Source organism: Glycomyces sp. NPDC050141 (assembly GCF_055586545.1).
Genome location: NZ_JBVJHZ010000019.1, coordinates 1 through 96,555 on the forward strand (window position 1 = coordinate 1; position 96,555 = coordinate 96,555).

The window sequence follows — 96,555 nt, forward strand, 5'->3', positions numbered from 1 at the left end:
GCGCTTTTCCGATCTAACGAGAAAGCAAAGACGGCCATCAACATCACCCGAATGATCACTGACGGGGGGGGGTTGGGCAAGGGTTTTTCCGGTTGGTGGTTACCCGGAGTTGCTCGGGGGGGGGGTCCCCCCCCCCGGCCCCGGTTACTGGCGCGCACCCTCCAACACCCTTTGGAGGGTGCGCGCCAGTAACGCCCCTTGAACTCCGGGATTTCATCCCTGTCTGTACCGGTTCGGGCGGGTAACCGGGCCGGTAACCGCCAGTAACCGCCAGTAACCGCAGGGTAGGCCCCACCCGGCGACTGCTCGATGTTCTTACCCGTTAGGAAGCACACGCGCCGCGAGGCGGCGAACGTCGGCAGCGTCGATCAGGCGTCGCAGCTCTGTGCAGCTATCACTCCGGGCCGGTGTGGCCCCCTGCAGGCCACGGACCCGGCCAGCCTCTCCCAGGGCGGTGCGGGCGAGCAGCGAGGCCACCTCGGGCCGCTGGCGGCCCCACCCGGGCTCCGCACCGTAACCGATGGAGCCGCACCGGTCAGAACGACGTAAGACCAAGAAGCCGCAGTACGACTCCCGCCTTTTTTGGCCGGCCATTGGAGACATGACTATGTCGTCGGGTTCAGGGTGCGCGCCAGAATCGGGGCACACGCTGCAAGAACGCCCGGCCTGGCGCACGGAGGAAAGCATGGGGCTGAGCATGGGGCGCAGCATGCCTCCAACAGTGCGGGGCCAACAGCATGGGGCAAATTCATGCGGGTTGCAGCCTGGATGCCGGGTTTCAAGAACCATCGCAGGAGCGGTCGCTTGCCCCGCCTCGCGGCTGATGCGGTCCTTGCGGTGCGAGGCTGGACCTACTAGCGCCCCCGGGGGAGATATATTGTCGGGTTGTCATCAGCCCGGTTACCGGGTCGAGCGACCTGCGGATACGCCGATCCTTCCCGGGTGCGGGGGTCAGGCCCTGTCGGGGGCTCGATCCGTAGGGACGCATCCGTGGGGATGCATCCGTAGGACGCCCTCGAACACGATCACGGGATCGCGGCCCGATCCGAGCGGCACCCGACCCCACGGTGGCCGCCGGGCCGGTGCCCGGCCCGGCGCCCGTACTCCGCACCCCAGCCGATGATCGAAAACGAGCCGCGTCCTGCCGCCCGTCCGGGCCGCTGGCGGCCGAAAGCACCGCGACCGCGACCTGGCTGCGGGCTGGCGCATGATCCGGCCGCAGCGGGCGCCTCAAGCCTGACGGAAGTGAGCTTTCCGAACCCGAGCCCGCGACCTCCGGAATCAGCGGCGCCCGCGGCGACAGACCCCAGCGGCTTCGGGGAGGAATATATTGTCGGACTTCGACATCGGGACTTGCTGACGAGCTATCCAGCGGCTTCGACCGGTAACCGCCCGATCGGATACGCGGGCCCCTCGTGCCAGACGCTGTGGACGCCCCAGCGTGCCGCACCCCATATGCCGGACCCTTTGCCACAGGCTGGCGGCACGACCCGGACGCCACCGTCACCAGCGCGCAGCGGTGGCCTGAGCGACACCGCGAGGCACCACTCAACCGAGCGACAGCAACCGTTCCAATCCCGGCCCCACACCCACCCCACCGCCTGGGCACGACACCGAACCCGGGGGTGAAAGACGAAGAGCGAGAATGGAAACGGAACTGCGGACCGGGCCCGGTCCACTACAGCGCTGCAGCGGCCTCGCCACCGGTACCTTGGTATTTTTCGCCCTCGGGGATATGTATATATGTCGGGCTGACCAGTGACCGCGCACGCCGCCGTTGACCTGCAAGAACGTTGGGTGACCGGGGTCGGTGACCGGCTGGGGCAGTTCGCGGTCCTGCCTGTGGGTCGACCTTCAGGGGTCGACCTCCGGGTCCCAATCCCACACGATCGGCCGGTTGGCGATCTCCTCGGCTACCGCAGGGAGCTCGCCGAGGTTGACCGGCCGAGCACGTGCCAGCGCGGATCATCGAGGAGGTCGGGGAAGGTCTCGGGCCGGGTGAAGGTCCGTTCGGCTTCGGTCGCGGCGCTGGCGGCGACGGTGAGCTTGCTGAGGCGGGTGTTGCGCAGGTGGCTCTCGTCCCAGATCTCGGTGGCCAGCGGCAGGAAGTTGACCAGGCGGCCAGGGGTGGGGACCTCGATGAGCAGCACGGCCTTCTCGTAGTGGTGATACTCAACGTGGGATTTGTAGCTCTTCACCTTGTCGGCGAGGCGCTGCAGGGTCTCGGTGCCCCGGTCGTGCTCGAACCAGAAATGGAGGCGGCGTCCGTCGTTCCAGGTGAGGGTGACGTTCGCGTCGGAGCGCATCCCGCTGTAGGCGCTGTAGGGCTCGAATACCCAGTCGACTTCGACGTCGCCTCGGGCGCGGGCGGCTCTCATGAGGCGGCAGTAGAACGCGTTGATGCCCTCGGTATGGGGCCGGTGGGCCGAAAGAAACTGCTGCTGGGCCTTGAAGGCGGCGTTGGTTTTGGTCGGGGGCTTCTCGTCGGTGCGCATCGCGTGGAGGTACTGGCCACGCCAGTCCAGGACGTACCGGTAGGCGCGGCTGGTGGGGTTGCGCCACCGCGCGAGGATGCCCATCTCGTACAAGGTGAGCAGGCGCGCTGCCGCCGCATGGGCGGAGGGGAAGAACAGCGCCTCCAGCATTCCGGCGGTCATGATCTTGTGCCGCGACAGCGTGTCGATGATCGCGAAGTCGCGCTCCATCAACCGGCTGGCGATCTCGTCGAAGTCACAGGTGTTCGCCCCCGGAACACGCCGACTCACACCCGCACCTCCTCACCGGCCGATCAACGCGCCCGCCAGCACGACTGCCCGCGCTCGGGCAGTGGCCGCGCCGGAACCACAGCTCATTATCGGCGGATCGAGCGGGCCGAAGGTGCCGAATCGGAACGCCAGCGCCCTTGCGGCGCCTGCCGACAGCTACTTGAACAGACCGGCGACCACACCGACTGCCGAGACGACAAGGGCGCAGGTCGCGATCTGCTGGGGTGCTCCGGTGAACCAGCCGCGCAAGGCGGTCCCGAGGGTGTCCAGCCGTGTCAGGGATCGGAATCGCAGCCATTTGTGGAACCGGACCTTCTTGCATCCGCCGAGGAGACCGGAGGAGTTGTTCCGGCAGTAGCCCTCGCCGCGGTTCTTCGCCCCGCACGACAGCGGTGCTGCCAGCAGCAGCCACAGGAAGCAGAGCGCGAACGCGCCTGAGACCGCGATCGGCCCGACGTCCCGCGCGAACAGCAGCACGACCGCCCCGGCCAGCAGCAAGTAACCCCAGTAGCGGTAGAGGGGTGATTTCTTCTTCGCCATGGCAACGGAAAGTAACCGAGGGTGCGACTCTGGTAAAGCCGAGTGTCGGCTTTCAGACATCGGCGGAATCCGAAGCGGTGTCGGCAGAATATTCCCGCCTAGCATCCGCCAACGTTCGCGCCGGGCTAACGGGACCAGAGGCATCGTTCAATGCTTCAGGCCGAATTGCCCGCATTGCCTGGCGCGCAAGGTCTTCAAGGCATGGACAGGTCGCGAGAGCGCTGGATACGGCGCAAAGCCACACGCCCGCGATCCGGAGTGTCCTTGCGACATCCTTGAGGGAATCGATACCGGTCAGCTCTTGGAGCAGCTTCTCGGTCATTCCTCGGACCAGCTCGGCGGTATCCGCGCCGCACAGCCCCTCGACTTGGTCGAGGAGAGGTCCAGGGTCCAGGCGAGCGGCTTGGTCGAGGATACGGGCGGCCTCGGCGAGATCCCGGCAGTCCTTGAGACCGCGCAGTCTTCGGGTGTTCCTTCGGCCGAGTTTCCCGCGAAGCATGCGTTCGGTTTCGTGCTGCCATCGCGGGTCGGTGTAGCGTTCGCGGTCGGGCTCCGTGGCGTCTGGAAGGGGTGCAGCCGAGGCGCTGCCCTCTGCCTGGTACGAGAGAACACCGTGGTCATCGCATGGGTAGTACCGGCGACGACGGCAAGGGCTACCGTCCTTCTTCGTGGGGGTACCGCATTCAGGGGCAGGCATGGACTTGAATGTCCCACAGTCTCGGCGATTGGCGGCGCTACTGTCGGTGATCGGACATCAGGATGTCCCGCAAGAACCACCGCTGAGTTCCGCAGTCTGATGCCGGTGGCTCACATTCGGTACACTTGCGGTCACAATTCCCCCGGCACTTGCAGGTGATGCCCCCGTGCGCTCCTCCCGCGACCCCCGCTCCGACGTCATCCGGTACTGGCGCGATGTGGAGATCTTCGAACCCCAGCGCATCCCCAAACCGAGCCCCAGACAGTACGTCTACGACGTGGTCGAAGGGAAACCGCTGCCCTGGGAGGGCGACGAGCCCCTGGGCCGGCGCCGACTCAGACGGGGCGAGCAGTGGCGGTACACGGTCTACTGCGGGGTCTTCTCACTCGACGCCACCTTCGAGGTACTCAAACGCTACTGCGGCGAGGACGACGACGCCTACGATGCGCGGGCGCGGGGTGAGGCCGCGCTCGCGGGGTTTGAACTGGACGCGAACGGCCGCCTGCTCGCCGGTTCCGCCGTGCTCTCCTCGAGTGCATGGGGGCTCGGCAGGGTGCACTTGCTGAAGGGCATCCGGCCCGGGTGGAGCGACGGCTTCGCCGCCGCGCAGACCGCGTTCACCGCCATGTTCGACCTCATCTTCGAACGGCGCAGGCTCCGCGACCAGCTCTCCCGCCAGTTGCTCGGGCGCCTCTCCGAACTGCTGCTCGGCATCGACGGTACCGAGGTCGTCAGCGCGATCAAAGACCGACTCGCCGAACTGCTCCCGCTGCGTGACTCGCAGGACGAGGCCGAACCCTCAGCGAAGACGTCGCCCTTCGACCACGACCTGCTCGACGAGGTCCGGGCCCTGCTGCTCGACCTCACCGGTACCGCCGGGGTGCTTCCGCAGCATGAGCCGCCCATTCGCATCGGGTGTCGTGTCGTCAAGAGCCGCGACGACGAGAGCGAGCCCACGGCGCGGGCTGACTTCCTCAACAGTTTCATCGCCGAGGACCTCACCGAGATCGGCCGACACGTCCGCGCGGGCCGCCTGGACGGCGCGCTCGATTCCTACCTGCGCGAAGCAACCGGCTCGGACCGCATCGACGTGCAACGAGAACACGGCGACGTGTTCGAAGCGACCCGGCCTTCGCGGATCCCGCTCGGGCGCTGGCCCTCCCCACCCCGGTACTCGCTCGCTCTCGGCCAGCAGCTCGCGGTCAACAACGCTGTCAACAATGCTTCTGCGAGAGGCGAGATCATCGGTGTCAACGGGCCGCCCGGCACCGGCAAGACCACACTGCTGCGCGACATGTTCGCGGCCCTGGTCACCGAACGCGCCCGCAAGCTCGCCGCACTCACCCAACCAGGGGACGGCTTCGTCGCCGAACTCGGGTTCAACAATGGCGACCGCCGCTTCCGCGTCCCGCAACTGCGGCCCGACCTGTGCGGCTACGAGATCACCGTGGCCTCCTCGAACAACGGCGCGGTCCAGAACGTCACCACCGAGACTCCCCATCGCAACGAGATCGACGAGCGCTGGCGCGGCGAGATCGACTACTTCACCGACATCGGCGGGACCGTCCTCAACGCCACCCGCCTGGGCAAGAGCGAAGACGAGTGGGAGCCGGCCTGGTCGCTCATGGCCGCCGTCCTCGGCAACAGCGAGAACCGCCGCCTGTTCTCCACTGCGTTCTGGTTCGGGCTCAAGGAGTCCCGAGACCGGGACGAGGCCCGACCGGGCATGCTCGAACACCTCAAGACCTGCCTGCCCGAACGTTCGTGGGCCGAGGCGCGGGCCCGGTTCAAGACCGCCGAAGCGAAGGTGATCGTGATGGCGGACGATCGCGAACGCTGCTTCCAGCGGCTGAACGATCTGCAGTGGAAGTACATGCTCGAGGTCGACTCCCTCCAGACCGCCGCGCTGATCGCGCAGCAGCACCTCGAGAGGGCCGAGAAGGAGACGGCCTCGGTCAGGGACGGGCTCGCGGCGGCCGAACGCGAATACGAGCGGGCGCGTCGGACCCGCGACGACTGGGACGCCCAGCGCCCGGGACTCTTCCGGGCCCTGCTGCGTGGCGGCGGGGAATTCCGCGAGTGGCGACGGCGCGCCAGGACCTACGCCGTCGCTACGAACGACGCTTGGGACCTGCGCCACGACATCGAAGGTGAACTGCGGGCGGCCGAAGACTCGGCGCTGAACCAGCAGGCCGTGCTCGACACCATCGAGGCAGAGCTGCCGAAGGCGCAAGCAGCGCTCGAACGCCATGAGGCCGTCATCGAACGGGACCGACAACGATTCGGCCCGGCCTATCCGAAGAACCCCAATGAAGACCGCCGCGACCGGGAGCTGACCGCGCCGTGGTGCGATGAGGAGTTCAATACCGCCCGATCCGAACTGTTCCTCGAAGCGCTGCGCATGCACCGGGCGTTCATCGAGCACAACCGCGACCGGTTCCGGCGGGGCCTGGGCGTCGCGGTCGACGTGGTCAACCGCTCCGTCCCCGCCGACCTCGCCCACGAGACCCGCCTTGCGGCCTGGCAACTGCTGTTCATGGCCGTCCCGGTCGTGTCCACGACATTCGCCTCGGTCGCACGCCAGTTCACGGGACTCGCCGAAGGCGACCTGGGTTGGCTGTTCATCGACGAAGCCGGGCAGGCCACCCCGCAAGCGGCAGTCGGCGCGATCTGGCGCTCCAAGCACGTCATGGCCGTAGGAGACCCGCTCCAGCTCGAACCCGTGCTCTCCCTGCCGCATACGATCCAGCAGTCGCTACGGGAGCACTACGGGCTCAGCGAGTACTGGGTGCCCGGCTGGACCTCGGTGCAGGGGCTCGCCGACGCCCACACGACCTTCGGCACCACCCTGCCGAGTCTCGACGGCGAACCCCTGTGGGTCGGCTCGCCACTGACCGTGCACCGCCGCTGCGACGACCCGATGTTCTCCATCTCCAACCAGATCGCATACGGCGGCTTGATGATCAACGACACGCCCGATCGCGGTGAGCTGCTGCTGCCGCGCACCGGGACACCGGTCACGAAGAGCATGTGGCTCCAGCGGCCCCCGGGCGGCAACCAGGGCCACTGGATCTCGTCCGAAGGCGAACGGCTCGACAGACTCCTGACCCACCTGCGCGACGGCGGCTTCGACATGGGCGAGGTCATGGTCGTCACCCCGTTCGTCGAAGTCGCGAACGAGCTGCGTTCCCGCAAGCGCCGCTTCGGCATCCGCGACGCCGGCACCGTCCACACTGCCCAAGGCAAGCAGGCCGACATCGTCATCCTCGTCCTCGGCGGCGACCCCGCGAAGCCCCGGGCCGGCAGCTTCGCCGCCGAGAAGCCCAACTTCGTCAACGTGGCAGTCAGCCGTGCCAAGCGCCGCCTGTTCGTCATCGGCGACCACGAGACCTGGTCGAAGCTCCCGAACTTCGCCGAACTCGCCGCAGCCCTCGGAGACCCGAAATGATCGACGAGACCGGCAAGGTGATTTTGGGGGTCCTTCCCCTGCTCATATGCCTCGTGGTCGCAGTGGGAACGCCCCTGCTGATCGTCCTGCTCACCCGGTCGAGCGGCCGCAAACGCGATGAGCGGTTGGCCGCCCAATGGGAACAGGCTCTGGGAGATGCCGCCCGCGGACGCGGCCACCTCGCGTTCGTGCGCTGGGTGTACCAGCGGGCCCGGTCTGGTTCCGGCGCGAAGGCATTCATTGTCTGGCACGGCGTCTCTTGGGATCAGGACACCTGGTTCGATGGGCGACCGCGTATTCCTCAGGGAATTTGGGTCCTCGTACGGGGGTCCATCGGTTGGGGCGCACACAATCGCAACCCTAAGCGGCTCTGGGTCGATTTCGACGGGGTACTCGCCGAGCTCCCCGCGAGCGCGCCCGCCGCCTGCCAGCGACACCGCAAACGCATGGCGAAGCGCGCTCAGCGCGCGAAGACCCGCTCGTAGAGACGGTCCTCGACCTCGAACAGCTCGCGTTCGATCGCCTCCGCCAGGGACGCGTCGTCGGTGCGGACGCCGAGCTCGATGTTCCCGTACTCGGCGCTCCACGACAGGTTCGCGCTGGTGACGAGCACGAACCGGTGGTCGACGATGACGAACTTGGCGTGGTTGCGGACCTTCGACCCGTCGAATGCCTTGGTGCGCAGCACGATCCCTGGGTGGAGGTGCGCGGCGACCTGCTCGGCGGTCGGGGTGCCACGCCCGGCGGCGGCCGCTTCCGCGTCGATGTACACGCGCAGACCGATCTCGGGCCTGCGGGAGGCTTCGGCGAGGGCCGTCCACAGCCCGGAGGACCGTTGGAAGTTGAAGGTGGAGCAGGTGATCGACTGCCGGGCGCCCGCCACGTGATGGAGGATCGAGGTCGTGAGCGGCCCTGACTGAGCGAGCGGGCCGGGCATCGTCCACACCGCCTCCACCCGCCCGGTCTGCGCGCGGGCGGCGGCGAGCGCGTCCAGCAGCGGCACCAGCCGGTCGATCCCGACCAGTTCCGCGAGCGTACCGACGACGATGCGCCGCTGCGGGGCGAGGACCCGCAGTGCCACACGCAGCGGTTGGCCGTCGGCGATCCGGTCGGCGATGTCCTTCGCCTCGCTGCCGGTGAGCGTCCTCCCCAGCTCGGCGGCGGCGTCCCGGTCCTCACTGGAAGAACGCAAGGTCCTGGTGCTTCCCGGGTAGCCGGATGAGGAACCGCCGGTCGAGGAACCGGTTGGCCCGCTCGCAGGAGGTCTCGGAGGCCATGACGCAGCAGTGACACGCGGCCCCGTGGAGGAAGTCCTCTGGCTTCTTCGGTGTGCGGGAAGCGCACAGCGGGTCGGACGAGCAGCGCTCGGCGCGGTAGAGGCCGCCTTCGATGAGCCCCCGCAGGCGGGCCGGTTCGCTGAGCTGCACCAAGCCGCCGAGGGTCCCGTCCGAGTCCGATGCGGTGGTGAGGATGACCATCCCGGCCGCCGCGGGCCGTCCTTCGGACTCCTGCCAGGCGTACAGCCGCTCGCTAAGGCTCGCCGCCGAATACCCGCAGCTGAGTGCGCATTCGCGGATGAGGATGTGCGCGAACGTGTGCAGCAGCCAGTAGCGGGGCGGCTTCATCCGCGTGCTGGCCTTCACCCGTTTCGCGGTCTCCGAGGACCGGTTGGCGAAGTTCCTGTCGTGGGCTTCGACATGGGCCGCCCATAGCGCGCTGTCCTCGACAAGCGCCTCCCACGCCGCGATTCGATCCTCGTCGAACTGGAGGAAGATCCCCTCCCCGCGGTCCTCAGTCGCAACCGTCCATTCAGGACGGTTGTCGCGGGTGAGCGGCACGAGCCGCCGCGGCAGGTCGCCCGCCCGGTCCATGTCGTCGATCCGGGTGAACCCGAGCAGTGCGTTGACTTTCCGCAGGCTCTCCACGGCCAGAACCCGGCTGATGCTCCCGCCCCGCCACGCGGTGTCCCAGTCCTGCTCGGTGAGCACGAGACCGCTGGCGTCATCGCTGTGCTGGGCGCCGAGCGGCAGCTGCCGCTTGAGGTAATGCCATTCGGGGACGAGCAGGTCAACCGGGTCCCATTCGGCGATCTGCTTGTCCTGCGTCTCCTGGGAGGCTTCGGGAGACAAGGCCTCCTCGACTGCGGCGAGCAGCGTCGCGTCGTCGATATCGTCCACATCGACGGCGTTCTTGAGCACCATGCGGATCAGCTTGGCGTTGCCGCGCACCTCGGCGAGATCCTCGCCTTGGGCGTGCCACAGCCGCACTGCCAGGTTGTCCGCCTGGTCGGCCTCGGACTGGGGCATGACGATGACCGACTGCGTCGCCCCGAACCACAGGTTCGATGCGCCGATGAGCATCAGCTTGGGCGGATTGCCACAGCCGCCGCGCTCGAACGTGCCCAGGTGCGGGTGCCGCCCTCGGCATTGCGGCAGCTTCTCCGCGCCGCGTTCGCCCTGGGCCTCGTTCATCGGTCGCTTCTTGCCGCACTGTGTGCAAGCGATCGTGGCCGACGCGCCCTTACCTGAGGTGCGGTCGGTCATCCGCAGCTGCGGGTGCGGGGCTCCCGAAGGGCAGGCCGCGCCTCCGTGCACCCACCAGTCGTAAGGGAACTCGTCGAGGTGCCCGTCCGGGCACGCGAGCAGGTAGCGGGCCGGAACTGCCGTCTCAGCGCTCGCCTTGCTCCGGGGCCGGTCGGCGCGCCCGTAGCACTTCTCGTGCGAGAACCGGGCCTGATCGGGCCGGTACTTCTTCGTATTCGCATACGAGAACTGGCTGATCAGCCCCAGGTTGTCGCAGCCGTTGCAGCGCAGCCACTGCGGGAACACCCGCGCGGGCACACCGAGGTCCTTGCCTTCCTCGGACCCGGTGAACGCCACTGCCTGCCACGGGAACGGCCGCAGCTCGATGTTCCGGGAGCGCAGAAGTTTCGCGACCGCCCGGCGCAGTTGCGGCGCTTCGATGACAGGGATGCCCTCGCGACGCCTCCAGATCCGGTCCCAGTCGTCCAGGCCTGAGGGCATGACGGTGAACTGCGGCAGGTCCATGACCGACCCCGGCCCGTACGTGTACAGCAGCGAGGAGGGCCGCCCCGAGCCGACCTTCGCATAGTTCTGGTTCCGACCCTTCCGGCCGGCCTCACGCTCGGTCTCGGCGTCCCCGAGCGGGTCCAGCACCCGATCAGCCGGTACCGCCGCGAACCTCGGCTCCACATCGGTCATGACGAGGCTCCTTTCGCGGGCCGCTGCGCCTCCCAGGCCGGTTCGTCACCGGTCCGGTCGAACAGGTTCTCCTTGATCGGGCTGACCAGCAGGTTGATCTCGGGCTGGACCTCACGCATGGAGTTCGGCACCTTGAACGGCGCGATGTCCTTGCGCCCGGCCATCGACCGCGCGTGCTCGGGGCTGATCATCAGCGAACCGAACCGGGACTCGTCCGTGTACCGGTCGTACACCAGGGTCTTGCGCTGGTCGTCGATCCGCTGGTTGCGGTTGAGCCACTGACCGAGCCGGTTGTGCAGGCGGGTCCGTGCCCGGTCGGCGGTGACGTCGTCGCTCGCCCGGGCCACCCGCTCGCACAGCACGTCGATGAGACGCCGCACGAACGCCTCCTCGTCCTTGACACGCCGGGCCGCCTGCTCCTGGGAGAGCCCGTCAACGCGGTCGGCCTGCAGCACACGCGAAGCGCTCACCAGGACCCCGTCGAGGCCCCGGTCGAGCGAGGTCTGCGAGAACGGCGTCACCGACAGCGCCTCCACCTGCTTGTAGAACGTCTCGTGGTAGTGCCGGAACGTCTCGAAATGCGCCAAGTCGCGCGGCCGCGCCCAGTTCCCCAGCGCCACAACGAAACCCGGACGGTTCGCATCGCGGCCGACACGCGAGGACGCCTGGATGTACTCGGCGGTGTTCTTCGGCTGACCGACTACGAGCATGAGCCCGAGCCGGGTCACGTCCACGCCGACCTGCAGCATCGAGGTCGCAAGCACCGCGTCCAAAGGCAGCCGCTCGCGCCGCTCGGGGCTCCCGCCCGCTTCGGCGAGCGCCCGCTTCGCGGCGGTCGAGTCGAAGCCCGGATCGAACGGCACCCCCATCTGGCCCAGCGACGCCCCGATGTCGGCACTGGAGATGCGGGAAGTCAGCTCGGCGGTGCCCAGGTGCCCGTACTCGGTTCCCGTGCGCCGAGGCAGTTTCGACCACGAGCGGCCCTGCCGCAGGAACCGCTGGATGTCGTCCCCGAGGAACCGGGTCATGCCGGCCAGTTCCCTAGTGGCGCTGAAATAGCCGACGAGCGTCATGTACGGGTCGGCTTCGTTCGCCTTCCCGGTGTTGATGAGCAGCTGCCCGGCGGCCATGAGCACCTCGGCCACCCGGACCTCGGCGCTGGTGAGCCGTACCCCGGTACTCGCGACCCCGATGTAGCGGCGGCCCGGGTACTCCTCGGAGACGGGCAGCTCCTCGGAGAAGTACGTGTCCCCGGCGTCGATCACCTGGGGCGGGAAGATCATCGTGTCCCGCCCGTACAGCGCTTTCACCTGGTCGTGCGCGTTGCGGGCGGTCGCGGTGGAGGCCACCAGCATCGGCCGCACCGGCTGCCCTTCGGCGGTGGTCCACGCGGCGGCGGTGTCCACAGCGGTCTCGAAGAGCCCCACGGTGGTGCCGAGCGAACCGGTGATCAAGTGGAGCTCGTCCTGGATGATCAGGTCCGGCGGGCGCAGCCGCCGGGCCGGGCGCACCCGGGCGGCCGGATGCTTTCCTTTCCGCGGGTGCTGCCCGCCGTCGACGATGTCGCACTTGGCGTAGTCGGGGTGCACGTACCCGTGCCGGTCGCAGACCTTCGACACGTACCCGAACAGGGACGCGGCCTCCCCTTCGCGGGCGAGCCGCGCGAACTTGTCGACCGTGGCGATCACGAACGCGGGCGCGAGCCGATAGATCTCCTCGTCCACAGTGAGCACCGGCAGTCCCTCGCCGGAGTCGCCGCCTTCGGAGAACGGGCACTCGGCGAACTGGTCGCCGCAGTAGACCCGCACCCGCCGCTCGATCGCGTCCGGCTTGATGTCGCCGACCTTGATCTTCTCGCCACACCATGGGCACCGCTGGATCTGGAGCACCGTCAACCGGTGCGCGGCACCAGAGTTGTTGACGGCCTTGCTGATCTCGTCGTTCGCTTCGTCGAACCGCTTGGGGCTCACACTGGTGCCGACCCACAGGCCGATCCTGAACGGCGTCTCGCCCCAGGTGCCGGTGTCATTGATACGCACGGTCTCGGCCGCGCACATGAGCGCAGTGGCGCGCTGGAACTGCTGGGAGGTCAACAGCCGCAAGGTGTACCGCATGATGACCGCGACGCCGTTGTTCCCGTCGAGCGGCCCGGACTCCGATTCGACGACGCCTTGGAGCCTGCGGATCGCGAACGTGAACGCCGCCAGACCGAGATAGGCCTCGGTCTTGCCGCCGCCGGTGGGGAAGAACAGGAGTTGCGCGCGGGCCAGGTTCCCCGACCGGTACTTCCAGGTCGGGTCGGTCATCATGCGGATCTGCGTGAGGATGAACGCGAGCTGGAAGGTGCGCCAGTGGTGCGGGTGCTTCCCCGCGAGCACCCGGTCGCGCGCCTCGTCCATCGTCACGGACGGCTCGGCGGCGCGGATCTCGGCGACCTGCGTCTGGACGCGCTGGGCGGCCATGACCTCGTTCATGAAACGGAAGCAGCGCTGCGCGTCGGCATCGGCGAGCAGGAAGTCGAGGCCGTCGGCGAGCCGGTCGTAGACCAGGCGGGCGTCCTCAACGGCGTTGAGCGCTTCCTCGCTGAGGTGGCCCATCCGCTCCGCTTGCTCCTTGCGCCCCTTCAACCAGGAGTCGTACCCGGCGACGATCGGGCGCAGGCCCGCATCCAGGTTGGCTTCAGGCTTGGCCAGCTCGGTCATGTCGAGCAGGACGCCCTTGACCTCCTGCGCGGCGGTCTGCGGGGTCTCGCTGACCGGCAGCCAGGTCGTCCACACGCGCTTGGCGCGGCGAGCCTCGGGCCGGTCCTCGGGGGCCTTGTCCCACTCGGTCTCCCAGTCGACCGAGCAGGTGCGGCCCTGTGCGAATTCGAGCCGGTTACGGTACTGGAGGTCGAGGCGGCGGACCTCCTCGTCGGTGTCGGACTGCCAGTCGGTGTCGGCGACGAGGTCGCGGACCGGCAGAAACACCGACTCGCCGTCTGCGGAGACTTCGAGTCTGGTCTGGTACATCCAGGCGTTGACGGGGATCTGGCGCGGCGTCTCCCGGTCGTTGCACAAGGCGATCTCGATGACGGCGCGGCCGCGAGCCGCATCGTCTCCGCGGTCGATGTGCAGGACGGTGGTGTCACGGAGTTGGACTTCCCTGGTCTCGCCGGGAGCGAGGTCGGCGAGGCGGATCTCCTTGGGGATGCTGAAGTCCTCGCGCTTGTAGCGGCGGCCGGACTTCGGCTTCGCGCCTTCCTCTTCTTCCTCGCCCTTGTGGACGTTGTACACGCCCCAGGACGCAGTGACCTCGAAGCGCTCCAAGTCGATCGGCACCTGGAACCGCAGCCCCATCGAGGCGGGGATCATCAGGCCGCGCTGCTGCGGGATGTCATCGACAGAGTCTTCATCGGACTCGGCGGACGAGTCGTCGACGCTGGAGAGCGGCACTCCGCGGCTGATCTCCTCATCGGCGGAGACGGCGATGTCGAAGGCGGGCTCGTCGCTGTCGGCCTCGGTCAAGGGCGCCTTGCCGGTTTCGATCTTCGCCGGGGCGATCCGGCCGACGAGGTAGGCGGAGTCAGGAGTGCCGTCGAGGACTTCCTCCGGACCTCCTGCCGGGCCGAGGATCTCGCGCTCGAAGACATCGGTCAGGTTCTCGCGGGCGGTCCAGGAGGTGCCGTCAGGGGAGCGTTTGATCTTGTAGGTCGCACGGCCGTCCCCGGACGGGTCGACCTCGACGCGTTCGACATCGCTCACTCGTCATCCTCCTCGGCCTCGACCTCAGGGGCTTCGCCCTGTTCGGCGGCCCTACGGTGATTCTCCTTGAGGAGTCTGTCAAAAACCTCGACCCTGGCCTCGCGCGAGAGTGTGAAGCGGGTCATGCGCCGATACTCGTGGAAGCCGTGGCCGGGATCGATGTCCCAGCCGTAGGCGGCGAGGACGGCCCGGTCGAGCTCGACATGGATTTCACGGAGGCGGGCCACCTGTCGGTCTGCGGCGTCGCTTACGGCGGGGTCGTTGAACAAGTTGTAGAGCTTGGTGAGACCGAGATCCCGGTCCAACATGATCGCGCGACGCTCGATGTCGAGGGTTCGCCCGATCTCGTCGAGGGAGTCGATGCCAAGCGGACGCGGGAAGGTCAGGAAGACATCCGACGGGGTGTAGCGGACATCGGTGCGCATCGAGGAGGCGTACTTGACCGCCCAGAGCTGGTGCAAGCTTGATGAGAGAACAGCCTGATCGGCATAGGAGTTGGTGGCGTATACCACGACTTGTTCGCTCATGACCTGAGCGCTAGGTACTCGAAGAGGCATCACGGTCTTGCTGACGCGAGCGAGCGCTAGTACCTCGTCGAGATTCGCGATCGCTTTTCGCAGACCCGGTCGAATCCCGTCATATTTCCACCACTGTTCGCGCACACGTTTCTCGCCAACGTGTTCTCGTTGCGGCTTCACGAATTCTCTTACATGGTTGAACGGAAGCTCGAAGCGTTTAGATTCTTCCTCGCTGCGGTTGTTGAAGTCAATTACGCATCGTGGTGCCGAACTATCGGGATTTTGATTTAGGTCTTCACCATTGAGATATGAAGAGAGCACTTCCTGGTTCTTCGGGTCGACTTCGATCCATGCGGCAGCTACCTCGGGCCGAATCACAAATCCGATCCCGCGAACGATGCAGCCCTGGAAGGCCCTGTTGGCGTTCTCCCGCAGTCGTGCGGGCGGGCGCTCTGGTCCCCGCGCCGGGTCCAACATGGTGATGATCCAGTCGGCTTCCTCGCCGTCCGCGATCCGCTTCACCTCACCCGAGACCGGGCCGAAGGAGCCCCAGACGGCCGCGAATTCCAGGTTCGCGGTCTTGACCGGCCAGGCCCTGCTTTGAATCGAGCGTGTGATGGTGAAACCATCCGAATCCAGCCGGTCAAGACCGACTTCACGGGTGTCGCCTTGGGCGATGGTGTTGGTGGCGATCAGGCCGAAGTTCCCGTTCGCGGTCATGAGTTCTTTGGCGCGCAAGAAGAAGTATGCGACCAGGTCGGCGCTACCCTTCTGGCCGCTGGCGAGCTGGCTCACGAACCAGTCACGGACATCGGTGCCCATGGCGCCGGTGATCTTCTGGCCGCCCACGAACGGCGGGTTGCCGATGATCGCGTCGAAGCCCTTGTGGTCGACGATCACGTCTGGCGCGGCGAGCGTCCAGTGGAGCGGTTTCCAGCGCTTGTAGTCGGTCTCTACAGTCGGGGTGAGTCCGGCTTCGAGGATGCCGTCGAGCATCGTGCGGTCAGGTTCACCTTTTTGCGGGTAGGCCAGGCCGACCGCGATGCGGAGGTCTTCGTATGCCTCCTTGAGCTTCTTGCCGGGCTTTCCGCCGAATCGCAGCCCGGCCGCGATCACGCCGTCAGCGATGTCCGAAAGCTTCGCAGTCAACTCCCGCTGCCGCGTGACCTGCCGCCGCTTCGCGGCGACCGAGCGTTGCGGGTCGGTGTTGTCGACTTCGCTGGCGAGGCCTCGGCGCAGTTCCGTGACCTTGTTCAGGGTCTCCTTGACGTCCACCCGGTCCACGATCTTGTGTGGGCTCTCGGTCGCGATGTCGAAGAGCGTGGCTGGCGCAGCGGTCTCGGGTTCGAGGCTCATCGTCTCGATCTGCTTCGGGTCGACGATTCCGAGCAGCGAGTTGCCGCAGAAGATCTTGTCGTCCACGAACGAGAACGGCAGGTCCGCGTCCAATGAGACCAGCCACAGAGAAAGCTTGCACATCTCCACGGCCAGCTCGTTGATGTCGGCCCCGTACAGGCACCGGGAGACGACCTTCCGGATCGCCCGGGTCTCCAGTTCGTGGCCGGTCCCGTAGGCGATCCCCTCGGCCTGCCAGGCCTCCACCAGTCTGGCTGCCAGGTATCGGGCCGCTGCGACGAGGAATGCTCCTGAGCCGCAGGCGATGTCGGCAATTTTCAGGTTCAGGATCTCATCGGGGTGAAGCAGCACCCACTGTGTACGGTCATCGGTCTGGTGCGGTCCCGGCTTGTACACCAGGGGTTCCAGTGCATGCGTGACGACCTCTTCGGCGAGGTCTTTCGGCGTGTAGTGCGCGCCCGCGTTCGCACGGGACGGGGTCTCGACGACCATGACGCCGCCGGGCATGACGGCCAGCGGCCAGCCGCGCAGATCGCGGCGGATGATGCCGATGAAGGGCCGCAGCCGTTCCTGGAGCTCCGGGTCCATCGTGACGGCGCGGATCGCAGTCTCGACGTCTTCGACCTCCGCCTTGAGCGCCTTCGCCAGCGCGTTCGCGGCGGGCGGCTCAGCAGCTTTCTGGTGGTCCTTGGCCCACTTGATGATCGCGGTGGCAAGCTTCGTTTCCCCCGCGTGCTTCGCCGCGAGTCCTTCGAGGATGCTCAGCGGGATCTCGGGTTCGGCCCCGGCCTTGCCGATGAGGCCGACCGTGACCTCTTCGACGTCGGCGGCGGAGTAGCCGAGGAGGCCTTCGTAGATGTAGCCGATCTGCTCGACGTCGATCTCGCGGAAGGAGATCCGCAGCGCCTCGCCCTTGACTTCCGGCACCTGCACGGCTTTGAGGACTTCGAGCATGACCCGGTCGGAGACGGTGACGGCGAGGCCGCCTTCGCCTGCGTCCGTGAGGAACGCGGTTCGTTCGGGGTCGAACAGGGAGCCGCCGTAAGCGGGGAGGCGCAGATCCTCGAAGACCGCGCCCTCATACAGTGCACGGGAGGCGGCCAGAAGCCGGTGCCAGGTGATGTAGGTGCCGCCGAGGGCGCCGATGCCTTCGTCTCTCTGGCGCTGGTCGAGCAGGTCGAAGCGGTCCGAAAGGCTGTACCCGGAAGCGAACAGCTCGTTCTCGGGCAGGAGGCCACGTTCCTCGGCGAAGAGCAGGAACACCACGCGCATCATGACGGTGACGGCGGCCTGGTAGACCTCATCCCTGTCGGCCGGGAGCGGGTCGGGCTGGCCGTTGTCGGCGGCGCGCAGGGCCGATTCGGAGAAGGACTGGACCAGGAGTTCGACGGCCCGTCGGACTTGGACGCCGAGAGCGTCGGTGATGTCGGCGGCGTCGGCGACCGATTCGGTGAAGAGCACGCCGAGCCGGTCGGCGGCCTTGCCGCCGACGAGGTGCTTGGGGCTGAGCAGCTGCCGGAAGGCGCGCAGCGCTCCAGGCTCCTCGATCCACAGGTGCGCGTCAGTGACACCGGAGGCGGTGCTCAGGTCGGTCTGGGCGCTGACGACAGCCCACCAGCGGCCGTCGGTGACGACGCCGACCGGTACGCCCGAGGCGCGCAGCAGGTCGCTCATGCGGTCGATGGGGCTGGCGTTCCAGCCGTCGGTGAGCGGGTCGCGCAGCGATTCGACGGGGTCGCAAACGAGCGTGAGCGCGCCGATGTTCTCACCGCGGACGAGCGCGCCACTCGGCCGGACCGTGACCGCCCGGTTCGGGGCCTTGACTTCGATCGCGGCGAGGGCGGGCGCATCGGCGCCCACATGCGAAGCGCCCCAGCCGAAGACCTCCCGTAGGACGGTCTCGACCCAGGCGTCCCGCGCCTCGCGGTATCCGTCGAGCGCGGCTTCGTCTCGGTCGCGGTCGAGGACATCCCAGGCCTTCTCGAACGCGGGGAGGCTCGCGCGCAGCACGGCTTTCGGCTCGTCGTCCAGTACAGGCATGCCGGTGGGCCAGACCCGCCTGAGCACTGGGAGCGACAGGAACGGGCCGTCGGTCTCGACCAGGTCCAGCCAGGAGCGGTGCGCGTCTTCGGGTTTGATCGGCTTGCGGTGCTTCACCGGCGGGCCTTCCATTGCTCGGCGTCGTCAGGGGTCAGCGCGAAGATCACGGCGGCCCCGGTCAGGTGCGGGCGGACATCGGTGTACCGAGCCTCGATCGCGGCGCGTTCGAGGTCCTGTTGCCGGTCAAGGTTGAGCAGCCGGTCCTCCATGGCGCGCATGTCGTCGCGCAGCTGCCGCTCCTGGTCGCGGTTCAGGTCGATCTCGCCGCGGTGGTTGAAGCTGAACAGCCCCGCGGACTGATCCTCAAGCGCTCGCCGCAGCCCGTCCAGCGACTCGCGCAGGTTGGCCCGGAACGCCTTGAAGATCTCCTCGGAGCGGTCGAGGTCGGCGCTCTTGCGCTTGCCCAGATCAGTCTCGACGAGGGCCTGGAGCTTGCCCGCCTTCGTGTTCATCGCGTCGACGAGTCTGGAGTAGAGCCGCGAGCCTTCGGCGTTCCAGTTCTCGGCCAGCGCTGTGAGGACCGCAGGGTCGGCCAGGTGCATCCGCTCCCGGTCCAGTGCTTGGTCTACGGCCTGTTCGGTCTTCTCCTGGGCCAGCGGACGCCCGTTGAGCCGCAACCCGGTGAGGAACACTTCTTCGTGCAGGCGCAGGCCGCCGCGGCCGACGAGGACCAGGCGGCCCACGGCGGCCACGCAGGATTCGTCGAGGTCGTCGACGACGGTGGCGGTGGCCCGGTGCAGGAGCGAGTCGCCGCCGAACAGCTCGGCCCGCAGGAAGCGGGTGGCGCGGCGCAGGACGGCGTGGCCGAGGTGGAGGTTGACGACGTCGGACCGCCCGGCCGCGATCTCGCCGTCGAAGGTGACCGTTCGAGGATTGTCGGGGTCGAGCCGGGTGGCGAGTCCTGCCAGGGCCGGCTGCCAGGAGGCGTCGAGTTTCGGGACCTCGAAGAGCCCGGGGGCGATCGCGCCCTCGTTCTCGCTCGGGTCCCGGGACGGGATCAGCGCGGGCTGGCCGCTCAGCTCGAAGGCGGTGTCGACGACGCGGCGGGCGTTCGCGGGCGTCCAGTGCATCGCCTCGCGGGTTCGCTCGTGGTTCTCGGAGAGCCGCGCGAGTTCGCGGTTGAGGTCGGTGCTGCCCGCGAGCGCCCGGCCGATGACCTCGCTGCCGTTCTCCGGTGCGGCCTTGGGCTTCTTGCGGTTCGGGGAGGGCGCGAAGTGGTCCTCGATCTCGGCTTCGACGTCGGCGACCTGGTTGACCGAGCCGAGGTCGTCGGCCACGACGCCCACTTTCTTCGCGATCCGCTGCATGAAGTCGGCATCGGCCTCGTAGGTCGCGGAGGACCGCTCGGGCCGGAACTGGAAGATCTCCGGCGTGTGCAACTGCCCGTACCGGTCGATACGGCCGATCCGCTGCTCCAGGCGCGAGGGGTTGAACGGGACGTCGTAGTTGACGAGTCGGTGGCAGTACGCCTGGAGGTCAATGCCCTCGCCGGCGGAGTCGGTGGCGAGCAGGATGCGGACCGGCTCGTTCTGCGGCGGTGCGGAGAAGCGCTCGCGGACCTGCTCACGGTCCTCGTGCGCAGTCGAGCCCTGGATGACGGCGAGCCGGTCGCCGCCCAGCCCGGCCTGCTCCAGGTTCACCTTGATCCACTCCAGGGTGGCCGCGTACTCGGTGAACACGACGACGCGCTCGTTCGTCCACAGCTTCTTGTCGGGGCGGCAGATCCTGGTGAGGAAGCCGATCAGGGCGTTGAGCTTCGAGTCGGGCCGGTACTGGAAGCCCCGACCCCACTCGACGAGCGAGCCGATCTCGGCCTTGGTCGCCGCCGAGAGCGGCGCGGAGCGCTTGGCCGCGCGCAGGGTCTCGGCCTCGGGGTGGTCGGCCTCGCCCTCCTCCTCATCGGACTGGCCCGAGCCGAGCACGTCCTGGAAGTATTCGCGGTCCTCGTCGATTTTGCCCGCCGTGGGCCCTTCCTCGTACTGGTGCAAGGTGAGGGCAAACGACCACGGGCTCGATAGGAACCGCTTCTTGAGCAGCATCGACATGATGTCCCCGGCCCGGCCCTTGCCGTTGCGGCGGGCTGATTCGGCGAGGATGCGCTCCAGTTCCGCGAAGTGCTCCTGCTCCTCCTCCGTCGGTTCGAAGCGGATCGACTTCAGCTCGCGGGCCTTGAAGTCCTTCTCCTTGATCTGCGTCTTGAGGCGGCGCACGGCGACTTCGTCGAGCGCCCGCTCGTCGAGGAGCGCGCCTCGCGCGAAGCGGCGGTCGTCGATCATCTCCATGAGCGCGGTAAAGGACTCGCTGTAGCCGTTGTGTGGGGTCGCGGAGAGGAACAGGCGGTGCTCGCACTGCTCGGCCAGGGCGCGGGTCGCGATCGTCCGGTTGCTGTCGACCGCGTACCCGCGCGCTCCCGCTAGTCGGCTGGGGCTGGCGGGGGCGACGTGGTGGGCTTCGTCGACGATGAGCGCGTCGAACGCGTAGCGGCGCCCGCTCTCGGCGCGGCCCGCGTCGTGGTAGACCTCGCGCAGCAGCCGCTGCGCGCGGACCGTGGAGAGCCAGGCCATGCTCACGATGGTGCGCGGGAACAGCCGGAACGGGTTCGCCGCCAGGCCGTGGCTGCGGCGGACCTGGGCCATGAGCGAGGAGTCGACGATGGTGAAGTCGAGGCCGAACTTGTCGCGCATCTCGTCCTGCCATTTCAGCCGGAGGCTCGGCGGGCAGACGATGACGACGGATTTGGCGCGCTGGCGGAGCAGGAGCTCGGCGATGACGAGTCCGGCTTCGATGGTCTTGCCGAGGCCGACGTCGTCGGCGAGGAGCAGGTTGGTGCGTGAGGAACTGAGGGCGCGGCGCAGGGGTTCGAGCTGGTACGCCTCGATGTTCACGCCGGCCCGGAACGGGGACTGGTAGGCGTCGGCGCGGGCCGAGGTAACCGCGCCCCAGCGGACGGCGTCGACGAACGCGGCGAGGCGGTTGGGGTCGTCGAAGGTCGCCGGGCTGAGCGTCTCGGGGAGGCCGTGGGCAGGGAGCAGGCCGTGACCGACTTCGAGTTCCCACACGACCCGCAGTTCGGTGCCGAGGTGGTCTTCGGAGAGCGATTGCAGCGAGACGACGTGCGTGGGTGCAGCGGGAGCGCCGTAACCGGGGCCGACCGGGACCGACTGTTCGCGCACGTCGGTCACGGCCCAGGTGGAACCGCGGACCGATACGACCTGGCCGAGTTCGGGGAGCCCTGCCCGTGCTCCGGTGTCGGGTTGTCCTGTCGCCTGATTCTCCACGAGTGCCGCTCCTTGAGTGTCATCGCAGGTCCGCAGCGTATTCGAAGGAGAGGTGAGCGCGCTCCCGGACCAGCGCTCAACTCTAACAAGGACAGCCGATGAGAGGTGTCCTCGCGTGTCGATTGCCGGTCCGGGAACAACCGCTCTCAGTCGGCCGTGTCGGCGACCGGGGAGGCCCCGAGGGCCTGAACGAGGCGGTCCCTGATCCGCAGCTTGCGTTCCTCGAAGAACGTCATGAAGTCGGCGAGGTCGAGCGGGAGGTCGTCGAGGTCGTTCTCGGCGATGTACGTCTTCCGTTTCTCCTCGCTCGGGAAGGCCGAGGCAATCCAGTCGGCCGGGAGGGCGTCCTGCTTCTCGATGTTGGCGGTGCCCGCGAGCAGTTGCAGGTTGGGCAGGAGGTTGAAAGCGTCCATGAAGCCGTCGACCTGATCGGAGGGGACGCCTGCCCCGCCGAGCTTCTTCTTGGTGAAGCGGGACTTCGGGAAGATGTGGTCCTCATGGAATTTCTTGCCCAGATCCAGGCCCGGGTACAGCACTGACAGCACGGCGAAGGTCCGCTGTCCGGCGTATTTGAGGTTGAGCAGCTCGTCGATCTCGGCCATGTCGAAGACCAAGCCTTTGCCGGCCGCGCCCATCGCCGACTCCACCGCCGTCACCGGGAACCCCGAGACGGAGTCGGTGCGCAGTACTTCCCGGATGCGGGTCAGGAGCGTGTCGAGGCCCGATCCCCAGATGCCCCGCTTGACGAGCGAGCGGGTGACCCAGCCTTGGAGGGCGAGCCGGTCGGCCGCGTCCGCGGTGGAATCGAGATACGAGTCTCCCGCGCCACGGAGGCTCAGGTAGTAGGCGACCGGGACGATAACGCTGTTCGCGGTGAGGTTGCGTTCGTTGAAGCCGAACTGCTGGATCAGGGTCGCGGCGCGCAGCAGCGCGCCCCGGATCTGGGGCCAGGCCGCCTCCACCTTTGCCATGTTCGCCTGGGTGAAGTTGGTGACCTTGAATCCGACGTCCAAGTCCGCGATGGTCAGCGCGGTCTTGAGGACCACGTCCTTGGAAAACGAGAACTGCCGCCCGGCGTTGCTGTTGAGGTCGAGGACGAGGGAGCGGACCTCCTCGCGGGCGTCGAGCTCGCGCCACTGGTTGGTGGCCATCGACAGCAGCAGGTCCGAGTACGAAAGCTGTGTACCGCCGCTGTTGACCCGGACGAAGATCTCCAGGACCTTGTCGGGGTCCTGGTCCTCGACCAGGAAGTAGTTCATCGGCTTGAGCACGCGGACCGCTTCGAAGAGGTCGTAGAGCCGCTGGAACGCCTCACCGGAGTCGGCGATGCCGCGGCGCGCCAGTTCCTTCATGATCGCCGGGCCCGAGTTCTCGAGGTCGAGGACCTCACCGACGCGGAACCACTTCTCATCCGCGGCGGCGTCCTTGTCGGTGAGGAACCGCAGGTCGTACTTGAGTCCCAGTTCCTCGTCCTCGGGTTCCTCGGTGAGGTTGAGGTAAAGGCGCTTCACCGGGAACGCGTCGGGGCTGCTCCACCAGGCGTATTTCCGCTTCTCAGCGAAACTGCCGTACAGAGCGAGGTTCAGCGATGTGAGCCGCTGCTGCCCGTCGAGCACTGCCGTGGTACCGCTGCCCGCCGGGACCGTCGCCTTGTCCGCGTACGGGTTGTCGCGCTCGTGGTAGTTGGTGAGGAACTCGTAGAAGGTATACGACTGCGCGGTCTCGGGCTCGACCTTCCACAGCAGGAACGAGCCGACGGGGTAGCCGCGCATCAGACTGTCGACCAGCTTCGCAATCTGGTCAGGCCCCCAGACGAACTCGCGCTGGATGGCGGGCATGAGGTAGTCGCGCTTGTGGATGCTGGCAAGCATCTCCGCGATGCTACGAGGGGTTTGGAAGGACACGTCGACACTGCTTTCATGGTGCGAGAGAACGGGAACGGCTGCTACGGAAGGTATCCGACCGGTGCACGTCGGAAGAAGGCGACTGTCGGATTCCGGACACGCTCTCATGTTGAAGCGGGTCTGCCACGGGCAGAAGAATTGTCCGGTGATTTTGTCCGATCGAACCTCCCGAATTGATTGTCCGGCAAGCGAAATTGCTGCACATGAGGGTTGTAGTCGGGTGACCACAGTATCTAGAATTCCGGCATGGTGGACATCGAAGAGGAAGGCGGCCCACCCGCGCCGCCGCCGTTGCAGGAACTCGGACGCCAGCTCGAAGCCGAACGGGTCAGGCCTCGACATCGACTTCCCAACGGGTACAAGAAGGCCGACGTGCCGCGCGACATCTGCTCGGAGAAGACATTGAGCCGCTTGGAATCCGGGCGGTACCGGGGTGCGAAGGTCGGTACCGTGCTCAACCTGTTGCGGTTCTATCAGACGCACCATGAGCAGGTCGACCACATCGCGCGGCTAGCAGAGGCAGCCAGGGCGCGGGACTGGTGCGCCGTCTACGGCAACGTGATCGACGACGGCGGGTGGTTTCTCCAGCAGTGCGAGGATGCCGCGAGCTACCTGTGCTACCACTCGGGCCTGAACATCCCGTCGCTGATCCACAGCGAGGCCTACTACCGGATGATCCAGAGGACCACCAAGGTCTCTTACGAAGGCGAGATCGACTGGGAAGAAGGTCTGGAGTTCCGTATGGAGCGTCGCCAACGCTGGATCGAATCCGAACGCCCAGCCGTGCTTCTCATGGGGGAGGGCGCGCTGCGGGTGGACTTCGGCCCCGAACGCGACGCAATCCTGGCCGACCTGAAGGAAGTCTCGGCAATGCCGTTCGCCGACGTGCGGGTCATCCCGTTCTCCGCTGGACGCTACGACCTACAACAATGGGCGTTCAGGCTGTTCGAGTATGACAACGGCCAGGAGGCGGTCATGAACGTTGAGACCGTGCGCGGCGGGGGATTCGTACCCGCGGACTCTTCGCGAGGTAAATTCTTGACGGACGCCTTCAAGGAGGCGTTGCGAATCTCGATCACTCCGGAGGGTTTCTTTCAATGAGCACGACAGGTCCCTGGCGCAAATCGAGCCGCAGCGGTGGAAACCAGAGTGACAACTGCGTCGAGGTGCGACTCAACGGCGACGCCGCGCAGGTCTCGGACTCCAAGCTTCCCGAGGACCGCCCGATCGTCACCGTCACGCCCGCAACCTACAACGGCCTGCTGGCCTGGGTGAAAGACCACGGCTGATGGCCGTCCGCGAGCACCCGCTCAAGGGTCAGTTCGATGCCGCCACTGCGCGCTGGGTCCGCCCCGACGCCGACGACGGCACTCCCGGCGAACTCGAGATCGGGTTCGCCCCTGACGGTCTGGTCGCCATGCGTCGCCTCGACGATCCAGAGGGGACGATACTGATCTACACCCCCGAGGAGTGGACGGCGTTCGTCGAAGGCGTCAAAGACGGGGAACTGGACCTCGCGGTCCTCTCCGAAGACGCAAGGCAGGCAAGCAAGTAGAGAGAGGTTCGGCATGGCACTGACCACTTCCCTGGCAGGTCGGGTTCGTAACACGAGCCTGCCGAAGAGCCATGCCCTCCTCCCTCTCTTGGAGGCGGTCGTCAACGGGATTCAGGCCATTGACGCCCGCTTCGGCGACGACGTCGAGCGGGGACGGCTTCATGTCAAGATCCTGCGCAGTCCGCAGGACCAGTTGGACTTCGGCCCTTCCGGTCCCGGCCGCACGGCGCTGAACCCGATCGTCGGGTTCACCGTCGAGGACAACGGGACGGGTTTCGACTCGGAGAACATGAAGTCCTTCGAGACCTTGGACAGCGAATTCAAGGCGGGGATCGGTTGCCGTGGCGTGGGCCGCCTGCTCTGGCTCAAGGCGTTCGGCAGGGTTTCGGTCCGCAGCGCCTACCGGGATGCGGAAGGGGGCCTTCGGGGACGCCAGTTCAGGTTCTCTGTCGAGAAGGAGATCGAGCGACTGGGGGAGCACCTAGACTCCGACGAGCCCGGCACGACGGTGTCCCTGGAGGGGTTCAAGGTCGCTTTCCAGCAGAGCGCGCCGAAGAGCGTCGAGTTCATCGCACGTGAAGTGTTCGAGCACTGCATCTGGTACTTCCTCCGGCCGGGCGGCGCTCCTGAGGTGACGGTGGCCGACGACGACGAGAGCGTCTCGCTCAACCAGCTGATGGAGGACTTCGTGTTCTCCGAGATGCTGCCGACGACAGTCGACGTCAAAGGCGAGAAATTCACCATGGTCAATCTCCGCTTCAGGTCGACCACACGCAGCACCGCGCCGCGGCTGCACTGGTGCGCGGCGAACCGCGTGGTGCTGGAGGAGAACCTCACCGGTAAAGTGCCCGGACTGTCAGGGAAGCTGAAGGACGAGCGCGGCGCCGAGTTCACATACATCTGCTACCTGTCATCCGGCTTTCTCGATGAGCACGTTCGTGCGGACCGCACCGCCTTCGACATCGACGAATCAGTCACGGGCAGGCTGCTGGCACGCGAGATCTCACTGGGCGACATCCGCAAGGGCGTGCTTGACGAAGTAGAGAAGATCCTCGACGTCGAGCTCAGGGCGGCTCGCGAGGAGGGCAAGGAGCGGGTCAACGAATTCGTGAGCCACCGCGCGCCGAGATACCGGCCCGTCCTGGCCCGGCTCGAGTCGCTCGGTCTGACCGTCGACCCCTCGATCAAGGACCATGAACTCGAGCTTCTGCTGCATCGCGCCCTGCAAGAACTCGAAGCCGAAGCCATCGCCGAAGGACACGAGGTCTTCGCCCAGACCGGCTCGGTACGGTCCGAGGACTACCAGGAGCGACTCACCCGGTACCTCGACAAGCTTAGCGACATCAACCAGTCCGACTTGGCTGCCTACGTCTCGCGGCGACGGGCCGTTCTCGATATTCTGCTCAAACTGATCCGGTCGGACGAGCACGGCAAGTACAGCCGGGAGGACGCCATCCACTCCCTGCTCATTCCGATGCGTACCGAATCGAACGAGCTCGGCGCGGATGCGTCGAACCTGTGGATCATCGACGAAAGCCTCGCGTTCCACGACTACCTCGCCTCCGACAAGACGCTCAAGAGCATGCCGATCACCGGCGACGATTCGACCAGGGAACCCGACATACTCGCGACGAAACTCGCCGATGCCCCGGTGCTGGCGGCCTCGGGCGAGAAGCTCCCGCTGTCGTCGATCGTGGTCGTCGAGATCAAGAGGCCGGGGCGCAATGATGCGTCGGAGGGGAAGAACCCGATCGCGCAGTGCCTCGACTATGTGAAGCGCGTACGGGCAGGCGGCGTCATGACCGCTGCCGGGCGCCCGATCCCGAAATCCGAGGAGTCCCCCGCCTTCTGCTACATCGTGGCCGATCTGACGCCGACCATGGTGGAACGATGCGAGATGTCGAACTTGCGCGCGACCTCTGACAGGCTCGGCTTCTTCGGCTTCAATGAACCCGCCAAGGCGTATATCGAAGTGATAAGCTTCGATCGGCTCGTCAACACGGCCATGGAACGGAACCGGGCGTTCTTCGACAAGCTCGGCCTGCCTTCGAGCTAGTCGACCACACGCGCCGACGGGACACCGCGGCGCGTCCTTTTGTCCGTTCTGGACGGCCGACACGAGCTCGTGGCCGTGCGGTCCGGGATGCCTCGCCCGTCAGAGTTGATCATGGCGTGAGTGTCCTCGCAGGTCATAGGCTCGATCCCATGAACGGGAACGAGACAGCGAATCAAGACGGAGCCGCCCTCGAACGCGGGCATTTCCGATACGGCACCATGAACTTCACCGTCCGGGCCTCCAGTGCCGACGCCCCGGACTCGTTCCAGGTCTATGCGAACGGGAACCCGGCCGACATCGCCCTCATCGTCTCCGGGCTCGCCTCCTGGAACCTTCGCGCGACCTGGGGCGACGGCTGGCGCTCCGGGACCGTTGAGTGGAAGGCCCGCTTCAAGGAGCACGCCTTCATGGTCTTCTACAACGGACAGACGCCCCCGTCGGGGAAGGTCCGTGCGTGCAATGGATGAGGTCTTTCTCGGCAAGTTCCGGCGCACCCCCGCGGACTTCCTCGTCTACCGCACCGGGCCCGACTCCTACCGCGTCGACTGCCGCGACAGCCCGAACGCCGGTCCCAGCGAAGTCTGCCGGTTCACCGCCGACACCGACCCGGTCTGGCGCGGCGCCTGGAACGGCGACCAGTGGTGCGCCTGGATTGAAGCCCAAGCCCGCAAGATCATCAGCGGCGCTTGAGAAGCCGCTCCCCGTCCCGCGCGATTGAACCTCGAGCCCGGTCGGGGAGCACCACCCGGGCCGATCGATCTGGTGGGGATCGGTCGGCCCACTCCCATCCCCGGGTGCGGCACTCATACGTCGCAAGAACAGCGCCCCGCGGCTTGGCAGACGCCGCACCATGGACACTTGAACTGCGTCCAGTGGGATGATTCCGGGCACGGCAGAGCGGCGATGTCACTGCCGTAGGCGAGGTCCGCACCGTCCTCGTCGCCGATGGAGACCACCGTCGCGCCGTGGGCCCAGAGCACCGGGAAGCGCCGGTTGCAAGCGCCGCACTTCCGCAGTCCCCATTGGCCTTTGCAGTCATCGCAACGGCAATGGAAGGTCTCCTCGGCACGCGCCTCGAACCGGGTTGCACTGCCTCTGCAGATCGGACAAGCCGCGATCCGCGCGAGCACGGCTGCGGCCCTGTCCAGCGCCGCCGCGACGTCGGAGGCTTCCGGCTGCCGGCCCTCGCCCCGGCGGCGGGGACGATCGGCGTCTGCGCGCTCGATCTCGGCCGTGAGCGCCGCATGTTCGGGGCCGGTCGGTGGGCGCAGCAGCCGGAGACCTTCAGTACCCGACTCGATCCAAGCGTGATGCCCTGGGCGCCACCACGACGGGATCGGCATTCGCGGAGGGTACGAGTCCATGACGAACGGGGCCCACAGCGCCCAGCGCAGGGCACGTGCCAGACGCTCAGTGCTCTCGATCTCAAGAGGATTGACCGGGACCACCCCCGAAAGACGGTCGCCGGGGCGCGGTAGCCCGGTCCAATGGGCATGGGTGCGCAGTGCCGACGGCAGCGCGTCGCGATCGGTGCGGAGCCCTGGATAGGCGAGCACCGTCGGGACGCCGTCTGCGGCATCGGGGCGGGCTGCGGAAGCAGCGGTCAGATCCGCCGGTACCGCGACGATCTCGGCGACGACGACGCCCGCTGAGCGGACCTCGATCACCGGCCCGTCCGACTCGATCGACTGGTTCGGCCAGATGGTTTCGAGCCCGAGTACTTGCATGGCACGCGCCACCGCCGCGGCGACGAAAGCGCTGTAGGCGGCTTCGAAGTCGGCGCGGTCGTCGCGGTGTTCGTCGGTCGCGTCCTTCTCGCCCAGCGCCCACGCCTCCCAGAGCGCGGCCGTGCGCCGGTAGCGGAGGTCCCGGGTGAGCAGATTCGTGCGCGGCAGGCGGAACGGGATCGAGGCGCGCCGGTTCGCCTGCTGGTACAGCGGTGTGCCGCGCAGCCGGTCGAGGCCTCGCAAGTGCGGGCGGAGCCGGTCGGCGGCGGCTTTGACGGCCGCGGCGTGGACAGTGCCGTCCTCCGCGGCCTCCCCGAGGAGCACCGACAGGCGGCGGAGCTTCCAGTGGGACTGCCCGGTGTCGTGGAGGGCATTCGCATACCGTTCGAGTCCCGTCGCGTGCCGTTCGAGGGTGTCGAGGTCGCGCAGTCGCCGCGCGAGATACCGGCGAAGCCGGTCCACGAGCTGCACGGCCGTCCGGTTCTCGAAGAAGTCGAACTCCTCCTTGAAACGGACGGTCAGCAACTTCGTAGGAATCGGTCGGCCGGAGTCGTCCCGGTCGGCCCACTCCTCGGTGCGCGAGGCCAGCCGGACCAGGCCCTCGACGGGGACGCGCCGGGCCTCGTCCGCGCGCACCAGGGCGTGCTCGATGCCGAGACGGTCGGCCGGACGGACGCAAACTGCGGTCAACGCGTCCAACTCATCCGCGATCGCTCGGTCGAGCGCGGTCAGGTCAGTGAGGTGCTCGGCCATCGGGGTGACGACCGGAACGCCGTGCGCTTCGGCATCGGGGGCATCGAGCCGCCGGGCCAGCGCGACGACCGCCGCCATGACGTAAGGGTCCGGCTCCGCTTCCGCACCGCGGACCGTCACGCGCTTCTCCGGCGGCGCTCGTCGGCGAAGACCTGAGCGCACTTTTCCGGGCTCGTGCCGGGGAAGTGAGCCGTCCAGGCGTCACCGAGCTGTTGCTCCAGTTGGTCGATCCCTTCCGCGGACACCTCGAAACGGCTTCTGATCTGCCGCAGCACCTTCGATGCGATGAACTGGTCGGCTCCCAGCGCGACCGGATCGCATGCCCCTGCTACGGGGTCAGCGTCGCGGCGGGCCTCGGACTCGGTGCCGCGAGCGGCCGTGAAGACGGGAAGGAAGGCTTCCAGCTGCGATTCGAGGCGCGGTCCGACCTGGACGCGTCCGATCTCGAACAGATCGTCCCGCAGGACGTCCAGTAGGTCCTTGACCGCCGTGACGGCCTTGCGGTGCTTGCCTTTCGCCTCACCGAATGCGCTTCGGAGTGCGCCGAGCGTGTAGGGCTCGACACTGCTGCCGCCCGGAACCCAGGGCCGCTCCGGGGGCAGTTCGAGGAGGAACGCGCGATTGTAGGTCTTGTCGGCGAATTCGAGTGTGGACTCGTCTTGGTTGGCGGTACCGATGAACCACACGTTCGGTGGCACCTCGATGGCCGTGCCGTCGAGTTCGAAGCGGGCGGGTGGCTTCCCGGATCCGCCTGGCGCGAGCCTGATCGGGGTCGTGTCGTCGCTTTCGAGGCGCGACAGCAGGATCGAGAAGTACTGCTCGGGGCGGGAGAGGTTCATCTCGTCGAGGACGATGAAGAACGGGCGGTTCACGTGGCGCGGCGAGCCGGCCTTGTACAGCGCGGTCAGGAACCGGGTCTCGTGGAAGCGCTGCTCGAAGACGTTGTAATGGCCGAACAGGTCGTGCTGGTCACGCCACCCGGCCTGGACCTCGATAATCTCGCAGTGGGCGTTGAGGGCCGCTGCGAAAGCCTTCGGGAGCGAGGTCTTGCCGATGCCGCTCATGCCTTCGAGGAGGTGCAGGCGGCTCATCGCCATGCCGCCGAGGAAGGCGCAGACGTCGTCGAGCCGGTAGGCGAGCTTCGACTGCCTCCACATCGCGCCCTGCATGTCGCGGGCGAATCGGTGCAGGTCGCTCTTGCCGCCGTCCTCGATTGCGGGGAACGCGAACTCGTCGTCGGCGTCGATCGCGGTGCAGGCAGGGAAGAGCGTCGCCGCCGGATCCTTGGCGTTGGAGGCGATCAGCTTCTCGTAGGACTCCTCCAGCGTGCCGAGCTGCTGCTGGTAGCCGCGCACGACGAAGTCGTAACTCCGCTTCGCCTCCTTGAGCTGGTTCGTCATGAGGTGTGACGCCTGGTCGAATACCGCCCGGCTCTCCATTTCGTCGAGCGCGCGCTGGAGGCGTTCGCGCTCCTCGCGCAGTTCCTGGTTGTTGCGTTCGAGGAAGTGCAGCCGGTCGAGGTCTTCACCGTCGAGACGTTCGGAGAGCTGGTGCCGCAGCTCCTGGTTGTGTTCGCGGAGCTGTTCCAGCTCTTCGAGAAGCCCCTCGGGGTCGCGGTTGCCTACTGCGGCCCATTTGCTGCGCATCGCCGTCTGCTCGCGCTCCAGCCGGTCAATCTCCCCTTCGGCGCCTTCGATGCGGCCCTTGGACAGGCGGACCTTCGTCTCGAGTTCCTGGATGCGCTCCGCGCTTTTCGACGCAACCTCGGCGTCGATCTCGCGGTTCCGGCGGAGTACCGCGTGTTCGCGGGTCCGCAGGTCTGCGGCTTTCTCGATGAGCTCGGCGTGCTCCTCGTCGAGTTGCCGCTGCCGTTCCACGACGGCCGCTTCACCGGCGGTAACTGCGGCGAGGCGCTGTTCGTGCTCGAAGCCCAGGCGCTCGCTGATGGCCTGCTCTCTGCTGTCGAGGAGGTCTTGGAAGCCCTCGGCGGCACGCATCTCGAGTCCGAGCAGTTCCGTTTCCCGGGCGCGGACCGCCTTGACCTTCCCGGCGGTCTCGGTCTGGAGTGCTTGCAGTTCGCTCTTGGCAGCAAGGATTTCGGCACGTTCGCCCTCGGCGGCTTGGGCGGCGGATTCGGCGCGCTCCAGAGCAGCCTCGGCCTCTCGCTCACGCTCGGCGGCGCGGTCCCGACATTGCTCGTAGACGCCGCGCTGCTCGACGAGGGCGTCGTAGGCGATCAGCAGGCGGTCTTCGGCGCCGGCTGCGGGTACGGCAATCACCGGGGGCTCGACATCCTCGTTCACCGCCGCCTGCACGGCCTCGGACGGGTCTACTGCGGCTTCCACTGCCTGCTGCGCGTCCGCCTCACGCTCTTCACGGGCGGCTCGCGCCGTCTGCGGGGCCCGCTGTTGCGGCGGTCGGGCTGGCCTGCGGGTGCGGGACCGGTTCTTGCCCATGCTTTGGAGGTTCCTTTCCCTCTGCGGTCGGGTGGAGGCAGTTGAGGAAGCACTTGGTGAGGTCGAAGGCGAGCTGGTGCGCGTTCCGGGCCCGGCCGAAGGCGGTCCGCTCGATGGCTCCGTGGGAGCCGCTGTTACGAGACGCGGCCACCTCGGTCCATTCGGTCAGCAGGTAAGGGCGCGACGAGATGAGTTGCCGGATCGGGTGGTCAGGGCCATGCGTGTCGGCGGACAACACCGCATACAGCATGAGATCCGGATTCTTCGGATCGGTCCTCGCTTTGCCTTCGACTCGCTCAATTGCGTCTCTTACCTTGTCGTGCTTGCTGAAGAAAGGTGAGACGCTCCGGTATTGGTTGCCTTCCAGGCCGATTCGCGTACTCGCCTCCAACAAGTGACGCCATGGAGCCGGAACGCCCGAGCTGCCCTTGGGCCATGGCGGCACCGGCCATCGCTCCCGAAGGCCGCGGAGCACGACTTCATGGGCACGCCATGCGTAATTGGCGGTCAGTTCCAGGTCGGCGTCATTGTCCGCAGTGACTCTGGCGTTCTCCCAGTGGAACTCGACCATCGCGAGCAGTTCTTCGAGCTCGGGGTGCCCGCGGAGCCGACCGCCGAACCGCCTCTCGAGGTCCTCGCGGTAGCGGTTCTTGCGATCCGCCCTCATGATGTCGTACGCGTCGAGGTGCGCTTCGGGCGAGCGCCCGATCAGCCGCCCGAGCTCCTGGCTGAGCACCTCGTGCGAGGCGCAGCGGTTCACGACCGATCTGCGCAGTCGCTCATAGCGCTTGCCGGTGAACGGGTTGACCGCGCCCCAGGACCGATCGGCGCCCTCCCGCTGGGAGACGGCGAGTTGGACCGGGATGTACACCGGCTCCCCGGAGTCGAGCACCGAGACCCGGGCGGCGATCCGGTCCGGCCCGGGTTTCCGCCATCGTTCACCGTGCTCGCCCCAGACTTCGATCCGGCGTCCACGGCTCACCTGCTCAAGGATCTCCGCTGAGCTCGGCGTCTCGACTCGGCTGAGGTCCGCGCACGGCACCTCCACCGCCGTGACGGTGACCGGGGCGGAGTCGCGCGTGAAGTCCAGCTTGGCCTTGTGCTTCGCGACCCAGCGGGGGCTGACCGTCACCGGGTTGTCCACGTACGCCGGCCACACAGCTCCGGTGAACGGATCCTGGTAGACGTGCGTGACTGCGATCCGATCGGTGTCGTGGAAGCCGTCGTCCAAGGCCCTCAATCCGGCTTCGGTGGGCGCGTTGTACGCGTCCAGGTACCGCATTGTGGACAAGCCGTCGCGGACCAGCTGCGCGAACTCGGATTCGAGTCCGAGGAGGTCCGCCCATTCGACAGGGTCGCGCTTCCCGCAACGGGCGAGCCCGAGGATGCCGCGCTGGAAGACGTTGAGTTCCGGTTCGTAGACCACCGGGGTCACCACGCGGTACTGGAGGGCGGGCCACAGCAGCCACAGCGACCGGCCGCGGTGGAAGTTCTTGGGCCGCATCACCGCGGTGTCATGGCCGAACGCCCGCGCCATGCGGCCCCCTGCACAGCTCCTGGAAGGCCGCCAGGCCTTCGACGATCGAACGGTTCTCCTGGTCGGGATGCGGCGGCACCAGGTCGCGGTCGCCCATCGCCGCGTCGCCGACGACGAGGAGCAGCCGCCGCTGTCGGCTCATCGCCACGCACATCCGCTGCTCCTTCGTGAGGAACCCGTACCGGCGCAGCGCCGTTCGCGGCGACGGGTCGGGGTCGTGCTCACTGCTGCGGGTGACCGACAGCAGGACGACATCGAACTCCAAGCCTTGGAAGGCGTCGATCGTGCCGACTTGGAGCCGTCGGCGGCCGTCCGCGGTCCACGCCATCTTCTGCACCGGCTCGTAGTCGCCTTCGTCAACCGGGACGGCGAGGTCCTCGTCGACCAGCGCGTCCCAGATCGCCTCCTTCTGCGACCGGTAGAAAGTGATCACTCCGAAGGTGCGGTTCCGATCCGGATCCTGGTCCGCCAAGGCGCGCAGCTCTGAGGCGACCCGTCTCGCCTCGGGGATCCGTCTGAATCCCGGATTGGTCCGCTCCTCCGGTCCTTCGCTCAGCGGCACGTCGATCCAGGCGGCGGACTTGCTCGCATAGGGAGTGAAACCGTGTTCGAGTGAGGCCGTGGAAGGATGCGATCGGATCTTGTCGGGGCCACCATAGAACACGTCGCTGACGAAACTGCCGAGTTCGGGCCGCATCCGGAACTGCTCGTCGAGCGTGATCGTGCGGACGGCGGGGCGCTCGTCCTGGAAGCGTTCGAACCAGCGCTGGAACAGGCTCTGATGCAGGACCGTGGTGTCGCCGAACGAGCCCGTGCGCTGCAACTCGCGTTCGAGTCTCTGCTCCAACGCGTGCGGCAGCTGCTTGTGGTCGCCGACGAGCACGATCCGTTTGCGGGCACACGACATAGGGATCATCAGGTCGAGCGGGTTCGCGCGGGCGGCCTCGTCGACGACGATCGTTCCGAAGACGGGCAGCGGCGCCTCCATGATCCGGTGCATCTCGCGTGAGTCGGTGTGCTGGACCGTGGCAGCGAGGACGGCGTTGTAGTCGTGCAGGGTCCGTTCGATCGAGGTGATGTTCCCGTCGAGGTCGCGCAGGTACTCGGCGAGGACCTTGCCGGTGGCGTTGTCGGTGCCGTCCCAGTGGTGTTCGGCGGCCTCGACGACCTCGTGCAGCAAGGCCTGCACCTCGGTGTCGTGAGCGAGGATCGGCGCCATCGCGGTGTTGTCGGGCCCTAGCTCCTCAAGCAGCCGAATCTGCAATGCGGACAGTCGATCCAGGAAGTCGGGTCGTTCTGGGGACTCCCAGGAGGCGGCGTGTTCGAGCAGCTCCCGGTCGTCCTCGGAGAGCAGCCCGAGCTTGTCGAGCGCGGGGAGCGCCCAGCGGGCCCGGTCCGGGCCGTCATCGGCGAACGCCACGGACCCGGCACGCAGCGAGCGGACGACCCGAAGGACCGCTGTGTGTTCGGACTCGGTGAGTACGCGGGCCGGGACGGCGCGGATCCCGGCGAGTTCACGCTGCTCTGCGAGGCGCGTTCGCAGCTCGTATGGGAGTGCGCCGTCGGCGAGGTCGCTGATGCGCTTGAGGAGGTCGACGAGGCCGACCGCCGAGACCGGTGAGCGCTGATAGGCGGCGGCGAGTTCGGTCAAACGCGCCAGGTCGCCGCTGCGCTGGACCTCGGGCAACGCGTCGTGGGCCTGCCGCGCGCGGAACTTGATCTCGTGGCGAAGCGTATCGATGCTCTTGCGACTGCGATCGGGGTCGGGGTGCACGAGCGCGGGAGGCAGTCCCTTGTTGCGGGCCTTGCTCGCCACGTGTTCGACCGCGTCGTTCTGGTAGCTGGTGAGGAGGGTGCGGTTGAAACCGCGCGCGGACTCGCCCGCGGCGTCGAGGCAGCGTAGCAGCGCCGTGATGAACTGGGTCTTGCCGGTGCCCGGTGGGCCCTGGACGAGGAGCAGGTCGGGGGTGGTCAGTGCCATCTCCAGAGCCCGGCGCTGGGTGGGTGTCGGATCGTCGTCTTTGAAGGACTCGCGGATGGCGCGCCTGAGGGCCTTGCGGAGCGTGGCGGTCGGTTCGGTGCCGGTGCCCGGCCGGTCGACGCCTTCGATGAGGAGGCGGAGGCCGCTCATCGCGGCGTTGTCGGACATGATGCGCTCGCGGGCGCGCTCGCGCCGTTCCTGGCTCATGCGGTTGCCGCTTATCGCGAGGAACAGGTGCCCGCTCACCGGCGGTTCCTCGAACAGCGTGCCCGAGCGGGTTTCGAGCTTGAGGTCGACCGCGGGCGGCTGTGTCCGGAAACCGACCACCTCTCCGCGATACGTGCGGCGGGCGCCGCCGCCGGCGAGGAGCTCTGGCTGGAGCTGGTCGGCGGCCTCGAGTTCGGGAATCGGGTTGCGGGTCCGCAGCTCCCTCAGGAACGCCGAGGTCTGGTCGCCATTTTCGAGTTCGAACGTCCAGACCTGGTCGCCGACGCCGCCGAGCGCACGCTGTTTGAACCGGGCGTGTCCGAGCCGCTTAGCCTCGTCGACAAGGTCGGAGCGTTCGAGATCGCTGTAGGACTTCCACCGGTCCATATAGGACTGTTGTCCGCCGGTGATCGCGATGAGCGCGGCCTGGATCTCGGCGTTGGCGGCGGCCTGGGTGCTCGCGTCGGTGAAGTGCAGTTCGGTCTCGGAGTACCGGGGCCGGGAGTCTCCGGCACGATGCTGGACCGGGACGAGCCGTTTGATCGTGTACTTGCCGTTGCGGAAGGACACGTCGGCGGCGAGTTTGCGCCCCAGAAGGGTGAAGCCCTGCCCGGAAGCAGAGTCGTAGGGCTCCGCGCTGTTGGGGCCGCCGATGTAGACGAACCGGCGCTTGCCGCTCCCGTCGAGAGCGGCGAGGGTGAACTCTTCGAGTAGCCACCGGGTGATGCTCGGGAGCGAGAGGCGTTCGTCCCGTCGTTCGCGTCGGACGTCCTCGGCGGTTTCGTCGCCAACTCCGATCGGCAGCGGTCCGGGCAGCGGGCCATCAGCGAAACGGTGGATCTGGACGGTGACCTTATTGCCGTGAGTCTCCAGAATCCAGGCGATCCGGTGCTCGCCCGGGAGCATCGCAAGCTGGTCGGGGTCGGTGGTGCCGCGAATGCTTTGCGCACCATCGGCTCTCGCGATGACGACCCTTCCGGGATCGCGGGGGTCGCGGAGGCTCAGGACGACTTCGCGGTCCGGCATCTCCTCCTCTCTCCGGTGACTCGGAGGCCCCTGCTGTTTCGGGAACCAGTCAGGAAGAGGTCCCGCGACCTCGATGTCGAGCACGGTGCGCGCGGCGACGGCGATCTGATCGGCCCGCATGTCAGCCCCATGCTCCCGGTGTGAAGCCCGCGATACGGTGGATTTCCCTGCTCGGGCCGAAGTGAATTCGGAAGTCCGTATCCGTGCTCTTTGATTCGCCTGGCGCCAAGCGTTTCTCAGTGCCGCCTCGGGTGAGCCTGACGGGGGCGGTTCCAGTGTTGGTGAGGTCGACGGTGTCTGCGCCGTCCCAGCGCAGGAGCAGCCGGTACGCCGCGCGGTCGTCGGGGCCGAACACCGCATGGCGTGCGGTCAGCATGGTGGGTTCTCCGCGCTGTACGGCGACGGCGTGGATCGCCTCGGTCTGAACCGGCTTGCCGTCTGCGGCCGCGAGTTCCGCTGGGGCCCACTCATAGAGAGCGACCGGGAGGATTTCGGGCCTGGCGGTGTGGCAGAAGGGGCAGTGGCTGCTGAGGACCAGGTAGGTGTGGTCGCAGCCAGAACCGGTGCAGCGCACCGTGCGATCGGCGGCCTGGTCGAGCGCTTCAGCCCAGCGCGACACTTCAGGCCTGGCGTACTGGTCGAGCAGCCCCGCTTCGAAGTTCTGCTGGAACAGCTCACGAAGCGTTCTGGTCAGTACCTTCTCCGGCGCAATCCCATATGCGGACCGGTTGCGTTCGTCGCCGCTGTGCAGGGTCCAGGGCTCGTGACCGAAATGGACGGCTGCCAGATCGTCCTCGTCGTCGATGAGTTCGCCGAACGGGTGATCGGCGACCAGGACCTCGTAGGCGAGCACCGCGAACGAGTACGCGTCGCTGTACGTCGTGTTGCCGCTCCGGCCGGTGCAGATCTCCGGAGCCGCGTATCTGGGGGTCCCGACGGCCCCGCCGCGGGCCGAGGACTCGACACTGATGTTGTCGGCATCGATGAGTCGAAGCCGGTCATGCTTCGGGTCAGCGGCGATGAACACGTTTGCGGGGGAGAGATCACCGTAGACCAGTCCGCGAGCGTGGAGCCGGGCCAGGGCGTCGGCACATGCGGAGAGGAGCCGCAGGCGCCGACGCAGCCCGCCGGTCTGCGCGTACCAGTCGTCGACCCCGTCGGGGGGCAGGCACAGCCGCTCCAGCGCCTCCATGTCCTCGAGCAGGTCCATGAGGTAGCCGACGTGGGGCGCTACGAGTCCCCGCCGGGGCATGGTGATCGGGATGCCGTCGAGCGGAAGCCAGCGGAGCCTGCGCAGCCGCTGGTCGAGTTCGTCGCGCGAGTCGGTGCGTCCTCGGCCGTCGATCAGTTTCACCGCGTAGCGGGTGTTGCGGACCCGGTAGACCGCCCCTTGGCCGCCGCGTCCGAGCGGACGTTCCTCAAGGTCGAGCACGGTGCCTTCGGTGTCGCGGACGGGTCCCCGCCCACTGCCGAATACGGCCACTAGAACCGCATCTCGTCGAGCGAGGGAACGGCGGGGACGTCGCCGAACCGGCGCGTGACGGTCTCGGTGACCCATTCGAACAGGCCGGGCAGCTCGCCGACCTGGTCCGCTCGCAGGACGTTTTCGCCCGGACTTGCGAACTCCTCCAAGACCTGCTGCGCCTCGGCGGTGATGTCGGTGCCGATGCCCACGGCGATCCGCAAGGACTTCGCGCCGCGCTCGCTGGCGAGCAGGTCGGCGAGGGGCTGCTCCCACTCGTCGTTCGGCACGCCGTCGGAGACGAGCACGATCGCCGACCGGAAAGGCTTGGCGGGCAGGGTCTCAGGCTGCTCCAGCACCTCGCGGGCGAGGTCGAGGGCGGTCCCCATAGGAGTCCTTCCGCCGGCCTCCATCGTTGTCCATGACGCCTCGGCCGCGGGAGTGAACGGCAAGTGCAGCCTCGCGGAGTCGCCGCCGAAGACGATGACGCCTGTGTAGATCAGACCGCGGGGCGCGTCGAAGCGGGCGAAGTCCGCGAGCATCGTCGCGATGCAGCGGTTGAGGACACCGATCTTGTCCTCGAACTTGTTCGCCGCCATGCTGCCGCTCACATCGACGACGAGCAGCACCGGGAGCGGGCGCGGCGGCCTTCCGACCGATCGAGTTGAGGTGGATCCGGAATGGGGGGAGTTCAACATCGGCACGCACCCTTCACGTTGCACGGCAGCGAACGGTTGCGGACAGTGAGTCACTATCGCAGTCGAGCGGCCTCGTGTCAACGTCTGATAACTCGTTCAGGTGAAACCCGAGCAGCGCGGACGAGGCGCTCCGCGGCTAACCGAAGAAGATCCTCAGAGGCGGCGAAGAAGCCTTCGGAGCCGACCGATCGGTTGCGACCGGTCAACCCGTTCCCGGCCGTGCTTGACGGTTTCGCGCCGAGCCGGATCAGTCGTCGGAGGCGTCCTCGTCGCGATGCTTGGCTTCTTCAGGAGTCTTGGGTGCGGCAGTGACGGCTGCTTCAACACACTCGGAGTCCAGCCCGGTTTGCTCGCCGCAGTAGCGGATCCACTCGGGCAGCAGCGCGAACACGTCCCTGATGCCCTCTGGCTTGTACATGTCGGCGATCAGGATCGCCCCGTGTTCGACGCGCCTGGGCGAGATCGAGAGCTCGCTGCCGGGGACCGCTCCGAGCACGAACTGCTCGGCGATGACGAACAGGGCGTCTGGGTCGTGCTTGACGCTGCGCCCCTCCAGCCAGGAGCCGAACCGCTCGATCACCGGGTCGAGAAGCACCGGCTCGTACCGGTACTCCGCCGCCGGGACCTGGACGCCTTCCCGCCGCAGACTCACGGTCATGTCGGCGAGGCGACGGGCAGAGCGGAAGTACTCGGCCAGAACCGTCCGGTCGGGTCCGTCGAACGCGATGGCGACCGGGTCGTCGGCATAGGCCGCGAACGCCATGTCCGTTCCGGCATCGACCGCCTTCGCTCCGGCCGCTTCGCCGCCTTCTGCGTGGCCTCGCCAGGCCTCCACGGCGGCCTCCAGCGAGTCGAAGCCACCTGCGTAGCTTACGTGAGGGAACCTGGAGGCGTCGAAGTTCATGAGGTAGGCCGTCTCGGCCCCGTCGATCGGGTCGGTGAACGCGCCGATCAGCCCGGTCTCGTCGCCGTAGACGTTGACGAGCGTCCATGCCCGCCCGGTGGCCGCCATGGGCTTGTCCAGACCGCTCGGCAGTGACGCGCAGTCGGCCTCCGACAGGGCGCGCACGATCTTCCGTGCGGCCGCTTCGGCGGTACGCCGGTAGTGCTCGGGCATCGCACTCTCCAACCCGCGCAACAGGAACAGCGGTCCCCGCCACCCGTCCGAACCGGCCCGTACCGCTTCGGCGGAGCGCTGGGCGGCCCCGTTGATGAGTTCCATGGCGAACATCGGGTACCACGCCGGGTCGCACTCGGCGGCGTCCTCGGCGAACGCCTCCGCGAACATGTCGCAGATCATCGCTTCGAGCTCACGCATCGAACCCGCGTCCGCGAAGCGGCCCGTGTCCGCGAGGACGGTGGCGGATTCGCGTTTCACCCATTCCGGTGACGGCTGGTTGCGGCGTCGGTTCGCGACCCCGACACCCATGAGCCCCTGCTCCCACACCCCCGCAGCGACGCCGAGCGGGTCAGCCTGCGCCGCCCCGACGTGCTTCCGTCCGCCCCCTGACTTCGTCTTCGGCTTGCGGCGCTTCGAAACCGGCATCGCCCCTCCTTTGTCGCTCAGGCCCGTTCGAACTACCACGGCACTGTAGCCCCAGCGGCGCGGCCGAGGGCTCCCCAGGGCAGGTGAGCGCGGCACAGCGTCGACGATGCCGAGCGGTCGCTTCCTACCCCAACGACTTCGACACCTGCTGCGGCACCGCTTGATCCGATCTCGTGCCCCTCAAATTTCAACCTGTGACCCCCTTGACACAGTGAGCGACACTTCCATAACATCGCAACGGTCACATCTCGGTCCTTCTGTGACTGATGACTGTGGCTCACCCCCCGAAGGCCCAGCGCGCCTTCGTCACACGAAGGGAGCTTCGCCATGCGTTGCATCAGCACCATCGACTAAGTCCCCTATCCGGGCCGGACGCCAGAAAATCCCGGCGTCCGGCCCGCCTACGCACACCCCCTGCGAGGATCCCCGTGAACGACAGGACCGACACCACCCCGACAGTCCTCATCAACGCAACTCGGCTGAACGCGAACATCCAGCGGATGCAACGCGAAGCGGACCACCGCGGTGTGGCACTGAGAATCCACACCAAAGGTCACAGGACCATCCCGATCGCCCTCCAGCAGGTTGCGGCGGGTGCGATCGGCATCATCACGCAGACCACGACCGAATCCAGGGCCTACCTCGATGCGGGCATCCGCGACATCGTCCTGGCCCGCCCCAGGCTTGATGCATGGCGGCTACCCGTCATCGCGCGCTTCGCCGCCGAAGCACAGCAACAGCATCCCGACGTGAAGCTCACCGTCCAGGTTGCCGATGCCGAAAGCGTTGCCGGCCTCTCCATCGAAGCGGCCGCGGAGGGGGCCGCGATCAATCTTCGGATCGACGTCGGGTTCGGCCCTGATCGAGGGACCAGTCCCGACCGCGTGCTACCGCTGGCTCGGCTCATCGCCGAGTCCAAGGCGGTTCGCTTCGACGGCCTCACCGCGTACACGAATTTGCATTCGCTCGATGACCTGCACAACCGGGACCGCCGGGCCAGCGAGATTGCGGAGACGCTCACCGCGCTCGCACGGGACCTCCAGCGTGAAGGCATCGAATGCCCGACCGTGGCGGTCAACGGCACCCCGGGGATCTTCGCCGCCGGCGAGACGACCGGAGTCACCGAGATCTGTACCGGCGCTGCTGCATTGTACGATTCCGGGTTCGCCGCGGCGGGCGTGTGCGGATTCGAGGATGTGGCCGTCTCGGTGAAAGCGAAGGTGCTGAGCTCCCGGGGAGGCCACGTCGAGACCGACGCCGCTGGGCTCTTGGCCGGAGCGAGCCACGAATGGGCTCCCGACTTGGTCGCCATCCTCAGCGACGGCCGCCCGCTCACCGAAGCCGAGGTGGGGGACATCGTCGAGCTGATCCCAGCGCACGTCTGCCCGTTCATATTGAACGGGCCGGAGTTCCACGTCATCGACGACGGCGGGGCGATCCAGCAGTGGACGCCCTCATTGCTTCCCGAAGCCCGCCCGTAGATCCAGTCCTGACCGGTGGCGGCCGTGCCCCACCGATCCACCTCTCGAAGGAATATTCACGCAATGTTGCCGGACAAGTTCATCGCAAATCTCTGTCCCACCGGGATGATCCCCAGAAAAGCCAAAGTGCCGCATGTCCCCACGACGCCTGAGGAGATCGCCGCCGACGTCCGCCGCTGCCGCGACGCGGGTGCCTCGATGGTCCACCTTCACGCCCGCGACGACGACGAGGAGCCGACCTGGCGCGGTGAAGTCTTCGCTGACATCTGCGAGGCGGTCGTGGCCGAGGCGCCCGACATCGTCTTGGTGGTGACTACCAGCGGTCGCAACTGGAACGACTTTGCGCGGCGCAGCGAATCGCTGTCGGTCACTGGGACGGCCAAACCGGAGCTCGCCTCGCTCACCCTCGGGTCGATGAACTTCCCCACCGGGCCGTCGGTCAACAGTCCGGAAATGATCGAGCAGCTCGCGACCGCCATGCGCGACAACGGCATCACCCCCGAACTCGAAGTATTCGACATCGGCATGGTCAACTACGCCAACTACCTCATCGACAAAGGCGTCCTCCCCGGCCCGCACTACTTCAATATCCTGCTGGGCTCCAGGGGCACTGCCGATGTCAGCGCCGCCAACGCCGCCGCCTGCCTGTCTGCCCTCCCTGACGGAGCGACCTGGGCGTTCGCCGGTATCGGACGATTCCAGACCGTGGCGAACACGCTCGCGCTCTCCCTGGGAGGGCACGTGCGGGTCGGCTTGGAAGACAACCCCTACTACGACTGGCGCGACCGCTCCCCGGCAACCAACCCTCGCCTGGTTGAGCGTGTCGTGCGCATCGCCGCAGAACTCGGCCGCGAACCGGCGACCCCCGAGGAAGCCCGCCAGATCATCGGACTCAAGCCGGTGCAGCGCAACGGCATCAAGGAGGCGCAATGACGAACATGCTCCGCGCCAGACGCCAGTGGGGACGCGACTTCATGGTCTCCACCGCGAGCACCCCGGCAACCCTCGCCGCGCTCGACCTCCTCCGGGACGGCGGGAACGCCTTCGACGCCGCGATCTGCATCTCGGCGGTCCTCACCGTAAACCAGCCGATGGCCTGCGGCCCAGCGGGAGACGCCGCGATCCTGTGCTCCAGCGCCGACTCCTCGCACCCGGTCGCCCTCACCTCCCTGGGCCGGGCCCCCGCCGCAGCGAGCGCCGAAGCGTTCCGGGCCGCCGGACATGTCACCATCCCCATGGCCGGGCCGTTGTCAATCTCCACCCCGGCGCTCATCGACGCCTGGTTCGCTCTGCACGAACGCTATGGCAAGCTCGAACTCGAACGCGTCCTCGAACCGGCCGTCCGGCTCGCCGAAGACGGCGCGACCGTCACCGGACAGGATGCCCGCTGGGGCCAGGTCAGCTTGGAAGTGTTGCAGCAACCGCACTTCCAGGACTTGTTCGCGGTGTACGGAAGCCCTGCTGCCGCCGGTTCGGTACTGCGCCAGCCAGGCCTCGCCCGGCTCCTGCGCATCGTGGCGGGAAACTCCGCGACACCCGACAAGTTCCGGGCGATCTTTGGCGAAGCCGTCGAGGCGGCATGTGCGGGCACCAGCGCGTTCATCCGCGCCGAGGACTGCCTCACCGATCATGCGGTGTTCGAAGCCCCCGCAACCGTGACGATCAACGGTCAGAGCATCGCGACCACCCCGGCTCCGACCCAAGGGCCGGTGCTGCTGCAGAACCTCGCGCTCTACGAGCGGCTTGGAATCGGTACACCGCTGGACTCCGCCGAAGGGATACACCTCCTCGCCGAGATCGCCAACCAGACGTACGGGCACCGCTTCGATACCCTCGGGGACCCCGATTTTGTCGCATCCCCGGACTACCTCGCGCCGGAGCTGCTGGATCGACTGGCGTCCGGTGTAGACCGCGAACGGCAGAGTGCGCCCACCTGCCTTGGCAGGTACTCCCAAGGCGACACCACGCACTTCGCAGTGCTCGACTCGGACGGCAACGGCGTCAGCTGGGTGCAGAGCCTTGGACTCGGATTCGGCTCCGGCTTCGGCGTCCCGCAATACGACCTGCTGCTGTGCAACCGACTCGGGCGCAGTGCGACCCTGACCGACGGCGAACCCAACCAGGTCGCCCCCGGCAAGCGACCCGTGAACACGATCCTGCCGTGGATGGTCAACGGGGACAACGGCCTACACTGGCTCGGCGGCACCCCCGGCGGCGACGGCCAGACGCAGTGGAACGCGCAGATTCTCCTCGGCATGCTACTGGAGAACCTGAGCGCACTGGAGGTCCTTGATCGTCCGCGATCGACCTATTACCCAGGTGCCGACAAGGCCGAAGCCGAGATGGGCCTGCAGATGCGAGTCGACGCCCACATGAGCGATGCGGTAGTCGCAGGACTCCGCGACAAGGGGCACAAGGTGGTCCCCAAACCGAGCGTCGGCGGCGTCATGCGGGTACTGGAGCGAGGCGACGGCCACCACTTCGGGCTTGACGATGGCCGCCATGAAGGACTGACCGCAGGCCGATGAAGGGACCCCGAATGACTGACCCACACCACTTCGACGTCATCATTGCCGGTGCAGGCGCGGCAGGCCTGTCCGCCGCGCTCATGCTCGGCCGCTCGAAACGGCGGGTACTCGTGGTCTCCCAGAAGCGGAGACGCAACTCCACCGCTGAGAAGGTCAACAACGTCCCCTTCGCAAACGGCGAACGCCCCGAGGTGATCTACGCGAAGATGGAGCTCGACGCCGCCGACGCCGGGGCGATGTTCGAATGGGACACGATCGAAACCGTGGCCGCTGACGATGAACGCGTCACCGTGATCACTGCCGCTGGCCGCGAGTTCACCGCCCGTCGGCTGCTTCTCGCCACCGGCCGGGTCGACCGGCTGCCGTCCTGGCTGCCGCCCGGCACGTGGGGGCGGACGATCTTCGACTGCCCCTACTGCCACACGTACGAGAACGACGGCAAGGACTTCGCGGTGATCGGCGACGCCGGGCCGAACGCCGTGTTCATGGCCCGGCTCGCCCAGGCGTACGCGCGGCGCATGACCGTGTTCGTGCGCGTTCCCGAAGCCATCAAAGCCCACCAGGTTGCAGCCGACCGGCTCCTCGCCGACGGCGCGCGAATCATCGTGGACGAGATCGAGAGCGCTGACGTCCTCGGATCCGGGCGGCTGCAGCTGGCGACAAAGGAGGGCGCCCGCCACGAAGTCGACGTCGTGCTACTCACCGAAGTCGCGCAACCGGACCAGCGGTTCTCTGGCCAATTGGAACTGGAACTCGCCAAGACCGGACATCCGAAGACCGACATGAACGGCCGGACGTCGCATCCGCTCGTCTACAGCGCCGGAAACGCGCTCGGCTCCCCGTACTACATGTGGACGGGAGCCGCTGCGAGCGGCCTCAACGCCGCCCGAGCGATCTGGGAAGACATGGTGATGGAGTAGCCCATGAAGCGCCTGCTCACCCCCGATCGCCAACTGGTCCTCGGCCGTACCACCGCCGCGCTCGCGTTCGGTCTCATATCCACCACGCTCATCCTCGCGGTCGCCCGCGCAACCGGCTCAGCGCTCGACATCGGCCTGGTCCTCGCGTGCGAGCTCGTGCCGATGGTGTTGCTACTGCCGGTTTCCGGAGTTGTGGCCGACCGGTTCCGACCGCAACGCGTCATCCTCGCCGCGGACCTGCTCCGATGCGCAGCACAATTCGTGATCGCCTGCGAATTCCTCGCAGGGCGGTTCCACATCCTCGACCTGTCGATCCTTGCGGGCGCCACCGGCATCGGCATGGCATTCGGCATGCCCGCCGGTCGACGCCTCGTCGCTGCAACCGTTCCGCCCGAGGACCGGCTCCACGTCAACTCCCGGTTGGCGGTCGCGATGGGCCTTGCGATGCTTGTCGCCCCAGGCATCGCAGGGACACTGGTCCTGCAAGTGGGTGCGGGCTGGGCGTCCATGACCACCGCCGCGCTATTCGCGGTATCGGCACTCACCCTCAGCCGGATTCCCTCGATTAGCACCGCCGCGCCGCTTGCCCGCTCCTCGATGCTCGCTGACCTGCGTGACGGATGGGTAGAGGTCCGCCGACACCCCTGGTTCTTGGCGTGCGTCCAAGGCCACGGCGTCAGGCATTTCACCACCGGTCTCCTGCTCGCGCTGGGTCCCTTGATCGCCATCGACCGCCACGGCGATGACTCAGCGTGGGTGTTCATCGCCCAAGCCGGCGTCGTCGGCACCGTTCTGGGCGGCTACTCCGCGCGCCGCGTCAACTTCGGGCTCCCACTCGTCGCCTGCATGATCGGGTCAGCGTGCATCGCGCTGCCGCTCACTGCTCTGGCACTGCCCTCGCCGCTGGTGGTCATCATCGTTGCGTACTTCCTGGCGTCAGCAGGCACTGGAATGATGACGCCGTTGTGGGACACCACGATGCAACGGCGTATCCCAGAGTCAGCGCTGGGTCGGGTGGGGTCGTACGACATCCTCATCTCTCTGGCGTCACGGCCGGTCGGCCTGGCGGTCGCAGCACCGCTTGCGGCATGGGTCGGCGCCAGCACAGTCCTGCTCACCGGAGCGGTACTGGCTCTTACCGCCAATCTCGCCGTGCTTACCCTTCCAAGCGTCAAAGCGCGATACGACGATACGCAAGATGGGGCAGGGTTGAAGGCCGGCAGCGAAAGAGTCGAAGCAGTGGCGCGCTGACCACTGAGACTCGCCACTGGGGCGTAAGCGGCGGTCGCCAACATCGCCGAGTGGCTGATTTCCGTATTCGCGGAGGACTCGCTGGACGCTGCTGACGCTGATACTGAAGCGCTCAGCCAGGTCCTTCTGACGGAGGCCGTTGCGGTGTCCATGAACAATCGCTTCGACGTCGTAGGGGGTAAGGCGATCGTAGAGCTTCCAAGGGCGGGCAGGACCTACGCGGTGATTTTCGGCAAGTTCGCTGGTGGGCGCGGAGCCATCGGACCGAGTCACGGCGGGGCCGCGTACGGCCGGTTTTGCGGGCGGGGCCGCCAATAGGGCCGCCAGGCGCGAAACCAGGGTTGTGACCTGCGGTGACGGGTTCAGATAGGCCGTGGAGACGTGCACAGGTAAAAAGGCCCTGGTAACAGGGCCTTTTTCGTGTCTCCCGGCGACGGGTCCGGCCCCCGGCGGTAAGACCGCCGGGGGCCGGAAAGAGCCAATTTACGAGCCATTCGGCGCGGTCATTTCTCGTCGAGGAAACCCTTCCCGAAGGCCCCATCGAGGATCTCCGCCCCTTTGGTAATGACCGGCCGGAGCTGGTGCCGGTAGATCGTCTGCGTCGTCGTCGTATTGGCATGTCCGACGAGGTCGGCTATCAGTTCCTCCAAAGCGCCCGAGTCGGACATGAGCGAGACGAACGAGTGCCGCAGTTCCTGCGGCGTCCAACTGCCGGGGATCCCGGCTTTGCGTACGACAGCGCGGAACTGGTCGCGGATGACCTGCGCCTGTTGGGCGGTGTCGTAGCGGGTGCCGAAGACGTAGACGATCCCCTCGAACTTCCAGCCGCGGTCGGCCCGAGTCTTCTGCTGCTGCTCTTGATGTTCGGTCAGGATCTCGACCACGAACTCCGGGAGCGCGATGGTCCGCCTGCTCTTCGGGGTCTTGGTGTCGGCGCCCATGCGGACCGACCGCCACACCTCCACATGCGCCGGAAGGTCCTCGGCGTGCTCACCCCCGCACGAGCAAATCTGTCCTTTGACCGGGTTGAGGTGCGTGTGCTGCCACTTGAGCGGCCTGGCTTCCTCGGTCCGGACCCCGGTGAACATCGACATCGCGATGTAGGCGTGGATCGGCTTGCCGCGACTGCATTTCAGGAGCGCCTTGCCCTGGTCGAGCGCGAGCGCCTTGCTCGGTCGTCCTTCCTTCCCTTTGGGCGGGGCGACGAGTGCGGCGACGTTGCGAAGCACCCGGTTGCGGGACTCGGCGAACTTGATGACCCGCCGCAGCGTGCCCAGTCGCCGCTTGATCAAGGAGGTGGAGAGCACTTCGACCATCGTCTCGAGCCATGAGTCGACGTCCTCGGCCCTGAGGCGCTTCAGCTTGGCCTGTCCCAGATGGGGGATGATCCAATTCTCGGAGTGCATGCGCAGCTCGTTGATCGTGGCCGGACCGAGTCCGCGTACGCCGCTCTTGAGGAAGTCGCGGACGGCGTTCTCGACGGTGTAGTTGTCGCCGAGTTCGATGCCGTCGTCGAAGTCGTCCTTGAGCTCCTTGAGCCTGGCTCTGACTTCCTTCTGGGTCGCGCCGCGCACGCTGGGGCGGTTCCGCGATCCGTCGGGTTACTGGGTCGCCGAGCTCACCGCCCTGGCCGACAAGCCCGGCTGGCCGAAGGATATGCGACTCATTGCCCGCCGCACCAGGCCCTCACGGCGCCAGGTCAAGAACATGACCGACTTCGAGAAGGCCACCGGATGGGTGTATTCGATCCAGGCCACCAACATCGCCCACACCGGCATCGGACGGATCGCCGGAACCGGCACCGTCCAGTTCCTCGACGTGCTCCACCGCGGCCATGCCGTGGTCGAAGACCGCGTCCGCACCGAGAAAGCCTGCGGCCTACGGCTGCTGCCCTCACAGTCCTGGACCGTCAACGAGTCCTGGATGCTCGCCGCGAACATGGCCGCCGACCTCGACACCTGGCTGAAGCTGTTGGGCCTGCACGACCAACCCGACCTCGCCCGAGCCGAGATCACCACCATGCGCCATCGCCTCTACGCCATCCCGGCAAAGCTCGCCCGCCATGCCCGCAGGCGCACCCTCCACCTCGCCGCCGACTGGCCCTGGGCCGCAGCGTTCACCCTGTGCTGGAACCGGATCGGTGCCATCACGCCACTCCCGACCTGACCGGACACCCCCACACCTAGCCGACCCGCCGCCGAAAGGAGGACACGCGGCCGCTGCCACGCAAGTGAGAACGCGTGGCGTCTACCGGGACGACACCCGGCCCGGCACCACCTCACACGGCCGAGGACAAACCGGGATAACACCGGCCGCCCCTCAAACCACAATGACCACAGACGAATCGAGGCTAGTACCCTAAGAGCTGGTTTCAAGTTCTCGTTGCCGGGACTGGCCGGTACCAGAAGCCCTTTGGTGGATGTTGATCAGAACCTGTGCTTCGGAGCGTGGGCCCGAGCACGACGGTCGGCCGTCCACTATTTCGCGCCTGCTGTACTTGGCCGCAGTTTGCCCATAACCTGAGGTCCTCACTACGAAGAGGGGGCTCGAATGGTCGAGGAACACGCGACAGAGGAGCAGGGCGACAACGTCAGCGAGGGCATCCGCTTGATCGCGGAGCCGAGCGAGGACGGATCCGAGGCGCCCGCGAAGTCCGAAGCAGCAGAGACGGTCGAGGCGGCTGAGGAGTCGGTGGTCGTGGGGACGTTGACGGTCCGGTACGTCGGCGACACGCCGGAGCTCACGCTCACCAACGGCACCGCCATCCCCGGCGAGATCATCGTCGTCGACGCCAACGGCAACCCCGTGGCGCGCTACACCGGCAGCGCACTGCCGGCCGAGGGCGACGCCCGCGGCATGTTCCTGCCCGCGGGCTCCTCGAGATCCGCACCCACGGTTGGCGTCGTCCCCGTTGCCACCGTCGTCCCCTTGTCGGATCGGGCGTTGAAGCGGGACGTTGTCGGGGTGGTGTGGGGCGAGTGATGCCACGGCGGTGGCGGCGCGTTTCGGCGCGCCGCCGCGCTGCGGCACGCGTGGGCGCGGCGGGCTTGGAGGGCGCGGACGCGGCGGGCGTGGCGAGTGGGGCCGTGCCGGACGCGGTGCACCGGTGCGAGCCGGTCAACGGTTTCGCCGTGCTGGAAGCGGCACTGGCTCTTCCGGTGAGCACCTGGCGATACCACTGGGACCCTTCGCATGCGCGCCATCTCGGCCCGATGGCGCAGGACTGGAGGCAGGCGTTCGGCGTCGGCCGGGACGACACCACGATCAGCTGCACCGACACCAACGGCGTGGCCATCGTCTGCATCCAGGCACTGCATAGGCTGCTGGAGGAGTCCCGGCACGAGACCGCGCAACTGCGCGAGCGCCTCGAGCAACTCGAACAGCGCACCGGCCACGACAGCACGAGCGCTACCTGATCGGCTGGGCCGGGCTTGCGCCCGGTCCGTCATCGAGGGGTGGCTCCCTCGGTCGGTATCTCGGTGTGGTGCAGTTGTTCGTGGTGGGCGTCGAGGAAGGTCTTGGCGGCGTTTTCGGCCGCTTGGCGGTCGGTGCGCCAGCTGCACACCGAGAACCTGACGGCGCTGGCGCCGTGCCACTGCGTCGGGGTGACCCAGCAGTGGCCTTCCTCGTTGAGACGGGCGATCACCCGCAGGGTGTGCGCGTCGTCGCCGATGCGCGCGAGCACTTGGTTGAGGCGGACCGGTGCGAGGAGGTCCACGCCGGGTTCGGCCTCGAGCGCCCGGCCCAGCGCCTGCGCCGCTTCCACGCTGCGGTCGATCATGTCGGCCACACCGTTGCGGCCCAAGTGTCTGAGCACCGACCACAGTGACAGCGCGCGGGCGCGCTGGGAGATCTCCACGCGGTAGTCCATCGGGTCGCGTCCGGCGCGGTCGGAGGTGTGGACGTAGTCGGCGCGAAGCGCGACCGCATCGCGCAGGAGGCCCCGGTGGGCGCAGAACGCGAGCCCGCAGTCGTAAGGGGTGTTGAGCCACTTGTGGCCGTCGGTCGACCAGGAGTCGGCCGATGCGACCCCGGCGAGCAAGGGCCGCAGGCGCGGCGAGGCCGCCGCCCAGAGCCCGAACGCGCCGTCGAGGTGGAGCCATCCTCCATGCTCGTGCGTGATCTCGGCCAGGTCTTCGAGCGGGTCGACCGAGCCGCAGTTGGTGGAGCCGATCTGGCCGCAGACGATGAGCCCGCCTTCGGGTGCTCGGCGGACCGCCGCTCGCAGGCACCCGGCGTCCATACGCCCCTCGTCGTCAGCCTCCACGTACCGGATCTGCCCGCCCAGGCCCAGCAGGCGCAGGCAGCGGAGCACCGAAGCGTGGGTCTCACGTCCGACCAGGACGGTCAGCGGGGGCGCGCCCGCCATGCCCTGCTCGTTGACCGACCATCCCCGTTGCCGCAACTGGTGCTCGCGCGCTGCCGCCAGGCACACCAGGTTCGCGCTCGTACACCCTGAAGTCACGCCCATGACCGCCTGGTCCGGCAGGCCGAGCAGGTCGCGCAGCCATCCCTGGCACACCTCCTCGGCCGCCGCGGCGAGGGGACTGACGTCGTAGACGGTCGCGCATTGGTCCCAGGCGCTGGTCAACCAGTCCGCTGCGACGCCCACAGGCAGCGCGCCGCCGACGACGTAACCGAAACTGCGCGAGGACCCCGACGCGAACGCGCCCGCCTCGCCCGCGCTGATCAACGCCGCGATGGTCTGGGCGGCACTGGAACCGGTCACCGGCATCGGACCTCGGCCCAGGATCGCGTCGAGCCGTTCAGGCGCGGCGGCCCGCACCGGCGGGTCGTCCACCATGATCTTCCGGGCGTAGGCGGCCACGGAGTCGAAGACCGCGTCGAGGTCGTCGCTCCCACCGAAATTGCCGACGAGAGCCGGTTCGTTAGCGGCCGCTGTGGACGGGGCGAACGCGGGAACGCCGATCTGGGCAGCGTCGCTGTTCGCATCTACGTCAGTCATCGCCGTATACAGTAGACAATCACTTGAAATGACGGCAATGCGGGCAAGCGGGCGCGCCAGAGGACGACTGACAGTGTCGTTCGCCGGTTGGTCTAGTCGGTAAAAGTCTTCTGGAGCACCGGGTTTGCCAATGCGGCGTCCCGTGCGGTTCTCCAGATGCCGAGTCCGACTTCGAAGGGTCCGTGATCGACCGTGACCGGACTGGCGTGCTCGAAGAACTGGTCGCAGGCTTGCATGACACCGGGAGCCTTCGGAAACGGCCGTGGCCGTTCGCCCGATGCTGTCGCCCTCCCGTCGGCGTAGTCGTCGAAGACCACGGTGGCTCCCGCGGCCAATCGTGGACGCAGATGCTTGAGGCTGTGCAAGGTCGCTTCGTAGAAGTCGAGGTCGACATAGGCGAACGCGATCGTCTCCGGGAGCTCGTCGGAGAGCGTCTCGGAGATCCATCCTTCATGGATAACCGGGGGGCGCAGTCCCCAATCGCGATGGGTTTCGCGTACGTCCGCAGGCTTGGCCGCGAACGCGCCGCGCTGGTGATGATCGCCGTCGCGCGGGCCGGGTTCGGGCAAGCCCGCGAAGGCGTCGTAGACATGCACGACGCGATCGCCCGCGCCGACTGCGTCCAGGACGGCGCGCAGCCAAGCGCTCATGTAGCCGCGGAAGCAACCGAGCTCGACCACCGCCCCGGGGACACCTTCCTCGAGCGCGCGTCGCAGCTCGCGCGCGACAACCGGGAGGCGCCCGCGATTGACCGTGCGTCCACGCTCCGGCGTGAGCAGCCACGATTCGAGTTTGGTCAGGTTCACCATCGGACATCCCTTGAATAAATGTCGGCCTTGTATTCTGTTGGCGCTCTGATGTCCACGCCGTAGCCGTTGACCTGCGCCGCGAATCATAGAGCGGCTGCATACGCGCCCTGCCGGCTTGGCCCCGCAGTTCCTGTCTCCCGGACTGCCGGCAGTGCAGCCCGGTTCAGCTCGCCTCGATGCTCCAGCTGGCTGCCCAGTTGAGCAGGTCGGGGTCGTCGAGGGAGGGCACCCACCAGTCGGCGAGCGCCGCGCTCTCCGGTTCGGGTTCGGGTCCGACGCCGAGGACCCACATGCCGGCTTTGCGGGCGGCGAGCAGGCCGGTTCGCGAGTCTTCGACGGCCAGGGTCTGCGCGGGTGCGGCACCGCAGAGCTCCGCAGCACGCAGGAACACGTCAGGAGACGGTTTGGGTGCCAGGTCGAGGTCGGGCGTGACGATGTGCGCGAAGCGGTCGAGCAGTCCCGCCTGTTCGAGCGCGCCGGTCGCGATGCGCTGGAGGCTGTTGGAGGCCACGGCGAGCGGGACGCTCCCTGAGGCCAGTTCGAGGAGTTTCTCGGCTCCGGGCATCACGACCGGGTTGGCGGCGACCATGCCGCCGAACGCCCCGGTGAGCTCGGCGACGAGCTGGTCGGCGGTAGCCGGGTCCGCATCGGGCAGGGCCTGGGCGAGCAGGGGGCCGACGATGCTGAGGTGCTTGCCGTCCATTGATGCGATGAACTCCGGGTCGGGTGCGACACCGTGCGCCCAGAGCACGGCGACCCTTCCCGCCGCGCTGTACCGCTCCGTGTCCAGGAGCGTCCCGTCGAGGTCGAAGGCGACCGCTTCGGGCCGCCATGCGGGCATTTCGCCGAGATACGGTCCGTCCGGGAGGATTCGCGAGTCCACTTGCAACATCCGTTCAATGCTCGTCGGCAGTGCAGGAACCCGCACCGATGAGCACTATATGTAATCGATGAGTGACTATTTGCGACGGTCGGTACTCGTTCCGCTGGCCGGCCATTGGCGTCCTTGCGCGTCTATGCGCCGAAGCGCAGGTCGTGATCGATGTCGACGGCAGGGGTCTCGATGCCGGTCGCCTCGCGGAGGCGTCGATGGCTGGCGCGCTCGAAGGCGCGCAGCGGGTGGTCGCGGCGGGCGTCCCGCAGGGCTTGGAGAAGCGGCTCGAGCAATCCGGTGGAGCCGACGGTATTGGTGATGACCGGGCCGTCGGGAAGACCGGCGCTGGTCTGCTCCCGCTGCCACTCGAATAGATAGTGGCGCATGAACATCAGGTGGGCGCTGGCGAGCCGCACGTGCTCGCGCAGCAGCAGGTAGCAGGCGGCGACCTCGGGGCAGGCGCTGGCGACGGCCAGCAGCTCATCGCGGTCCATGGCGTCCAGGTCGCCGCTCTTGAGGCCGTAGCGGGCCAGAATCTGCTCGGGCAGCGCTTCGACGCCGAACAGGCGCTCCAAGCGGTCGCGCTCGGCCTGCGGGAACGCGGGGAAGACGCGGCGGACCTGGTCGGTGTAGCCGGGCATGGCGATGCCGAGTATGAGGTCGCGGGCGAGGTGTTCGGTGTCGGAGGCGCCCGAGGGCGGGAAGTCGCCGGTTTCCCAGTGGTTGGTGTACTGGCGCCAGTCACCGCTGTAGAACGCCGGCTCCATGCCCGAGGTGCGCTGGAACTGCCCGAAGAGGCGGTGGACGGCCGCGATGAGTTCGGTCGCGGTGCCGAGGCGCTCGATGCGTTCGCGGGCGGGCACTTCGTCGCCCAGGAGCGGTTCGAGGAGGTCGTTGGCGCCCTGTTCGAGGACCTCGCAGGACTTGACGAAGGCGATCAGGCGCTCCTCTTCGGTACGTCCGGTGAAGGTTCGGAACCGATTGTGGTCGAAGGCGCCCGGCGAGGTCCAGGTGCCACCCGCGAAACGGACCGTGACCGTGGGCGGGTTCCAGTGGAAGAAGGACAGTGCGCTGTCCCTGTGCGGGTGCCCGGGCGCGGCGAGTTCGGCGACCGTGGCGAGATAGTCGCGGTAGGGGCGACTGTGGACGGTCAGTCGATCGAAGAGGGCGCGGGTGTCAGTCGCGGGGACCAGGCCTTGCTCGACGAAGTGCCGCACGCACGCCGACCCCCACATGCCCATCAGGACCGTGCATTGCCGGGCCTGCGCCGGGCCGTTCGCCGCGGGGTCGGGGGCCAGGAGCGGCAGCACCTGCGAGCGCAGCGTCTCGACCAGGGCGAAAGGGGATTCAGTGCGGGCTGTGATGGCCCGGTTGAGGACCGGGAACTCATCGAGCGTCCACTGGTTCGCTTCGCCGCAGGGCACGACGGCTCCCTTCCCGCCGTTGGAGGCGGACTCGACGCCGGCCCGGGCGGGTTCGGCACGTCAGGGAGCTTACGGACCCACCAGCCACAAAGCCGAACATGAACCGCGCGCCGCACCAGACAGAACCGAACCTTCCGCCACAGCGACGCGAGGTCGGCACTGGCGGTGGTGTGGGTGGCGGCACTACGGGGCACGAAATTGCCGGGATTCAGAATTTCTGAACCACCGGCCAGACTGCGGCTGGATCGCAGTGATCCGGGCAGGCCTGCAGGTAGACCTCATTGCCTAGGAACAGGTTGTAGGTATTGCCCACGCTGTAGTCCTGCTCCGGCGCGCCCGGATAGATATCGAATTCCCAGTACTCCGGTACCTGACAGACGTACACCAGATCGGCTCCGCACGCGCACTGGTAGAACTCGGGGTATTGCGCCCAGGAGGGCGCACCACCCACTTTGAAGGTCTGGGATCCCAGGCCCTCCTCGTCGGGTTCGTCTACGAAGGGGTGCAGCGTCAACGGCAGGGCGCACACGGATGGTTCGCGCTCCGCCGCTGGCAGGGTCGCCTGTCGCAGAAGCAGGATTCGCCAGAAGGGGCCTGAAAACGGTTCCTGTGGCGCGTCCCAGTACCGGTCCACGAGCCGGTCGCCTTCAGCCAGCGGCTCGAAGGGAGCGTCGTTGTGGTCCCGGCAGTGAAAGACCAACAGGTGGTCACCACCGAAGTGTTCTACGTCCGAGGGGATGTCGAGCTGGAAGAACAACGCCATCCGCTCGCCGCAGAAGCATGTCGGCCACTCCTGGCCCTCTTCGAAGCAGGGCCAGCCGCCCACCGAATTCCGTGTCGGCCCGGCCAGCGGCTCCGTTCCGACCTCGATTGCGTACGCACGCAACCCCATCCGCATACCAGGCACCTCAGCTTCGACCATCCGCTCACTCTAGTACTCCCGTACGACACGAGCAGGACCGTCTTCACGGTCGGAGTGCTTTGAGGTTCATGGTTCGAGCTGTTCGCGGCGGTGGTAGTGGCTTCGTTTGGCGGCCTTGTTCTTCCGGCGTCGCCATCGGCTCCAGGCGAGCAGGTGTGCGGCGGTGTGTTGGATGGTCAGGGCCAGAGCGGCGATCAGGTGCGCGGTCTCGGGGAGGGTGAGCCGGTCGAGCTCGTCGTCTTCGGGCAGGTCGGCGCGGGCGGCGATCGTGGTCAGGGTGGTGATCAGGTAGGCGGCCATCGCGAGGGTCAGGTGCCGGTGGGGCGCTTCCCAGGTGCGGACCTGGTGCTGGTCGAGACCGCAGCGGCCTTTGGCCTGCTGGAACGATTCCTCGATCGCCCAGCGGGCTCCGGCCAGAGCGGCGAGGTCTTGCAGGGCCCTTGGCGTGGGCGATCAGCAGCTGTAGAACGACTGCTCGCCGGTCGAGAGGTTCTGGCGGACCAGGAGGTAGTGGTGGCCGGTGGGCTCTTCGGCGAGGTCGAGGTCGAGCCAGCCCCACGAGTATTTGCGCAGGCCCTTGGCACCCTTGGCGACCGCCCGGTCTGCCAGTTCCGGGTCGGGATCGCGACTGCCAGTTCATCGGCCCGCACCGGTGCGATGAGCGCGTCGGTGGGCAGCTTCGTGGAGGCGGCGCAGGCGAGGACGAACGGCAGTGCCGCGTCGTAGAGGCCGCGGCGCAGGTGGGGTGAGTTGCCGCAGACCTCGTTGCCGGTCGCGGCGACGGCCGAGGGTGCGACCGGGCCGGCCAAGAGCCGCCGGAGCATCTCGGCGGCCTGCTGTCCTTTGGTGCGCTTGGCGACCGGGCCGGGCGCGCGTGCACCTGCGAGCCGGGCGTCGCCTTCGGTGAACCGTTCCTTGTGCAGGTAGACCTCGTAGTCGATGAGCGCGTGCCCTGTTGCGGTAGCCCAGACCGCCCAGGTGGTGACCTGTGCGTTCTCCACCCGGCCCGCGGTGCCGGTGTACTGGCGGGCGGCGCCGAGCGAGGACCGTCCCTTCTTGAGGTCCCCGGTCTCGTCAAATTGCCGCGGCAGCGTCCCGTCAGGCGACCTTGGCATAGAACTGGTCGTCCTCGGGGGCGACGTCAATGTTCCACGGGTAGAGGCGAACGTCGTCGCCGGAGCCGGTGAAGATCAGCTCTTCGGTGAAGGGGTCATCGGTGTCCATGTCGATCCATTCGCCGGCTCCAGTTTCGTCGCAGGGCTTCACTACGGTGCCGCCTTCATCGTATTTCTCGAACGGGTAGGCGTCGCAGAGCTGCCATGTGCCGGTGAGTTGACCTCCGGGAATGTCGTCGCCGAATCCGGGCCCGTACGTGGCACCGGTCGCGGTGAACGTGCCGTCGTCGAGGAACTCGACGGTGCGACCGGTGTCGTCTTCCCACAGGCCGATGACGACGTCGCGGGCGACCTTGTCCTCGGGTGGGTCTTCGTGGGGTCCTAGGCCCCACTTCACCGCCACGCGGCCCGCTGTGACGACCACTCGGAACACCAAGGAGCCACGCCGTGCAATGGAACAGGCCGTTCCAAATGTGGGAGTACACGACCAGTCACGCCGCCCTGCTACTCCGAAGCCTCGTGGAGGACCAGTCGCCTGCCAGGGTCGACGTCGCGTTCGCGAACGTGCATGCCATGCAGGTGCGACGAGCATACGACCACTTGAGGATCGACGCGGTGGAGGACTTCAGCAGCCTGCTTCCTGCATCGGATTACGTCCGCGTACGTCCGTCCACACAGTACTTCCAGATCAACGGCGGACCCGACTACGTCATTGCCGGCGCCGTCTCGGCCCTGGACGACGAAGGGGCCGCGCGCAAACCTTCGCAGTTCTATCAAGCGCTTCGTCACGACTAGGTTCTGCCTGCCTCACCAAACACTATGCGTCGCAGACAGACCCAAGTCAGATGCATCGGGACCGGTCCCGACCGCCTGGGAATATGCTTGGCGGACACCTTCAAGGGGAGTCCGCCGATGCGAACACCGTTGCTCACCCTCATCGTTCTCTTCGGATTCATCGCAGTAGGATGCGGCGCTGCTGAGGAGGAACCGCCCGACCTGTTCGCGGAGTATGCCGAATCCGCCGACGTGGTCAACGATCCATTCCCCACGGACTCGTGCTGCGAGGATCGGAAGGCCCAACTCGCGGCAATAGGCGGTCCGGACGCCATCTTGTCGAGCCTGCTCGGCTACCAGCGTTGTGGCAGGGAGGAACCGCCATTCTGCAACCTCAAACCCTCCCAAAGGCAGGCGGCGCACGATTTCGCCGGTGATGGCGCCGTGATCTACGTGCGCGGCATCCTTGTCAAAGACGACGAGGGAACCCTCGAAGTGATGACGCTGTACGTCGCCGAGAACGACGAGGGCGATCGGGTGCTGATCGACTGGCTGGGCCGGACCTACGACGGCGGCCTGAGCGATTTCCAGGCGAACAACGAGTATCTGCACGACGAAGACTGGATCCTGACCGTGGAGGAACCGACCGAGCTGAGCGATGACAGTCAGATCGTCACGGTCCCAGGCAAAACCACCGCGACGTGGATTCGCTGGGCGATCGGCATCGGGATAGCCGCAGCGGTAGCCGCCATCGGGGTCACCGTCATAGTTCGAGTCCGCCACATCCGCAGGATGCGACGGCCCGAAGCACCGTCCTGATCGAAGGGGCCGCCCGCGCCTTCACAACCGCCTGGCATCCTCCGGAACGGCTCAGCGAGGTTGAAACAAGCTCAATGAGGGCCCTGTACTACAGCGACCGATCATGCTGCGACCTCGTGAAACTCGTCCCAGACGGTGAGGTTGCGGCGTTGGTGGTACCACTGCGCGCAGGCTTGATGCCGACGTCGCCAGGTTGACCAGTGCTCGCGGTGTGGTCGTGTGTGGACGGGTTGGTGGCTGCTTTGCGTTGCACCCCAACAACATCAACCAAGACCCGAAACCCCGCCATTATCACCGGTCAAACCATGAACGGCCGCTGTAGTACCGGGATTCCGGTCAAAACCCGGGCAGTGCCTCTCTCCGCTCTGGCGCAGTGGACCGGCAGCACTATCCTCGGGATCCATGACCGGTTTCAAGGCCGACCCCGCGACTGTCAAGTCCTTCGGCGCCCTCGTCGGCAAGCAGGCTGACCACGCGAACGAGTGCGACCGCTACATCCTCTCCAACACGCAGCTCCAGCAGGACAGCGAAGGCTGGCTCAACAAGGCCAGCGGCGCCCACGACTCGCTGATCGAGCACTCGCGCGTGTGGTTCCAGACCTTGAACCGCTACACGCTCGAGAGCGCCGAACTCCAGCTCACCGATGCAGCCGGGTACTATGAACTGGCCGACGACGAGTCCGCCGCCGAGTTCGACGCCAAGCTCGTCCAGCACCCCACCCACCGGACCCAGGTCGATCCGAGGACCTACCGCGAGGAGCGGACCCGATTCGGCTCCCTCAGCGAGACCGCCGACCCGGGCGCGAACCTGAAGAAGCCCGAAGACTATGCCGCCCAAGGTGGCTGGCGCTGGCAGCCCGACTGGACCGATACCGTCTCGATCGCCTCGGCGGGGCGCGGTGCGATCATGGCCGCCACCGACTTCCTCGCCTGGACCGGCGCGCTCGACCGCGGCTACGACCCCTATGAGTTCCTGGTCAAGCCGGTGACCGGCGACTGGTCCGGGTTCCGCGGCTGCGCTGACGTCTTCCGCGGCGCCGCCGACGCCGCCCGCGACGTTGCCGACAACCTCTACCACGGCCGGCTCGGCGTGACCTTCGGCTGGGAGGGCAAGGCCGCCGATTCGTGCGAGTCCTATTTCGAACTCGTCGCTTTGGCCCTCGCCCCCGCCGCTGACGTGCTCGACAAGATCGGCGACGAGTACGAGAAGGCCGCCAAGGGCGCCTTTGACTTCTCCTCGGTCGTCGGCTCGCTCCTGTCCGACCTCATCGACGCCGCGATCATCTGCGCCGCGGCGGCCAGCGCCGGTGCGGCCACAGGCCCGTTCGGCTGGGTCGTCGGCGGCGGCATCGCCGCCTTCGAGGCGGTGTACATTGTCGAGACGCTCGGGAAGATCGCCGACGCCTGGACCCAGGCGAACGACATCATCACCGTGTTCGCGGCGGGGGAGAACTCCTTCGGACAGTTGTGGGCCTCCGACAAGATGCTCCCGAAGCTCCCCGAAGCCGGCGCCGAGGGCTCCCCGATGATCCAGCTGCCGGAATGAGGCGCCCCGCATGAGCGACGAACGACCCCCCGAACCGCGCTTCGAACCTGAGCGGATCGCGGGCCGCCTCCAAGGCACGCCCCTAGGCGACCGCCTCGACTCGCGAGAGAAGCGCCGCAGCGCCCTGAACGACATGCTCGCCGGCCACCCGGATCCAATGTGGCGCGAGATCGGGCGGCAGCTCCAGAGCGGCGAGATGAAACCCTCCGACATGATCAGCACGCCCGTCTACCGCCAGCACCTCCTCGACGGCCTCGAAGCGGCCAAGGCCCGGATCGCCGACCTGCCCGAGGCGATCGAACGCGGCGCCGACGACCCCGACGGCTTCCGGGCCCGCGTCGAAGCCGAGGAGGCGGCCGCCGAAGCCGCGGCCAGGGCCGCCGTCCCTGAACCGGAACCCGTGAGGGAAGAGCTCCGCACGTGCCCCAGCTGCGGCCGGAAGATCACCGGCGACGAGTGCCCCCATTGCGACACCGGCGAACAGGACGCGACCGAAGCGCCGCAGGCCTCAGGCGTCCGCACGTGCCCCAGATGCGGCCGGAAGATCACCGGCGACGAATGCCCCCACTGCTTCTGAGGGAGGCCGCAGGGGCGCGCTGACGGCCAGCGCGCCGCGGCAGGTGCGGACCGCGACCACGGCCGAGGCCGCCACCAGTCCCGTGCAGAGCACGCCCGCTGGGTCGGCGAACACGGAGGCTCCGGTGTGCGTCACCAAAAGCGCTCGCGGTGGTCACGCAGGTGCCCACCGGGAACGCGAACGACCACCAGGCCAGCGTGAACGGCAGCCCGTCCCGCTATCGAGTCATCGACATGCGGGATGATGTTGCGGCGGAGGATGTCTCGGCATGGAAGGCAAGCTTGGACGACATGTTCGCGCAGGTCGCTGGCCTGTTCGGTCGGGTGGAGCTTCGCCGGAGGGCCAGGGCGTACCTGGTAGGGCTCCTGGCTCCGGTGGAGCGGAAGAACTCCTGGCAGCTGGCCGGGGCGGCCGGGGACGCCGATCCATGGCGAGTGCAGCACTTCCTGGGCCGCACGAAGTGGTCGGCCGACGCGGTCCGCGACCAGCTCCGCTCCTATGTGGCGGTTAACCTGGCTGGACCAGACGGCGTGCTGGTGGTCGACGAGACGGGCTTCGTCAAGAAGGGCCGTAGGTCAGCAGGGGTCCAGCGGCAGTACTCCGGGACCGCAGGCCGAGTGGAGAACTCCCAGCTGGGCGTCTTCCTCGCCTACGCGGCTCCGACCGGCCGGGCGCTGATCGATCGCGAGCTCTACCTGCCCGAGTCCTGGATCGACGACCGCGACCGGTGCGAGGACGCGGGCATCCCCGACGACCGCTGGCGCCAGGGCGTCGTGACCAAGCCGCGCCTGGCCGAAGCCATGATCGGCCGGGCACTCGCGGCCGGGGTCGAGGCCGGCTGGGTCGCCGCCGACTCTGCCTACGGCCGCGACGGGAAGTTCCGGGCCTTCTTGGAGACCCGCCGTATGCCCTACGTGGTCGAAGCACCCGTGAAGCAGACCGTGGCCGACCTGGACGGCAAGCGCCGTGTGGACACTCTCATCGGCCGCGCCCCGGCCGAGTCCTGGCATCGAGTCTCGACCGGGCCCGGCGTCCGCGGCGAGCGCCTCTACGACTGGGCCTGGGCCACCCTCCCGGGCTTCGGCGACGTCCCAGCCGGGTTCGTGCGCACGTTGCTGGCCCGTCGCTCCATCGATGACCCCGATGAGATCGCCTGCTACCTGTGCTTCCACCCCGACTCGGTCGAGCGCGAAACGATCGTCCGCGTCGCCGGCGCCCGGTGGGCGATCGAGGAGTGCTTCCAGGCCGCCAAGGGCGAATGCGGGCTCGATCACTACCAGGTCCGCAGGTGGGAGGGCTGGTACCGGCACATCACCATGGCGATGCTCGCATACGCCTTCCTCGCCGTCACTGCGGCGACCGACCCAAAAGCCCACGCGAGCTGGGAAATCTCACAGTCCCCGAAATCCGCCGTCTCCTGGCGCTAGTCCTCCACACCGCTCGCACCCTCGCCCGCGCTCTCGCCGCCACCCACTGGAGGCGTCGCCATCAAACCCGCGCCCGCCAATCCCGCTACCAGCAGAAACTGAAGTGACGCAACGATAGTTCGCATCGACCTCTCGATCACGCTGGTCAGTCGCGGCTCTGATACGAGATCATCATCAGATGGACCAGGTCATTGATCTTGACGAGGCCGCAAAGGCCATCGCCGACCGAAGCCAAGCCTGGCGGCGTGCAGGACTTACCGTCTCGTCACTGACTTGGCGCGACGCGGCTTCTCCATGGCCCCAGCGGATCGTTACCGATCGCTCGACCGCAACTGATCCCGACTCCGTCGGCGTCCAGTTCCAGGGCCCCGGAGATGCGGAACTCCATGTCGTCCTCTACCGCTGTGGATGGGCCGACATCGACTACATCACCGTCGACGGCCACCTAGACACGCTCCACGGACCGGAGATCGGATCCCCTCAGGACTTCGGCCTTCTGCTCGACAACTGTGTGACCCGGACCTTCGACATCAAAGATTCGCTCGCTGTAGAAGCTGCTCAACTGCCCGAACACCGCCGGTGAGGCAGTTGCCCTCTCGAAAACACAAGCAGCACAACGAAATACAGCTGTCGTGTTAATGCTGCGGCGGAAGACGTGGGTGTAACGGTCGGTGGTACGGGTTGAGGCGGTCGTTGATACTGGTGCGATGGGTTTGACGCCGATGTGCCTGTGCTTCTTGACCAGAGCCTCCGATGGATCAGGATCCGAGGTCCTTCTGGGTGCGAAGAAGACCGGCTTCGGATCCGGGAAGATCGTGGGACTGGGTGGGCGTGTCGAGCCCGGCGAGCCACCAGCGCAAGCAGCGACGCGGGAGGTCTTGGAAGGGGTAGGGATCCTGGTCGATCCCTCGGCGCTGCAAGACCTGGGCGAAGTGACGTTCCGGTTTCCCTCGCGCCCGAAGTCGGACTCGGTCGTGTCGGTGTTCAGTGCCGACCGGTTCATCGGTCAGGCCGAGGAGTCCGAGGAGATCGCTCCGCAGTGGTTTCCCCTCGATGACCTGCCCTTCACGAAGATGTGGGACGACGCCCGGCTGTGGCTGCCCCGGTTGCTGGCCGGAGGACGGATGCGGACCGAGATCACGTACTCCTTCGACTGCGAGACCGTGGCAAGTGCCTGGCTCGGCGAGACACAAGTACGCCAACCCAGCTTCCTGATCACCTACGGGCCGGGCGCAGCGATGATCAGCCAGGTCGGCATCGTCGAGGCCTGGCGATGGACTGCCCTCGCCCGGTTCGGCCCGCATTTCCCGGCCAAGTTCCTGGCCCGGACCCTCGGGTGCCCTTGGGAGGACATCACCGTGCTCGACGGCGACTTCAACGCTCCGATGCGCGCGGTGATCGACCAGGTTCCCCGTGAGTACCACCAGGAATACCGCGATGCGGTCGCGCGTATCGGGCGTGAAGCCGGCGCGGTGTTCGCCTCGATGCGCACCGAATACGACCGGGTCAAGGGCATCGGGGACCGGAACGCTTTCGCGAAAGCCGTCCAGCAGGTCCCCGATTCCGCAGTGCGGCAGGCGATGTTCCTGCTATACGACGGCCAGGAGTTGAAGGCCGAGTTGCGGGCGTGGGCAGCCGTCCGGCCCGTAACGGTGAACCTGTTCCGGACTCGCGGCGTTTAATCCTGCGGATGACTATTCGGGGTTACGGCAAGTTGCGCTCGGGGTCGACTTGGGGAGCCTTTGAGGCAACGGGACCGGTGAGAACAGGAAGCGGCTGCCGTGTCATGTTTCTCGTTGTGACGCAAGAACATTCGACGGCAGCCGCGGCTGTGGGCAAAGCCCGAGCGGTCACGCGGTCGCTTCTGGACGCGGTCGCCGGATCCTTCCGCCGCCCCGAGTCCCGGCGCCATGCCGCCGAGGCCGTGGCCGGACTCCAGGCCCAGGTCCGCACCCGCAACTGCTGGGAACTGGCCTCCCAGGCCGGACATGGCGACCCGTGGCGAATGCAGCACTTCTTCAACGAAGCCAAATGGGATGAGGACGCCGTCCGCGAGGCCGTCGCCGCCCAGGTCTGGACCCACGTGGCCGACCAGCCGCCCAAGGTCCTCGCGATCGAAGAGACCGGTTCGACAAGCTCCACCAGTTTGATCAGCACCACCTCTGACCAGGTGAAACAAGTTCGGATTTCCGAGATGATCGGGCAAAAGCTGACATCAGGTTAGAAAGCGGCCATCGATTCGAAGGCCGCTTCTTCGTTGGCGAGGCGTTGGCATGCCGATCAGTGGCTCGCAGGGGCCCGTCCTCAGGCCGGTTCGGCGCCCATTGAGGGTGTCGCGGTCAAGCTCGGATCTCCCCGCTCAGCGACGAGATTCCGGACCGATCCAGCGCTCCAGTGCTCCGATCAGGTCGTCCGTTTCGGAGGCGTCTCCGGCCCAGGCGGTGTATCCGTCGGGGCGGATGAGGACGGCGGCGGGAGTGGCGATGTCGCCGATGCCCGGGAGGGCCCAGGTCGTGGTTCGGCTCGTCGCCCGGACGAGGTCGACGTGGTCGAGCCAGGCCTTCGCGGTCTGCTCCAGTTCCTCGCTTTCGTTGAGTGCCAGCAGGATCGGCCTGCCTGCTCGGAGCAGTTCGCTGACGCGAGTCGGGGCGGTTCCGGAGTGGAGGTCGGCGTCGGGGGTGCGTCGGCCCGCGAGCGGGTGGTCGCATCCGGTCTCGTATCGCAGGTCGAGCGCGGTGATCATGAGGCCGAGGCCGTGGCGCACGCCGTCGTGTTCGAGCAGCTCGGTCATGGTGTCGCGCAGGGCGTCGGCGTGTGCGCCGGGGCGCTGGAGGTGGGTCTGGGCGCGGGTGTTGTGGAGGACCCGCTCGGCCACCGGGCGCCGTTCGGACTCGTAGGAGTCCAGCAGGCCGTCCGGTTCCCCGCCGCGGACGGCGGCGGCGAGTTTCCAGCCGAGGTTGGCCGCGTCCTGCACGCCGGCGTTGAGGCCCTGGCCGCCTGCCGGGTAGTGGATGTGGGCGGCGTCGCCGGCCAGGAACACCCGGCCGTGGCGGTACCGGTCGGCCAGGCGGGCGGCGTCGCCGTAGTGGGAGACCCAGGTGGGGCTGTGCATGCCGTGCTCGGTGCCCGCGATCTCGGTGTAGCTGCGGCGGAAGTCCTCGAAACCGATCGCGGCGCTGCGGTCGAAGGCCCGGTCGTGGCGCTGCACCAGCAGCCGCCAGGAGCCCGGCTGCAACTGGATCGCCGAGTAGTCGCCGATGCCGCGGCGGACGCCGAAGATCGCGTCCTGGGGCGGGTCGGTCAGTTGGACGTCGGCGAGCATCCCGGTCATGGTCGCCTCCGTGCCGGGGTAGCCGATCCCGGCGAGCTTGCGCACCGCCGAGCGGCCGCCGTCGCAGCCGACCAGATAGGACGCCCGGATGCGACGCGGCGCAGCCCCGCCGAGTTCGACCTCGACGCCCGCCTCGTCCTGGTCGAAGCCGATCACCGGTGCGTCCCAGTGGACGGTGATCCCGCGTTCGGCGGCGCGGGCGTCGAGTTCACGCTCGATCTCGGCCTGCACCAGGGCGAGCGTGTACGGGTAGCGGGTGGGGAAGTCGCTGAAGTCCATGCGGAGCCCGCCGAAGTGCCCGGCCTGGATCGGGCGGCCCCGTTCCAGCAGCGGGTCGAGCAGGCCGCGCTGGTCGAAGAGCTCCATGGTGCGGGCGTGGATGCCGCCGGCGCGCGATTCGCCGCTGCGCTCGGGCAGGGCGTCGACGACCGTGGCGTCGACGCCGGCCAGGCGCAGTTCGAGGGCGAGCATGAGCCCGGTCGGTCCGGCCCCGGCGATGAGGACGTCGGTGCGGGTGGTGGCGTGGGTGGCCATGAGACGCTCCTTAACGTTGTTAAATCTAACATCGTTAAGGATATGCAGAACCTTGTTAAACTGTCAATCGCCCCCTGATTGGAGACGTCCGTGAAACTCAATGCCCAGCTCATCGCCGAGGCCGCGCTCGATCTGCTCGACGAGGTGGGGCTCGACGGGCTCACGATGCGCAAGCTCGCCGCGAAGCTCGACGTCCAGGCGCCCGCCCTGTACTGGCATGTCAAGCACAAGCGCGAACTGCTCGACCTCATGGCCGAGCGCGTCTTCGCTGACGCCGTCAACGATCTGGAGGCGCCCCGCCAGGGCGCCGACTGGTCTGAATGGCTGGCCGACCTGGCGGGCCGCCTGCGCCGGGCGATGCTGCACCACCGTGACGGCGCCAAGGTCCTCGCGGGCACCTTCGTCACCGATGATTCCCTCTGGCGCACTATGGAACTGACGCTGCGGATGCTGGGCGACGCGGGCTTCGACCCGCGCGGGACCGCGCGGGCCTTCTCGACCCTGCTGCATTACACCGTCGGGTTCGTCATCGAGGAGCAGGCGCGGACCGGGGTCGACTACAACGGCGACAACCCGTACGAGGGCGGCGCCGTCGAACAGGCCATCGACCCGGCCCGGTTCCCGCTCACCGCGGCGGCATCCGAGGCCATCCGCGCCGCGGACGCGGAGGCGGAGTTCGCCCACGGCATCGGCGTGATCATCGCCGGCATCCGGGCGGTGGCGCTCAGCGCTGCGTCCGGTCCTGCCCGGCGAGGCCGTGGAGGAGCAGGTCGGTGAGGGTGTCGATGACGGTGTCGTCGTCGGGGACCGGGCCGGGGCTGTTGCACGCGGCGTAGCTGAGCAGTGAGAGCATCGACCCCATCGCGGCGGCGGTGAGTTCCGGGTCGCCCGGCAGCGGTCGTCCCTGTTCGCGCATGTGCTCCAAGTGCTCCCGCCAGACGGCGGTCTCCTCGATCAGGCTGCTCCAGATTCGCCCGGAACCGGGGTCGGCCGCGATCCTGGACTGGAACAGTGCGCCCACGACCGCGTGATGCTCCTTCATGACCGTCCAGGCGGTCGCGAGGTGCGCGCGGAGTTGGTCGCGGTCGCCCAGGTCGTGCTCGCGCGGATGCCCGGCGGTGGCGATGAGATCGTCGGCCTGGTCGCCCATGCCCTGCATGAGTGCTTGCAGCAGTTCGTCTTTGCTCGCGAAGTGCTCGTAGAACGAGCCGGTCGAGCGCCCGGCCGCCTTCGTGATGTCGGTGATCTTGGTGTTCAGGTAGCCCCGTTCGGCGAACACGTCCTTGGCGGCGTGCAGCAGCGCCGCCCGGGTCTCGGCCGCCTTGGTCTTGCGTACGCCCACGTCGAAAGCCCTTCGCGATACGTGTTGACAACGCATCAGTGTACCGAGCATACTTTCACTGAATAATGATTCAGTGAACAAGAATTCAGTTTTGGAGTACGCATGCGCATCATCGTCATCGGGGGCGGCGTCGCGGGGACCGCGACCGCCCTGGCCTTGCGGCAGGCCGGGGCCGAGGTCGTCGTCTACGAGGCCCACCCCGACCCGGCCGGCTCGGTCGGCTCATTCATCAGCCTCGCCGTCAACGGCTTGCGAGGTCTGGGCGCACTCGGCTGCCTCGAACGCGTCCAGTCGGCCGGTCACGACATCCCGCGCCAGCGGATGTGGTCGGCCGCAGGGAAGCGCATCGCCGACGTCCCGCGCGGGCGGCGCAGCGGCGACGACCTGCACAGCGTCACCCTGATGCGCGGCGAGCTGGTCGAGATCCTTCGCGAGGCCGCTCGCGCGGGCGGGGCCGACCTGCGCTTGGGCGAGCGGTTCACCGGCTTCACCGAGACCGGTTCCAGGATCACCGCCGAGTTCGAAGGCGGGCACCGCGACAGCGCGGACCTGCTGGTGGGCGCCGACGGGATCTGGTCGACCGCCAGGGAACTCGTCGACCCGACCGCCGGCCGACCCGAGTACGCCGGGCTCTACAGCGTCTCCGGCTTCGCCGAGGGCGTCGAAGTCGAACCGGGCGCTTTCAATCTGACCTTCGCCCGGAACGGGGCCTTCATCCACCTGGCCGCCGGAGGCGCGGTGTGGTGGTCGGCGCAGATCGCCGCCCCGGCCGAGCCGGAGCGCAGCGGCGTCACTGACGCCGAATGGCTGCGGCGATGCGCGGAACTGTATGCGGGAGAGGCGGTCCCGTCCGCGGTCATCGCGGCGACCGAGCGGATCCACACGCCGGTCATCATGCACGCGCTCGACCCGGTATCGACGTGGCGGCGCGGGCGGGCAGTGCTGGTCGGCGACGCCGCGCACCCGGTCGGCGCGGGCCAGGGGGCCTCGGCCGGGATCGAGGACGCGATCGCGTTGGCCGAGGCAATCGCCGCAGAGTCCACGGTCGAGGACGCGCTGCGGTCCTATGAGGCGCGGCGCCTGCCCCGCGTCCGCAAGCTGCTGCGGCTCGCTGAGGACAACCGGGGCGCGAAGCAGGCGGGACCGTTCAAGCAGCGCCTCCAGGCGATCGTGATGCGCCTGTTCATTCCGCTGTTCTACGAGAAGGCCACCGCCTGGCTCTACACCGACGGGCCGAAGGCGCAGACGGGCACCACCTCTCGGCGGTGAGCGGCGGCTCCGAGCTGAGCCTCGGCCCAGTGGGCTGGATCCAGATCACCAACTTCGTCGCCACCGGCGCCCTGCTCCTCGTATTCGCGATCGGCCTGCGCCTCGCGCTCCGCGGGGAGCAAGGCCGAGTCGTTCTCCCGATCCTGGTGGGCCTCTTCGGCATCGAACTCATCATCACCGGGGCTTTCGTGATGGTCCCCGACGGCGGCTACCCCGCCGACGCCCACTTCACCGGCGAGCCGACCCTGCACGCCACCATCCACAACCTCAACGCACTGCCGACATTCCTGACGATGGGCGCGCTGGCGGCGGTCGGCGTCTGGTGGTACTCGCGGCAAGCACCGTTGCAAGGCTGGTCGCGGGGCTGGGCGCGGTACTCGCTGACGGTCGCGGTGGCCACGCCGCTGGCGATGGTAGGCGCGGGCATCTTGGAGGATGTGCCCGGTTCCCATTTCGGGCTGGTGCAGCGGGTAGGGAAGACCGACTCGCGGACGTCGGCGCCCGGTTCAGAACCAGTCGTGCCATTTGAAGACGAAGTGCAGGACCACCGATACGCCCAGCATGAGCGTGAGTGCGAACGGGTAGCCCGCGAGCCAGTACAGTTCGGGCATGTGGTCGAAGTTCATGCCGCAGACGGTCGCGACCAGGGTGGGGGCGAACAGGATCGCGGCCCAGGAGGAGATCTTCTTTATCTCCTCAGACGTGGAGTTCTCCGCCGCCGACAACCCCGGCGGCATCACCGCCGGTCCCGAGGACACTGACACCAGACCGGGCGCTGGCCTGATATCGGCTCAGGCCGGAGGGAAGGTGAGGCCGATGGCGCGCAGGTAGGCGTGGATGGGTTCGCCTTTGGCGTCCGCGATCAATCCGATGTACCCGTCGGGGCGGATGAGGACTTTGGTGCCTTCGTTCGCCCTGAAGGCGCGGTACAGGGTGCCCGCAGGATCGGTCAGGGGGCCGCCGGTACGACCGATCGTATGGACATGGACGAGGTCGCCTTGGAGTGGATCGGCCGATGAGGAGACCTGGTCGGTGAAGTCGACTGCGGTGAAGTGGGGGCCGCGGGTGAGATCGGAGAGGCGGACCGGGCTGTGCTCACCGTGGAGCAGCGCGTCGGGGGCGAGGTCACCGGCGCGAAGGCGTCCGCGCCGAAGGCCGCGGCTGAGGGGACTGTCGCGGTAGACGGGATGGTCGTCGCGGTCGCGGACCTGCTGGCGGGTGACGAAGGCGGTCAGGAGGAACCGCAGCAGCGGGCGGATGAACTGCGGCGGGTTGATCGCTGCGAAGCGCTGGTCGCTGTCGGCCAGGATGCGACGGGCCACCGGGAGCCGTTCGGTCTGGTAGGTGTCGAGCAGCGCGTCTTCGGCGTCGCCTTGCACGGCGAGTGCGAGCTTCCAACCCAGGTTGTAAGCGTCCTGGACGCCGGTGTTCATGCCGTAGGCTCCGAAGGGGCTGTGGACGTGGGCGGCGTCCCCGGCCAGCAGGACGCGTCCGACCCGGTAGGACTCGACCATGCGCAGGTTGTAGCGCCACATCGAGACCCAGGACGGTTCGGTCAGGCGGACGTCGGCGCGGCCGGTGCGCTCGGCGACCAGTGCCTGCAGAGAGTCGAGCGTGACCTCGGGCCAGGTGCCGTCGGCGGTGGGAGCGGTCGAGGCCACCAGTTGCCAGGAGTCGGTGCGCGGGATCGGGCGTGCCACGAGCAGGTGACCGTTTCCGGCTAGCCAGAGGTGGACCCTGTCGCCTTCCAAGCCTTCGATCTTCAGGTCGGCGAGCAGGGCCCGGGTGTCCTCGTTCGTGGTGCCGGTGAAGGCCAGGCCGAGGCCTTTGCGGACCGTGCTGCGGCCGCCGTCGGCGCCGACCAGGTAGCGGGCGCGGACCGGCCGTGCGGTGCCGTCGTGATCGACTGCGGCGGTGACGCTCTCACCGTCGTCGGTGAAACCGGTGAGCCGGTGCCCGAACTCGACCTTCCCGCCGAGCTCGGCGAGTCGGTCGCGCAGGAACTGCTCGACCGCGTACTGCGGCAGGGCCAGGCAGTTGGGGTAAGGACGGGATGCCGTGGGCTCGGCTTGCGGCACATGGACATCGGCCAGCAGGTCGGTCCCCAGGTGGATGCGAGTGCGCTCGTGCACGTCCGCGGCGTCGAGGACGCGCTCGGCGATCCCCAGATCGTCGAAGACTTCCATCGTGCGGGGTTTGACGGTGAAGCCGCGCGAGCCCGCCGCCGGGAGGGGCGCCGCTTCCAGGACCCGGCAGTCGATGCCCCGGCGGAGCAGGTCGCAGGCGAGGGAGAGGCCGGTTGGTCCCGCTCCGGCGATCAGGACGTCCACACGGTCCATGAAAGGTTCCTCTCGTGCAGGGGGGTGGCGGTCAACTTCCGCATCTGACACCTACAATCGTACCTATACGAATGTAGGTGTCGATTGCTCGGGGGTTCGCTCATGTCACTGCGATACGCGCTGCTCGGCCTTCTCGAAGACGGCCCGGCCAGCGGGTATGACCTGACCGCTCGGTTCGAGCGCTCCTTGCAGCGGTATGCCTGGACGGCCCGGCAGAGTCACGTCTACCCCGAGCTCAAGCGCTTGGCCGGCGACGGCCTGATCGCGGTGGTCGCCGAGGGGCCGCGCGGGAAGCGGACGTATGCGATCACCGAAGCCGGGCGGGAAGCGCTGCAAGCCTGGCTTCTGGATCCGCCGGGAGAGCGGGCGGTCCGCGATGAACGTGTCCTGCGGCTGTCGCTGCTGTCGGCGCTGGACCACGCCCAGGCCCGAGCGGTCCTCGAACGGGAGACGGCGACGGCCGAACGGGAACTCGTCGAACTCGAAGCCCTCGCCGAGCGGGCCGACGCCGAACCCCATCCGCGCGGGCCGCTGCGGTTCGGCCGCATGGCCATCGAGTACGGCATCTACCAGCACCGGTCCCACCTCGAATGGGCACAGTGGGCACTCGACCGACTCGACCGGACCGAAGCGGCCGGTCCCGAGTGACCGCAAGTCACGGCGCTCACTTTCGCGAGCGACGATCCGCCGCCTCGGAGCGCCATGACGGCAACGTGCTCAGCGGGTGGTCCCGTTGTGTTGCGCGGCCTCAAGGACACGCGCGACCTCGGCGAAGCCGTACTCGAGCATCTCGGTCTCATACGCATGGACGGCGTCGAGGAGCGGACCGGTCCGCTCGGTGATCCGGCGGCACAGCAGCGCCGCGTCTTTGAGGGCGAAGGCCGCGCTGGTGCCCTGGGGGATCATCGTGTGTACGGCATCGCCTATGAGCGTGACCGGGACGGTCTCCCACGGCGGTACTGGTTCAGCGGTCCTGATCGTGGTGGGGTTGACCGTGGCCGGGTCGGTGGCCCGCACGAGCGTGCCGATACTCGGGTGCCAGTCGTCGACGATCGCAGCCGCAGTCTCGGCCAATGCGGCCTTGTCCATCGCGGCGATGTCGGCCGAGAACCGCCCGGCAGGGGCGACGACCACCCACATGACATAGTCCTCGCCCTCGCCCGAGGCGAACTCGTGGGCCGCGAGGGACACGAAGCGCCCGTCGGGGCCCATGATCGAGCAGAACCCGTCAAGGGCAGCTTTGGGCGCGAGGGCGCGGACGGCGTCGGTCAGCGGGGTCTTGCCGTAGATCTCGGTCTGGCCGGTCTCTATGACCCGCGCCTGCGGCAGGAGCTGCGCCCGCACCCGCGAATGGGTCCCGTCGGCGCCGACCAGCAGGTCCGCTTCGGCGGTCGCGCCGTTCCCGAAGCGGGCCCGCACCCGGTCGCCGATGAGCTCGTAGCGCTCGAACGGCGCGCCGTGGCGGACGTCGATGCCGGTGAGCAGGATGCGGCGCAGGGTCTGCCGGTCGACCGTGAGGTGCCGCCCGGACTCGGCGTCCTCGACGGGCGGCACGAGCATCTCGTGGACGACGTTGAGGTCGGGGTCGAGGAAGCGGACGCCCGAGCCGTGCTTCCCGGAGGTCTCGACGACCTCCTCGTACAGGTCGGCGGGGAGATACCGCCGGAGCGCGAGGTCGCCTTCAGAGGCGATGTGGATGCGGAAGCCCTGGCTCGGCTGCTCGGCGCCTTCACGCTCGTACAGCGTGGCGTCGATGCCGGCCTGCATCAGGCCCTGGGTCAGCAAGGGGCCGGCGAGGCCGGCGCCCACAACAAGAATACGCATGATCCGAGATTATCTATTTCTAGACTATCTGTCAACCGACTATGATGGCGGCATGGAGAAGCCCGACGAACAACTCGACGCGAAGATCGGCGGCCAGTTGTACTTGGCGCACCGCTACGCCCGCGCCGCGACCAATCGCGCCTTGGAAGCCCACGGGGTCGAACTGCGTCACCTCGGCGTGCTCGGCCAAGTCGCTGAGTCGGGGCCGATGAGCCAGCGCGAGCTCATCGACCGGCTCCAGATCGACAAGTCCACGATGGTGCACATCGTCGACGAGCTGGAGCGCCAAGGCCTCGCCGAGCGGCACCGGAACGAGCGTGACCGCCGCAGCTTCAGCGTCCACATCACGCCCGTGGGAAAGGAGCGGCTCGCCGTTGCGCAGGCGAGCACCGCCGAGGTCATGGCCCGCCTCCTGGAGCCGCTGCCGGAGGCCGACCGCCGCCTGCTGCACGAGCTCCTGGCCCGGTTCATCGACAGCGCCGCGCAACTGGGGTGAAGGACCGGGACGAACTGGCGCCGGCAACCCGGATCTGATGTTCAGGCCACCGGTGCGTATTCGGGGAGCGGGCGCGTCCCGGCTTGTGCCAGTCGTTCAAGCGCCCCGAGCGGGCCGAGGATCGGGAGTCGGGCGAGGGTGTCCCGGATCCGCCTGCCGGCATTGGTCCCCGGCACCATGAGCCGCAGGTTCGGTCCGATCTGCTGCTTCTGCTCGACGAGCGCCCGGTGCCCGGTCTCGTAGTGCACGAAGGCGGTCCGGTGGTCGCCGCGTGCCGCGGTGAGTTCTCCGGCGAGGCGGTACGCCCCGACCATCGCGAGCTCGGCGCCCGCGCCCGATGCCGGCGAGGCGCACCAGGCCGCGTCGCCGACCAGTGCCACCCGGCCACGGGACCAGGAGTCCATCCGGATCTGACCGAGGGCGTCGAAGTAGAGTTCCGGGTCGTCCAGCGCCACCTCCAGTAGTTCCGGTACGCGCCAGCCGGTCTCGTTGGCGAAGGCCGCGCGGATCAGGCGCCGGTGCTGCTCGGTGTCGCGGTGGTCGTGGTCGAGGTTGTCTGAGCGGAAGATGAAGTACGCCTTGGCGCCGGCGTGATTGCCGGACCGGTAGAGCCCGGCCATCTTGCCCGGGGTGTTGTACATGGTGACTGCGCGGTCCTCGCCGAGCGCGGCGTCGGCGTTGGCGAATGCGAAGTAGTGGCCCCTGTGCCGCAGGAATCCCCTCTCGGGGCCGAAGGCGAGGTGCCGCACGGTGGAGTGCATCCCGTCCGCGCCGATGACTAGGTCGTAGCGTTCGCTCGGCCCGTGCTCGAAGTCGACGGTCACGCCGTCGTCGTCCTGGCGCAGGCCGAGCACGCCGTCGCCGAACCGGTAGTCGGCGTGGGTCGCCTTGTGCAGCAGGGACACCAGATCACCGCGCATGATCTCGACCGAGCCGGGCTCGTCGATGCTGACGCGCGCGGTGGTGCGCTCGGCGGCGTCGACGAACCGAATGCCGCGGACGTCGGCCGCGGACGCTCGGACGGCTTCGGTGAGGCCCATGCGTTCGACCACGGAGGCAGCCTGCCCGCGCACGTCGACGCCGTTCCCGCCCGGCCGCGGGGCCGGGGCCCGCTCGACGACCGTGACCGCGAAGCCGGACCTGGTCAACCAGTATGCGGTAGTGAGACCGGCGATGCTGGCGCCGACGATGAGTACGCGCTCGTTCATGGGGTGCTCCCTCGAGGTAGTATCTGGAATGATGATTCCAGATAAATATATGGAATGAGGATTCCATTTGTCAACTCCGATCGAGCGACCGCTTCGCGCCGACGCCGTCCGCAACCGGCGCCGCGCCCTCGACGCCGCGACCGCGCTCCTGGCCGAGCCCGGTGCGACCCTTACCGTCGAGGCCATCGCCAAGGCGGCCGGCATGGGCACCGGCACCGTCGTCCGCGCCTTCGGCGGCAAGGACGCGCTGATGGACGCTGCCGTAGCCGAACTCCTGCATCCGCTCGTCGACCGCGGCAGGGAACTGCTGCGGCGCGAAGGCGGCGCGGCGGCACTGCGCGCCTTCCTGACCGAGCTCATGGCCTTCCAGGCGGCGCATTACACGGTCAGCGACCAAATCGGCGACTTCAACCTCCCGGCCACTGCCGCTCTACGCGCCGACCTGGTCGAAGTGGTCTCCGCGATGGTGGAGCAGGGGAGGGGCGAGGGGGCGATCCGCGACGACATCGATCCGGCCGCCATCACCACCGTCATCGGCGAGACCGCCTTCGCGATCGCCAAGGCCAGCAACAAGACTCCCAAACTGGTCGACGCCTTCACCGACATCCTCCTCGACGGCCTCCGGCCGATCGCACGCGGCAACGCTGCTGGCTGAGTAGGCGGGATCGCGACCTGGCCGCCGTGCGAGGTGTTCAGGCCGCGAAGGCGGCGCGGTTGGCGGCGAGGAACGCTGCGAAGGCGCGCGGTTCGCGGCCGGTCAGGCGCTTCACCGAGTCGGTCGGGGCCGCGTAAGCGCCGGTGCCGAGTTCTTCGTAGAGCGCGGCCATCTCCCGGGCGGGACGCGGCGGCATGCCGTAGCCGCGGAAGCGCGCTTCCAGCGCCGCGGTCGACTCGCCGGTGAATCCGACCTCGATACCACGGGCCAGCGAAAGCTGCGCCGCGATCTCGGAGGCGCGCAGTGCTTCGGGGCCGGTCAGGTCGAAGGTCGCTCCGCGGCCGCCCTCCCCGGTCAGGAGCGCCGCAGCGACCGCCGCAATGTCCTCGCAGTCGATGTAGGCGACCGCGGGGTCGCTCTCGTGGTTCACCACGTTCCCGGCCGCGTCGCTCAGATGCCGTCGGGGGGAAAGGAAGTTCTGCATGAAGCCGCCGGGCCGGAGCATCGTCCATCCCAGACCGGAGGCTTTCAGGTGCTCCTCGGTCTCGCCGTGCCCGCCGGCCGACATCGGCCCGCCCCGTCGGGCGTGCTGGACCGAGAGCTTCACGATGTACCCCACACCGGCCGCTTTCGCCACGTCGATCACGGTCCGCTCCCACCTCAGCATCGGCTGCGCGCCCTCGACCGCCTGCGCGCCGGGCGAGTTGAGGAAGACCCGTTCGACGCCGTGCATCGCTTCGGCAATCGCGCCCGCATCGTCGAAGTCGCCCACTACGTAGTCGGTCCCGAGCGCCTCGCCTTTGGCCGCATCGCGGACCAGCGCCTTGAACGCCGCGCCGCGCGCGGCCAGATCCGCGACGAGGTGCTGGCCGATCGCTCCCGTGGCTCCGGTAACGAGAATCATCACGCCTCCTGTAAGTGGAAGAATTTCTTCCGTATCGAGAACGCTAGCATAAGCGGAAGAAATTCGTCCAGTACTATTGGGCCATGAGTTCTACCGGCACCCCGCGACTTCGCGCCGACGCCCAGCGCAACCGCGAGCGCATCATCGCCGCGGCCTCCCAGCTCATCGCCGAACGCGGCCCCGACGTGCCCATGGAAGACCTCGCCCATCGGGCCGGCGTCGGCGTCGGCACCCTCTACCGGCGCTTCCCCGACCGCGAGGTGCTGCTCCACGCAGTCGCCTCGGCGATGTTCGAGCGGGCCGTCCGCCTCGCCGAGCAGGCCCTGGCCGAGGAGCCCACCGGCTGGGCCGCCCTCGAACGCATCTCGCGCGAATGCGCCGAACCCGGCCTCGGGGCGCTCTCGGCCCGGTTGCGCCCCTGGCTCAACGCCAACCGCGACGACGACCCCGAACTGCGGCGACTGACCGCGGCGTGGGTGGACCGCTTCGACCGGGTGGTGGCCCGCGCCCGCGACGAAGGCGCACTCCGGCCCGACGTCGAGGGCGTCGACGTGCTGACCATGATCGGCCTGCTCACCTGCCACGCACCCGAACTGACCGCAGCGGTGGAGCGCGAGCGGGCGCTGCGCTACCTCGGCGTCATGCTCGACGGACTCCGCGCCGCCGGTCCCCACGCGGGGTCAGATCCACTCGCGTGACTTGAAGATCAAGGAAAGCGCCACGGAGGAAGCGTTCCCCCGAAAGCGAGGCGGGTTCGGCGGAGTGGACGACGTTGGCGAGGCCCGGTTCGGTGCCGGTGACGAGGCATTCGAAGGCGCTGTCGACCTCGTCGGCAGCGGGGCCATTCCGAAGCGTCACCAACCCGTACCCAGCTCCAGCGGCCCCGTGTCGCTGCGTCGTGTAACCAGACCACCGAAATAGCGTCGAGGTAGGCGACCCCTCGTTCGATCAGTGAGAACGGGGATGCGAATGGCGAGGAAGCAGTACGAGGTCCGGGTCTGGGGTGAACAGCGGAAGGACATCGATCCCTACACGATCGCGAACATCCTCCTCGACCTGGCGGCAGCCGAGAACGGAGAAGCCCCGTCGCCTCCCAGGAACGCAACGACCGGCCGGGCGATGGTGTGCGTCTGCGACAGATGCCGGGGCCGGGTCTCCGCTGAGCCGGGCGAGTGACCTCCGGCCTGCGAGGAAACCGAGTGAAGGTGCTCGCCTCCAACGCCGATCGGTCGCGGAGGCGAGCACGCTGTCTCACAGGCGGGAGTACTTGCGGGCTCCGGCGTCGCGGAGGATGGTCTTGACGCTGGAGAGCCCGATGGCGTACCGCGCGGCGAGTTCTCTCTGAAGCGCCCCATCGAGATAGTCCTCGATGAGTCGTTGGCGGTCCTTCGGGGCCAGCCGTTTGCGGAGCGGACGCGGTGCCGTTCGACAGGCACCTTGCGTACGGCTGCATCTCCCATTGCCGCAGTGAAGACGCCACAATTCCGTCACCGGTCGCGGGCGTCGAGGTCGTGGGCGGGTGGCGGAGGCCGACGGCGCCGCGACCCGTTGCGCGGCGAAGGCGTGGTCGCCTGCGAGTAGACGGGCCTCGCCGTCGGGCCGTGCCTGTAGCACGGTAATCGCTTGGGCGGCATGGTGCCGGATGGTGTCGAGGTCCGGGCGGGTGCCCGACCAGGTTCGCCGGTCGCGGCCAGGCGGCGCAGGCCGGCCTCGGTGCCGTCGAGGACGGTGATCCGCTCGACGTGCGGGGCGGCGTTAGTGAGGGCCGGTCTTGTCGAAGGCGACCCGGCCGACCTCGGCACCCATGGTGGATGCGGCCACGATGCCATGCGATGGCCCGTTACAGCGCTCGCGTTCGCGGACGGCCTGCATTCCAGAATTATATCGATACGTATCCGGAACCCCCGGATGCCCTCCGCGGGCACCCTTTACGCTTGTGGCATGAGTGAGGGACGTGCGCGGCGGCCGCTGCCGACCAGCATTGACGTGGCGAAGCTGGCAGGCGTCTCGCAGAGCACCGTCTCCTATGTCATGAGCGGAAAACGGTCGATCTCGCCGGAGACCCGCGAGCGCGTCCTGGCCGCGATCGAGCAGCTCACGTACCAGCCGAACGCGGGCGCGCGGGCGCTGCGCGGGCGCAAGACCCATGTCATCGCGCTCATGATCCACTTCGATGAGCTCGCGGACGCGCGCGACTCCGTGCCCTATATCGACGCGATCGTCGAGGCGGCGCGCGAACGCGACTACGACGTCGTGCTCGTCACTACCGACGAGGGACCGGACGGGCTCAAGCGTCTGGCCGGGCGCTCGACCTGCGACGCGTTCATCCTCATGGACATCAAGTCCCAGGACGAGCGGATCGCCACCGCCGCGTCGCTGGACCTGCCGGTGGTCCTGGTGGGCACGCCGGCCGATACCGCCGGTCTGGACGCGGTCGACTACGACGTCGAGCAGGCCGCTGTCATGCTCATCGACGAGCTCGCCGACACCGGCCACGAGCACGCGGTCCTCGTCGGCGGGGAAGGCGGCGGTGAATACCGGTTCATCAGCCAGTTCTACGACTCCTGCCGGGTCCGCGCGGCCGAGCGCGGCCTGAACTTCGCGATCGTCGACCCGCCGCGGCCCGGCTGGGCCGGCATCGACGCGATTGCGCCCCGACTGCTCGAACACCGCAGTCGCCGCCTGGGGCTGATCGCGCGGACGCCGCAGACCAGCGAATGGCTCCTCCAGCTGGCGCAGTTCCACAGCCTGCGCCCCGGCACGGACGTGTCGATCATCGGACTGTGCCCGGATGACACGGCCGAATCGTTCGACCCGCCATTGACCAGCGTCTCCACCCAGGCCCGCGAGGTCTCGCAGCAGGCCGTCAAGATCCTCTTCGACCGCATCAGCGGCACCGCCCGCGAGCCCGGCCAGCTCCTGGTCGCACCCGCACCCCTCCAGCGGCGCGCGACCACCGCCATTTTCACCTGACGATCGACGGCTTCTGACACCTCGCCGGTGACAGACCGAAGTCGATCATGCTAAGTTCGATACGTATCGACAACTGAACGGGATGCCCACCGCTCGGAACTTTGCCACCACACGGCGGCACCTCCCTTGCACCACAACCGGTCACCTCCGGCGACCGACCGGGCGGCACCGTTCAGCCCCTCGTGCATCGACACGACTGCATCAAAGGAGATCGCAATGCCCACTCGCAGAACCGTAGGACTCGGATTGGCCGCGGCCACTACCGCCGCACTCGTCGGATGCGGCGAGGACGGCGGTGGCAGCGCCGGACCGGTGAAACTGGTGTGGTGGGCGTGGGCCGACGACCTCAGCAAACGGCTCGTCGAGGCGTGGAACTCCAGCCACGACCACATTCAGGTCGAACTCATCGACCCGGCCGTCAGCGGCACCTCGAAGCTCGTCGCAGCGGTCCGCGCGGACGAGGCCCCGGACCTGGCCAGCGTCGAGTACCAGGCGCTTCCGGCCATGATCGTCGCCGGCGTCGCCGCCGACATCACCGAGCACGTCACCGACGACACCACGGCCGCCTTCAGCGAAGGAACCTGGTCGCTGACGCGGTTCGACGGCGCGGTCTACGGGATCCCGCAGGACGCCGGACCTCAGGCCCTGGTGTACAACCGGGCGCGGTTCGAGGAGCTCGGCGTGGCGGTCCCGACCACCTGGGACGAGTTCCGCACTGCCGCGGCGCAGATCCGCGAGGCCGACCCGAACACGTACATCGCCACGTTCAGCACCGCCGAGTTCGGGTTCTTCGCCGCGGTCGCCCAGCAGGCCGGAGCCCGCTGGTGGAACGTGGACGGCGACACCTGGACCGTCGCCATCGACGATGCCGCCTCGGTCGCAGTCGCCGACTACTGGCAGGGACTCATCGACGACGACCTGGTCAAGGTCGAGAACATCGGTACCCCCGACTGGACCAAAGAGCTCAATGACGGCACCATGCTCTCCTGGCCCTCGGCGATCTGGGCCGCCAACGTCATCTACAACAACGCCCCCGACACCGCCGGCCAATGGGCGCTCGCACCGATCCCGCAATGGGAGCCCGGAAACGCCAGCGTGGCCTTCCAAGGAGGATCGACGGTCCTGACGACCACCACCTCCGATCACCCGGCCGAGGCCGTCGAGTTCGCCTCCTGGGTGTTCGCGAACAAGGAGGGCTACACCATGCAGGCCGAGGCCGGTACGTACCCGGCCGCGACCGCAGGGCAGGAGGCGGCGGCCGAAGCCCTCGATCCGCCCGCGCTCATGCCCGACCAGGCCGACTTCTGGGAGCTCGCCTCCGCGATCGCCGCGGACACGCTCCAGGAGGTCCAGTGGGGCCCGAACGTCACCGTGGCCAGCTCCGCGCTCCAGGACGCCTTCGCCCAGGCGATCGAGAACGGCACGCCGCTTCGCGAGGCGCTGACCGCGACCCAGGCCGCCGTGGTAGCCGACATGGAGAACGCCGGCTTCACGATCGCTGGCTGAGCCCCGCTTCGGGCCCGGCCGAGCGCCGGGCCCGACGCGGGCCCCCTGGAAAGGAAGGAACACCATGGCCGACACCGCGCCCGCGCGCACCACCGCTGCGCCGTCACAGCAGTTCCGCAAGTCCCGCAGGCAGAGTCGACGGCGCCCCCTCGCGCCGTATGTCCTCGTCGCCCCCGCCGTCCTGCTCTTCATCGCGTTCATGCTCGTACCCATCGGTTACGCGCTCGTCCAGAGCACGCTGGGGCAGCGGGTGACGGGCGGCGCCCTGTTCGGCAGGATGGAGACCGTCTTCGTCGGCCTCGACAACTACACGACCGCATTGAGCGACAAGGACTTCTTGTCCGGGTTCGCGCGACTGGCGGTCTACGGCGTCATCGCCGTCCCGCTCACCCTCGGACTGGCGCTGCTGTTCGCGCTCCTGCTCGACCTGCGACTGGCACGGGCCAAGCGGTTCTCGCGCACGGCGATCTTCTTGCCCTACGCCGTGCCGGGGGTCGTGGCGAGCCTGATGTGGGGCTTCCTCTACATGGAAGGGACCAGCCCCTTCTCCTACCTCACCCGAAAGCTCGGCTGGGGCCCCATCCAGTTCCTCGACGACCCCGAGGTGTACGGGTCGATCGCCAACATCGCCCTCTGGGGCGGCGTCGGCTTCAACATGATCATCCTCTACACCGCACTGCGCTCCATCCCCGAGGAGGTCTTCGAGGCGGCCCGGCTCGACGGCGCGGGCGAACTGCAGATCGCCCTGCGCATCAAGATCCCGCTCGTCGCCCCGGCCCTCATCCTCACCGGCCTGCTCTCGCTGATCGGCACCCTCCAGGTCTACGGCGAACCGGCGACGCTCCGGCCGCTGAGCAACGCCATCACCCAGACCTGGTTCCCGCTCATGACCGTCTACCGGGACGGCTTCACCCGTGACGACCTGCCACTGGCGGCCGCCGAGTCAGTGCTGCTGGCGGCGTTCACCGTCGTGCTGTCGGTGATCGTCCTCGGAGCGACCCGCAAACGCGCGTTCGAAGGAGAAGCCTGATGCGCACCGACACCGCCTCCCCGAGGCAGCACCTGTTCACCGCGAAGATCGTGCCGACGGCGGTCCTGCTCATAGGCGCCTTCTACTGCCTCGTGCCCGTCGCCTGGGTCCTGATCGCCTCGACCAAGTCCCGCGGGGAACTGTTCAGCACCTTCACCCTCGCGCCCGGCACCGGCCTGGGTGAGAACCTCGCCGACCTGTTCGCCTACCAGGACGGCCGCTACCTCAAATGGGCGGCCAACAGCCTGCTCTACGCCGGCCTCGGATCGATCGCTTCGGTCCTGATCTCGGTTGCCGCCGGCTTCGCCCTGGCCAAGTACGACTTCCGGGGCCGCAACCTGATCTTCTACACGATGCTCGCCGGCGTCCTCATTCCCGGCATCACCCTGGCCGTCCCGCAGTACATGCTCATGTCGAAACTGAACCTGACCAACACCTACTGGTCGGTGCTGCTGCCGGTCCTCATCTCCCCGTTCGGGATCTACCTCGCGCGAGTCTTCGCCTCGGCCGCGGTCCCGGGCGAGCTGATCGAGGCTGCGCGCATCGACGGGGCCGGCGAGTTCCGCATCTTCGCCAAGATCGGCCTGCCGATGATGCTGCCCGCCATGGTCACCATCTTCATGCTCCAGTTCGTCGGCGTGTGGAACAACTTCCTACTGCCCTACGTCATGCTCGTCGACGACGACAAGTTCCCGATCACCCTCGGCCTCTACTCGCTCATGTCGCAGAGCTCCGGGCGGCCCTCGCTGTACACCCTCGTCGTCATCGGATCGGCCCTGGCGGTGATCCCCTGCATCGCGCTGCTGCTGCTCCTCCAGCGGTTCTGGCGGCTCGACCTCGTCAGCGGCGCCCTCAAGTCCTGAAACCGGCGACCGCGAACCACCCGACCACCACCCGGGCACCGTCCGGAACCGAACGAAAGGTTGTCCTCCCTTGCCTGCCAACCCGATCCAGACCACGCTCCCCTTCGGCGGCGGCCACGCCGTCCTCGACCCCGAGACCGGCGCCCCGTTGCAGTTCACCGATGACGCGCATCCGGATCGCCGGTACCTCCTCGACACCGACAATTCGCGCTGGCATTCGATCGAACACCAATGGGGCTCAGGACATCTGACCACCAACCGCGGTGGGGCGCGCTGGCACTCGCCCGCAGAGCTCCGCACGGTCGAGGGCGGGTTCGAAGCCGTGCACCCGGTACTCGACCAGGTCCGGGTCGTCGTGCGGCGATGGGTCGACGGCGAGGTGCTGCGCGAGCGCTACACCGTTGCCAACGACGGCGACGAACCGCTGCTGATCACCGGCTTCGGCGTGCAGACCCCGTTCGGCGACATCTACAGCGGCGCCGAGGACTCGCTTGCACGGGCGGTCCATGCGCACCTGTTCACCGGAGGAAGCTGGGCGTGGGCGCTCGCGCAGCCCATGTCGGGCGCAGGTGACAGCCTCGGCCTCATCGTCCGGGACGGAGCCGTGCGCGCCTATTCGATCGAATCGCGCTCGACCAACACCTACTCGAACATTCGGGGCCACATAGCATTGCTGGTCACCGACCGGTCCCGCAATGCCGAGGCGTTCGGCGGACAGCCCGAACTCACCGTCGCCGCCGGGGATGCGCTCGCGTTGGAATGGGAGTTGGGCTGGTACCGGTCCGTCGACGCCTTCATCGCCGCGACGGGCGCTCCGGCGCGGTTCTCCGCCTACGCCGCCGAGACCGGCCAGGCGATCGAGGTCGAAGCCGCTCAGGTGACCAGCCCGGACGCCAGGGTCGAGGGCGACGGCGCGGGTCGCTTCCGCGTCACCGCTGATACCCATGGCGCCTACACGGTCGACATCGACGGCACCGCCCGCACCGAAGTGCTCTTCCACGACTCGCTCGAGACCACCGTCCGGCGCCGTGTCGGCTACATCGTCCGACACCAGGTCGCCCGTGAACGGCCCGGACTCCTCGCCCACGCGTTCGTGCCGGTCGACGTACGCACCAAGACCACCTGGTCGACCAACGACTGGCAGGACTGGACCGACGGCTCCGAGCGGGTCGCGATGCCCGTACTCGTGCAACTCGCGGCCCTGCGCGGTTGGACCGACCGCGACGAGGCCGAACCGCTGCTGGAGGGTTGGGGCGAGTTCGCCTGGAACCATCTGCTCGACGCCGATGCGACGCCCACCCGCGGATCCCAGTTCGGGAAGACGCCGCGCCTCTACGACGCCCCGTGGCTCGCCCAGTTCTTCCATGACCGCTACCGCCTCACCCGCAGCGACGTCGCGCTCGACCGGGCGGCGCAGATCATCGAGCGGAACTTCGCACTCGGCGGCGCCGCGCACCTGTCGATCACGCTGTCGGAGACCACGGCCGCGATCGCAGAGAGCCTGGACACGACCGGGCAGAGCAACCGGGCCGAGGCACTGCGACGCGACCTGATCGAAGGCGCACGCCACTTCGTCAAGCTCGGCACGGGACTGCCCGCGCACGAGGTGAACTACGAGCAGTCGATCGTGGCACCGCTCATCGACCTCCTCGTCGCCGCGTACGAGCTGTCCGGCGAGCAGGTCTTCCACGACGCGATCGCCGAGCGCCTGCCATGGCTGCTGGCCTTCGGCGGCCCGCAGCCGCACGCGCGCCTGCACGGCGTCGCGATCCGGCACTGGGACGGCTACTGGTTCGGCATCGAGCGGCTCTGGGGCGACGTGTTCCCCCACCACTGGTCCGCGCTCACCGCCGCCACCCTCCTGCGGCTCCCCGCTGATCTGCGGACCGAGGAGACCGACCGCATCGCCGACGCGGTGCTGCGGTCCAATATGGCCAACTACTTCACGGACGGCTCGGCCACCTGCGCCTATGTCATGCCCTCGACGGTGGACGGCCGAGCTGCGCATCTGTCCGACCCGCTCGCCAACGACCAGGACTGGCATCTCGTGCTCTGGATGCGCAGCCGAGAAGCGCGCGGCTGACAGCACGGATTCCGCCGAAGCCTTCGCCGACGAACTCCAGACCGAGATCGACAACGCGAAATGACCCGGTGCCCCGGGACGCACGCACCGCCGTCCCGGGGCACCGCGCGACCCCTGAACCTCACCGAGAACCACCAAGGAGCACCCTTGTCCATCGACGAACGCCTCGCCGGCCTGCACCGCCGACTCGGCGGCCTGGCCTACGGCGGCGACTACAACCCCGAGCAGTGGGACCCCGAGGTCTGGAAGGAGGACGTGCGCCTCATGCGCGAGGCCGGGGTCAACCTGGTCACCGTCGGCGTCTTCTCCTGGGGCCTCCTCGAACCGCGCTCCGGCGTCTTCGAGTTCGACTGGCTCGACCAGGTCATGGACCTTTTGGGGGAGAACGGGATCAGTGTGGACCTCGCCACCCCCACCGCGGCCCCGCCGTCGTGGATGGCGCACGACCATCCCGAGGTCCTGCCGGTCGACGGCGAGGGCCGCCGGGTCGCGTTCGGCGCCCGCTGCCACTACTGCCAGTCCTCACCCGTGTTCCGTCACTACGCTGCGCGCATCACCGAGCAGCTGGCTGCCCGCTACGCAGGTCACCCGGCACTCGCCATGTGGCACATCGGCAACGAGTACATCGGATACGCCTGCCACTGCGACGCCTCCAGCGCGCACTTCCGCACCTGGCTGGCCCGGCGTTACGGGCACGTCGACGCGCTCAACGACGCCTGGGGCACCGCGTTCTGGGGCCAGCATTACGAGTCCTTCGAACACGTGAACCCGCCCGCGCCGCGCTCGCGTCTCGTCTCGGGACCGAACCCGGGGCAGCTGCTCGACTTCTGGCGCTTCAACGACGCCGCGATGGAGTGCTTCGCAGCCGAACGCGACATCGTGCGCCGCCATACCCCGGACCTGCCGGTGGTCACGAACTTCATGGGCTCGTTCAAGCACCTCGACTACTGGCGCTGGGCCGCAGAGGAGGACATCGTCACCCTGGACATGTACGCCGGGCCGCTCGATGCCGAAGGCCAGCTCCAATCCGCGCTCAACTACGACCTGATGCGGTCCCTGCGGCAGGGCCGGCCGTGGATGCTGCTCGAATCGGCCACCGGCCGGAACCTGACGGACGGCCGCAACCCCGCCCGCCCGGCCGGCCAGCTGCGGGTCCGCTCGCTGCAAGCCGTGGCGCGGGGCGCGGACTCGGTCATGTTCTTCCAATGGCGTGCCTCGCGAGCCGGCGCCGAGCGCTTCCACTCCGCCATGGTTCCCCACGGCGGCACCGAGACTCGGACATGGCGCGAAGTCACCGCCCTCGGCGGCGACCTCGACCGGCTCGACGACCTCTCCGGGGGACGATGCGACCGGGCCGAGGTCGCTATGGTCTGGGACTGGGAGAACTGGTGGGCTCTGGAGGGCCCCGATCACCCGTCCTCCGATATCCGCTTCCACGACCAGGCCATGGCCCACTACCGGCCCTTGTGGAACGCGAGCGTGCCGGTGGACTTCATCCGCCCGCACGACGACCTGAGCGGCTACAAGCTCGTCGTCGTCCCCAACCTGTACCTCGCGGACGAGGCCGCGGCCCGAAACCTGACGGACTACGTCCGGCTCGGGGGACACCTCCTCATGTCCTATTTCTCGGGGATCGTGGACCGGTTCGACCGCGTCCTCCCCGGCGCGCACCCCGGCGCGTTCGCCGAAATGCTCGGCCTTGAAGTCGAGGAGTTCGGACCGCTGCCGGAGGGCCAGGTCCGCGGGCTCGCCTACGGTGAGCGCGAAGGGACGGCCGCCGACTGGCAGGACCACCTCATCCTGCGCGGGGCTGAGCCGTTGGCCGCCTACACCAGCGGTGAGCAGGCTGGCCGTCCCGCTGCCACCAGGCACCGCTTCGGCGACGGCACCGCCACCTACTTCGGCACGTCGCCGGACCGGGAGACCATGCGGCGCATGGTCCTCGACTGCGCGGACGCGGCTGCGGCGACGCCGACCGCGCAGACCCCCGCAGGCGTCGAGGTCTTCCGCCGCCGCAGCCCCGACGGCACCTCGCATCTCTTCCTTCTCAACCACCATGCCGAACCGGCGGCCGTGGACCTCGGCCCCGACCTGGGGGGTGCCGTCGACCTGCTCGGTGGCGCGTCCCCCGACGTCGCCGGCCGCCTCGACCTGCCGGGGCATGGGGCGGCGGTGCTGCGGGAGGAAACCACCGCCGGCAACTGACGAAATCGTCAGGTGTGGTGCTATGGTCGAGAGGTTCTGACGATTTCGTCAGAACATTTCGCGATCTCGAAGGAGGGCTGCCATGGGCGGCGCGAACCGCATCGACGTGCACCAGCACCTGATCCCGCCGAAGTACGCCGACTGGTTGCGGGCCAAGGGCGTCCGGCCCGGCGGGATCGACCTGCCGGGCTGGTCGCCGAGGGCGGCCGTGCGGTTCATGGACCGTCACGGCATCCAGACCGGGATCGTCTCGGTCTCCACCCCCGGGGCCTGGTTCGGGGACGCGGCCGAGGCCCGGCGTTGGGCGAGGGACGTCAACGAGTACAGCGCGGACCTGATCCGGAACGAGCCGGGCCGATTCGGCTTCTTCGCCACGCTCACCCTTCCCGATGTCGAAGGGGCCCTTGCCGAAGCCGAGTACGCACTCGACGTGCTCGGCGCCGACGGGGTCGTGCTCCTGGCCAACAGCGACGGCCGCTATCTCGGCGACCCCGAGTTCGAGCCGCTGCTGCGGTTCCTCGATGAGCGGGCGGCGGTCGTGTTCGTCCACCCCGGCGAGCTGCCCGCCGAACCGGTGCCCGGGGTCCCCACGTTCACTGCCGACTTCCTGCTCGACACCACCCGGACCGCGCTGAGCCTCATCTTCTCCGGGGTGCTGCAGCGGTGCGAGAACGTCAAGTTCATCCTCGCCCACGCCGGCGGCTTCGTCCCCTACATCGCCTACCGGTACCTGCTCACCGCCGCATCGCAGCAGTCGAAGCTGCGGCAGGCGTGGACGATGCTCGACCAGAAGCACGAGATCCCGAAGCTGCTGGCACCCCTGCGGCGCTTCTACTACGACGTGGCGCTCTCGGCCTCGCCCGCGGCGCTGCCGAGCCTGCTCGAAGTGGCCGACCACGGCCGCGTGCTCTACGGCAGCGACTTCCCGTTCGCCCCGGCCCCTGCAGTCGGGTTCATCAACGGCCAGTACGAGTCCTATGCCATGGAACCGGCGCTGCGCACCGCGATCGACCGCGGGAACGCCGAAACGCTGTTCCCGCGCCTCAGTCGGTGAGCGCTTCGCGGGATTCGCGGTCGAGGTCCCCGATGTCGGGGAGCGGGCGGTGCGCCAGCTCCCGGGCTTCTTCCGCGGGGACGCCCATCATCCGCAGCAGGTCCTCGGCGATCTGGTCGGCGGCAGCGGCGTCGTCCCGGTCGGGGCGATCGTGCACCAGCTGGCCCAGAGCCAGCGCCGCACCGGCCGCGACCACCAGGGCCAGTTCCGGATCGGCGACGGCGAACCGGCCCGTGGCGATGCCCTTCTCGATGGCGCGGATGCCCCTCGGAGCCAGGCCCTTGATCGGGCCGCCCAGCGAGAGCCCTTGGTGCAGGAGCACCCGGCTCAGCTCGGGGTTGCGGCGGTGGAGGCGTCCGGTGAGCCGGAAGCCGCGGGCGAAGTCCTCGGCCGGGTCCTCGATCTCGCCGTTGATCCGGTCGATCGCTTCGCCGTACGCCTCCAGGGCCTCTTCGACGGCGGCCTGGAACAGTTCGTCCTTGCTCTGGAAGTGGTTGTAGAAGGAGCCCATGCCGACGTCAGCGGCCTTGGTGATCTCCAGGATGGGGGCGTTCTGCCGGCGCTCGGCGATGAAGGTCCTGGCGGCCGCCACGAGTGCGGCGCGCGTCTTCGCCTTGCGGCGCTCCATGCGACTGGACGTCTTCTCGACCACGCGGGCTCCTTTCTTCGGACTGGCCGGGCCCGTCCATCATAACGGCTGATTCAGTTCTGACGATATCGTCACATTTCCTTGCATGATGATACCCTCATAACTGAAGATTTCGTCAGAACAAAGTCTGGAGTTGCCAGTGAACGCCTGCCGAGATCGCCGCATCCGGCCCCGGCCCTGCGTCCGCGAATCGGATTGCACGGCCGCCACGGTGGATACGATGACCGATATGTCCAACGTGGGGGGACGTTATGTCTTCGGTGCTTTACCGACTCGGCCGTGCGGCCGCCGGGGCGCGCTGGCTGGTCCTCTCGCTGTGGCTTGCGGCCCTCGTTGCCGCGGGCGGCGCGGCCGCGCTGTTCAACCAGGGCACCGACGACACCTTCGCGATCCCCGGCTCCGAGTCACAGGACGCGCTCGACTACCTCGGCCGGGTCTTCCCCGAGTTCAGCGGCACCTCCGCCAGTCTCGTCCTCACCGTCCCCGACGGTTCGCACGTCGACAGCGCGGCCACCGAGGCCGCGACCGCCGACGCTGTCGCCCGCATCGAACAAGTCGACCAGGTCGCGGCGGTGTCGGACCCGTTCGGCGACGACGTCTCCGGCGCGGTCTCCGAAGACGGGCGCGCCGCGATCATCACCGTGCTGCTCAATGTCGACCAGGCCGATGTCGCCGACGCCACCAAGGACGACCTCACCGACATCGCGAACGACCTCGCCGACGCCGTCGGGGACGGCGCCGTCGTCTATACCGGCGGCGATGCGTTCGCCGACAACATCCCCGAGCTCTCCCCGACCGAGGCGATCGGCGTCGGCGTCGCCCTCATCGTCCTCGTCCTCATGTTCCGGTCGCTCATCGCCGCGTTCATGCCGCTCATCACCGCGATCCTCGGCGTCGGCATCGCCGTCGCCCTCGTCTACCTCGCGACGGTCCTCGTCCCGATCTCCTCCACCGCCCCGATGCTCGCAGTCATGCTCGGCCTGGCCGTCGGCATCGACTACGCCCTCTTCCTGCTCTCACGCCACCGCGACCAGCTCGCTGAGGGGCTCGACGTAAAGGAGTCGGTCGCCCGCGCGACCGCCACCGCCGGCTCGGCGGTCATCTTCGCCGGGCTCACCGTCGTCATCGCCCTCCTGGGCCTGGCGGTCGCGCAGATCCCGTTCTTGACCACCATGGGCGTGGCCGCCGCGGTCGCAGTCGCCATCGCCGTCGCGATCGCCGTAACGCTCGTGCCCGCGCTGCTCGCGATCGCGGGGGAGCGGATGCGCCCTAAGGCGCCGAAGCCGAGGCGCCGTAAGCGGGAACGCCGCAAGCCCCAAGTCGCCCGCGGCTGGGTCCGCCTGGTCACCAAGGCCCCGGTCGTCACGATCGCCGTCGTCGTGATCGGCCTCGGCGTCTGCACGCTCCCGGCCATGGACCTCCGGCTCGCCCTGCCCGACAACGGGGATGCCGCCGAGGGCACCGACGCGCGCGAGACCTACGACGTCATCGCCGAGTACTTCGGACCCGGATACAACGGCCCGCTCATCGTCACCGCCGACATCATCACCTCCACCGACCCTGTCGGCCTCGTCGACGACCTCGCCGAGGACATCCGCGGCATGGACGGCGTCGCCTCCGTCCCCCTCGCCACCCCGAACCCCAAGGGCGACACCGGGATCATCCAGGTCATCCCCACCACCGGCCCCGACTCCGCCGCGACCGAAGACCTCGTCGCCGCCCTGCGGGACAAAGAGGGCTACTTCCTCTCCCAATACGGCACCCAGACCGCCGTCACCGGCATCACCGCCGTCGGCATCGACGTCTCCGCCCAGCTCGGCTCCGCCCTGCTGCCCTTCGGCATCCTCGTCGTCGGCCTCTCACTCGTGCTGCTGGCCATGGTGTTCCGCTCGATCTGGGTCCCGGTCAAGGCCACCGCCGGGTACCTCCTCTCCGTCGGCGCGGCCTTCGGCGCGACATCGTTCGTCTTCGTCCAAGGCCACTTCGCCGACGCACTGCACGTCGAAGGCGTGGGCTCGGTCATCAGCTTCCTGCCGATCATCCTCATGGGCGTCCTGTTCGGACTCGCCATGGACTACGAGGTCTTCCTCGTCTCGCGGATGCGCGAGGACTACGTGCACCACGGGGACCCGCACCGCGCCATCGAATCCGGGTTCGTCTCCGCCTCACGGGTGGTCACCGCTGCCGCGGTCATCATGTTCGCCGTCTTCGCCGCGTTCGTCCCCGAGGGCTCGGCGACCATCAAACCGATCGCGTTCAGCCTCGCCATCGGCGTGTTCGTTGACGCGTTCCTGGTCCGCATGACCCTCGTCCCCGCAGTGCTCGCGCTCCTGGGCCACCGCGCCTGGGGACTGCCGCCCCGCCTCGACCGGGCCCTGCCGGTCTTCGACGCTGAAGGCGACGCTCTCGTCCACGAACTGCGGCTAGCCGACTGGCCCGGCCGCGACGAAGCGGTCAGCGCCCGCGGCCTCGGCCTCGACGACGACAAGGGCCGTCCCCTGTTCGCGGATCTGGAACTCCATGTGCCGCACGGCGGCGCGCTCGTCGTCGACGGCCCCGGACCGGTCGGGAAGACCGCACTGCTGCTCGCCCTCGCCGGGCGCGTGCCCTCCGTCAAGGGGGACTTGAAGGTCCTCGGCCACGTCCTGCCCCAGCACGCCCGCGCGCTGCGCCGCCAGGTCGAGATCATCGCCTGCCGAGACGACGCCGACCCGGCCGCGCGCATCATTCGATCCATTCAGGATGGCAGGCGGCTCGTCCTCCTCGACGACGCCGACCTGGTCCTGCGCACCGACGCCCGCGACGCCCTCCGTGCACTGCTCGCCGACCGCCGCGGACCCGACGGCGACCCCGTCTCCTACGTCCTGTCCTGCCAGGACCCCGACCGCATCCGCGACCTGCTGCCCACAGGCGCCCAGCCGTTCGCCCTCAACACCGTCGAGGTGGCCTGATGTTCAAACCGTTCGCGAATTCCGCCCGTGCTGTCGTCACCGGCCCGCTCACCTGGAGGACCTGGGCCGGCCTCATCCTCGTCCCCGTCCTCGCGATGGGCCTGCTCACCTGGGCGCTCTACGAACCTGACGCCGACCACGGCACCGCCACCGCCGCCGTCGTCAACAACGACGAGCCCGTCACCGTCGACGGCCAGACGATCCCGCTCGGCCGCGAACTCGCCGGGGACCTGACCCACAGCGACGACTCGCCCTACGAATGGGTCCTCACCGACGAGGACGATGCGACCGCCGGACTCGCCGACGGCACCTACACCGCCGTCGTCACCATCCCTCCGGACTTCTCCGCCAAGGCCACCACCTCCGCGACCGCTGAACCACTCGATGCGACCCAGGCCGTCCTGAACATCACGACCTCGAACGCGGCCGGCGCCGCCGACGCGGCCCTCAGCGACTCGGTCGCCCAGGCCACCCAGAACGCCCTGAACGAGCAGGTCGTCGAGACCTACCTCGACAACGTCTACCTTGCCTTCAACACCATCCACGACCAGCTCCAGCAGGCCGCCGACGGTGCGAACCAGCTCGCCGACGGCACCTCCGACCTCGCGGACGGCGCCGACGAACTCGCCGCCGGAACCGGCGAACTCGCCACCGGCGCGGACCAGCTCGCGGCCGGCACCGGCGAACTCTCCACCGCTGCAAGCGAACTCGCCTCCGGCGCAGACACCCTCGCCGCCGCCACCGCGCAGCTGCGTACCGGCTCCGCGTCGCTCGCGTCAGGCCTAGACGAAGTCGAGGACGCGACCGCCGACCTGCCCGCGCTCACCAGACAGCTCGCCGACGGCGCCGAACAGGTCGCCCAAGGCAACGAGGAACTCGCCGACACCGTCGTCCCGCTCGCGGACCGCATCATCGAGGCCATCGACGCGCTCCCTTCGGCCGAGGACGCCGCCACCGAATTCCAAGACCTCGCCGCCGACTGCGCGGCCGAAGGCGGCACCCCCGAGTTCTGCGACGCCCTCCAGCAAGCCGCCGACGACTTCAGCGCCGAGGCGTCCACGATCGACGGTCAGATCGCCGACGTACGCGCCCGCGTAGTCGAGACCCGCGACGCCGTCCAGGACCTCGCGACCGGCGCGCGCCAAGTCGCCGACGGCAACGACGCCCTCGCCGACCAGATGCCCGCACTCGTCTCCGGCATCGCCGAAGCCTCCGACGGCGCCGACGAACTCGCCTCCGGCGCGGCCCAGACCGACGACGGCGCACAGGAACTCGCCTCGGGCGCCGACCAGCTCGCCGCCGGGGCCGTCGAAATGAACGACGGCGCCAACGAACTCGCCACCGGCGCCGACGAAGTCGACTCCGGCGCGAACGAACTCGCAACCGGCGCAGCCGAAGTGGACGACGGAGCCCAAGAACTCGCGACCGGACTCACCGAAGCGCTCGGCCAGATCCCCACCTACACCGCCGACGAACGCGCCCACCTGAAAACCGTCGCCGCCGACCCGACCACCGCGCTGCTCGACGCCGTCGGCGTCGGCGACCTCTCCATCGCCCTCTTCGCGACCCTCGCGCTCTGGGCCCTCGCGCTCGCCGTCTACCTCGTCACCCGCGCCGTGCCCGAAGGGCTGGCGACCTCGAGCGAGGCGACCTGGCGGATCATCGTCAGATCCGCACTGCCGGGCGCGACCGCCGCCGCGATCGCCGCGTTCGCCATCAGCGCCATCGCCGTCCCGGTCCTCGGCCTCGGCATCGGCCGTGCCCTGGAATTCCTGGGCGTCGCCCTGCTCGCCGCGCTCTCGTTCACCGCCGTGAACCAGGCCCTCGCCGCGGTCTTCGGCCGCGCCGGGCGCCTGGCCTCCGTCGCGATCCTCGTCCTCACGATCGCCCTCGGCGTGGTCTCCACCGTCCCCGGCCCGCTCTACGCCCTCATCGGCGTCCTGCCCACCCACGGGTCGATCCTCGCGATGCGTGCCGCGGCCTTCGGCGGCAGCGGACTCGCCACCGGCATCGCCCATCTCGCCGTCTGGCTCGTCATCGGCGCGCTCGCGACGATCCTCGTCACCGACCGCCGCCGCAACCTCAACGCCAAGCAGCTGCGCCTCGGCCGGGCCTGACCCTCAGATGCCGTCCGCCTCGCACCACTGGACCCAAGTAGGGCCTCTTTCAGAGTCGGCTAGTCCAGGTGGATCTCCGCGAGCTCCGACCAGGACTCGCCGCAAAGCCCACCTCGGAACCGGCTGGCCGAGATCGTTGAGAGGGTTCGGTCGCGCCGTCCGTTACCTCGGCGGCCTTCCGGTAGGGCAGCAGGAGCACTGCTAGGGACATGACTGCTGCGGCGACGATGAGCGCGGCCTGGTTGCCGATCATGGTCGCGATGGCTCCGCCGATCAGGAGGAAGACTGGCTGGCTCGCGGTCGTCGCGAACGACCAGAGGGTGGCGACTCGGGCCTGGAGGTCGGCCGGAGTGCGAAGCTGGCGGTACGAGGTCATGGCGGCGTTGGAGATCGAGGAGAAGAACAGTAGTGCCCCGAATGCGGTGCCGCACAGGACCAGGCCCGCGGTACCCGGCATCGCGAATGCGATCAGGAAGTACCAGGGGCCTCGGAGCACGCCGGTGATCCAGAGGGTCCGAATCGCTCCGAAACGGGCGACAGCCGGGCGGACCAGGCGTGCGCCGATGAACCCGCCGATGGATGGCACACCCATGAGCAGCCCGTATTCCCAAGCGGTGAACTCGAGGTCATACAGGTAGAAGGCGGTGCTGATCGGGAATGCCATGCCTGAAGCGCCGGCGAAGACGATCCAGTTGGCGAGGATGCGCCGCAGCGGCGGGTCGCGGCGGACGAAGTCGAGGCCGCCAAGGACCTGCTTGAGTTTGGGTTCGGATGGTTGACGTTGCGGCGGATCGGGTTCGGGGGTGCGGATGCGGCTGATGGCGAACGCGCTGGCAAGGAATGAACAGGCGTCGAGCACGAGTGCACCGGTCGCGGTCACGACGGCGATGAAAGCACCGCCGAGCGACCGGCCCACAGTGAGGCTGGCCCAGGTCGTCGACTCGAGGCGCCCGTTGGCGTCGACCAGCTGATCGGAAGCGACCAGCGCCCGCAGATGCGCCTGGGATGCCGAGGCGAACGCGATCTGGCACACCGCGTTCGCCACGGCCACCACGCACAGCTGCGTGAACGTCAGCAGACCGAGGACCGCGGCCACTGGGATGCTGACGACGGTCACGAAGCGGATGACGTCCGTGGCGATCATCATTGGGCGCTTGCGCCGGAACTCGACGAAGGTCCCGAGCGGAAAGGCGAACGCCGCCACAGCGATCGCGCTCAGCGCGGCCAGGACGGACAACTGCAACGTCGAGGCCCCGAAGACACCGACCGCAACCAGTGGGATGGCCACAGCTCCGATGTCGGACCCGAACTGGCTGACGGCACGTCCGGTCCAAAGCCTGTTGAAGTCGCCGTGCCCGCTGACACTGGCTTGTGCTGAGGGCAAGGGTGCTCCTACCGGGGAACGCTGAATCGAGGCGAGTTGGCGGGGGGTGTGGCTGTGCTGCTGGCGTGCCGCCTTGGCGATGAGACCGGAGAACATCATACTTTCCGGTTGAATTGCGCGTACATGCGAACGATTCCGTCATGCTCTCCTCGATCGCCTGGCGGGGGCGCAGGAAGATCTGGAGCGGCCACAGGACCAGGATGTAGAACGCCAGGGCGAGCAGCAGTCCGGCGGCGTAGCCCAGCAGGCCGAACCTCACCGATGGGAACGGCGGCCCGTCCAGGGCGAACCAGTAGTGCCACTTGTCCGCGGCCTGCGCCTCGGCGACAGCGCCTGAGGCACGCAGGACGATTTCGGTGATGGACATGACGACGACCGCGCCGAGGCCGCATGAGCCAGCTGACGGGGTTCTCGCCCTCAGCCGCGGTTCGGCCCCACGATCTCGATCTCGGGTCCTGCGACCCCGCTGACGACCGGGGTTCGCGGGACCGGCGCGGACGACGCGTCCTCCGGGCTCGCCGGGATCGCGTCGGGCGCGGCGTCGTGGACGACTGGCAGCTTCGTCCAGCGCAGCACCGTGCGCAGTTGACCCGCCGTGTGCCGGATCGCCGGATCGCCGGTGTGCCGCATGGCGGCTTCAAGCATCCGGGTCTCGTGGGGGAAGCGCATCCGCCTCGAGCGCAGGTCGGCGAGATCGATGACCGATTCGCGGCGACCGGATTCGGAGAGCAGCACTAGGACCGGCCGGTAGCTGCCGGACTTCTCGCGAGCCTCGGCGCTGCCCGGCCGCGTACCGGGGACCTTGTCCAACCGCACTGCTGACCGGTCGCGGGAGAGGTCGAAGACCCTGGGCGCACGGCGTCCCGGCTTCACCACCGTCAGCTCGGTGCCGTTGAGGTACAGCAGATCACCCGCCCCCGACTGAAGCACGAATCCGAGGCTGAGCGGGAGGACCAGGAAGGCGAGCCCGAACATGACACCCGTGCCCTCGTTGGACAACCCGGTCCCGCCGCTGCGGCGTGCGGTCGCGCCGTGATAGCCCGTCCACTCGAATCCGCCGTTCATCGATGCCAGGACCACGGACCCCACGATGAGCACGACCCCGAGACATGCGCCGATGATCCGCATTTTGCGGATGAGGACCGCCATGTCCTCGGGTTCGAGAGAGGCGCCCACACGCGACAGCATGCGGTGACCGCTGAATGATTGACCGGACTTCATGCGACATAATCCCATCAGGCAGGGTTTCGACAGATCGTGCGGCTTGCGCCGCTGGTTCGTGGCCGGGATGACTTCAGGGGCGGTCAAAGGACTGATCAGGCCGATTGCGGCGGCCGTCTGGACGCCACAATCGCGCGACGGACCTGATCGGTCTGAGCGCACACGTAGTTCTGGAGCTGCCGCGTCGTCCCGGTTCAGCTCGCTGAGGTCGAAGGGTTCGAAGTTGTCGTGGACCGTCGCCCATTCGTTGGGCTGGATCGCTGCGGCCTTGGGCATCAGGCTTCCTCAATCTTGATCGCGTCCGGCATGGCGCGGTCGCTCGCGTCGAAGTCGCGCCAGCCGACGTGGCGCCGCACCAGGACCCGCCGCCACTCGCGCTCGTCGAGGCCGTCGAGCTCGTTCCAGTAGCCGAGCGGCATCCGCAATCGGCTTCGGCAATTCCATCGCTGCTCCTACCTGCCATCGCAACCGTCGCCCGATCGCTCGCGAATCGTATGTTCCCGTCTTCGCCCGCCCTGGGGGGGGGGGGGGGGGGGGGGGGGGGGGGGGGGGGGGGGGGGGGGGGGGGGGGGGGGGGGGGGGGGGGGGGGGGGGGGGGGGGGGGGGGGGGG

Annotated in this window: 74 protein-coding genes and 2 pseudogenes; 41 read left to right on the forward strand and 35 right to left on the reverse strand. The window is 68.1% G+C overall.

Going from position 1 to position 96,555, the window contains the following annotated elements; translation table 11 throughout:
• Window positions 1-1,913 precede the first annotated feature (1,913 nt).
• Both ACZ60M_RS13245 and ACZ60M_RS13250 read right to left on the reverse strand, forming a co-directional pair.
• On the reverse strand, window positions 1,914-2,765 hold the full coding sequence (locus ACZ60M_RS13245; protein ID WP_465417759.1) for a replication-relaxation family protein: 852 nt from the start codon (window positions 2,763-2,765) through the stop codon (window positions 1,914-1,916).
• Between the two features lie 156 nt (window positions 2,766-2,921).
• Window positions 2,922-3,305: a hypothetical protein gene (locus tag ACZ60M_RS13250; protein ID WP_465417761.1), complete on the reverse strand. Its 384-nt coding sequence runs from the start codon at window positions 3,303-3,305 to the stop codon at window positions 2,922-2,924.
• Window positions 3,306-4,168: 863 nt separating this feature from the next.
• Between ACZ60M_RS13250 and ACZ60M_RS13255 the strand changes: the two genes are divergently transcribed.
• Entirely contained in the window at window positions 4,169-7,450 is a 3,282-nt protein-coding gene (locus tag ACZ60M_RS13255; RefSeq protein WP_465417763.1) for a DEAD/DEAH box helicase, read from the forward strand.
• Window positions 7,447-7,935, forward strand: a complete 489-nt coding sequence (locus tag ACZ60M_RS13260; protein ID WP_465417765.1) for a hypothetical protein — start codon at window positions 7,447-7,449, stop codon at window positions 7,933-7,935. Before ACZ60M_RS13255 ends, ACZ60M_RS13260 begins: the two co-directional genes overlap by 4 nt.
• Here the strand turns inward: ACZ60M_RS13260 and drmC are convergent.
• The 6 genes from drmC to ACZ60M_RS13290 form a co-directional block, all read right to left on the reverse strand.
• A complete protein-coding gene (drmC, locus tag ACZ60M_RS13265; protein WP_465417767.1) occupies window positions 7,911-8,642 on the reverse strand; it encodes a DISARM system phospholipase D-like protein DrmC in 732 nt (243 codons plus the stop codon). The genes ACZ60M_RS13260 and drmC overlap by 25 nt on opposite strands.
• A complete protein-coding gene (gene drmB / locus ACZ60M_RS13270; protein WP_465417769.1) occupies window positions 8,626-10,671 on the reverse strand; it encodes a DrmB family protein in 2,046 nt (681 codons plus the stop codon). The genes drmC and drmB overlap by 17 nt, the downstream gene beginning before the upstream one ends.
• Window positions 10,668-14,414, reverse strand: a complete 3,747-nt coding sequence (gene drmA, locus ACZ60M_RS13275) for a DISARM system helicase DrmA (RefSeq protein ID WP_465417771.1) — start codon at window positions 14,412-14,414, stop codon at window positions 10,668-10,670. The genes drmB and drmA overlap by 4 nt, the downstream gene beginning before the upstream one ends.
• Window positions 14,411-18,445, reverse strand: a complete 4,035-nt coding sequence (locus ACZ60M_RS13280) for an Eco57I restriction-modification methylase domain-containing protein (protein ID WP_465417773.1) — start codon at window positions 18,443-18,445, stop codon at window positions 14,411-14,413. The genes drmA and ACZ60M_RS13280 overlap by 4 nt, the downstream gene beginning before the upstream one ends.
• Window positions 18,442-21,666, reverse strand: coding sequence for a DISARM system SNF2-like helicase DrmD (gene drmD, locus ACZ60M_RS13285; RefSeq protein WP_465417774.1), 3,225 nt, complete (start codon window positions 21,664-21,666; stop codon window positions 18,442-18,444). The genes ACZ60M_RS13280 and drmD overlap by 4 nt, the downstream gene beginning before the upstream one ends.
• A 146-nt stretch (window positions 21,667-21,812) precedes the next feature.
• The gene (locus tag ACZ60M_RS13290) at window positions 21,813-23,537 is read right to left on the reverse strand and encodes a GmrSD restriction endonuclease domain-containing protein (RefSeq protein WP_465417776.1); all 1,725 of its coding nucleotides are present in this window, start codon (window positions 23,535-23,537) and stop codon (window positions 21,813-21,815) included.
• Between the two features lie 279 nt (window positions 23,538-23,816).
• Between ACZ60M_RS13290 and ACZ60M_RS13295 the strand changes: the two genes are divergently transcribed.
• The 6 genes from ACZ60M_RS13295 (at window position 23,817) to ACZ60M_RS13320 (ending at window position 27,871) form a co-directional block, all read left to right on the forward strand.
• The gene (locus ACZ60M_RS13295; protein WP_465417778.1) at window positions 23,817-24,671 is read left to right on the forward strand and encodes a Scr1 family TA system antitoxin-like transcriptional regulator; all 855 of its coding nucleotides are present in this window, start codon (window positions 23,817-23,819) and stop codon (window positions 24,669-24,671) included.
• A complete protein-coding gene (locus ACZ60M_RS13300; RefSeq protein WP_465417780.1) occupies window positions 24,668-24,859 on the forward strand; it encodes a DUF397 domain-containing protein in 192 nt (63 codons plus the stop codon). Before ACZ60M_RS13295 ends, ACZ60M_RS13300 begins: the two co-directional genes overlap by 4 nt.
• Window positions 24,859-25,125 carry a DUF397 domain-containing protein gene (locus tag ACZ60M_RS13305; RefSeq protein WP_465417782.1) on the forward strand — a complete coding sequence of 89 codons (267 nt, stop codon included), beginning with the start codon at window positions 24,859-24,861 and terminating at the stop codon, window positions 25,123-25,125. Before ACZ60M_RS13300 ends, ACZ60M_RS13305 begins: the two co-directional genes overlap by 1 nt.
• A gap of 13 nt (window positions 25,126-25,138) precedes the next feature.
• Window positions 25,139-27,181, forward strand: a complete 2,043-nt coding sequence (locus tag ACZ60M_RS13310; RefSeq protein WP_465417784.1) for an ATP-binding protein — start codon at window positions 25,139-25,141, stop codon at window positions 27,179-27,181.
• A gap of 149 nt (window positions 27,182-27,330) precedes the next feature.
• The gene (locus tag ACZ60M_RS13315) at window positions 27,331-27,648 is read left to right on the forward strand and encodes a hypothetical protein (RefSeq protein ID WP_465417786.1); all 318 of its coding nucleotides are present in this window, start codon (window positions 27,331-27,333) and stop codon (window positions 27,646-27,648) included.
• Window positions 27,641-27,871: a hypothetical protein gene (locus ACZ60M_RS13320; RefSeq protein WP_465417788.1), complete on the forward strand. Its 231-nt coding sequence runs from the start codon at window positions 27,641-27,643 to the stop codon at window positions 27,869-27,871. The genes ACZ60M_RS13315 and ACZ60M_RS13320 overlap by 8 nt, the downstream gene beginning before the upstream one ends.
• Before the next feature lie 113 nt (window positions 27,872-27,984).
• Here ACZ60M_RS13320 and ACZ60M_RS13325 read toward each other — a convergent pair whose 3' ends face one another.
• The 7 genes from ACZ60M_RS13325 to ACZ60M_RS13355 form a co-directional block, all read right to left on the reverse strand.
• Window positions 27,985-29,781 carry a DUF2357 domain-containing protein gene (locus tag ACZ60M_RS13325; RefSeq protein ID WP_465417790.1) on the reverse strand — a complete coding sequence of 599 codons (1,797 nt, stop codon included), beginning with the start codon at window positions 29,779-29,781 and terminating at the stop codon, window positions 27,985-27,987.
• Window positions 29,778-32,117, reverse strand: a complete 2,340-nt coding sequence (locus ACZ60M_RS13330; protein ID WP_465417792.1) for an AAA family ATPase — start codon at window positions 32,115-32,117, stop codon at window positions 29,778-29,780. The genes ACZ60M_RS13325 and ACZ60M_RS13330 overlap by 4 nt, the downstream gene beginning before the upstream one ends.
• Window positions 32,035-33,654 carry a hypothetical protein gene (locus ACZ60M_RS13335; RefSeq protein WP_465417794.1) on the reverse strand — a complete coding sequence of 540 codons (1,620 nt, stop codon included), beginning with the start codon at window positions 33,652-33,654 and terminating at the stop codon, window positions 32,035-32,037. Before ACZ60M_RS13335 ends, ACZ60M_RS13330 begins: the two co-directional genes overlap by 83 nt.
• Complete coding sequence (locus ACZ60M_RS13340) at window positions 33,632-36,988, reverse strand: DEAD/DEAH box helicase (protein WP_465417796.1); 3,357 nt, start codon at window positions 36,986-36,988, stop codon at window positions 33,632-33,634. Before ACZ60M_RS13340 ends, ACZ60M_RS13335 begins: the two co-directional genes overlap by 23 nt.
• A 1-nt stretch (window position 36,989) precedes the next feature.
• Complete coding sequence (locus tag ACZ60M_RS13345) at window positions 36,990-38,300, reverse strand: protein kinase domain-containing protein (RefSeq protein ID WP_465417798.1); 1,311 nt, start codon at window positions 38,298-38,300, stop codon at window positions 36,990-36,992.
• A 50-nt stretch (window positions 38,301-38,350) separates the two neighbouring features.
• The gene (locus tag ACZ60M_RS13350; RefSeq protein WP_465417800.1) at window positions 38,351-39,028 is read right to left on the reverse strand and encodes a vWA domain-containing protein; all 678 of its coding nucleotides are present in this window, start codon (window positions 39,026-39,028) and stop codon (window positions 38,351-38,353) included.
• Between the two features lie 247 nt (window positions 39,029-39,275).
• On the reverse strand, window positions 39,276-40,574 hold the full coding sequence (locus ACZ60M_RS13355) for a hypothetical protein (RefSeq protein WP_465417802.1): 1,299 nt from the start codon (window positions 40,572-40,574) through the stop codon (window positions 39,276-39,278).
• A 428-nt stretch (window positions 40,575-41,002) separates the two neighbouring features.
• On the opposite strand from ACZ60M_RS13355, the gene ACZ60M_RS13360 reads away from it, so the two are divergent.
• The 5 genes from ACZ60M_RS13360 to ACZ60M_RS13380 all read left to right on the forward strand — a co-directional run bounded on the left by ACZ60M_RS13360 (window position 41,003) and on the right by ACZ60M_RS13380 (window position 46,754).
• Window positions 41,003-42,055, forward strand: a complete 1,053-nt coding sequence (locus ACZ60M_RS13360; RefSeq protein ID WP_465417804.1) for an alanine racemase — start codon at window positions 41,003-41,005, stop codon at window positions 42,053-42,055.
• A 63-nt stretch (window positions 42,056-42,118) separates the two neighbouring features.
• Entirely contained in the window at window positions 42,119-42,988 is an 870-nt protein-coding gene (locus ACZ60M_RS13365; RefSeq protein WP_465417806.1) for a beta-keto acid cleavage family enzyme, read from the forward strand.
• Window positions 42,985-44,583: a gamma-glutamyltransferase gene (locus ACZ60M_RS13370; RefSeq protein ID WP_465417808.1), complete on the forward strand. Its 1,599-nt coding sequence runs from the start codon at window positions 42,985-42,987 to the stop codon at window positions 44,581-44,583. The genes ACZ60M_RS13365 and ACZ60M_RS13370 overlap by 4 nt, the downstream gene beginning before the upstream one ends.
• An 11-nt stretch (window positions 44,584-44,594) precedes the next feature.
• Window positions 44,595-45,503: an NAD(P)/FAD-dependent oxidoreductase gene (locus ACZ60M_RS13375; RefSeq protein WP_465417810.1), complete on the forward strand. Its 909-nt coding sequence runs from the start codon at window positions 44,595-44,597 to the stop codon at window positions 45,501-45,503.
• A 3-nt stretch (window positions 45,504-45,506) separates the two neighbouring features.
• Window positions 45,507-46,754, forward strand: a complete 1,248-nt coding sequence (locus tag ACZ60M_RS13380) for an MFS transporter (protein ID WP_465417812.1) — start codon at window positions 45,507-45,509, stop codon at window positions 46,752-46,754.
• 503 nt (window positions 46,755-47,257) lie between these two features.
• Here the strand turns inward: ACZ60M_RS13380 and ACZ60M_RS13385 are convergent.
• Window positions 47,258-48,328, reverse strand: coding sequence for a site-specific integrase (locus tag ACZ60M_RS13385; RefSeq protein WP_465417814.1), 1,071 nt, complete (start codon window positions 48,326-48,328; stop codon window positions 47,258-47,260).
• Between ACZ60M_RS13385 and ACZ60M_RS13390 the strand changes: the two genes are divergently transcribed.
• The 3 genes from ACZ60M_RS13390 (at window position 48,258) to ACZ60M_RS13400 (ending at window position 50,170) form a co-directional block, all read left to right on the forward strand.
• Window positions 48,258-48,920 carry a transposase gene (locus ACZ60M_RS13390; protein ID WP_465417816.1) on the forward strand — a complete coding sequence of 221 codons (663 nt, stop codon included), beginning with the start codon at window positions 48,258-48,260 and terminating at the stop codon, window positions 48,918-48,920. The two genes, ACZ60M_RS13385 and ACZ60M_RS13390, sit on opposite strands and share 71 nt — an antisense overlap.
• Window positions 48,921-49,304: 384 nt before the next feature.
• Window positions 49,305-49,736, forward strand: coding sequence for a hypothetical protein (locus ACZ60M_RS13395; RefSeq protein ID WP_465417818.1), 432 nt, complete (start codon window positions 49,305-49,307; stop codon window positions 49,734-49,736).
• Window positions 49,736-50,170: a tail fiber domain-containing protein gene (locus ACZ60M_RS13400; RefSeq protein WP_465417820.1), complete on the forward strand. Its 435-nt coding sequence runs from the start codon at window positions 49,736-49,738 to the stop codon at window positions 50,168-50,170. The genes ACZ60M_RS13395 and ACZ60M_RS13400 overlap by 1 nt, the downstream gene beginning before the upstream one ends.
• A 29-nt stretch (window positions 50,171-50,199) precedes the next feature.
• Here the strand turns inward: ACZ60M_RS13400 and ACZ60M_RS13405 are convergent, their stop codons facing one another.
• The 8 genes from ACZ60M_RS13405 to ACZ60M_RS13440 form a co-directional block, all read right to left on the reverse strand.
• A complete protein-coding gene (locus ACZ60M_RS13405; RefSeq protein WP_465417822.1) occupies window positions 50,200-51,720 on the reverse strand; it encodes a pyridoxal phosphate-dependent decarboxylase family protein in 1,521 nt (506 codons plus the stop codon).
• Between the two features lie 92 nt (window positions 51,721-51,812).
• Window positions 51,813-52,529 carry a TylF/MycF/NovP-related O-methyltransferase gene (locus ACZ60M_RS13410; protein WP_465417823.1) on the reverse strand — a complete coding sequence of 239 codons (717 nt, stop codon included), beginning with the start codon at window positions 52,527-52,529 and terminating at the stop codon, window positions 51,813-51,815.
• 163 nt (window positions 52,530-52,692) lie between these two features.
• A complete protein-coding gene (locus ACZ60M_RS13415) occupies window positions 52,693-53,421 on the reverse strand; it encodes an HAD family hydrolase (protein ID WP_465417825.1) in 729 nt (242 codons plus the stop codon).
• A 122-nt stretch (window positions 53,422-53,543) separates the two neighbouring features.
• A complete protein-coding gene (locus ACZ60M_RS13420; protein ID WP_465417826.1) occupies window positions 53,544-54,827 on the reverse strand; it encodes a hypothetical protein in 1,284 nt (427 codons plus the stop codon).
• 208 nt (window positions 54,828-55,035) lie between these two features.
• On the reverse strand, window positions 55,036-55,749 hold the full coding sequence (locus ACZ60M_RS13425; RefSeq protein ID WP_465417828.1) for a hypothetical protein: 714 nt from the start codon (window positions 55,747-55,749) through the stop codon (window positions 55,036-55,038).
• Between the two features lie 66 nt (window positions 55,750-55,815).
• Window positions 55,816-56,166, reverse strand: a complete 351-nt coding sequence (locus tag ACZ60M_RS13430; protein WP_465417896.1) for a transposase — start codon at window positions 56,164-56,166, stop codon at window positions 55,816-55,818.
• Window positions 56,058-56,864: a transposase gene (locus tag ACZ60M_RS13435; protein ID WP_465417830.1), complete on the reverse strand. Its 807-nt coding sequence runs from the start codon at window positions 56,862-56,864 to the stop codon at window positions 56,058-56,060. The genes ACZ60M_RS13430 and ACZ60M_RS13435 overlap by 109 nt, the downstream gene beginning before the upstream one ends.
• Window positions 56,848-57,288, reverse strand: coding sequence for a hypothetical protein (locus ACZ60M_RS13440; protein ID WP_465417832.1), 441 nt, complete (start codon window positions 57,286-57,288; stop codon window positions 56,848-56,850). The genes ACZ60M_RS13435 and ACZ60M_RS13440 overlap by 17 nt, the downstream gene beginning before the upstream one ends.
• Window positions 57,289-57,311: 23 nt before the next feature.
• Between ACZ60M_RS13440 and ACZ60M_RS13445 the strand changes: the two genes are divergently transcribed.
• From ACZ60M_RS13445 to ACZ60M_RS13480, 8 genes are all read left to right on the forward strand, one after another.
• A complete protein-coding gene (locus ACZ60M_RS13445) occupies window positions 57,312-57,659 on the forward strand; it encodes a hypothetical protein (RefSeq protein ID WP_465417834.1) in 348 nt (115 codons plus the stop codon).
• Between the two features lie 87 nt (window positions 57,660-57,746).
• Window positions 57,747-58,457, forward strand: a complete 711-nt coding sequence (locus ACZ60M_RS13450; RefSeq protein WP_465417835.1) for a hypothetical protein — start codon at window positions 57,747-57,749, stop codon at window positions 58,455-58,457.
• Window positions 58,458-58,859: 402 nt separating this feature from the next.
• Window positions 58,860-60,002 (forward strand): hypothetical protein, encoded by a 1,143-nt coding sequence (locus tag ACZ60M_RS13455; RefSeq protein WP_465417837.1) that lies wholly within the window; start codon window positions 58,860-58,862, stop codon window positions 60,000-60,002.
• Between the two features lie 10 nt (window positions 60,003-60,012).
• Window positions 60,013-60,579: a hypothetical protein gene (locus ACZ60M_RS13460; protein ID WP_465417839.1), complete on the forward strand. Its 567-nt coding sequence runs from the start codon at window positions 60,013-60,015 to the stop codon at window positions 60,577-60,579.
• Between the two features lie 233 nt (window positions 60,580-60,812).
• Entirely contained in the window at window positions 60,813-62,006 is a 1,194-nt protein-coding gene (locus ACZ60M_RS13465; protein ID WP_465417898.1) for an IS701 family transposase, read from the forward strand.
• A gap of 178 nt (window positions 62,007-62,184) precedes the next feature.
• Entirely contained in the window at window positions 62,185-62,589 is a 405-nt protein-coding gene (locus ACZ60M_RS13470) for a hypothetical protein (RefSeq protein ID WP_465417841.1), read from the forward strand.
• A gap of 124 nt (window positions 62,590-62,713) precedes the next feature.
• Window positions 62,714-63,688 carry an 8-oxo-dGTP diphosphatase gene (locus ACZ60M_RS13475; RefSeq protein WP_465417843.1) on the forward strand — a complete coding sequence of 325 codons (975 nt, stop codon included), beginning with the start codon at window positions 62,714-62,716 and terminating at the stop codon, window positions 63,686-63,688.
• 116 nt (window positions 63,689-63,804) lie between these two features.
• Window positions 63,805-64,230 (forward strand): transposase, encoded by a 426-nt coding sequence (locus tag ACZ60M_RS13480; RefSeq protein ID WP_465417845.1) that lies wholly within the window; start codon window positions 63,805-63,807, stop codon window positions 64,228-64,230.
• Window positions 64,231-64,365: 135 nt separating this feature from the next.
• Here the strand turns inward: ACZ60M_RS13480 and ACZ60M_RS13485 are convergent, their stop codons facing one another.
• Complete coding sequence (locus ACZ60M_RS13485) at window positions 64,366-65,871, reverse strand: FAD-dependent monooxygenase (protein WP_465417847.1); 1,506 nt, start codon at window positions 65,869-65,871, stop codon at window positions 64,366-64,368.
• Between the two features lie 90 nt (window positions 65,872-65,961).
• Between ACZ60M_RS13485 and ACZ60M_RS13490 the strand changes: the two genes are divergently transcribed.
• Window positions 65,962-66,648: a TetR/AcrR family transcriptional regulator C-terminal domain-containing protein gene (locus ACZ60M_RS13490; protein ID WP_465417849.1), complete on the forward strand. Its 687-nt coding sequence runs from the start codon at window positions 65,962-65,964 to the stop codon at window positions 66,646-66,648.
• On the opposite strand, the gene ACZ60M_RS13495 is transcribed toward ACZ60M_RS13490, so the two are convergent.
• On the reverse strand, window positions 66,596-67,213 hold the full coding sequence (locus ACZ60M_RS13495; protein WP_465417851.1) for a TetR/AcrR family transcriptional regulator: 618 nt from the start codon (window positions 67,211-67,213) through the stop codon (window positions 66,596-66,598). The two genes, ACZ60M_RS13490 and ACZ60M_RS13495, sit on opposite strands and share 53 nt — an antisense overlap.
• Before the next feature lie 102 nt (window positions 67,214-67,315).
• On the opposite strand from ACZ60M_RS13495, the gene ACZ60M_RS13500 reads away from it, so the two are divergent.
• Together ACZ60M_RS13500 and ACZ60M_RS13505 are read left to right on the forward strand one after the other, a co-directional pair.
• A complete protein-coding gene (locus ACZ60M_RS13500; protein ID WP_465417853.1) occupies window positions 67,316-68,482 on the forward strand; it encodes an FAD-dependent oxidoreductase in 1,167 nt (388 codons plus the stop codon).
• Window positions 68,479-68,946: pseudogene (locus ACZ60M_RS13505) on the forward strand (DUF998 domain-containing protein); the annotation flags it as partial. The gene ACZ60M_RS13500 and the pseudogene ACZ60M_RS13505, both read left to right, overlap by 4 nt.
• A 42-nt stretch (window positions 68,947-68,988) precedes the next feature.
• Here ACZ60M_RS13505 and ACZ60M_RS13510 read toward each other — a convergent pair.
• Both ACZ60M_RS13510 and ACZ60M_RS13515 read right to left on the reverse strand, forming a co-directional pair.
• A pseudogene (locus tag ACZ60M_RS13510) lies at window positions 68,989-69,186 on the reverse strand (CorA family divalent cation transporter); the annotation flags it as partial.
• Window positions 69,187-69,273: 87 nt separating this feature from the next.
• The gene (locus ACZ60M_RS13515) at window positions 69,274-70,821 is read right to left on the reverse strand and encodes an FAD-dependent monooxygenase (protein WP_465417855.1); all 1,548 of its coding nucleotides are present in this window, start codon (window positions 70,819-70,821) and stop codon (window positions 69,274-69,276) included.
• 102 nt (window positions 70,822-70,923) lie between these two features.
• Between ACZ60M_RS13515 and ACZ60M_RS13520 the strand changes: the two genes are divergently transcribed.
• Window positions 70,924-71,469 (forward strand): PadR family transcriptional regulator, encoded by a 546-nt coding sequence (locus ACZ60M_RS13520; RefSeq protein ID WP_465417857.1) that lies wholly within the window; start codon window positions 70,924-70,926, stop codon window positions 71,467-71,469.
• 69 nt (window positions 71,470-71,538) lie between these two features.
• Here the strand turns inward: ACZ60M_RS13520 and ACZ60M_RS13525 are convergent, their stop codons facing one another.
• Window positions 71,539-72,645 (reverse strand): FAD-dependent oxidoreductase, encoded by a 1,107-nt coding sequence (locus ACZ60M_RS13525; protein ID WP_465417859.1) that lies wholly within the window; start codon window positions 72,643-72,645, stop codon window positions 71,539-71,541.
• 52 nt (window positions 72,646-72,697) lie between these two features.
• On the opposite strand from ACZ60M_RS13525, the gene ACZ60M_RS13530 reads away from it, so the two are divergent.
• Window positions 72,698-73,141: a MarR family winged helix-turn-helix transcriptional regulator gene (locus ACZ60M_RS13530; RefSeq protein WP_465417861.1), complete on the forward strand. Its 444-nt coding sequence runs from the start codon at window positions 72,698-72,700 to the stop codon at window positions 73,139-73,141.
• 41 nt (window positions 73,142-73,182) lie between these two features.
• On the opposite strand, the gene ACZ60M_RS13535 is transcribed toward ACZ60M_RS13530, so the two are convergent.
• Window positions 73,183-74,349 (reverse strand): FAD-dependent oxidoreductase, encoded by a 1,167-nt coding sequence (locus ACZ60M_RS13535; RefSeq protein WP_465417863.1) that lies wholly within the window; start codon window positions 74,347-74,349, stop codon window positions 73,183-73,185.
• A 67-nt stretch (window positions 74,350-74,416) separates the two neighbouring features.
• Here ACZ60M_RS13535 and ACZ60M_RS13540 point away from each other — a divergent pair, with 67 nt between their 5' ends.
• Entirely contained in the window at window positions 74,417-75,004 is a 588-nt protein-coding gene (locus ACZ60M_RS13540; RefSeq protein WP_465417865.1) for a TetR/AcrR family transcriptional regulator, read from the forward strand.
• A 37-nt stretch (window positions 75,005-75,041) separates the two neighbouring features.
• Here ACZ60M_RS13540 and ACZ60M_RS13545 read toward each other — a convergent pair whose 3' ends face one another.
• Entirely contained in the window at window positions 75,042-75,908 is an 867-nt protein-coding gene (locus ACZ60M_RS13545) for an NAD(P)H-binding protein (protein WP_465417867.1), read from the reverse strand.
• Between the two features lie 83 nt (window positions 75,909-75,991).
• Here ACZ60M_RS13545 and ACZ60M_RS13550 point away from each other — a divergent pair, with 83 nt between their 5' ends.
• The 9 genes from ACZ60M_RS13550 (at window position 75,992) to ACZ60M_RS13590 (ending at window position 87,622) form a co-directional block, all read left to right on the forward strand.
• Window positions 75,992-76,606 carry a TetR/AcrR family transcriptional regulator gene (locus tag ACZ60M_RS13550; RefSeq protein ID WP_465417869.1) on the forward strand — a complete coding sequence of 205 codons (615 nt, stop codon included), beginning with the start codon at window positions 75,992-75,994 and terminating at the stop codon, window positions 76,604-76,606.
• A 271-nt stretch (window positions 76,607-76,877) separates the two neighbouring features.
• On the forward strand, window positions 76,878-77,084 hold the full coding sequence (locus ACZ60M_RS13555; protein ID WP_465417871.1) for a hypothetical protein: 207 nt from the start codon (window positions 76,878-76,880) through the stop codon (window positions 77,082-77,084).
• Between the two features lie 765 nt (window positions 77,085-77,849).
• Window positions 77,850-78,881, forward strand: coding sequence for a LacI family DNA-binding transcriptional regulator (locus ACZ60M_RS13560; protein WP_465417873.1), 1,032 nt, complete (start codon window positions 77,850-77,852; stop codon window positions 78,879-78,881).
• 216 nt (window positions 78,882-79,097) lie between these two features.
• On the forward strand, window positions 79,098-80,387 hold the full coding sequence (locus ACZ60M_RS13565; RefSeq protein WP_465417875.1) for an ABC transporter substrate-binding protein: 1,290 nt from the start codon (window positions 79,098-79,100) through the stop codon (window positions 80,385-80,387).
• Window positions 80,388-80,451: 64 nt separating this feature from the next.
• Window positions 80,452-81,417 carry a carbohydrate ABC transporter permease gene (locus ACZ60M_RS13570; RefSeq protein WP_465417877.1) on the forward strand — a complete coding sequence of 322 codons (966 nt, stop codon included), beginning with the start codon at window positions 80,452-80,454 and terminating at the stop codon, window positions 81,415-81,417.
• On the forward strand, window positions 81,417-82,280 hold the full coding sequence (locus ACZ60M_RS13575) for a carbohydrate ABC transporter permease (RefSeq protein ID WP_465417879.1): 864 nt from the start codon (window positions 81,417-81,419) through the stop codon (window positions 82,278-82,280). Before ACZ60M_RS13570 ends, ACZ60M_RS13575 begins: the two co-directional genes overlap by 1 nt.
• A 70-nt stretch (window positions 82,281-82,350) precedes the next feature.
• Window positions 82,351-84,363, forward strand: coding sequence for a hypothetical protein (locus ACZ60M_RS13580; RefSeq protein WP_465417881.1), 2,013 nt, complete (start codon window positions 82,351-82,353; stop codon window positions 84,361-84,363).
• Window positions 84,364-84,510: 147 nt separating this feature from the next.
• Window positions 84,511-86,568 (forward strand): beta-galactosidase, encoded by a 2,058-nt coding sequence (locus ACZ60M_RS13585; protein ID WP_465417883.1) that lies wholly within the window; start codon window positions 84,511-84,513, stop codon window positions 86,566-86,568.
• 82 nt (window positions 86,569-86,650) lie between these two features.
• Window positions 86,651-87,622 (forward strand): amidohydrolase family protein, encoded by a 972-nt coding sequence (locus ACZ60M_RS13590; protein ID WP_465417885.1) that lies wholly within the window; start codon window positions 86,651-86,653, stop codon window positions 87,620-87,622.
• Here the strand turns inward: ACZ60M_RS13590 and ACZ60M_RS13595 are convergent.
• Complete coding sequence (locus tag ACZ60M_RS13595; RefSeq protein ID WP_465417900.1) at window positions 87,612-88,250, reverse strand: TetR/AcrR family transcriptional regulator; 639 nt, start codon at window positions 88,248-88,250, stop codon at window positions 87,612-87,614. The two genes, ACZ60M_RS13590 and ACZ60M_RS13595, sit on opposite strands and share 11 nt — an antisense overlap.
• Window positions 88,251-88,522: 272 nt before the next feature.
• On the opposite strand from ACZ60M_RS13595, the gene ACZ60M_RS13600 reads away from it, so the two are divergent.
• Window positions 88,523-91,222 (forward strand): MMPL family transporter, encoded by a 2,700-nt coding sequence (locus ACZ60M_RS13600; RefSeq protein ID WP_465417887.1) that lies wholly within the window; start codon window positions 88,523-88,525, stop codon window positions 91,220-91,222.
• Complete coding sequence (locus ACZ60M_RS13605; protein ID WP_465417889.1) at window positions 91,222-93,339, forward strand: YhgE/Pip domain-containing protein; 2,118 nt, start codon at window positions 91,222-91,224, stop codon at window positions 93,337-93,339. Before ACZ60M_RS13600 ends, ACZ60M_RS13605 begins: the two co-directional genes overlap by 1 nt.
• Before the next feature lie 49 nt (window positions 93,340-93,388).
• Here ACZ60M_RS13605 and ACZ60M_RS13610 read toward each other — a convergent pair whose 3' ends face one another.
• The 3 genes from ACZ60M_RS13610 to ACZ60M_RS13620 all read right to left on the reverse strand — a co-directional run bounded on the left by ACZ60M_RS13610 (window position 93,389) and on the right by ACZ60M_RS13620 (window position 96,369).
• Window positions 93,389-94,723, reverse strand: coding sequence for an MFS transporter (locus ACZ60M_RS13610; protein ID WP_465417891.1), 1,335 nt, complete (start codon window positions 94,721-94,723; stop codon window positions 93,389-93,391).
• Window positions 94,724-95,140: 417 nt separating this feature from the next.
• Window positions 95,141-96,220 (reverse strand): hypothetical protein, encoded by a 1,080-nt coding sequence (locus ACZ60M_RS13615; protein ID WP_465417893.1) that lies wholly within the window; start codon window positions 96,218-96,220, stop codon window positions 95,141-95,143.
• Window positions 96,220-96,369, reverse strand: a complete 150-nt coding sequence (locus ACZ60M_RS13620) for a hypothetical protein (RefSeq protein WP_465417894.1) — start codon at window positions 96,367-96,369, stop codon at window positions 96,220-96,222. The genes ACZ60M_RS13615 and ACZ60M_RS13620 overlap by 1 nt, the downstream gene beginning before the upstream one ends.
• Window positions 96,370-96,555: the final 186 nt, after the last annotated feature.

Bases quoted from the DNA above. Each gene is read 5' to 3' on its own strand.
- ACZ60M_RS13545 (WP_465417867.1), bottom strand. From the start codon at position 75,908: ATGATTCTCGTTACCGGAGCCACGGGAGCGATCGGCCAGCACCTCGTC.
- ACZ60M_RS13500 (WP_465417853.1), top strand. From the start codon at position 67,316: ATGCGCATCATCGTCATCGGGGGCGGCGTCGCGGGGACCGCGACCGCC.
- ACZ60M_RS13250 (WP_465417761.1), bottom strand. From the start codon at position 3,305: ATGGCGAAGAAGAAATCACCCCTCTACCGCTACTGGGGTTACTTGCTG.
- ACZ60M_RS13410 (WP_465417823.1), bottom strand. From the start codon at position 52,529: ATGGTGAACCTGACCAAACTCGAATCGTGGCTGCTCACGCCGGAGCGT.
- ACZ60M_RS13395 (WP_465417818.1), top strand. From the start codon at position 49,305: ATGGTCGAGGAACACGCGACAGAGGAGCAGGGCGACAACGTCAGCGAG.
- ACZ60M_RS13615 (WP_465417893.1), bottom strand. From the start codon at position 96,220: ATGCCCAAGGCCGCAGCGATCCAGCCCAACGAATGGGCGACGGTCCAC.
- ACZ60M_RS13290 (WP_465417776.1), bottom strand. From the start codon at position 23,537: ATGCTTGCCAGCATCCACAAGCGCGACTACCTCATGCCCGCCATCCAG.
- ACZ60M_RS13380 (WP_465417812.1), top strand. From the start codon at position 45,507: ATGAAGCGCCTGCTCACCCCCGATCGCCAACTGGTCCTCGGCCGTACC.
- ACZ60M_RS13330 (WP_465417792.1), bottom strand. From the start codon at position 32,117: ATGGGCAAGAACCGGTCCCGCACCCGCAGGCCAGCCCGACCGCCGCAA.
- ACZ60M_RS13595 (WP_465417900.1), bottom strand. From the start codon at position 88,250: ATGGAGCGCCGCAAGGCGAAGACGCGCGCCGCACTCGTGGCGGCCGCC.
- ACZ60M_RS13525 (WP_465417859.1), bottom strand. From the start codon at position 72,645: ATGCGTATTCTTGTTGTGGGCGCCGGCCTCGCCGGCCCCTTGCTGACC.
- ACZ60M_RS13415 (WP_465417825.1), bottom strand. From the start codon at position 53,421: ATGTTGCAAGTGGACTCGCGAATCCTCCCGGACGGACCGTATCTCGGC.
- ACZ60M_RS13575 (WP_465417879.1), top strand. From the start codon at position 81,417: ATGCGCACCGACACCGCCTCCCCGAGGCAGCACCTGTTCACCGCGAAG.
- ACZ60M_RS13400 (WP_465417820.1), top strand. From the start codon at position 49,736: ATGCCACGGCGGTGGCGGCGCGTTTCGGCGCGCCGCCGCGCTGCGGCA.
- ACZ60M_RS13460 (WP_465417839.1), top strand. From the start codon at position 60,013: ATGAGCGACGAACGACCCCCCGAACCGCGCTTCGAACCTGAGCGGATC.
- ACZ60M_RS13535 (WP_465417863.1), bottom strand. From the start codon at position 74,349: ATGAACGAGCGCGTACTCATCGTCGGCGCCAGCATCGCCGGTCTCACT.
- ACZ60M_RS13470 (WP_465417841.1), top strand. From the start codon at position 62,185: ATGGACCAGGTCATTGATCTTGACGAGGCCGCAAAGGCCATCGCCGAC.
- ACZ60M_RS13560 (WP_465417873.1), top strand. From the start codon at position 77,850: ATGAGTGAGGGACGTGCGCGGCGGCCGCTGCCGACCAGCATTGACGTG.
- ACZ60M_RS13260 (WP_465417765.1), top strand. From the start codon at position 7,447: ATGATCGACGAGACCGGCAAGGTGATTTTGGGGGTCCTTCCCCTGCTC.
- ACZ60M_RS13590 (WP_465417885.1), top strand. From the start codon at position 86,651: ATGGGCGGCGCGAACCGCATCGACGTGCACCAGCACCTGATCCCGCCG.
- ACZ60M_RS13300 (WP_465417780.1), top strand. From the start codon at position 24,668: ATGAGCACGACAGGTCCCTGGCGCAAATCGAGCCGCAGCGGTGGAAAC.
- ACZ60M_RS13365 (WP_465417806.1), top strand. From the start codon at position 42,119: ATGTTGCCGGACAAGTTCATCGCAAATCTCTGTCCCACCGGGATGATC.
- ACZ60M_RS13425 (WP_465417828.1), bottom strand. From the start codon at position 55,749: ATGGTCGAAGCTGAGGTGCCTGGTATGCGGATGGGGTTGCGTGCGTAC.
- ACZ60M_RS13305 (WP_465417782.1), top strand. From the start codon at position 24,859: ATGGCCGTCCGCGAGCACCCGCTCAAGGGTCAGTTCGATGCCGCCACT.
- ACZ60M_RS13565 (WP_465417875.1), top strand. From the start codon at position 79,098: ATGCCCACTCGCAGAACCGTAGGACTCGGATTGGCCGCGGCCACTACC.
- ACZ60M_RS13310 (WP_465417784.1), top strand. From the start codon at position 25,139: ATGGCACTGACCACTTCCCTGGCAGGTCGGGTTCGTAACACGAGCCTG.
- ACZ60M_RS13600 (WP_465417887.1), top strand. From the start codon at position 88,523: ATGTCTTCGGTGCTTTACCGACTCGGCCGTGCGGCCGCCGGGGCGCGC.
- ACZ60M_RS13335 (WP_465417794.1), bottom strand. From the start codon at position 33,654: ATGGCGCGGGCGTTCGGCCATGACACCGCGGTGATGCGGCCCAAGAAC.
- ACZ60M_RS13485 (WP_465417847.1), bottom strand. From the start codon at position 65,871: ATGGCCACCCACGCCACCACCCGCACCGACGTCCTCATCGCCGGGGCC.
- ACZ60M_RS13515 (WP_465417855.1), bottom strand. From the start codon at position 70,821: ATGGACCGTGTGGACGTCCTGATCGCCGGAGCGGGACCAACCGGCCTC.
- ACZ60M_RS13295 (WP_465417778.1), top strand. From the start codon at position 23,817: ATGGTGGACATCGAAGAGGAAGGCGGCCCACCCGCGCCGCCGCCGTTG.
- ACZ60M_RS13475 (WP_465417843.1), top strand. From the start codon at position 62,714: ATGGGTTTGACGCCGATGTGCCTGTGCTTCTTGACCAGAGCCTCCGAT.
- ACZ60M_RS13435 (WP_465417830.1), bottom strand. From the start codon at position 56,864: ATGCCAAGGTCGCCTGACGGGACGCTGCCGCGGCAATTTGACGAGACC.
- ACZ60M_RS13570 (WP_465417877.1), top strand. From the start codon at position 80,452: ATGGCCGACACCGCGCCCGCGCGCACCACCGCTGCGCCGTCACAGCAG.
- ACZ60M_RS13520 (WP_465417857.1), top strand. From the start codon at position 70,924: ATGTCACTGCGATACGCGCTGCTCGGCCTTCTCGAAGACGGCCCGGCC.
- ACZ60M_RS13375 (WP_465417810.1), top strand. From the start codon at position 44,595: ATGACTGACCCACACCACTTCGACGTCATCATTGCCGGTGCAGGCGCG.
- ACZ60M_RS13390 (WP_465417816.1), top strand. From the start codon at position 48,258: ATGCCGTCGTCGAAGTCGTCCTTGAGCTCCTTGAGCCTGGCTCTGACT.
- ACZ60M_RS13315 (WP_465417786.1), top strand. From the start codon at position 27,331: ATGAACGGGAACGAGACAGCGAATCAAGACGGAGCCGCCCTCGAACGC.
- ACZ60M_RS13550 (WP_465417869.1), top strand. From the start codon at position 75,992: ATGAGTTCTACCGGCACCCCGCGACTTCGCGCCGACGCCCAGCGCAAC.
- ACZ60M_RS13320 (WP_465417788.1), top strand. From the start codon at position 27,641: ATGGATGAGGTCTTTCTCGGCAAGTTCCGGCGCACCCCCGCGGACTTC.
- ACZ60M_RS13455 (WP_465417837.1), top strand. From the start codon at position 58,860: ATGACCGGTTTCAAGGCCGACCCCGCGACTGTCAAGTCCTTCGGCGCC.
- ACZ60M_RS13555 (WP_465417871.1), top strand. From the start codon at position 76,878: ATGGCGAGGAAGCAGTACGAGGTCCGGGTCTGGGGTGAACAGCGGAAG.
- ACZ60M_RS13340 (WP_465417796.1), bottom strand. From the start codon at position 36,988: ATGCGGGCCGATCAGATCGCCGTCGCCGCGCGCACCGTGCTCGACATC.
- ACZ60M_RS13355 (WP_465417802.1), bottom strand. From the start codon at position 40,574: ATGCCGGTTTCGAAGCGCCGCAAGCCGAAGACGAAGTCAGGGGGCGGA.
- ACZ60M_RS13370 (WP_465417808.1), top strand. From the start codon at position 42,985: ATGACGAACATGCTCCGCGCCAGACGCCAGTGGGGACGCGACTTCATG.
- ACZ60M_RS13530 (WP_465417861.1), top strand. From the start codon at position 72,698: ATGGAGAAGCCCGACGAACAACTCGACGCGAAGATCGGCGGCCAGTTG.
- ACZ60M_RS13605 (WP_465417889.1), top strand. From the start codon at position 91,222: ATGTTCAAACCGTTCGCGAATTCCGCCCGTGCTGTCGTCACCGGCCCG.
- ACZ60M_RS13465 (WP_465417898.1), top strand. From the start codon at position 60,813: ATGCGGGATGATGTTGCGGCGGAGGATGTCTCGGCATGGAAGGCAAGC.
- drmB (WP_465417769.1), bottom strand. From the start codon at position 10,671: ATGACCGATGTGGAGCCGAGGTTCGCGGCGGTACCGGCTGATCGGGTG.
- ACZ60M_RS13405 (WP_465417822.1), bottom strand. From the start codon at position 51,720: ATGACTGACGTAGATGCGAACAGCGACGCTGCCCAGATCGGCGTTCCC.
- ACZ60M_RS13350 (WP_465417800.1), bottom strand. From the start codon at position 39,028: ATGTTGAACTCCCCCCATTCCGGATCCACCTCAACTCGATCGGTCGGA.